Here is a 95,754-nt window from a genome sequence, read left to right as displayed (position 1 = left end):
GGCGGGCGCGGTGCGCCAGGAGGAGATAGCCGGCGGCGCAGGCCACCGTCGCGAGCGCGGGCGGCAGGACCTCCAGGGGGCCGCCGCCCGAGCCGTGGCCCATGGGGGGCATGTCGGGGTTCACCGGGCGTCTCCCGCCGCCTGCCCGGCGGGGGCCTCGGGGTCGAAGGGCCGTCCGCTGCGCTGCAGCAGCAGGCCGCCGGCCAGCAGCAGGACGCCGAGAGCGAGGAAGCCGAGGTCCCACCAGAGCTGGTGCGGACCTCCGCGCACATGGTGGATGCCCAGGATGTGGTGGTCCAGGACGCCTTCCACGAGGTTGAAGAGGCCCCAGCCCGCCAGGATCCAGCCCCACAGCACCCGGGACGTCCACACGCGGCGCCGGTCGCGCGTGACGCGGGAGTACAGGACGGCCAGGCCGATCAGGATCGCGAGCCAGCACACCACGTGGAAGATCCCGTCCCACACCGTGTTCATCTCCAGGCCCGACACCGTGTGGGGGTCGTAGTACCTCACCCCGATGTGGTCGTGGTCGGTGCTGGTCAGCATGTGGTGCCACTGCAGGAGCTGGTGGAGCAGAATGCCGTCGAGGAATCCGCCCAGGCCGACTCCCAGTACGACGCCCGGCAGCCGAAGGCCTGCCGGTGCCACGTCGGCCCCCGCCCCCTCCACCGTGGTTGCCATCGCCGTGTGTCTCCCTCCCGTCGTACTGTGGCGGCGTGCCCGCACGAAAGGTCTCGGCGATCGAACCCCCATGCGTGCCGCAGCCGTACCTCCTCCGGGGTACCAGCTCCCCGACCGCGCCGCTGCCGGGCCTTGCGCCGATTGGCCGACTTCGTGCGGCGATCCGGCGCACGGACGACGTGATCGGCCGTCAGGGGCATTGACTCTGCGGGCCCGTATTGGTTGAGTGGCTCATCCACTGATCCACTGGGGAGGAACGGCGTGGAGGCACTGTCCCGCGAAACCATCGTCGATGTCCTGGAGAACCGTCTGCGCGAGGACATCCTCGCAGGACGCCACCCGGCCGGCAGCTACCTGCCGCCGGAGCGTGCACTGGCCGACGGCTACGGCGTCACCCGCACCACCCTCAAGCACGCGTTCGGACGGCTGACGCAGGCCGGACTGCTGGAGACCCGGCACGGCGTCGGCACCCGCGTCCGCGACTGGCTGCGCCTGGGCGGCGCCGATCTGCTGCCCATGCTCGTACGCCACAGCCCCGACTGGATCGGCGAGGTCTTCGAAGTGCGGCGCCACATCGGCGCGTTGATCGCCGAACGCGCCGCCGTCCGGGCGACCGAACGGCAACGGGCCGAGCTGCGCGCCCTGGTGACGGCCGTCGGGGAGGCGGAGGACGCCGACGCCGTGCAGCTCGCGGACGTCGAGGTCCACCGCGCCCTGGCCCGCGCCACCGGCAACCGGGTCTACCTCCTGCTGACCAACACCCTCTTCAACGCGTACCTGCCGGTGCGCGCGGCCCTCAGGGGGCCGTTCGAGGATGCCGCGGTGGCCCGCCGGCGTCTGGAGCCGGTGGCCGAGGCGGTCGCGGAAGGCGACGGGGCCGGCGCCCGGCGTGCGGCCGAGCGGTACCTGACGGAGACCGAACGGATCATGCTGGAGGGTCTCTCATGAGGGTCGGCCCGACCTCCCGCACGGCCGCCGGCTCTCCCACCCGCGGCACCCGCTTTCGCGAGACGATGCTCGGCACGCTCACCCTCGACGACGAGGACCGCACGCGTCGCGTCCGCCTCGATCTGACCGTCGCGGCGGACCGGCTGCTGCGGCCCCTCGGCACCACCCGGGCCAGCGCCACCGGCCGCCTCCGCATCTTCGGCTGGGCCGACGACCCGCGTGCGGAGGGCGAGTTGGAGATCTCGCCGCTCGCGCGCCGCCGCATCCGCTACCGCGTCACCTTCACCGCGGACGGCCGCCGGCTCACGCTCGACGGCTGGAAGTCCATCACGCCGCGCAGGCCCGTGGCCTCGATGACCGTACTGCCGTACACCCTCTACGAGGACTCCGCACGCATCGGCACCGGCACCCTCCGCTTCCCGCTCGGCAGCCAACTCCTGCCGTTTTTGGCCAGTTTCCGCTTCCCGCGCCGGGAGGAGGCCGGGGCGTACCTCGCGCCGCGCTGGCACGGCGAGCCGGGCCGCACCGAGGTCTGGTACACCACCCTCACCGACCCGGACACCGGCAGCGGGCTGTGGCTGCACCACGAACTGACCGCGCCGGACGACGGCTCGGAGCCGTACGCGCACGGCTGGGCCGCGGTGTTCCCCAAGGACGGACCCGTGCGGCACGCCCGCTTCGGCCCGGCCCCGTGGGCCCCCGGGGAGCCCGGCTTCGGCGCCGACGGGGTCACGGTCCGGCCCGGACGCCTGACCGGGTCCGCCGAGGACGGCGCCCTGCGCTGGGACCTCGTCGAACGGCCCGCGGACGGCCCGCTGTTCACATTCCCCCGCTGGTCCTGGCGCCGGCCCCTGCTGCCGGCCGCGCAGATGCTCCCCGCGGCCCGGGCCCACTACGACGGCACCTTCGCCCATGACGGCACGACACTGACGCTCACCGGCGCCCCCGGCGCCTCCGCCCGGATCTACGGCCACGGCAACGCCCGCCGCTGGGCCTGGCTGCACGCCGACCTCGGCGGCGGAGACGTGCTGGAGGTCGTCGCGGCCGTGTCCATGCGCCCGGTCCTGCGCAGCCTTCCCCCGCTGGTCTTCCTCCGGCTGCGCCGGCACGGCCGCGGCTGGCCGCGCCGCCCCGAGCGGTCGGCCGTCGGCTGGGCCGGTGCCGGGCGCTTCCGCGCCGGCATCGCCCTGCCCACGTGGACCGTCACCGGCCGCGCGGGCCTGCGCCGTATCCGGGTCGAGGTCACCCAGCCGCCGGAGCGCACCCTCGCCCTGGACTACACCGATCCCGACGGCCGGCACGCGACCTGCCGCAACAGCGAACGCGCCGACGCACTCGTCCTGTTGGAGCGGTGGTGGTTCGGCGGCTGGCGCACCGAGGCGGAGTGGACGCTGGACGGCACGGCCCACGCGGAGGTGGGCACCCGATGACGCTCGCCGGCCTCGTGTCCGCCCTCATCGCCGACGACGCGACCGCCGACTGGCCCCGCCGCGTCCCCGCCCGGCTCGAGACGGTCCTCACCACGATGCCCTTCACCGCCCGCGCCGGCCTGCGCGCGGCCGCGCGCACAGTGGACGCCTACGCGCTGGCGCGCACCGGACGCACCCTGGACGCACTCACCCCGCCCGAGCGGGAATCCGTCCTGCGGGCGCTGGCCGCGCGCCCCGCCCTGCAGCCGCTCCTGGACGTGCTCAAGGTGCCCGTCCTCCTCGCGGCCGGGACGGAGCGGATGCTGCACGAGGGTCCCGCGCCGACCGGCCGCGCGCCACAGGACCCCCCACTGGACCTGACACCAGCGTCCGCCTGGCCCGCTCGCTCCACCGCCGACGCCGTGGTCGTCGGCTCCGGCGCGGGCGGAGCGATGGCGGCGCGGACGCTGGCCCGGGCGGGACTCGACGTCGTCGTCCTCGAAGAAGGCAGGCACCACTCCACCGAGTCGTTCGGCCGGCGCGCGCCCCTGGACCGGTTCACCGAGCTGTACCGGGACGGCGGAGCGACGGTCGCCGTGGGCAACCCGCCGCTGCTGCTGCCGGTGGGCCGGGCCGTCGGCGGCACCACGGTCGTCAACTCCGGTACCTGCTACCGCACTCCGGGCCGCGTCCTCGCCCGCTGGGCCCAGCAGTTCGGCTTCTCGCTCGCCGACGGCCTCGACCGGCACCTGGACGAGGCCGAGCGCACCCTGCGGGTGGCCACCCAACCCGTCGACGTGCTCGGCAACAACGGCCTGATCGCGCTGGCCGGCGCCCGTGAGCTCGGCTGGGAGGCCGCGCCCCTGCGCCGCAACGCGCCCGGGTGCCGGGGCTCCTGCCAGTGCGTGGTCGGCTGCCCCACCGGCGCCAAACAGAGCGTGCAGCTCTCCGTGCTGCCGGACGCCTGCGCGGCCGGGGCCCGCATCGTCACCGGGGCACGGGTCGAGCGCATCCTCGTCGACCCGGACCGGCCCGCAGGCCCACGGGCCGCGGGCGTGCGCGTGCACCGGGAGGAGGGCGCGCTGGAAATCCTCGCGCCGCTGATCGTCGTCGCGGCGGGCGCGCTGCAGTCCCCGCCACTGCTGCGCCGCTCCGGCCTCGGCCGGCACCCCCGCCTCGGCCGCAACCTCAGCGTCCACCCGGCCACCAGCGTCGCCGGACGCTTCGCCGAACCGGTCACCGCGTGGAAGGGCGTGCTGCAGAGCGTCGGCGTGGAAGCGCACCACGACGCGGGAATCCTCATCGAAGCAACCGCCACCCCGCCGGGCATGGGCTCCTTCATCCTGCCCGGACTGGGGGGCGAGCTGCGCCGCGAGCTGGAGGGCGCCGACCGGCTCGCCACGCTCGGCGCGATGATCGCCGACCGCCCCTCCGGCCGGGTCATCGGCCACGACCGCACACTGATCCGCTACGACCTGGACCGCCGCGACGCGGGCCGCCTGCTGCGGGCCGTCCGCGCCCTGGGCGAGCTGCTGTTCGCGGCCGGCGCCGAGGAAGTGCTCACCGGCATCCCCGGCACCCCGCGCGTGCGCACCCTCCCCGAGCTGGACACCGTCCTCGCGTCCACGAGTGCGCGACAGCTCCATCTGTCGGCCTACCACCCCACCGGCACCGTCGCGGCCGGCTCCAGCGATCAGCGCTGCCCCGCCGACCCGCTGGGCCGGCTGCGCGGAGTGCACGGCGTGCTGATCGCGGACGCCTCGGTGCTGCCCAGCTGCCCGCAGGTCAACCCGCAGCTGAGCATCATGGCCGCGGCCCTGGCCGTCGCGGAGGCACACCTCGGCGGCTGAGCCGTGCGCCACACCGTCGAGCGCTCTGTGCCCGTCCCCGGCCGCGCACCCGCTCGCTGCGCAGGACGCGCCACGCGAGTAGCGTGCAGGTGCGACGCTCGCACGCCGAGGCAGACCGACTCCACCCCCACGGGAGACGCCCGATGGCCGAGAACGAGCAGCTGCTGCGCCTGCCCATGGCCGGCGAGAACCCTCTGGAACCGCCCGCGGCATGGGAGCGGCTGCGCCGCGGGTGCCCGGCGGCCACCGTCGAACTCCCCAGCGGCGACCGGGCCAGGCTTCTCACCCGCTACGACGACGTCAGGACCGTCCTGGCCGACCCGCGCTTCTCCCGCCCCACCCCGCAGGACGGCGCCGCCCGGATCGCCCCGACAGGCGCGGGCGGACCCGCCGCCGACGGCGACGGCGCGCTGACACTCCCGGCCAAGGGCGAGCCGCACCAGCGGTGGCGGCGGCAGGTGGTCAAGTACTTCACCCTGAAACGCATGAACGCGCTCCGCCCCGGCATGACCGGCACGGCCGAGGCCCTGGTGGAGACCATGGCCGGACGCGGACAGCCCGGGGACATCAGGGCGGATCTCGGCTTCCCGCTGCCCGTCCTCGTCATCTGCGACATCCTCGGCGTCCCCGCTCACGACCGGGACCGCTTCTCCCGCTGGTCCGACGCGTTCCTCAACGTCACCCGCTACTGCGCCGCGGAGAGCGCGGCGGCGCAGGCGGAGTTCCTCGCGTACATGTCCGCGCACATCGAGGCCGTCCGCCCCGCACCCGGTGACGACCTGATCGGCATGCTGATCCGGGAGAGCGACGGGGAGGGCGGGGGACTGACCGGCACCGAACTGGTCGCCACGGCCATGGGCCTGCTGGTCGCCGGGCACGAGACCACCGCGAACATGATCGGCAAGATGGTGGCCATGCTCCTCGCCGACCGCACCCGGTGGCAGCTGCTGCTCGCCGACCGGTCGCTGGTGCGCACGGCGGTCGAGGAGGCCCTGCGCTGCGACGCCAACGCCGGCTTCGGCATCCGCCGGTATCTCACCGAGGACATCGAGGTCGGCGGGGAACTGCTGCCCGGCGGCACCACCGTCGTGTGCGCCGTGCAGGCCGCCAACCGGGACGACCGCGTCTTCGCCGACCCCGACGAGATGGTGCTCTCCCGCTCGCCGAACCCGCACCTGACCTTCGGTGCCGGTCCGCACGCCTGCCTGGGCCAGGCGCTCGCCCGCACCGAACTCCAGGTGGCCCTGGAGGTCCTGCTGCGCAGGCTCCCCACCCTCCGCCTGGCGGTACCGGTGGAGGAGCTGCCGCCCGTGGAGGGCCTGCTCGTGGGCGGCCTGCGCGCGGTGCCCGTGCGCTGGTGACCCTCCGGAATATCCGGGCCGCGGGCGGGGTTGGACAGGCTGTGATTGGCATGCCCGGAACACTGACGAGCGAGGGGGGCTCGGTGGCCGGGCGGAAAGGGAACTCATGGCACGCAGCACCGCGCGTCCCGTCGTCAGGCTGAGGTCGACGGCCGGGACCGGCGTCACGTACGTGACGCGCAAGAGCCGTCTCAACGACCCCGACCGGCTCGTCCTGCGCAAGTACGACCCGGTGGCCGGGGAGCACGTCCTCTTCCGCGAGGAGCGGTAACACCGGCACCGCCCGTGCGACGGGCGGCCGGCACGACCAGAAGGAGAGCACTGTGAAGGTGCGCAAATCCCTGCGCGCGCTGAAGTCCATGCCGGGCGCGCAGGTGGTCCGGCGGCGCGGCGTGACCTTCGTCGTCAACAAGAAGAACCCCCGCTTCAAGGCCCGTCAGGGCTGACGGGGGCCAGCACCCCTGCGGTCGGCCCGGCCCCGCGGTCAGCGGCGCCGGGCCGACCGCTGTCCACGCTCCCCGGCCCCGACGCGCGGCCGCGACCTGCTGTGACGTCCCCCACCCGGGCTTGCCGTGCAGGGGAAGGCATACCTACGTTCGGTCGTATGGCCCCGCATGACCCCGACCGTCCGACCGAGCCGGTCGACTTCTCCGTCGACCTCACCGGCCACGAAATGCTCCGGCGCGCCCACGTCATGGACGCCGTCGGCCCCGAATGGGACCCCGTCAAGGCGCTGCGCGACGAGGAGGAGGCCTACGACCGGCTCTACTCCGGCCTCGACGAGGACCAGCAGCGCATCTACGACGAGCTGGTCGCGGCCGGCGTACTCCCGCCGCGCGGGGACGACCGTGCTACCCCTTGATCCGCAGGCGGACATCGGCCGGCGCGCCTGGGTGACCTGCCCGAACTGCGCGGACCACCGCGGATGCCCCACCTGCGAAGCGGGGCGCAGGTGCCGGCGGCACTGGCGCTATCTGCTGTCGAACACCGGCAGCCTGCTGCACCTGCAGTGCCCGTCCTGCACCCACGTCTGGGACCACGAGACGCATTTCGGCGCCACCCGCACCCGCCGTCCCCCCGGCATTGGTGACTGACGACGGGTGCCCGGGCGACCGCACCGAGCGGACTCAGGCCGCGCCGCTGAACAGCGGGAGATAGCCGAGCGACTGCCCCGATGCCGTGGGGTGGTACGACGCCGAGAGGTCGAACCAGTCGACGCTGCGCAGCCAGGGGTCGGCGGAACAGATCTCGTGCCCGGTGAAGACGGTCCGGGCGTCGGCGAAGGCGAAGCCGTGGCCGGTGGCGCGGGCGGCGATCACGCTGTTGAGGCGGTCGATGGCCGCGTTCAGCGCGGCCCGCTCCGAGTCCTGGAGGCCGCCCGAGCAGCTGCCCACGAGCTGGTAGAAGTGGGGGTAGCCGAGCACCACGACACGGGCGGCCGGTGCCTTGCTCCGGATGGCCGAGTAGAGCCGGTCGAGGTTGCCCGGCAGGGTCCCGTCGATGTACGAGCGCGCGCTGGTGATGGCCGAGAGGCACGCGGTGGTGCCGGGCAGGACGCAGGTCGCCATGACCTTGGCGTAGCCGGCGTCGCTGCCGCCGACGGTGATGCTCACCAGGTTGGTGCGGGCGCTCAGCGGCCCGAGCTGGTTCTCCAGGACGTCCCCGGTCTTTGCGCCGTTGCAGGCGGCGAAGGTGAACGACGACGCGTGCGTCGCGGCCCACAGGGCGGGGTAGGACCGGCTGCTGCGCAGGCAGTCGGCACCGGAGGTGAGGTAGTTGCCGGCTCCGACACCGGCCGAGTAGGAGTCACCGAGAGCCACGTACTCCATGGCTGCCGCTCTCGGAGCCGCCGGAGCCGTCGCGGGACCGGCGAGGATGCAGGCGGCCGCGAGGAGGAGGGCGGACGCACAGGATCGGAACCGTCTCATACCTCTCGTGTATCGCGGGCCCGCCGCTCCCACCCGTCGTGCTTCTCAGCGCTGTTGACAAGCAGCCGCGCCGATGCAGCCACCGATGTGCCCTGTCCCGCGGGGCACATCGCCCGGCCTCGGGGACGCGGCGGCATGCCGTACGCGGTGGCGGAGTTCACCCGATGAGCCGTCACCCGTCCGGCCGTATCCCGCCGTGGCCCCGAGGACCCTCAGGCAGCGCTCTCCGACAGTTCCCGGAGGATCCGCAGCGCCCGCTGGGCATCCTCGTACGGAACGAAGAGGTGGTCGTGGTGGAACCCGGCCACGATGTTGCAGCTCAGGCCCGCGTCCGCGAGGGCCCGGGCGACCGCGGCGGTGAGCCCGACCGCCTCCAGCGCGGAGTGGACGCGCAGGGTGATCCAGCCGGCCACGTAGTCGTACGCCATCCCCGCCGCGTCCGCCTCGGCCTGCGGCGCCACGACGGTGAGGCCCTCCGGCTCGGTCACCGTGACCAGGGGGGTGACGCCGGAGGGCACGCCGCCTTCGGTGGTGGTGAAGACGTAGCGGCCCGGATTCAGCTCCGGTCGCATGCCGCCGAGCAGTCTGCGCAGATCGGTCTCGCCCGTCACACACCCCACGGTACGTGCCGTTCGGCCTGTGGGCCCACACCTTCCGGGTCACGGTCGCGGCGCCGGCACGGCCGTCAGCCGGTGGCGGTGCCGGTGGCGGAGGTGCGGAAGTAGTGGCCCTCGTCCAGGTCGGCGAGGAGGCCGGGGCCGGTCGGCTGCCAGCCGACCAGTGCGCGGGTGAGGTCGCTGGACGCGGGGACGTCGATGCCGATGAAGGCGCTCAGCCAGCCGAAGTGCTCCGGCGCGGCGTCGGCGGCGACGGAGACCACCGGCACCCCCAGGTGGCGGCCGATCACTGCGGCGATGTCCCGCAGGGCGACACCCTCCTCGGCGGCGCCGTGGAGCACGGATCCCGCGGGAGCCTTCTCCACCGCGAGGCGGAACAGCCGCGCCGCGTCGAGGCGGTGGACGGCCGGCCACCGGTTGGCGCCGTCGCCGGGATGGCCGGAGACACCGGCGGCCCTCGCGACGGAGACCAGGGCGGCGATGAAGCCGTTGTCGCCGTCGCCGTGGCAGGTGGGAGACAGCCGCACCACGGACGACCGCACACCGCGGGAGGCCGAGTCGAGCACCGCCTGCGCGGTGATGGAACGGATCAGCACCGGCGAGCCGCCGCTGATCGCGGGCATGTCCTTCTCCGTCGCCACCCGCCCCGGCGCCAGACCGGCGAGCCCGGAGGCGAGGACGAAGGGACGGTCGGTCCCGGCCAGTGTGTCGATGAGTGCGTCGACGGCCCTGCGGTCGGCCTCGGCCGCGTTTTGGAAGCCGCCGGAGAAGGCGACGTCGTGCTTGAAGGCCAGGTGGATCACCCCGTCCGCGGCCGCGGCAGCGGACCGCAGGGTGTCCAGGTCGTCGACGGTGCCGCGGACGACCTCCGCGCCGGCCGCGGTGAGCGCGGCGGCGGAGGCGTCGGAGCGGGCCAGGCCGGCCACCTGATGGCCCGCGTCGAGGAGTTCCGGGACGAGGGCGGAGCCGATCCAGCCGGACGCGCCGGTCACGAAGATGCGCATGGGAGAGCCCCCAGACTCTTGATGTCAGTGACTGTCATCGACCCTAGCATCCGATGTCAGTCACTGTCATCGCGTAGGATGCCCCGCATGGGCAGATGGGAGCCGAACGCGCGCGGGCGCCTGGCGGAAGCGGCGTTGGAGCTGTACGGAGAGCGCGGGTTCGAGCAGACCACCGTGGCCGAGATCGCCAAACGGGCCGGGCTCACGGAGCGGACCTTCTTCCGGCACTACGCCGACAAGCGGGAGGTGCTGTTCGCCGGCTCCGCCGAACTGGAGCAACTGTTCGTCGAAACGGTCGCCGGCGCCCCGCCGTCCGCCGCGCCCATGGACGCGCTGGCGGAGGGCCTCGACGCGGTCTGCGCGGTGTTCGCCGACCGGCGCGAGTTCGCCCGGAAGCGGCACGCGGTGATCGCGGCGACCGCGGAGCTGCGCGAGCGCGAGCTGATCAAGCTCGCCTCGATGGCGGCGGCCCTCGCCGGCACCCTGCGCGGGCGCGGCGTCGCGGAACCGGCCGCGAGCCTCACCGCCGAGGCAGGCGTCGCCGTCTTCAAGGTCGCCTTCGAACGCTGGATCGCCGCGGGCGAGGAGCGCCCGCTGCCGCAGCTGATGCGCGACTCGCTCCAGCAGCTCAAGGCCGTGGCCACGGGGGGCTAGTACGGTACGGGCTCGCCGTCCGCGTCGACCAGGGCAGACGGCGGTCGCCCCACTGCACACGCGCAGCAGCGTGCAGGCGGAGCTCCCGGAAACACCGTCGGGCCGGGACCCGCCACGGGAAAGCGGCGGTCCCGGCCCCGTGCGCGGCCTGCGGCGGACGCGTCAGTGCCCGCGGCGCAGCGGCGGGATCGTCGGCACCTCGCCGGCGTTCGCCATGTCCTGCTCCGAGAGCCGGAAGCTCTCGGGATAGTCCTCGCGCCGGGTACGGCGAGCGGGCTCGCTGGTGCGCCACATGTACAGGCACCGCCCGCACTGCAGCACGTCCCAGACACCGGGGACGGGGGAGGAGTGGACGTGTTCCAGCTCTGCGTACGCGCAGCGCGGGCAGACGGTGCTCGTGGGATCGGGCATCTCGGGTCTCCTGATCGCGAAGTCGGGGAGGCGGGCGGTCAGCGGCGGGCGGCGAGTGCCTGCAGCCGGGCGAGCCACCCGGCCGTCTCGGGCAGGTCGCGCACCTGGTTGCCGTAGGTGCCGCGGCGGTCGGGCGCGACGGGCGTCGTGGCGTCGATGACGAGCTTGTCGACGATGCCCGGGGTGCGCGCCTGCGGTGCGAGTTCGACGACCGGCAGATTGGGGATGGTGATCAGGTCCCCGGCCGGGTTCATCTTCGTCGACAGCGCCCACATCACCTGCGGCAGGTTGAACGGATCGACATCCTCGTCCACGACGATCACCGTGGTCGCGTACCCCATTCCGTGCGGCGTCGTCAGCACCCGCAGCCCCACCGCCTTCGCGAAGCCGCCGTAGCGCTTCTTCGTCGAGACGATGACGACCAGGCCGTGCGTGTAGGACGCGTTGACCGCCTGCACCTCCGGGAAGTCCGCCTTCAGCTGCTGGTAAAGCGGCGCACAGGTGTTCGCGGCCATGAGATAGTCGCACTCCGTCCACGGCATGCCCAGGTAGAGGTGCTCGAAGACCGGGTCGGTACGGTACGAGATCCGGTCGACACGGATGACCGGCATGCTGCGCCCGCCCGAGTAGTGGCCCGTGAACTCGCCGAACGGCCCCTCGACCTCCCGCGTGCGGCCCTCGATGACGCCCTCGACGACCACCTCGCTGCCCCACGGCACGGGCAGCCCGGTCAGGGGCGCCTTCGCGATGGGGGCGGGCGCTCCGCGCAGCGCGCCGGCCAGCCCGTACTCGTTCTCCTCGTACTTCATCGGAGTCGACGCGGCGATCGTGACCACCGGGTCGTTCCCGAGGGCGATGGCGACGGGCAGATCCTCGCCCCGCTCCTCGGCGGTGCGCAGGTGCAGGGCGATGTCGTGCACCGGCACCGGCTGGATCGCCAGCCGGCGGCGCCCCTTGACCTCGATCCGGTAGATGCCGACGTTCTGCTTGCCGCTGTGCTCCGGGTCGTCCGGATCCTTCGAGACCACCGCGGCCTTGTCGATGTAGAAACCGCCGTCGCCGTCGTTGAGCCGGATCAGCGGCAGCACGCGGAACACGTCGGCCTCGTCGCCCTCGAGCGTGTTCCGCGCCCACGGCGGGTCCTCCCGCCACTCGGGCTCGACCGGGAACGCCTCCCAGCGGCGGATGAACTCCGCCACCTGCTCCTTGGCCCCGGTCTCCTTCGGCAGGCCGAGCGCCAGCGCGTGGTTGGCCCAGGAACCGTGGACGTTCATGGCGATGCGCGCGTTCGTGAAGCCCTTGACGTTGTCGAAGAAGAGCGCGGGCGCCGCATCGCCCAGACGCGGAGCGGCGTTCGCCGCCGCGGCGATGTCCGGCTCCGGCAGCACCTCCTCCGTGACGCGGAGGAGCTGCCCCTCCTTGTCGAGCGCGTCCAGGAATCCGCGCAGGTCGTCGTACGGCATGGAAAGTCCTTTCGGAAGGGATCAAAGGCGCCGGGCCGACCGTCGAAAGGGGCCCGGCGAGCCGCAACGGGTGAGGAGGCCGCGAGCCGCCGCGACGGCTCAGCCGGCCGGGCGCAGGGCGCGCGCCGCGCGCATGCCCTCCCAGCGCCGGGCCGCGGGCGCGGGCAGGTCGAACTGGTCCAGCACGCGCGCCACCACGTGGTCGACGATGTCGTCCACCGACTGCGGATGGTTGTAGAACGCGGGCATGGGCGGCACCAACTGCACGCCCTTACGGGCGAGTTCGAGCATGTTCTCCAGGTGGATCTCGCTCAGCGGCGTCTCGCGCGGCACCAGCACCAGCCGGCGCCGCTCCTTGAGCACCACGTCCGCGGCCCGCCCCACCAGCCCGTCGGCATACCCCGCGCGAATACCGGCGAGGGTCTTCATCGAGCACGGCACGACGACCATCCCGTCCGTCCGGAACGAGCCCGACGAGATCGCCGCGCCCTGGTCCTCCGGCGCATGGGTGACATCGGCCAGGGCCGTGACCTCGGAGACGGCCAGCCCGGTCTCGAGCTCGATGGTGGTCCGCGCCCAGCGGCTGAGCACCAGGTGCGTCTCCACCTCCGGCAGCGCGGCCAGGTTCTCCAGCAGCCGGACGCCGAACACGGCACCCGTCGCTCCGGTCATGCCCACGATCAGTCGCACGGGATTCGGCTCCTTCGGTCCGTCCGGCACAGCGGCGGGAGACTCTTTCGGTCACCGCGCTCTCGACGCTACGCGCGATACGCGGGGCCACCGGCGTACCCTGAGGACAGACCATGGACAGAAACGGACACCCGCGCCCCGCCGAGCGAACCGAGGTCGCCGCCGTTCCCTACCGCGCCGCCGCCGGCGCGCCCCCCGGCGCGGAGGTGCTCGACCTCGCGGCCCTGCCCGCCCGCGCCCACGGCCACGGCCTCGATCCGTACACGGCCAAGCGCCCCGCCTTCCACGAACTCATCGCTGTCCGCGGCGGCACCCTGCGCTGCTCGCTCGACTTCAGCGCGCACGAACTCACCGCAGGGGACTGGCTCTGGGTGCGGCCGGGCCAGGTCCATCAGTACGACTCCGACCTCGCCGCCGCCGACGGCGTCCTGGTGCTGTTCACCCGCGGATTCCTCACCCCCGCCACGGTGGAGGCCGCACGGGTCGACCAGCCCGTCTGGCGCGCACCGCTCACCCCGACGGACGCGGACGCGACCGCGCTCGACGGCGTGCTCGACCTGCTGCGCAGCGAGTACCGCCGGGCGGCCGACCTGCCGCTCGAGGTCCAGATCGACGTCGTACGACATCTGCTGTCGGTCCTCGTGCTGCGGCTGGCCCACGGCCAGGGAGCCCGCGCGACCACCGTGAGCGGCAACGAGGCCTTCCGGCGCTTCCAGCGTGCCGTCGAGCGCGACTTCACCCGGACCCACCAGGTCGAGGACTACGCCCACACCCTCGGCTACAGCGTCCGGACCCTGACCCGGGCCACCCGCTCCGCCGTGGGCACCGGAGCCAAGGCCTTCATCGACGACCGGGTCCTGCTCGAGGCTCGGCGGCTGCTGTGGCACACCGACCTGCCGACCGCCGCCATCGGCGACCGCCTCGGCTTCCCCGACCCGACCGTCTTCACCCGCTTCTTCCGCCGCCGGACCCACGAGACACCGGCCGCATTCCGGGCCCGCGCTCGCGGCAGCACCGGGTGACGCCGCACCTGCCCCGGCGCTCTGCCGCTGTCGGCCGGCGCCCGGCCCCACGGCGCCTGGCGCACGCCGTAGGTCCGGACGCGGCGCCCGCCGGCGCATCGGCCGCGCTCGTCAGACAGGCGGCTGCTCCTCCCGGCCCACGCTCTCGCGACGCGCGCTCTCGTCGGCATGGAGCAATCCGACCGGAAGCAACTGGCGCTTGTGCGTGTCGTTGATGACGGCGGCCGCCGAGGCGTACCAGGCCGCGAGACCGGTGGCGATGCCGAACCAGCCGCCGACCTCCGTCATGACGTGGGGCGGCATTCCGGTCTGGAAGGCTCCGATGGCCAGGAAGAGGTAGGTCAGCGTGAGCAGGACGAGTACGGCCAGGACGGCGAGGCTCACCCGCAGTGCGGCGACGGCCATGTAGGCGGTGAAGATGCACCAGGCGAGCAGGAAGAGGCCCAGCGCGTTGTGCGAGCCGCCCGCGAGCTGCAGGCGCGGCACCAGCCACCAGTAGGACAGCCAGAACGCTCCGTACGAGACGAACGTCGTCGCGCCGAAGGTGTTCCCCCGGCGGAACTCGAACAGCCCGGCGGCGAACTGGGCCAGGCCGCCGTAGAACAGGGCCAGTGTCAGCACCGGGAGGATCGCGGCGGTCTCCTGGAGGAGGTTGGTGTTGACGATCGACAGCAGCAGGGTGGTCATGGCGAAGCCCGCGAGCCCCAGCGGAGCCGGATCGCCCCAGGTGGCCGGCCGCGGATCCGCCGCGCCTTCCCGCGCGGGCCGAGAACCGCTCGTTTCGTCAGTCATGGCCGGAATCCCTTCGGACGAAGGCGGAACCGGGATCAGCCGGTCCCCGGCCGGCGCCCGCGCCACCGCCCCAGGGGAACCTGCGGGCGGCACCGGAGTGGCCCGGTCATCAGCCGCACCTTTTACCCCATAAGTACCCTTTTTCCGCCACCGTCACTCCGTTGGCCGCACAGGACGGACGTCCTTCAGCCGACGTCGTGGTGGCCCACGTGGAGATCCGCCTGGCGGGCCTCTCCCTCCCTCAACGTCACGTCCGCGACGACCGGCGCATGGCCGGAGGCGACAACGGTGTAGGCGCCGGGGGCCACGTTCTGCAGCGTGTAGGTGCCGTCCTCGATCGTCACTGCCGAGCCCACCACCTCGCCCGATGCGCTCAGCAGGGTGACGCGCGCCTCGGGAACGGGCAGCCCGGTGTGCCGATGGCGTACGGTCCCCTGGACGTGGCCCAGGCCGGCGAGCGTGACGTCCGGGACGGCCGGTTCCGTGCCCGAGGTGACCTGCACGGCTCTGGGGTGGTGACCCTCGGCCGAGACGACCAGGGTGCACGAGGAGGGATCCGCCGTGAGCGTGTAACTGCCGTCCTCGCCGGTCCTGGCGCGAGCCCGTTGCCGGCCGGAGCGGTCGACGAGGGTGAGGACCGCGTGGGCGATGGGCCGCCCGGCGCTGTCGCGCACCCGGCCGCGCAGCTCCCCGGCGGCCGGTGCGGCCGCGGGGCCCTCGGCGGCTGCCGGAGCCGCCTTCGCCGGTGAGGGCGCCGACGACCCGGGCGCGGTGACCGCTTCGGCGCCGCGGCCGCGGATCAGCGAAGCGAGCGCGGCGGCCAGGGACATGGCGATGGCCAGGGAGAACACCACGACCAGACCGTCGTGGAACGGCTGCGAGATCAGGTGCGGGAAGAACTCGCGTCCCGTGAGATGAGCGGCGGCGGCCGGTGAGAGGTGCCCGAGGATGCTCGGGCCGAGCAGGTGCTGGATGGGGTTGTACCCGAGGAAGGCGGCGAACAGGACGCCCACCGGTGGCAGCTGCGCCACCGTGTGGGCGGGCCCCGCCGGGACACCCTGGGCCGTCAGACCCGACGTGAGGGTGTGGGGCAGGCTTCCGGCGAGTCCGGCGACCATGAGCGAGAAGAACACGCCCATGGAGAGCACCATGCCGGCGTTCTGGAAGGTGGCCCGCATGCCGGAGGCGGCGCCGCGGGCGTCGGCCGGCACGTTCGACATGATGATCGCCGTGTTCGGAGCCGCGAACAGACCGCCGCCCAGGCCGTTGAGGAAGATCAGGCCGGCGAACACCCAGTAGGAGAAGTCGCTGGGCAGGACGAGCAGTCCGGCGAACGAGACCGCCATCACCAGGAACCCGGAGGCGGCGAACAGCCGCGCGCCGAACTTGTCGGACAGCGCCCCGGACAGGGGCCCGGCGAACAGGAAGCCCACGGTCAGCGGAAGCATGTAGATGCCGGCCCACAGCGGGGTGTCGGCGTAGTCGTAGCCGTGCAGCGGCAGCCAGATGCCCTGGAGCCAGATGATGAGCATGAACTGCAGTCCGCCGCGCGCGATGGCGCCCAGCAGGGTGGCGGCGTTGCCCCCGGCGAAGGCCGCGTTGCGGAACAGCCTCAGCGGGAACATCGGTTCGGCGACCTTCATCTCCACGACGCAGAACGCCCCGAGCATCAAGGCTCCGCCGACCAGACCCGCCAGCACCCACGGGTTGGTCCAGCCCATGGTGTGACCGCCGTAGGGCTGGATGCCGTAGGTGATCCCCGCGAGCAGTGCGGTCAGGCCGACGGCGAAGGTGATGTTGCCCCACCAGTCCATGCGTCCCGGCTTGCGGACGCCGGTCTCGTGCAGGGACTTGTATCCCCACACCGTGCCGATCAGGCCGATGGGGACGTTGACCCAGAAGATGGAGCGCCAGTTCCAGGTGACGAGCACGCCGCCGAGCACCAGGCCGAGGAACGAGCCGGCGATGCCCGCCACCATGTTGACGCCCAGCGCCATGCCCCGCTGCCGGGCCGGGAAGGCGTCGGTGAGGATCGCCGCGGAGTTGGCCATCAGCATCGAACCGCCCACGGCCTGCACGATGCGCCAGCCGATCAGCCACAGCGCCCCGCTGCCGCCGCGGAAGGGGTCCAGCGACAGGATCACCGAGGTGAGCGTGAAGATCAGGAAGCCCGCGTTGTAGATGCGGACCCTGCCCATCATGTCGCCGAGCCGGCCGAGCGCGACGACCAGCACCGCGGTGACGAGCATGTAGCCCATCAGCATCCACAGCAGATAGCTCACGTTCGCCGGCTGCAGCGGGTCGAGGCGGATGCCGGTGAAGATGCCCGGCAGCGAGATCAGCACGATCGAGCTGTTGATGGTGGCCAGGAGCATGCCCACCGTCGTGTTGGTCAGCGCGATCCACTTGTAGCGGGGGTGGTCGGCGTCGACCCAGCCACGGCGGCGGTGCTGCGCGACAGCGGCGGCACCGGGTATGGGTTCGGTCTCCCTGGTCGTCATCACGTGCTCCCGGTGTCTCGCCGTTCGGGAAGGGGGGCCGGCTCCGTGCCGGCCATGAGCATGCGCTGCACCAGCGGAAGGACGGTTCTCATCGCCTCGCCCAGCGCCCGCTGGTCCTCGTGCGGCAAAGCGGCCACCAGATCGGTCAGGCGGGCGTCCCGGGCCCGCCGGCGCTCGGCGAGCACCTCCCGGCCGGCGTCGCTGATGGCGACGAGGGTCACTCGCGCGTCGATGTCGTCGCTGAGCCGCGTGACCAGGCCCTGTCGTTCCAGCCGTTGGGCCAGCTGGGTCATCGACGGCTGGGTCACGCCCTCCGCCGCCGCCAGGGCAGTGAGCCGCAGGGGGCCCTCGCGTTCGAGCCGGGCCAGGGTGGAGGCCGCGGTGAAGCTCATGCCCCGGCGGTCCGTCACGACCCTGATCACGGCAGCCGCCGTCTCCGCGAGCGATCGTGCGGTCTGCCGGGCGTCCGCATCTCGGTGAGAGTGATCCACACTCTTTAAGTATCACTCGCCTATATAGCAGGCCTATGAAAATCTTCGTAAGAAGTGTCCGGCCTGTCCGTGGCCTGCCTGTCGTGCCCGGGCCTGCGGCTCCCTTCCGTCAGGCGGACGGTTTCGCCAGCAGGAGTTCGGTGTTGTGATCGGCCGCGGAGCCGATGCGCGCGGCCGGGGTGGCATAGGGGTCGTTGTAGGCGAGTTCGCGGTACAGGGCGGCCAGGCCGGGGTCCGAGGTGTCGGCGAAGTCGGTCCGGTAGGGGGCGGCCGACTCGACGAGCGTGGTGAACAGCGACAGGGTGCCGTCCCGGTTGTCCGCGATCTCGATGATCCGTGCGTGGTGCGGGTAGTCCACGTGGGAGGCCGTGTTGATCTCCCAGAAGGCGCGTTCGGGGACGCTGTGGCCGTGCGGGATGATCTGGTTGGCGTGCGTGTGGCCGTTGACCCAGGCCACGACGTTGGGGAAGCGCTGGAGCAGCGTCACCAGTTCGGCGCCGCCGTGGCGCCCTTCGAACGGGCGGTACGGGTCGGGCAGCAGGTTGCCCATGGTGCCGCTGGTGTGATGGCTGAAGACGACCACGAGACGGCTGTCGGAACCGCCGCGCACCACGTGGCCGTCGGTGTCGTACCAGTGCCCGCTGTGCGCCCTGAGCACCGACTCCAGCCAGGTCAGCTGTGCCGTGCCGAGGGAACCGTCGGCGAAGCCCGCCCGGTTGGTGGTGTCGAGACTGACGCCGAGGACGCCGGGGGCGAGGTCGAAGGTGTAGTACAGGCGCCCGCTGCCGGCCGCGTCCGCGGTGAAGCCGTGGCCGGCCGGACCGGCGCCGGTGTACGCGGGATTCAGGTGCGCCTTCGCGAACTCGGCCGGGGTGAACGGGTGACGGCGCTCGTCGGGCGTGACCGTGCGGATCGCGCCGCCGCCGACGAGCAGTTCGCTCAGCAGGAGCACGGCCTGCCCGGGGTCGTGGAGCACCGCGTCGGCCAGCCGCGCCGCGGTGGCGTCGTCGCAGCCCTCCAGCTTGCGCGAGCCGGTGTAGAGGTCGTTCAGCAGACCCAGGTCGGGCAGGCTGCCTTCGATGCTGTCGTCGTGGTTGCCGACGGTGGTGTACCACGGCACGCTCAGGCCGGGCGCGTCGAACGGGCGGATGGCGCCGCCGAGGAATCCGGGGATCTGCGGCAGCCCCTTGGCCTTGTACGCGTCCTGGAACGCGGATTCGGGATTCCAGTACTGCGCGCTGCCGGAGTTCTGGACCCCCTCGTAGCGATCGAGGGCACCGCTGTTCGGACTGACCCGGCCGCCGCTCATGACGGTCAGATACCAGTCGAGTTCGATCCGCTCGTGGTTGTCCGTGTTGTCGCCGGTGGCCATCACGAAGCCGAACGGAAGCCCCGTGTACGGGCCTTGGCGTACCTGGTTGACGCGTTCGACGAGCGACGAGGCGCCCCGTACGGTCAGCGCCTCGTGCGGCCGGTGCGCGCTGTCGATGTACCGCGCCAGATACTCGAACCGCACGGGCGACTCGGTGTCCGTCAGGTGCAGATCCGTGAACTGCACGAAGGAGGTGAGCCCCGTCCGCCGGTCGTCCCGCCCGCTCGCGGCGCCGGCCAGCTCCGCGCGGACCACCAGCGGCCAGCCCGGTCCCGCCGTCAGCCGCTTGTACGCCCCGTCGCCGAGCGGGGTCGCCACCTGTTCCAGGGTGGTCCCGTCGATCCGCACCGCACGCGCGGCACTGGCCGCGAGCGCCCGGTCCAGTGCCCTCGCCCGCCCCGGTGTCAGCAACGGCCACACGGCCGCTGCCGCCACGGCGGCGGACACACCCGACAGGAACCGGCGACGACTCGTCCCGCTCATCAATCCCCCTGACACAGACGCCACTTGGGCGCCTGGCCCGGACCGGGCGCGCCCGCCCGCGGTTACCTTACTGACGGGTAGACAGGTGTCCAGGGCGCGGGGGGAAACTTGACGGAAACAGAGCGAACGCGTGGGTCACGCGGGAAGGAAGGCGAGGGCTGACGAGCCGGGCGCCGGACGCCCGGTGCGGCTCAGGGAAGGATCGAGTCGATGTAGCCGCCGTCGACCCGCAGGGCTCCGCCGGTCGTGGCCGACGCCTGGACGGAGCTGAGGTAGACGACCATGTGGGCGATCTCCTCCGGGTCGATCAGCCGCTGGAGCAGGGACTGCGGCCGGTACTCGCGCATGAACCTGCGCTGCGCCTCCTCCCAGGGCAGGTCCCGGTCGACGAGTTCGTACACGAAGTCCTCGACGCCACCGGTGTGCGTGGGCCCGGCGATCACGGAGTTCACCGTCACGCCGGTGCCCGCCGCCTTCTTGGCGAATCCGCGGCTCACCGCGAGCAGCGCGGTCTTCGACATCCCGTAGTGGATCATCTCCGCGGGGATGACGACCGCCGAGTCGCTGGCGACGTACTGGATCCGCCCCCAGCCGCGCTCGGTCATGCCCGGCAGGTACAGCCGGGTGAGCCGTACGGCGGCGAGGACGTTCACCTCGAAATAGCGCCGCCACTCCGCGTCGGTGATCTCCAACGGGTCGGCGGTACCGAAGACTCCGAGGTTGTTGACGAGGATGTCCACCTGGGGCAGCAGGTCCGTCACCCTGGCCGCGCCCTCCTCGCTGGAGACGTCGGCGGCCACGGGCACCAGGTCGGCGCCGGGTGCCTGACCGGCCAGCGACGTGACGCTGTCGGCCACCCGTCGCTCGTCGCGGCCGTTGACCCCCACGCGGGCCCCGGCCCGGGCCAGGGCGAGGGCGATGGCGGCCCCGATGCCCTGCGTGGAGCCGGTCACGAGTGCGGTGCGTCCTGTCAGGTCGATGTGCATGGGCGGGCCAGGTCCCTTCGTGGGAGGGTCAGAGACGGTCGGCTTGCAGCACCGCCTGGGCGAACTGCTGCGGAGCCTCCTGCGGCACGTTGTGCCCGACGCCCTTCAGCGTGCGGTGGGCGTACGGCCCCGTGAACCTGGCCCGGTACGCGGCCCCGCCGCCCGCCGGGACGAAGGGATCCAGGGCGCCGTCGAGCGTGACCGTGGGCACGGCGATGGCCGGCCCGGCGGCGAGCCTGTCCTCGGTGCCGTCGTAGCGGGGATCGCCCGCGGCGAGGCCGAGCCGCCAGCGGTAGTTGTGGATCACGATGCCGACGTAGTCGGGATTGTCGAAGGCCGCGGCGGTCCGGTCGAAGGTGGCGTCGTCGAAGTGCCAGGTCGGAGAGGCGTTGTGCCATATCAGTTTCGCGAAGTCGTGCCGGTGTTCGCGCAGGCCCGACTTGCCCCGCGCGGTGGCGAAGTAGTACTGGTACCACCACGCCCACTCGGCCGCCGGCGGCAGCGGCTGCTCGTTCTTCTCCCGGTTGGTGATGAGGTAGCCGCTGACGGAGACCAGGGCCCTGCAGCGCTCGGGCCGGAGCACCGCGACGATGTCGGCCGTCCGCGCTCCCCAGTCGAAGCCGCCGAGCAGTGCCTTCTCGATGTGCAGGGCGTCCATCATCGCGACGATGTCCAGGGCGAACACGGTCTGTTGGGCGTTGCGGAACGTCTTGTGCGACAGGAACCGCGTGGTGCCGTAACCCCGCAGGTAGGGGACGACGACCCGATATCCCCGAGCGGCCAGCAGCGGCGCGACGTCGACGTAGCTGTGGATGTCGTACGGCCACCCGTGCAGCAGGACGGCCACCGGGCCGGCGGCCGGGCCGGCCTCCGCGTAGCCGATGCTCAGCTCGCCCGCCCTGACCTGCTTCAGCGGGCCGAGAAAGGTGTGTTCGCCCCCTCGCCCGCCCGCGGGACCCGTTCGGTCACCGGGCGGCGCCGCCGGTTCCGAAACGGCCGCCGAGGGGAGCCGGCCGGACAGCGCAGCCGCCGTCCCGACGGCGCCCGCGCCGAGCGCCTTGCCGAAGGTCCGCCTGTCGATCACGAGAACCGTCCTGTGGGTGGACATGCCGACAGGCCGCCCCCGGCCCCGCCGTGCCACACGTGTCACGGCCGCGAGCCCCCGCGGTGTACATCGCTGCCCATCCTGCCTGCCCGGGCGGGAGCCCGCCAACGGCAGCACAGCGCCCGCCACGGCGCCCGGCTTCGTGACGGATGCCGGGCGCCGCTCCGTAGCCCGCGCAGCCGGCCACCGGGATTGCCCCGCAGGACCCGCCACCGCCGCGGATCCGGCTCGTACCCGGTGGCCTGACGGGCGCCCGTGTCCCCATCGCCGCCCGCTGCCGCTGTCACCCGGGCTCCTCTCACCGGGGCCGCACCCGGGCGGACCACCTTCCCGCGCGAGGCGGGGCACACCGCAGCGTGCGGGCACGACCGCGAACGAGCCGAGCCGGGGCGCCGTCCGCTGTCGCTGCCGTCGTCGTCGCCTCCACCGAGCGGGTGTCCTCCGGCGCGCCGGAATGGGTTCCGCCCGCCGCAGGCCGCGATCGCCCCCTAGCCTCGACGCCATGCTGGGGCTTCCTGCTCACATTCGTGCCTGCCTGTTCGACCTCGACGGAGTGCTCACCCAGACCGCGAAGGTGCACGCGGCCGCCTGGAAGGAGATGTTCGACGGCTATCTCCGCGAGCGCGCGACCCGCGAGGGGACCGAGTTCGTGCCCTTCGACGCGGTCGAGGACTACGACGAGTACGTGGACGGCCGTCCCCGCGAGGACGGGGTCCGCACGTTTCTCGCGTCACGCGGTGTGCAGCTGCCCGATGGATCGCCGGACGACCCGCCGGACGCCGAGACCGTGTACGGGCTGGGCACCCGGAAGAACAACCTCGTGCTGCGCAAGATCCGCGAGGAGGGGGTGGAGCCCTACGAGGGCTCGGTCCGCTTCGTGCACGCGGTCAGGGAGGCCGGCCTGCGCTGCGCGGTGGTGTCGTCCAGCGCGAACTGCCGGGACGTCCTGATCGCGGCCGGCATCGAGGACCAGTTCGACGTGCGGATCGACGGGCTCGTGACGCGCGAGCGCGGCCTGCGCGGCAAGCCCGCGCCGGACACCTATCTCGAAGCCGCCCGCGACCTCGGGATCGAGCCGGACCGGGCCGCCGTGTTCGAGGACGCCCTGGCCGGTGTCGAGGCGGGGCGGGGCGGACGGTTCGGTCTCGTCGTCGGCGTCGACCGGGTCGGCCAGGCGGAGCAGTTGCGGGCGCACGGGGCGGACGTGGTCGTCCGCGACCTGGCCGAACTTCTGGAGTCGCGGTGATCACTCATCCCAGCTTCACGGTCGAGCCGTGGTGCCTGCGCGAGACCGAGCTGAACCTGGAGGTGCTCGCCCAGAGCGAATCGGTCTTCGCCCTGTCCAACGGGCACATCGGGTGGCGCGGGAACCTCGACGAGGGGGAGCCCCACGGGCTGCCCGGCGCCTACCTCAACGGCGTCCACGAGCGGCATCCGCTGCCCTACGCGGAAGCGGGCTACGGGTACCCCGAGTCCGGCCAGACGATGATCAACGTCACCGACGGCAAGGTCATCCGGCTGCTCGTCGACGACCACCCGTGCGATCTGCGCTACGGCCGGCTGCTGGAGCACGAGCGGGCCCTGGACTTCCGCTCCGGGGTGCTCAGCCGCACGGCGCGGTGGACCACGCCCAGCGGCCGCACCGTGCGGATCACCTCGCGGCGGCTCGTGTCCTTCACCCAGCGCGCGGTGGCCGCGGTGGTGTACGAGGTCGAGCCGCTCGACGAACCCGTCTCGGTCGCCGTGCAGTCCGAACTCGTCGCCAACGAGCAGCTGCCCCACTTCGAGGGCGACCCGCGGGTCGCCGCGGCCACCGAGTCCCCACTGATCACGGAGGAGCACTTCGCGCAGGACACCCGCCTCAGGCTCGTCCACTGCACCGACCGCAGCAGACTGCGGGTGGGAGCGGCCGCCGACCATCTCGTCGAGGGGCCCGGGAGCACCCGCTGGGCCTCGCAGAGCGAGCCCGACGTCGCCCGGCTGACCGTCACCGCGGAGCTGGCCCCCGGGCAGCGGCTGCGCCTGGTGAAGTTCGTGGCCTACGGCTGGTCGGGGGAGCGGTCGCTGCCCGCCGTGCACGATCAGGTGGACGGGGCCGTGGCGGTCGCGGTGAGCACCGGCTGGGACGGGCTCGTCGCCGCGCAGCGCGCCTACCTGGACCGGTTCTGGGACTGCGCGGACGTCGAGGTGGAGGGCGACGCGCAGATCCAGCAGGCGGTGCGGTTCGCGCTCTTCCATGTGCTCCAGGCGGCGGCCCGCGGCGAGAACCGGGCGATTCCCGCGAAGGGACTGACCGGAACCGGCTACGACGGGCACTGCTTCTGGGACACCGAGTCCTACGTCCTGCCGGTCCTGACGTTCACCGCCCCGGAGACCGTCGCCTCGGCGCTCAGATGGCGGCACTGCACCCTCCCGGCCGCGCGTGAACGCGCGCATCAACTCGGGCTGGCAGGAGCGGTGTTCCCCTGGCGGACGATCGACGGCGCCGAGTGCTCGGCCTACTGGCCGGCGGGCACCGCCGCCTTCCACATCAACGCCGACATCGCCATGGCCGCCGTCCGCTACGTCGGCATGACCGGGGACGAGGACTTCGAGCGGGGCGAGGGCCTGGACCTCCTCGTGCACACCGCCCGGCTGTGGCGCTCCCTCGGCCACCACGACCCGGACGGCGTCTTCCACATCGACGGGGTCACGGGACCCGACGAATACAGCGCGATCGCCCGCGACAACCTCTACACCAACCTGATGGCCCGCCGGAACCTGGTCGCCGCGGCCGAGCTGGCCACGCGCTATCCCGACCGCGCCGCCGAACTGAACGTCGACGACGAGGAGGCGGCCGTCTGGCGCGACGCCGCCGCCCGCATGGCGATGCCGTACAACGAGACCCTCGGGGTCCACGAACAGTCCGCCGGTTTCACGGACTTCCAGCACTGGGACTTCGAGGCCACCCCACCGGAGCACTATCCGCTCCTGCTGCACTACCCCTACTTCGACCTGTACCGGAAGCAAGTGGTCAAGCAGGCCGACGTGGTGCTGGCGATGATGGAGTGCCCGTTCGCGTTCACCGACGAGCAGAAGGCGCGCAACTTCGCCTATTACGAGGCGCTGACGGTGCGGGACTCCTCCCTCTCGGCATGTGTCCAGGCGGTGCTCGCCGCCGAGACCGGACACCTGCGGCTGGCCTACGCCTATCTCACCGAGGCCGCCCTGATGGACCTGGACGACCTGGAGCACAACACCCGGGACGGGCTGCACATCGCCTCGCTCGCCGGGACGTGGATCGCCGTCGTCGTCGGTTTCGGAGGCCTGCGCCGGTACCTCGGTGACGAGGGCAGACAGGACCTTGTGGGCTTCCAGCCGCGCCTGCCCGAAGCGCTGTCCAGGCTGTCGTTCACGGTGCTCGTGCGTGGACGCCGGCTGAAGGTGGACATCGGCCAGAAACACGTGCGCTACCGGCTGGTGGAGGGCGAACCGCTGAAAATGCTGCACTACGGCGAACCCGTGACCGTGTCCGCGGACACGCCCGTCGAGCGCCGGGTGCCGCCCCCGCCCGTGCGCCCGGAACCGCAGCAGCCCCGGGGCCGCCGTCCGGCGGGCCTGCCCAGCGAGGAGGAGTCCTGAACGGACGGACACCCGCAGCGCCCTCCGGCCGGCGGCGACGCCGACCAGGGGCCCCGGCGCTGTCGGTCTGCGTCAGCCGTCGGAGTCGGACGACGGGATGTAGGCGCCCGGCTGGCAGGGCGCGCCGCCGTCTTCGGACCACCGTCCGGGCGTGAGGTCACATACGGGGTCGGGCGGGCTCACCGGGGGCAGGGCATCGCCGCGGCGCTCGCCGCACTCGGTGAACTGGAGCCCGCCCGGCCGCTGCTACACACGGGCTCGTGGGGCGGAGGTCGACCTGGTGCACCTGACACCGAGCCGACCGGGCGGGGCGGTTCAGCAGCCTCCGCAGTTGTAGTACAGGACGTCCCAGTGGTTTCCCTCGTCGGTGTAGACGTTGCCGGAAGCAGACGTCCACATCGGGTAACCGTCGCCGCGCAGGCCGGAGTAGCTGAAGTAGTTCTTGATGTAGTTCCCGATGCAGGTGTTCTTGCCGATGTCGAGCTTGTAGCCGTTCCAGTGCGAGTACGTGCCCGAGGCGTGCCCGACCTCGGTGCCGCCGGTGATGTTCAGCGCGCACCCGCTGGCGCGTTTGAGGGTCTGGGCGCCCTGGGCGGTGGCGAGGTTGAGCTGCTCGAAGGACGTACAGGTCGAGTTGTTGCGGTTGGAGCAGTTGCCGGAGGAGGACCAGGTGATGCCCACCTGGCGGAACATCTGCGTCGCGGTGGCGTGGCTGATCTTGGTGACCGCGAAGGCGTCGGTGGCGGTGCCGACGACCGCCACACCCGGGGCGACGACGAGGGCGAGAGCGGTCAGTGCGGAGCGGACCTTCATGGGGGAGCCTCCTGCGAATGGCCGTGCTTCCTATGGGGCGGCTGTGCAGGTGGTGCCACGCGATGATGACAGAGTTCTACGCGCGTTCGCCAGAGGGTCGACGAACCGCGGACGCGTATGCCGCATGCCGTGCGCGGCGGTTCATGTGGCGGAGAGGGCAGGGTTTGCACCTGCGTGGGCCCCCGAGGGGGCCCGACCTCGAGCCGTGCTCGCTGGTCCCCGATCAGCCGCTCCGGGCACCTCTCCTCGATCCCGGCTCCGGTCGCGTCCAGTGCCGTTCACAGGTAAGAGAGTGGCAGGAGTCCCTGACGGCGCACTGACGCGTCCCTGACGCGGGTTTGACGCGCCCGCCGCTTCCGGCTTCCTCTCCGGCATCGTCCGCGAACCACTCGCGGGCCTCCCGGCGACCTGCCCCGTACCCCCCAACCTCCGCGTGGCCGTGGCCTCGCCCCGACGCACCGTCGAGGCACTGCTCCGCGTGGCCGAGGCCGTGCGCGGCCGTGGACCGGGGCACCTGGAAGGGCCGTTGCCGGTCAACCTTCCCGCACTCACGGTATCGGTGGCCGAGATGATCGCCGCCCTGCGACAGGTGGCGGGCGATGCCGTCGCCGACCTGGTGACCGTCGCACCCGATCCCGCCGTGGAGGCCATCGTGTCCTCATGGCCCGCCGTCTTCGACAACAGGCGTGCCGCCGCACTGGGTCTGGAACCCGACCCGGGATTCCTGTCCCTCGTGCGGGACTACCTTGCCGAACACACCGGCGCGCACTGACCGGCGCATCCACGGCTTGGGACGCGGATCGCGATCAGCGCGAGGGAAAGGCAAGGGGTGGTTGAAGTGTGGCGCGGACAACTCGCGTGGGAATCGCTCGGGTGGAATCCGTAGGAGCGAAGCCGGGCCCGGCTAAGCGGTCATGCGACGCGGGGCGTTCTAACCGAATTCGCCCTCGCGCACACCATCTCGGAACGCGGCCCATTCCTCCGCGGTGAACCGCAGAGGCTCGAGGTCGGTGTTGTTCGAGTCACGGACGGCAACGGCTCCGCCACCGAGGTCTGCCACCTCGACGCAGTACGGCGTCGTCTTGTCCATGCTCTTGCTGCTCTTGACCCAGCGTGCTTCCGTCAGGTCGAGCGCGTAGAGTTCAGCCTTTCTCGGTTGCATCACAAGCTCCATTCGGCGCTCGATGTGTGTTCTCCTTCCACCCTCACGCGTTCGGCTCCACTCTGCAACTGGCCTGGGGAAGGCCGTGATCACGAGGACTCCGAGGCCGGCCCCTTCTGTTTTTGCCGCAGCCGTACGCCGTGGTCGGCGTCGGTTCATGCTCCACTGCCACCACCCCGAACACGAGGTGGCGACGACGGCCGGCTTCGTCACGGAGTGAACCGGGTCGTCGCCACCGGCGAATCCGCCACTTCGGACAGCGGGTCCATCGGGTGACCCTCCACCGATTTGGCGGGGCGCAGGTCCGCCGTGTCCTTCCGGCATGCGCCGGCAACCCTCGGCATCCGCTGCCGATCGACCGCATCATCGGCCCGTTCGGCCAACTTTCGTCGCGCATAAGCCTGGTGCGGCACCGGTCCGTCAGGGCCCGGTCAGCCGCATGGTGACGCTCGCGGATCACGCCTGGCGGTCGCCCCCGCTTTCGGGGGAAGGGGGCGAGGGCGACCACCGCCTCCGCTGCCAGGGCCAGCCAATGAACTCCTCGGCGGCGGAAGTCCTCTACTGGATGAACGGATCCAGGGTTCGGCAAGGTTCACGGACCGAGAGGGAATTCGTTCGGCTCTTCCGCGAGCCCGGCCGCGACGGGGGGTCACACACCGCGCAGGAGATCGGCGGCTCGCTCGGCGATCGCGTAGACGGTGGCGTTGGTGTTGTTGGACGGGATGGAAGGGATGACGGAGGCGTCCGCGACGCGGAGGCCGTCGAGTCCCCGGACGCGCAGGGCGGAGTCGACCACGGACACTTCGTCCTCTCCCATCATGCAGGTGCCGACGGGATGGCAGTACGACCCGAAGTGCCTGCGGGCGTGGTCGCCCAGCGACTGCGCGTCCACGGCGTCGAGTCCGGGACTGACCTCTTCGATGCCCCATGCGGATGGCGCGGACGACGAGGCGATCCGGCGCGCCTCCCTGATGCCGGACAGCACGACCTGGACGTCTCGTTCCTCGGCGAAGTAGTTGGGGTCGATCACGGGCGGCGCGTACGGGTCCGCAGAAGTGATGCGGAGCGTGCCGCGGCTGGCCGGGCGCATGGGGGAGACGCCGATGGTGAAGCCGTTGCGCACCGGAGCGACGGGGTTGGGCACCGGGATGTCGATGAAGATGATCTGCAGGTCCGGCCCGTCCAACTCCGGTGCGCTGCGCAGCAGGCCGATGATCTCGCCGTGGTTGTTGCGCGCCGCGGGCACCGGGCGCCGGGCGCGGTAGACGAGGTTGGCCCGCGGGTGGTCGTGCAGGTTCCGCCCCACACCGGGGAGCGCGTGGAGCATGTCGACCTGGGCCTGCCGGAGGTCGTCCTCGGGACCGATGCCGGAGCGGAGCAGCAGCTGCGCCGAGCCGATCGCACCGGCGGTCAGCACCACTTCACCGGCCGCCGCGGTGCGCACCCCGCCCTGAGCGCGGAACTCCACGCCGGTGCAGCGCGTGCCGTCGAAGAGCAGGCGGTGTACGACCGCGTCCGTGACGACGTCCAGGTTGGGACGGTGCAGCGCGCGATGGAGATAGGCGTCGGCCGCGCTCTGGCGCCGGCCGGAGACGATGTTGAGGTCCACCGGCGCGAAGCCCTCTTCCAGGCCGCCGCTGATGTCGAAGGCCCTGCGGTGGCCGGCTTCGACGGCGCCGCTGAGGCAGGCGAGCAGGAGCTCGTTGGGATCGGCGGCCGGGGCGACGAAGAGCGGGCCGTTCGTTCCGCGGCCGGGAGCGCCGCTGACAGCGGTCTCACTGCGCTGGAAGTACGGGAGCAGGTCGTCGAACGTCCAGCCCTTGGCGCCGTGGTCGCTCCAGCTTTCGTAGCTGGTGTGGTGGCCTCGTGCGAACACCATGGCGTTGATGGCGGAGGAGCCGCCCAGACCCTTGCCCCGGGGTAGTGCCACGGGGGCGCCCGAGGCGCCCTGCGGAACGGTCGCGTCGCCCCAACCTGCCGCCGAGGAGGCCAGCGAGGGCCAGGCCGGCGGCTCGGCGACGGCGTCGGGAAGAGCGGAAGAGCCCGCCTCCAGCAGCAGCACGCGGGCGTTCTCGTCCTGGGAGAGCCGGTCGGCCAGCACACACCCGGCGGTTCCGGCGCCCACGAGGATGTAGTCGTAGGCGGTGAGTGACGGCACGGCGGGCTCCATCCCTGTCTGAATCGTTGGTCGCATTTCGAGCGTAACACCGATAAGAACCGGTGAATCGCGAGTCTTGATACCGTTGGTTCATGACAGCTGACATGGCGGGCGGCCGGACGGCGGAAGCGCTGGATCGCAGAATCGTTCTCGCGGCCGCTGACGTCCTGGAGGAGGACGGCCTGGACGCCATGTCCACACGTGCGGTGGCGGCGCGAGCCGGAGTGTTTCCGCCGACGATCTTCCGGATCTTCGGGGACAAGGACGGTCTGCTGGAGGCAGTGGGCGAGTACGGCTTCGAGACCTACCTCGAGGCCAAGAGCCGGCTGCCGCAGAGCGACGACCCGGTGGCCGACCTGCGCCTCGCCTGGGACCTGCACGTCGAGTTCGGACTCCTGCAGCCGGCGTACTACGCGTTGGTCTTCGGGCGGTCACACACCGGTGGGCTCTCGCGCGCCGGCCGCAGAGCCGTCGCGGAGCTGCGGCGTATGATCACCCGCGTCGCCGCGACCGGCCGCCTGCGCATGAGCGTCGAACGGGCCACGGCCGTCATGCACGCGGCCGGCGTGGGTGTGGTCTCCACACTGATCAGCACCCCGCCGGAGTCCCGCGACCTCGAAACGGCCCAGGTGACGCGCGAGATGGTCTTCGACGCCATCATCGCGCCCGCCGCCGAGGCGGAGGGCACCGGAGCGGATGCCGGTTCGGCAGGCCCGGCCATGGCACTGCGCGCCGCGCTGGCCGAAGAGCGGGAACTGCCCCTGAGCCCGGGGGAGAAGCTGCTGCTCGTGGAACTGCTCAACCGGCTGGCCGACGCGCACACGAGTACCCGCTGAGCAAGACCGCCCGGAGTGAAGCGCCGCGGGTGACCGCGTACGAGCGAACTCGCAGGCTGCACACCGCGGAAGTTCACGCCGTTCCGTCCTCCGATCGGCGGGCGGTCATCAGGCAGGTGAGGGATTCGTCGACGCGCAGCAGGTGTCTCTCGCTGCCGGCCGGCACCTGCTCGAAAGTGCGGTCGAGGAAGGCCTGCACAGGCGCGGCGGGCGCCGACACGACCGTGCTTGCCTCGGGCGAGCTGATGCGGATGTGCACGGCGCCGTCCCCGGCTTCCAGCCGGTCCGGACGGAGGGGCACCGGCCACGTCTGCACGTCTCCCAGTCCGGCCGGGCGCATCAGGCCCTCCGAGAGCAGGTCGCGCGCGAAAATCCACGTCACCGGCGGTGTGAGGCCCGTGTCCAGCACCATGCGCACGCTGTACGGATCCCCGGTCGCGTAATGGAAGGCGAGCGCCACCGGCACGGTGACCGACCCGTCGAGCAGAACGGTGCCTTCGCACCGGCAGCTGACGCCGGATGCACGCGAGGAGGGCGTGCCGGGAGGGGGAGGTGGTTCGATGCTCATGTCCTGCTCATCTGCTTCGGTGGATCGCCGGGTGACGACCCGCGGGCACGTGGGCCAGGTCGGCTGCGCCGAGCCGAATGCTGTTGACATGGGGTGCCAACAGGTGACCGGTCGCCCGCATTCCGGTTCGCCCGGGCGAAGAGGGCACACCTACGGAGCTGGACCGGTCACATGACCGCATGGTGCGGTTCAGATCGGCAGATCGAGCGAGACCGTCTTGCCCTGGCCGTTGGGGGAGCTGTTCCAGGCGTCGGCCAGTGCCTCCACGATCATCAGGCCGCGGCCGTGCTCCGCCTCGGCGTTCTCCTCCTCGGCCAGTGACAGGGGCGAGGGGACCGGTGGGTTGGTGTCGGAGTCCCGCACCTCCAGCCGGACACGATCGGGGAAGGCCCGCAGACGGACGTCCACATCGCTGCCGGCGTGGATGAGCGCGTTCGTCACGATCTCCGAAACGACCAGCTCCAGGGCGTCCGACATGTCCTGCAAGCCCCAGGCGCCCATCTGGTCGTGCACGAACGTGCGCGCCGTCCTGACCCCGCGCAGATCGCGGCGCTGTATGTGCAGGCCGGACACCCGGGGTTCGTCCTGGCCCCGGGCCCCTTCGTACCGGGCCAGCAGCAGGGCCGCGTCGTCGCGGTGCCGCTGTGACGACGCGCAGACCTCCGCGTCGATGCGGTCCGCGAGCTGCTCCAGATCGGCCGCGCCGCCGTCGCCACCGGAGCCGAGCAGTGTCCGGGCGCAGATCTCGGGTTCGGCGTGCCAGCCGACGAGCCCGTTGGTGTAGAGCATCAGGAACGAACCGGCCTGGAGAGTGTGCTCGCGTCCCTGGCAGGCGCCTGCCGGGGAGACCCCCAAGGGCACGTTGGCCGGCGCCTGCAGGGCGCCGGTGGTCCCGTCGGGCCGTCGTACCAGCGGAGCGGGGTGCCCGGCGAGGGCCACCTCGGCGGTGCCGTCCAGCGTGTCGACCGCGACGACGCAACAGGTCACCGTGAGATCCGTGCCGAGCAGGTCCAGGAGCCCGCGGGTCCGGTCGATCACCGTGGTGGGACGGTGGCCTTCCGCGGCGTAGGAGGTCATCGCGGTGCGTACCTGGCCCATGACGGCGGCGCTCTCCATGCCGTGGCCCTCGACGTCGCCGACGATCAGCACGGCCCGGTCACCCTCCAGTGTGATCACGTCGTACCAGTCGCCTCCCACCTTCGAGGTGGCTCCGGCGAGTCGGTACCGCGCGGTGGTGGTCAGCCGTGGCAGGTCCGGGAGCCGTGGCGGCAGCAGATGGCGCTGCAGGCACTCGGCGATCGCCCGCTGCTGCGCGGTCAGGTCGACGCGCTCCACCGCCGCTCCCAGCAGCCCTGCCATCATGCCGAGGAGGGCCCTCTCCTCGGGAGGAAAGCCGCGCGTCCCGGAGAACGCCAGACAGCAGACCGCGACGACCTGCCTGCTGCCGGCGACAGGCAGGTCGACGAACTGCGCGTCGCCGGTCAGCGGTAGACAGACCTGCGCACGGGGCTCGTCCTCGGCGAGGGGACCGGCGCCGGGCGACGACGCTCCCGAGACGTACAGCGGACGTCCCTTGAACGCCTCCGCCGCCGGTATCCGCCGCTCCACCCCCACACCGTGCAGGCTGCGCGTCAGGCTCGTCGACTCACCGCTGTGTCCGAGGACCCACAGGCGGCCCTCGCTCTCCGAGACCAGCACCAGGGCCGTGGCGCCCAGCGGGGACATGACCCAGCGCTGCGCCGCTTTGACGATGTCCTCCATGGTCGCGGCCCGGTTGAGCAGTTCCGACAGACGCCGCAGCGGGTACATCATGCTCATGCCCGCGGACCCGGGGGCGTTGGGCACTCCCCACCCCGGTGTGACCACGTCCGCATCGACGTCGGCCTCCGGCGGGGCCAGCAGCGGCGTCGGGCCCGCCGCCACGGTGATCCCGTCCTCGACGAGTCCCGTCAGAGCCTCGGCCAGCCGCGTGCCGATGTCCGCGAGCGCCGCGCACTCGCTGGGCGAGAAGCGGCCGCTGGTCTCCAGCCGCAGCACGGTGAGGGCGCCGAACCGCCGATCGCCGGAGACGACAGGACCCGAGCAGGCGGCGTACGGATAGGGCAGCGCCTGTTTCTGGTCGGGGGCGGCGGGGTCCGGGTCCATCAGGACGGCCGTTCTCCGCGACGCCAGGGCTCGTGCCGTGGCGGACCGCGCGTCCGGTGCCATCCGTCCGGGGAACGTGTAGAGCGAGGGCGCGCTTCCGCCGGCCAGCGCGAGGCGGAGGTCACCTCCGCGTTCGTCCAGCAGGTACACCGCGGAAGCCACGGCGTTCAGCCGTCGCCTGGCCTCGCGGGCGGCGTGGTGGAGGACTTCGAGAAGATCCGTGCCGCGCACGGGTGCGGGCCCGCCCCGCAGTTGCCGGGCCTGTCCTGGTCGGCTGCTCGTCATGAGACGGCTCCCTCCAGCGCAGTGCTGGGCGACGAGAGAAGGTCTGTCTCATTCGCGTAATAAGTCATTATTTGGCGCACGGGCGCGCGGCGCGAGCCCGTGCGGTCGAGCCGGCGACGGCCCCGCCCCGGCCGGCCTCGGGACCGTGGGGCAAGGACGCACATTTGGTTGACGTGGCAAGTATCTCGGATAGGGTGAGTGTCCCGTCAGGTGAGGATGTGTCCATGCCGCCCTCGGTTGTGCAGCGCTCACCGTCCCTCCTGCGGGACACCGTGAAGACACTGAGAGGACGATGACATGCCCCAACCGCAGGGCGAAGAGCTGCAGGCCATACTGCGTCGCCAGGAAGAGCTGAAGGAGCGATATCTGCTTCCTGCCGGCAAGCGTCCCAGGACCAGCGCGCGCGGAATCCATCACGCCGCGTTCATCTGCCGGGACGTGGAGGAGACGATCCTCTTCTACCAGGATGTCATGGGTTTCCCGCTGGTCGATCTCGTCGAGAACCGCGACTACCCCGGCTCCACGCACTTCTTCCTGGACATCGGCAACGAGAACCTGCTCGCCTTCTTCGACTTCCCGGGGCATCCGCACCCCGAGTTCGAGGAGTCCATCGGTGGCGGGCATCACTTGTCCCTGTCGGTCACCGACGAGGCATTCGCCGCGATCAAGAGCCGTCTTGAGGAACGCGGCATCCCGTTCATGGAGGTGGAGGGCGGACACGCGCCGAACCTGTTCGTTGCCGACCCCAACGGACTCAGGGTGGAGCTGTACGGCGAACCGCTGGGCCACGCGCTGGGCACCTACCTGCTGTGACGGCATGCGGCCCCTGGACCGCGGTCGTCGCGGTCCAGGGGCCACACGGGCAAGAACGCCTGCTACGCCGCTTCGCCGGACGGCGCCGAGGAAGCCGCCCGGGCCGCGGCCACCGCCCGGCCGGGTGCGGAGGCGGGGAACCGGTCGAGCATGGCGCGCAGTTCGCCGGCGCCGACATTGGCTCCGAAGGGTTCGGTCCCCGGTTGCAGCCGCGCCCCCTCGGCGAGCGGGCCGGCGAGGACGGGGTCGAAGCCGAGGGCGCTCACGAGATGCGCGACCCTGGCCCGGGCATCGGGGTCGTCCCCGGCGACGGCGATCGCCCTGCGGCCGGGGGCGCCGGCCGGCCGGGCCTCGTCCTCCAGGTCGTGGTAGCCCATGTGATTGAACGCCTTGACGACCCGGGACCGCGGCAGGAACGCCTGGACGATCTCGCTGGTGGAGACGCGGGGGTCGGTGAAGTCGTCGCGTACGCCGTCGACCTCCCACCAGTAGTTCATCGCATCGACGACCAGCTTGCCCTCCAGCGCCTCGACCGGCAGGTTCCGGTGCTTGCCCAGAGGAAGAGCCAGAATCACGACGTCCCCGCGGGCGGCGGCCTCGGACGCGGTGACGGGGACCGCGCCAGGGGTCAGGACCTCGATGGTGAGGGCGATGTTCTCGGCCGCGCCCGAGCCGGCGATCAGCACGCGAAAGCCTGCTGCCAGCGCCAGGCGCGCCAGTACGGTCCCCACCTTCCCGGCGCCCAGGATGCCGATCGTCGGGGTGTTCTCAATGCTCATGGCGTCTTTCTCCACGGTCAGCCGGCCAGCATGTCGCGGACCAAGGGCATCACCTTCGTGCCGTACAGCTCGACCGCCCGGAGCCGGGCGCTGATCGGCTGCGTGCCCGCGGTGTAGATGAGGTCGAACCTGCCGACGCCGAGTGCGCGGACGGCACCGGCGATCTTGCGGGCGACCGTCTGCGGTGAGCCGACGTACAGGGAGCCGCGCTCGATCTCCGCGTCGTACTCCTCCCGGCGGACCGGCGGCCAGCCGCGCAGCGCCCCGATGCGGTCCCGGATGACCCGGTAGCTCGGCCAGTGCAGCGCCCGGGCCTCCTCGTCGGTGTCGGCCAGGAAGCCGGGCGAGTGCATGCCCACCGGGTGCGCGGTGGTGCCGAACTGCTCCGCGGCGCGCCGGTAGAGGTCGATGTAGGCCGCGAAACGCTCGGGCGAGCCGCCGATGACGGCGAGCATCAGGGGAAGCCCGTAGTGGGCGGTGCGGATCACCGACTGGGGCGAGCCGCCGACCCCGACCCACGTGGTCAGGTGTCCGGACTCGGTCGGGGGAAAGACCTCGGCGCTCTCCAGTGGTGCCCGCACGGTGCCCTTCCACGTGACGGGCTGCTCCTCCAGCAGCCGCGCGAACAGCTGGATCTTCTCCTCGAACAACGTGTCGTAGTCGGCGAGGTCGTATCCGAACAGCGGGAACGACTCGGTGAAGGAGCCGCGGCCGAGGATCACCTCGGCCCGTCCGCCGGAGAGCGCGTCGACCGTGGCGAAGCGCTGGAACACCCGGACGGGGTCGTCGGAGCTCAGAACGGTCACGCCGGAGGAGAGCCGGATGCGTTCCGTGCGCGTGGCGATGCCGGCCAGCACGGTCTCCGGGGTCGAGATCGAGTACTCGGGGCGGTGGTGCTCCCCGAGCGCGACGACGTCGACGCCGATGCCGTCGGCGAGGACGGCCTCTTCGACCACCTGCCGAATCGCCCTGGCATGGGAGACGGGTGCCCCCGAGTCGTCCACGGGCACGTCGCCGAACGTGTCGAGGCCGAAGACCAGATCAGGCATGGGTGGGCTCCTTCGTGAGCAGTTCCCTCACCCGCGGGGCCACTTCGCGGCCCAGCAGCTCGATCGTGCGGGCGCGGGCCTGGCGCGGCAGGTGCATGATGTCGTACTTGAGGTCGAAGCGGCTGAGGTGCAGTTCACGGGCCGTCCTGGCGATCTTGCGGGCGACGGTGTCCGGGCTGCCGACGAAGAGCGCGCCCTGGTCGATCTCCGCCTCGTAGCGCTCGCGGGTCGGCGCGTAGAAGCCGCGTTCCTCGGCGACCTGGGCCACGACCGGCTGCCAGTACTCCCACCAGGTCTCGGTCGCCTCCTCGTCGGTGTCGGCGACGAGTCCCAGGGAGTGCTGGCCCACCGGTTGCGGGTCCTGCCCGGCCTGCCGCAGTGCCCGGTGGAAGAGGTCGACGTGCCCGGCGAAGCGCTGGGGGCGTCCGCCGATGATGGCCAGCATCAGGGGAAGGCCGTGGCGTGCTGCGCGGAGCACGGACTGGGGGCTCCCGCCCACACCGATCCAGGTGGGTATGCCGCCCGGCCGCATCCGAGGGCGCAGGTCCTGCTCGGTGAGCGGTGCCCGGAACGCGCCGGACCACGTCACCGTCTCCTCCCGCTGCAGGCGCAGGAAGAGGTCGAGCTTTTCCTCGAACAGCTGCTCGTACTGGGCGAGGTCGTACCCGAACAGCGGGAAGGACTCGGTGGCGGACGCACGGCCCAGCACCAGTTGGGCCCGGCCGTTCGACACGGCGTCCAGCGTCGAGAACTCTTGGTACAGCCGCACGGGGTCGTTGGTGCTCAGCACCGTCACCGAGGTGCCGAGCCGGATCCGCTCCGTGGCGGTGGCGATGGCGGCGAGCAGCGTCGGGGTGGCGCTGTCGACGTGTCCCGGCCGGTAGTGCTCGCCGATGCTGAACACGTCCAGGCCCGCGGCCTCGGCGAGGACGGCCTCCTCGACGAGCAGCCGGACGGTCTCGGCATCGGTCAGGGCGCGGCCGTTGTCCGTCGCGACCTCCCCGAACGAGTTGAGGCCGAGTTCGAAGGCGCTGGGCGTCATGGTCTCCTCCTCCGGTGGCCTCCTGGCGGCCGACCACCCAGATCAATATGATTGACGCGTCAATCATTGCGGCATAAGCTTGACGTGTCAATCAGGAGGTGTGTGTGAAGGGTCAGCGGCGCAGGGTGTATCCCACCGCCGAGGAGCTGCGCATCTGGCGGGACTTCACCGAGACCGCGCAGGCGCTGCGCGGCGAGCTCGCGGCGCGCCTGCAGAAGGAGTTCTCGCTGTCGCCCGGCGACTACGCGGTCATGCTCGCGCTGAGCGAAGCGGACGGCACCCGGTTGCGCTCCTCCGAACTGGCCGCGCTCGTCGGATGGGAGCGCAGCCGCCTGTCCCACCATCTGGGGCGCATGGAACGCCGTGGACTGATCCTTCGCGTCGAGTGCGCCACCGACAGCCGGGGAGCGGAGGTGGTGCTCACCGATCAGGGAGCGCGCGCCTTCCGGAGCGCCTCGCTCCCTCATCTGCAGGCCATTCGTGAGCTGTTCGTCGACCCGCTGGCTCCGGAGCAGCTCGCCGCCGTCGGCGCCATCGTGGCGAAGCTGCGTGCGGGCCTGGACGGGGCCGCATCGCCGGGCCCGGTCATCGACTGACCCGATCTCTGGGCCGATGGGCCGACGGTGCCTGGACCGATGGACCCATGGAGTTCGTGCGTTCGTCGCCCGCTGGGGCGGAATCGTGTCGCGGACCTCGGCGGGGCCTCATGCCGGCGGTGCCGCGCGGGCGCCGCGCTCCGGGAGCGGCTCGCGGACACCGGACCCGAAAGGGACCCGCAGAGGTGACCGGCGACCAAGAGGACGCACGGTGGAGCAGGTTGGCCGCGGCCACCGAAAAATCTGGCCCGGCGCCGCACCCGCTCGTGACCCGCCGCAGGGGGTATCAAGATCCCTCTGCGGCGGGTCGCTGGATCTGCCGTCAGGGCGAGCACGTGGTCATCGCCGTCCGGCGTGCCACGGGTCGCACCTGATCAGCGGGCCTGCGGCGCGGCTCAGGCGGCGCGCAGCGGAGCGAGCGCCTTCGACCACGCCACGACCTGGTCCAGGGTCGTGACGAGCGTCTCGCGCTGGATGTCGGCCGGCTTGAAGGTGGTGAAGTTCTCGAAGTCGGTGAACAGGGAGAGGGCCACCTGCGAGCGGACGTCGGCCATCTGCATCTCGCCCGCGATGCCGCGCAGGTGCTCCACCGCCCGGGCGCCGCCGACCGAGCCGTAGCTGACGAAGCCCACGGCCTTGTTGTTCCACTCGGCGTAGATGAAGTCGATGGCGTTCTTCAGCGCACCCGGCACGGAGCGGTTGTACTCGCCGGTGACGATGATGAAGCCGTCGAGGGACGCGATCTTCTCGGCCCAGGCCTGGGTGTGGGGCTGGGTGTAGTTGCCGAAGCTCGCGGGGTAGACCTCGTCGAGAACGGGCAGCTTGTAGTCCAGCAGATCGACGATCTCGAACTCCGCGTCGGTGCGCTGCGAGGCGACCTCGTGCACCCAGCGGGCGACGGCCTCCGCGTTGCGGCCGGGCCTGGTGCTGCCGACGATGATTCCGATCCTGGTCATGGTTGACCCTCTCCGTAGACAAGAGCAGCGCGTGCATGCGCCTGCTTCGACAAGAAGCTTGACGGGTGAAGTAAACGTCATGATGGTTGACGCGTCAAGCAAAGCAATGATGTTGCAGAGGGTGCGGTGTGGTGAACCTTCGGGGGGAGCCGTTTCCGTGCAGGAGATGTGAGCACGCAGGCGAACGCCGGAGCGTGTGTCGATCCCTTGGCGGGGCGACGCGCCGCGACTGTTCCGTGCGTGCCACGTGAGGCGGTGATCGGCACAAGGTCCGGCGACCCGCGAGTCCTTCCTGGGCGGAGATCCCGCCGTGGACGGTGGTCGCCAGACACTCGACGCCACTGTCCTCAAGAACCTCGCCTGCTGGTCGTGGGGGCCGGCAGCCGAGAAGGGGCCCGGCACACCATGCCGCGCCCCTGGCGTTCTCAGCGACGGTCCTCAGCGGGGCTCGCAGGTGTGTCACCGCTCAGCCCGTGCAACGCTCACCGGTGCCACGAGTGACGGGACAGTCCGCGATCGACCGCGTCGGCCATGGCGCTCTCGACCGCGGCGTTGGGATGCCCGGGGGCGGCCGCTCCCTCAGGGGCGAACGTCTCGATCCACCGCTCGCCGGCGGGCCGGCAGAGATCGTGTCCGAGGGTGGGCGCATAGGTGTTCACGTACCGCGCCCCGCCGCGCCGAGCCCGGCGGGCGAGCATCACGTTCAGCTCCTTCTCCATGTCCCGCAGGTAGGAGAAGTCCCCGGCCGCCAGCGGCACCTTGGCGCTCGTTCGTTCGGCGCTTCCGGCGCGACAGTCGCGCCTGTGGCGCTCGTGCCGAGCGGCGTCGGGCGCCGGGGCCCGGGATGACGTACGGCCTCGCACGCGCACACCCACTCCGGCGTGTGCCGTGAGTGGGTGTGCGGTCGAGGCGTTCACCCCTCACACGTATGAGAGGCCCGAGGAAGTGGCGGGTTTTGCATGACGACTTGATCGCCGATCTTCGGTACTGTGACGAGAACGCCAGCGTCACCACCTTGACAGGTGACGGGGTGCGGTGGAGCCTTGTGGCCTACGGAGCCGGGCAAAGCGGCTCGCTACGACGTAAGGGAGGCCACCGTGGAGAACCAGTCTGCGACGGACGCGGCGGCGGCACGGCACGCGCGGTTCGGCAAGCTTCCGGATCGTATCCACTTCCATGACATGGTCGAGGAGAAGAGGGCCACGCCGAGCGGCGCGGAGATCATCTCCTACAACCCCGAGGGCTCCTGGAACCACTTCTCGTGCCTCGCGATGGACCTGGGGCTGTGACAGCTCCGGTATCGGCAGCCGGCCTGTGCTGACCACTGCGACCGGATCGATCCCGGCGGGCCAACCGTTCGGTCGGCGTGGGGCCATGCGATCGTACCGGTAAAGTTGACCCGTCAATCAGATACGGTCGGCAGGGGTGAGAATCGGCACAGCAATCCCTCTGGCGACCGCCGAACACTCGGATGGGGCACCACACCATGGGAATGACCGCTACGGACCTCGCCTCCGGGCTCTTCAGGGTGCTTGAGACGGGGGATCCCGCCCTGGCCGCTCAGGTGGTGCACGGGGAATTCCACAACCGGGAGGCGGCCGTGGCGCCTCCGGCATGCCGCATCGCCGGTCCCGGCGGCGTGCTGGCCTCCAGTGCCTGGATGCGGTCCGCGTTCGAGGACCTGCGGCTGCCCTTCCTGGAGACCATCCACCACGACGACCAGGTGTGGGTCCGGCTGCGCATGCAGGGTCGTCACACCGGCGCGTTCGTCCTGTTCAAGGACGGCGCCGCGGACCAGGTGGTGCCGCCCACGGGGCGGGAGATCGACTTCGAGCAGATACATGTGCTCGACCTGCTGGACGGCAAGGTGTTCCGGCACGAGGCGGTCCGCGACGACATCGCGATGCTCGGGCAGCTGGGGGTCTTTCCGCCCACGCCCGCAGCGGGAATGCGCATGCTCGCCTGGAAGGTCGGCGGGCGGGCGTCCCGGGCTGCCGCGGAGGTGACGGCGAAGGCGGCTCAGGCCGCCGCCACGGCGCCGCACGCACCGACTGCGTGAAACCGCGGCCAGCCCGCAGGTGACCGCCCGCCTCGTGTGCGCGGCGGTCACCTGGGCACGGAGGGGTGCACATATCCGATATATTTGACCAAACAACTAAAAGCAGGGTATGTTGACGCCGATGCTGCCTTTTCGGCATGACGGGCAGCAGGTCGTCACGTACCCCGCAGGTCGGCCACGGGCCGGACCAGAGGCATGCCGCGACGTCGAGTCAGGAAGCCCCCGCCGTGCGCACCATCTTCTTCAGCAATCCACTTCACCGACGTCTCCTGCCCCTGCTGCCGCTGGCGCGAGCGCTGCGCCTGCAGGGTCACGAGGTCGCCTTCGCGACCGCCGCCGAGGCGGCCCCCTGGCTGGAGCCGGGCGGCTTTGAAGCGATGCTCTTCGGCCCGGGCACACACGAGCTGACCGCTGAGGTCGCCTGCCGTGCGGGCGTCGACATCCTGTTCAGTTCGGACACGGACCTCACGGCGGAGCTGTTCGCCGGCACACGGGTCGACCTCATGGCCGACGAGGCCCTGGACCGGGCCGCTCGCTGGGCTCCCGATCTGATCATCTCGGAACACCGCGACCTCGTCGGCCCGTTGGTCGCCCGCGCTCTCGACGTGCCGTGCGCGGTGGCGGTCACCGGCCCCGCGCCGCAACCGGAAGAGCTCCACGCCCTTTCGGCGACGGTGCGCTCCCGCTACCTCGACCGCGGTCTTCAGCCACCCTCCCGGGTGCCCTCAGGGCGTTGGCTGCTGGATCTGTGCCCGCCGAGTCTGCAGCGCGAGGGATGGCAGCCTTCGCCCGACCGCATCGCGCTCAGAGGGGATGCCGCCCCGGATCCGGCCGAGGCCCCATCGACAGGCAGCCCCGCCGATCCCGGCCGGCCACGGGTGCTGGTCGCCTTCGGCGCGGAAGCCGGGACCTCGGTGGAACTCGGCCCGGTGATCGCAGCGTTGCGCTCTCGGGAGGTCGATCTGGTGGTCGCCCCGCAGGACAGGGACGTCGAGGACCTCGAAGGCGATCCGGGCCGCATACGGCTGCGCGCCGGCTCCCCGGCCGCCCAGGACTGGGAAGCCGTCCGCGCGGTCGTACACGACGGCGACCCGGAGATCACTCTCGCAGCTGCGGCTCGCGGCATCCCCGCCGTCGTCGTCCCGGAATCGCCGGAGCAGCAGGAGCAGGCCGAGCGTCTCGTCGCAGCCGGGGCGGGGATCGCGCTTCCGGCCGGGCACCTGCACCCCACTGCGGTCACCGCGGGGATCGACCTGCTGTTGTCCGACCGGGGTTTCACCGACGCGGCGTCCCGCATCCGCGAGGAAATCGCAGACATGCCGACGGCGGCACAGGTGGCCGAGTGGCTGGTGACATCGGTGGCCGCGGAGCGAAAGGGGTAGTCACCGCCGGAACGTGCCGGCAGCACAGGGGCGCGGGCGACGCGCACGCAACAGAGCCCCGCAGGTATGGACGCAACACCCGCGAGGCTCGCACGACGTGCCGGCTAGTAGTCGGGCGCTATGCGCTCCAGCACCTCGGCGGCCGCGGCGATGTCACAGCCCTCCAGGCGGGAGAAGACGTGGCGGCGCACACTGGCGAGGTTGGTGGGCCATGCCTGCTTCAGCTGCGTCCATCCGGCGCTGGTGAGCACGGCGAGCCAGGCCCTTCCGTCGTCCGGCGCCTTCTGCCGGATCACCAACGACTGTGACTCCAGCCGGTTCACCACTCGGGTCATGCCGCTCAGCGACAGACCGCACATTTTGGCCAGCTCGCTCATCCGCATCTGGTTGTGCGGCGCCTCGGAGAGGTGTACCAGGACCAGGTACTCGGTGCTGGTGATCGGATGCTCTTCGAGCATGTCCGCGTCGACGACTCGCGGCAGGAACGTCATCACCTTGCCGAGGGCCCGAAGGAAGGCCTCCTCATCGCGGTTGAGGGGTTTGATCGTCGTCGCGTCTGCCATGGGCACAGTGTAAACGTTCAGTATGGTCAATGAGGACGGCCGATCCTTTTTCACCTGTCGGGCCGGGGTGTGGAAAAGAGACGTGAGTCCACTCCGGCAAAGGAAAAGGGCGCGCCATAGGGTTCACGCTCTTGGTAAGCGACCAGTCGGCTTGTCCTTGCGCGGCAAAGTAAACACGGTATGTGCCTCGCCGGTGGACGGCGGGGCACATACCGCGTGCAGGTGCGGGTCGGACCCGTCCGGTCAGCCGGCGTCCGCCACCGCGCTGGAGGCGGCACGCTCCTCCGGCGTGCGGACGGTGTACAGCACCGAGCGCTTCTGCCGGTGCCTGCGGACGCGCCCCTTGGCGACCAGTGACTCGAGGGTGTTGCGCACGACCTGCGGGGTGGGCGACCGGTCCGGGTGCTTCTCCAGAAGTTCGTCCCTCAGCTCCTTGGCCAGTCGCGGCTCGTCGTGGGCGGCGAGCAGGTCCATCAGAACGTCTCCGAGCAGGGGCTGACGCGACTTCCCCTTCGCGTCGGACCTTGCCGCGCCCGCAACGGCGCGCCGGGCTGCGGCTCCGGACCGCCGCCGCGACGCGCCACGGGACGGTGCGGGCACGATGCCCGGCACACCCTTCTCCTCCTGACCGACCGACGGTTCGCCCTGTGCCTGCTCCGGCAGTCGTGACGCATCCGACAAGCCTTCGTACCGCTCGGCGAGAGTCAGGATGTCCACCAGCAGGGCTTCTTCCTGCTTCAACACCGTGAGCTTCTCGGCCAGTTCCCGCTGTCGTCGGCGATTTTCCTCAAGATCCGACGCGGCCTGCGCGACATACCGCGATCGGAGCGTGGCGGCTGATTGGCTGGTCACAACCGTTCACTCCCTCTCATCAATGACGCTGCGCATGCTACCCAGGCCCGTGCGGAACCGCGCGGCCCGTGTTGACACGAAGGTTTGGGGAGGGAGAGAGGTGAACATCGCGGAGTACGTGTGCGCCGAGGCGCACGCCGCGCCACGCGGGACGGGGTGCGGGGACCGGAACCTGGCGCGGTGACGGGCACAGGCCGTCGGCCGTCCCGAAGGCTACTTCGCCGTGCGTGCCCGGGCCAGCGCGACCGCATCCCTGGGCGATCCCCGGTGGACGGGACCGTGGCCGGGCGCGATGACGTCCGCATCCACGCATGCGAGCGCCTCCAGCGCGTCCAGGGCGCGGGTGCGGTCGATGTGGAACATGTCGTGCAGCAGCTGGGGACCCGGACGGCGGGACGTCGGGTGGGCCGTCACCAGGGCGTCGCCCGTGATCAGGATGCCCCGCTCCGGCAGGTGGTAGGCGCTGTGTCCCTCGGTGTGTCCGGGGGTGTGCAGGGGAACGGGCGCGCCCGGCAGGTCGAGCGGATCCGTCGCGGGAAAGGCCTGCGGGGCGGTCACGGGCACGTCGGCCGTGCCCCCGGCGCGCAGGGCGTGCACGGCCCACGGGAGCACTCCCGGCCGCCACGCCCGGGCGAGGACCTGCCCCACGGACACCTGGTTGAGATAGGCCCGGCGGGCGTGCGGGACCTCCTCGTGATGCATGAGCACCGGCACGTCGTGCGCAACGCGCAGACGCTCGGCCGACCCGATGTGGTCGTTGTGGGCGTGGGTGACGAGGAGGGCGGTCACCGAACGCGGAGTCAGTCCGACGGCGTGCAGGGACGCGAGCAATGCGTCGTGGTCACCGGGATAACCGGTGTCGACGAGAGTGCAGCTGTCACCGTCCTTGATGATCACCCAGTTGGTGTCGCTGCCAGAGACCTGGTACACGTCGTCGCCGATGTGGACGACGTCGTCCTCTCGAAGGACCTTCGGCATTCTCTTCCGACTCCCAGTACGTGGTGCCCGAGCGGGGGCCGGCCGCGCCCGATGACCGCGGAGGAACGGCGGTAACGTCGCTCACGGGCCGAGTGTGTTCCCCTCACAACAGACACACGAATCGGCGACCCTTCCGGGTTCACCCCGGTTGACCCGTGTGCTGTCGTCCTTTGCACGGACGGTCCTCCGCCGCCCACACCGAGCGGTATGCTCCTTGCCCTCCGACGGTCTTGATCCAGAGGCCGGCGGACCACTGCCGGTGTTGCCACGCGGATCACGACCCACACATGTTTCCGCACACCCGGCCGGCACGCATCCGTGCTCGACCGCCCGACGGCGCCCGTGCATGTCTTCCACCGAACTCGCCACCGCCCGCCCCAGCGGCGCGCGGATCGCGACCGCACAACGTATTGGGGAGAGATCTGGTGTTCAGCATCACCGTCCGCGACCACATGATGATCGCGCACAGCTTCCAGGGCGAGGTCTTCGGGCCCGCCCAACGGCTGCACGGAGCGACGTTCGTCGTGGACGCCACGTTTCGCCGGAAGGAACTGGACGACGACAACATCGTCGTGGACATCGGCCTGGCCTGCACGGAGCTCCGGTCCGTGATCGACGATCTCAACTACCGCAACCTCGACGACCAGGAGGAGTTCAAGGGAGTCAACACGTCCACGGAGTTTCTGGCCGCGCTGATCGCCGACCGTCTCGTCGAGCGCATTCACCGGGGTGCCCTGGGCAGGAACGCACTCGGCATCTCCCAGGTCGCGGTGACCCTGCACGAGTCGCACATCGCCTGGGCCAGCTTCGAGCGCTCCGTGTGACGGGTGCCGTCAGGCCGTCACCGGCGCCACGTCGACGTCACAAGCGCGGCAGTTTTCGGACACCCCTGTCTCTCTAGAGTGCGCGGGCCGAGGTTGCACCTGCCTCGGCTCGCCAGGACAGAGAACCAGGACGGCTCAGAGGACGATGGCTACGCCCCCTACGAACACCACCCGTTCGGAACTGCTCGGGGTCATCATGAGAGAGCACCGGGACGGGTTGGTCTCGTACGCCGAGAAGATGCTGGGCGATCGCGGCGTCGCCGAGGACATCGTGCAGGAGACGGTCATCCGGGCATGGCGGAACATGGACCGCCTGCTCGGGATGGAGGGGTCGGTGAAGGGCTGGCTCTTCACCGTCACCCGTCGTCTGGTGGTGGACTGGGTACGCAAGCCCCACACCCGCAAGGAGGTTGTGGGAGTCACCTACAACGACCCGTCGTCGGGAACCGGTCACATCGAGGCGGTGCATCACGCCATGGTGACCAGGCCACCGCTGCTCACGCTGTCCCCGGAACACCGAGCGGTCCTGGTGCACCTCTATCTGTGCGACCGCTCGATCAAGGAGACGGCCGACATCCTCGGGATACCGGCGGGGACGGTGAAGTCGCGGCAGTACAACGCCCTGCGCAAGCTGCGTACCGCGTTCCACGCGGAGGCGGCGGCGGAAGAGGCCGCCTGAGACGGGTCGTGCGGGCGTGCCGGGCAGCGGGTTCCGTGACACGGACGTCACGGAACCGCCTACCGCGGTTCGGTCGTACGACACAGCGGACGTCGCCGGCCGCAGCCCGCACCCGCCGCTCGGCCGCGGGAACCTCTCCGGCGTCGGGCCCGGTGGCCCGCGAAACGTATCGCCGCGCGGGCAGTGCCACACGTCCCGGCCCGGGGCCGGCAGGGAGTTGCACTCAGCGGTGATCCGTGCGGCGGCCTCGGTGCGTCCGCTGGACCCCCGCGGGCGCACCCCGGGGCCGCGGCGGCAGGATCACCTCTCTGCGGTGCGGTGCGAGCAACGCGGCAGCGGCCTCGGCGCTGTGCAGGTAGTGATCGAACATCCTGGCGCGCGCCTGAACCCGCACACCGGTCGCATCCAGTTCGGAGCTCAGCTCGGCCGCGTAGGAGCGCAGCAGGGCGTGACAGGTGAACCGCCCCGGGGCCCGTTCGACGAGCAGATGGTGATCGGCCAGCTCGGCCATGTGCTGCAGGGCTGTGCGCAGCCCCGTCCCGGCCAGGCCGGCGGCCCCCTCGCGCGTGATGTCGCCCGAGGGGTGAAGACTGAGCAGGCGGAACAGCCTCGCCGCGCCTGGGCTCAGCGCCTCATAGGTGCGCCGGAGCGCGCTGCGGACGTCCGTGCGGGCGTCCTGGGTCGACAGCGCGACGAGACCGTGCCGCAGCTCGGCCGCGAGCGAGGCGAGCGGGAATCGCGGATGCGACGAGGCTCGCGCTCCGGTCACGGCGAGTGCCAGCGGCAGCCCTCCGCACAGCTCGACAATCTCCTCGGCGGCGGCGCGTTCGGCCCGGACCCGCTCCGTGCCGAGCCGGTGTTCGAGGAGCTGAAGGCCCTCCTGACCGGTCATCGGGTGCAGCGTGAGGATCCGGGCGTCGTGGGTGACGGTCAGGCCGTCCAGCCGGCGCCGGCTCGTGACGACGGCGAGGCAGCCCGGCCCGGCGGGCAGCAGCGGGCGTACCTGTGCGCAGTCCTCGGCGTCGTCGAGGACGAGAAGCAGCCGCCGCCCGGCCAGCGCACCGCGGTAGGCGGCGTGGAGCGCAGTGGCATCCGCCGTCCCGGTGCGGGCGACGTCCAGTGCGTCGAGGACGGCTCTCATGGCCTCGGCCGGGTCGAGGGGCGGCCGCGAGGAATGGTGTCCACGAAGGTCCACGTAGATCTGTCCATCGGGGAAGCGGTCGGCGTTCTGGTGGGCCCAGTGCACGGCCAGGGTGGTCTTGCCGGCCCCCGCCATGCCGCACAGGGCCACGATCCTCGCGGGGGAGTGGGGTTCGGCCGTCGGCGGTCGCAGCTCGCCGTACTGGTTCAGCGCCTCCGTGCGGTCGACGAACGACGCCGAGTCGGCGGGCAGATGAGCAGGCTGAGCCGGTCTGCCGCCCGTGGCCCCGGGCAGTGCCGCTCTGCCCGCGGCCCGGGAGAGCGAGTGCCGCAGCAGGCGCCGGCGGGCCGCGCGCAGGCCCGGGCCGGGTTCGACGCCGAGTTCGTCGGCCAGGGCGCGGCGGACGGTCTCGTACTGCTGCAGGGCCTCCGCCTGCCGTCCGTCGGCGCCGAGAGCGGCGATGATCCGCGCGTGCAGGGCCTCGTCGAAGGGATGGTGGTCGACGGCCATGCGCAGGGCCGCCAGCACCGCTTCCGTCAGGGCCGGCGCGGAGGCGAGAACGACGTCGGTCGCCTCCTTGGCCGTCGCCACGAACTCGTGTCCCATCGAGGTGAACACCGGGTGCCCGGCCACCGGGGTGCCGTCGGCGACGACCGGACTGCGCCACAGGCGGAGGGCCTCGACGAAGTCCTGCGCGGCTCGCGCGGGATCTCCCTGTCTGACCGCGCGTTGCGCCTGGGCGCGGAGGTCGCGGAAACGCAGGAGGTCGGACGTCGAGGTGTCGACGAGGAGGCGGTATCCGTCCGCGGAGCGGGCCAGGTGTTCCGCGTCGGTCCGGCTGCGCAGCCCCGGTTCGAGCACGCGCCGCAGGGCGCCGATGTGCCGGTGTACGACGTTGACGGCGCTGGCCGGCGGTTCGTCGTCCCAGAGGACGTCAACGGCCTGGCTCACCGGGACGGGGCCCGGCGCGCGAAGGAGCAGCAGGGCGAGCAGGGCCAGCCGCTTCGGAGGGCCCGGGTCGAGCTCGGTGTCCCCTCGCAGCGCGCGCACGGCGCCGAGGATGGAGTACTGCACTGTCGCGTCCATGGTGTCGTTGCCGTACCTCACGTATCACTGCGCTGTCTTCGGAGCCGAGGTGAGGTGACAACGTTGTCAACAGACTCGGACGGTCTGACGGGTGCCCGCACACCGGAGCCCGAAGGTTTCCAGTCTGCGCGGCCCGCTGACAGCAATCCCGCTTGCCGTGTCAAGTAAATTGGCGAGTTGGTTTACGTGTCAAGCTGACAGGTCATGTGGCACACCGCCAGGAGCACGGACCCCGGGCGGGCCGCGTCACGGACGCCGGGACGCCCAGGAGCCATACGGCGCGACGCGCAGAGCGACATCAGCCCTGCTTCGCGAAAGACGCCCGTCAGTGTCCGGCGCTCTGGCCGCCGTCGACGTGGAGGATCTCACCCGTGACGAAGGGCGCGTTCTCCAGGTAGACGACCGCGTCGACGACGTCGCTCACCTCGCCCATACGGCCGACCGGGTGCAGGCGGGCGAGGGACTCCTGGTGCTCCTCGCCATGCATCGGCGTCCTGATGATGCCCAGCGCGACGGCGTTGCTGCGGATGCCGCGGGTGGCGTACTCGATGGCCAGGCTCTTGGTCGCGGACTGCAGCCCGCCCTTCGTCAGCGACGCCAGCACGGAGGGCACCGCGGAGCTGGCATGGTCCACCAGGCTGGTGGTGATCTGGACCACATGGCCGGCGCCCAGCGCGAGCATGCGCTCGACAGCGAGCTGGGTGATGCGGAAGAACCCGGTCAGGTTCACGCCCGTCACGGCGTCGTAGTCCGCCTGGGTGTACTCGTGGAAGGGCTTGGACACGAAGAGGCCGGCGTTGTTGACCAGGGTGTCGATGCGTCCGAAGCGCTCGACGGCGGCGCTCGCCACGCGCTCGGCGGTGGCGGGGTCGGCGATGTCGCCCCGGACGGCGAGGACATCGGGGTCCTGCGAGGGTGCGATGCCTCGGGAGGTGGCGACGACGGCATAGCCCAGCTTGCGGTAGGCGTCGACCAGGCCGGCGCCGATGCCCTGGGACGCGCCGGTGATGACGGCGACCTTCTTTTCGGGTGAGCTCATCGTGATTCTCCGGGACAGAGGCTCCCTGTGACGTTCTTGCCCTGCGAGCGGCCGAGTGCCTGGCCTCATGGGTATGAGCGACGGCGGTTTCCGTCAGTCTCAACCTAGAGCGAATCGCCCCGGGGAGCCTCTCGGCGGGTGGGGGTGCTCAGCCTGCGGCGGGGAGGCGGCGGTTGCGGTGCGGGGCGGTGGAGGGACATCCCCGGGCGGTGCCGCCCCCCTGGCTCACACGTATCGACTCGCCGTTGAGGCACATGTGCTGAGGCGTGCGACTTCTCACATGGTGCCGGGGATACGGGGCATGAGCGACGACGGCGGGCGGGCGTGGGCTCCTCAGGACGCCGTGTGCGGCGTCCGCGTTTGACACCGGCCGACCGTCCACCTAATTTAGGCGACCGGTCGTCTAGTCCGGCGGCCGGACACCCCCTTGGAACGGAGCACCCCGTGAGCACTCCCGTAAAGCTTGCGATCATTCACTACTCGTCCACCGGTACGATCACGGAGATCGCCAAGGAGCTCCATGACGCGGGCGTGAAGGCCGGTGCCGAGGTGCGCCTGCTGAAGGTCGCCGAGCTCGCCCCTCGGGCGGCGATCGAGTCCAACCCCGCCTGGGCCGCCCACCACGCGGCCATCGCCGACATTCCGGAGGCCACTGCGCAGGACGTCGAGTGGGCCGATGCGGTGCTGTTCGGCACGCCGACCCGGTTCGGCAACGTCTCCGCGCAGCTGAAGCAGTTCATCGACACCCTGGGCGGCCTGTGGGCCGCGGGCAAGCTGGCGGACAAGGTCTACAGCGGGTTCGTGTCGACCGCGACGGCGCACGCCGGGCAGGAGGCGACCCTGCTGTCCCTGTACACCTCCATCCACCACTTCGGTGGCATCTCGGTCACGCCCGGTTTCACCGACCCGCAGAAGTTCGTCGACGGCAACCCGTACGGCACCTCGCACGTCGACGGCCAGGGCAGCAACCCGGTGGACGAGACCACGCGTGCCGCCGCCCGCATCCAGGCCGAGCGAGTCGTCAGGATCGCGCAGCTGCTGAAGTCCGCTGCCTGACCGGAGGAGGACAAGGTCGTGAAGGAATTCCTGGTCGAGCTGACCACCACCGTGCCCGAGGGCACCGAGCAGGCGGAGGTGGACCGGATCCGGGCCGCCGAGGCGGTGCGGGCCGGCGAACTCGCCGCTCAAGGGCGTCTGGTACGCCTGTGGCGTCCGGTCGGCGAGCTGCGCAGCATCGGCGTGTGGTGTGCCGACGACGAGACGGAGCTGCGCGAGGAGGTCCTGGGCAGCCTGCCGCTGTGGCCCTGGATGACCGCGGTCGTCACGCCCCTGCAGCGGCACCCCAACGACCCGGGCCGCGCGAGCTGAGTCGCCGGCGCGATTCCGAGAGGAGAAACCGTTGATGGACAGTGCGGACGCACGGCGATCCGTCCTGCTCGAGGTCATGGACCGCTGGAAGGCCGCGGTCGATGCACATGAACCGCAGCAGGTGGCCGCGTGCTTCACCGAGGACGCGATCTTCCAGGGGCTGCGCCCCTACAGCGTCGGACGGACCGGGGTCGCGCAGTACTACGACTCCCAGCCGCTCGGGCTGGCGGCGGACTACGAGGTGCTCGAGATCCGGTCGTTCGCCGAGGACGTCCTGCTCGGACACCTGAGCGTGGACTTCTCCTTCACCGACCGGCCGACCATTCCGGTCACGCTCACGGTCGTGCTCCGGCGAGTCGACGGCGAGTGGTCCATCGCTCACTACCAAGTCGCCCGGCGCGACTGATGCGTACGGCTGTCAGGGCAACGGCCTGACGGCACCTGATCGACCGGTGGCCTGCTGCGAGGAAGCGCGGCAGGCCACCGGTGTGTGCGGCGCATGCGCCAAGGCGCGCACGGCCCGAACGTGCCTGCGGCGGCGGATGCGGTGGAGTCCTCCGGCTGCTCGGGTGCCCGAAGCCTCGGCGGTCCCCCTCTTCCGGGTGGTGCCGCCGATCAGTGAGTGGCTGCCGAGGGGGCGCTCTTCTTGCGGGCGCGATAGGCGGCCGCCTTGAACTTGTTGCCGCAGGCCTCCATGTCGCACCAGTGGCGACGCTTGCCTCGGGAGCGGTCGATGTAGATGCGTGTGCACTCCGGGTTGTCGCACTCCTTCAGCAGGGGCACGTCCGGACCGCTGAGCAGCTCGACGGCGTGCCGGGCGACGGTGGACAGGGCCTGTTCGGGGGTCGCCTCGGTCCTGCGTCCGGCCGGCGTGAGCTGCGGTGTCGCGGGCGGTTTGCGCGCCGCCTCGTTCAGCACGCTCAGCGCCTTCTTGCCGTACTCGTCGCCGAGGCGGCGGGCGGTGATCAGTTCGTAGATCGCCTCCCGCAGCGCCTTGGCCCGCTCGACGTCGGCCTCGCCGGCGGGTGTCGTGCTGTCGACCAGCCCGGACTCCAGGAACCACGCGTCGAGCCGGTCGGGGGTCGCGAACATCTCGAAGCGCACCGTCCGCCGGGCGCGCAGAGTCGCGGCGAAGTCGAGGGCCGGGTTGCCGCAGACGAAGGCATGCTCGTGATTCACGTCACCATTCTGACAGGTGACTCCGGTGTAGGGCAAGCGTTTCGCCGCCCCCGCGTCGTTGACAGCTTACGCGGGGCCGTGCCAGCATCGTCACCACTTAGACTGGTGACGAGGTCGACGCCCCGGCCACTGACTCTCGGCTCCTGTCCGCCGTTCCGCATGACTCGGCGCCGGTGCGTCACGTACCGGCGCGGAGGCCGGGATGCCGCAGTGGACGATGCGCCCTCCGGATGGCGACGGTCACCACCTTCGGCTGCCCGCGCGGCCCGTCACCGACGACGTGTGCCGCCGGCGCGGTCACCACCGTTGAAAAGGACGGAACATGGCAGAACAGCCGAGGCGGAACGCCGACGGCGCACCTGTGGCACGGCGCGCGCTGCTGGGCATGCTCGCCGCGGGCGGCGCGGGTCTCGCCGCCGCTCCCTACCTGCAGCGCGGCTGGGAAGGCGTCCTGGGTGCCGCCTCCCAGGTGGACTCGACGGGGCTGACCGGGCTGTTGCCCAACCCGGGCGGCTTCCGCTACTACAGCGTCGTCGGTTCGGTGCCGCGCAAGGACGACGCCACCTACGCGCTGGTCATCGACGGCCTGGTCGACCGGCCGAGGACCTACACGCTGCCCGAGCTGCGTGCACTGCCCCAGACGCGGATCGTCCACGACGTGCTGTGCACCGACGGGTGGCGCGTGGACAACACGCCCTTCCAAGGCGTGAAACTCGCGGACCTCCTCGATGCCGCCGGAGTGCGCTCCGAGGGGGCCGCCATCCGGTTCACCTGCTTCGACGGCGCCTACAGCGAGAGCCTGACCCTCGAGCAGGCGCGCCGCTCGGACGTCCTGGTGGCGCTCACCATGCAGGACAAGCCCATCACCCACGAGCACGGGGGACCGGTGCGCCTGTTCGTGGCCCCCATGTACTTCTACAAGTCGGCCAAGTGGCTGTCCGGCATCACGGTGACCGACAAGGTCATACCCGGTTACTGGGAGGAGCGCGGTTATGCGGTCGACGGCTGGCTCGACGACGCCGACCGGGGCGCCGGTCCTGCCTGAGCGGCCCGGCCAGGTCCGCCGGTTCGGCCCGGTGCAACGGATGGTCCACAGGGCGACCGGGTGGCTCATGCTGCTGTGCCTGGTCACGGCGGCATGCCTGTACCTCGGACCGCTGGCCGAGCTGGTCGGCCGCCGCCACCTCATGGCCACCGTCCACGAGTGGTCGGGCATCTGTCTGCCCGTCCCGTCCCTGCTGGGGCTGGCCTCCCCGGACTTCCGCGCGGACCTGCGGCGGCTGAACCGCTTCGCGGTCTACGACCGGCAGTGGCTGAGGGCCGTCCGCAGGCGGCGGACATGGCCGGAAGCGCGCCCCGCCGGCAAGTTCAACGCGGGGCAGAAGATCTATGCGGGGTGGATCGCGGGCGCGGTGCTGGTGATGATGTTCACCGGCCTGCTCATGTGGTTCATGGGGCTGCTGCCCTTCATCTCCCGTACCAGCGCCATCTTCGTGCACGACTGCCTCGCCTGGGCGATCGCCGTCGTTCTGATCGGTCACATGCGCAAGGCCTACCAGGACCCCGAGGCCAGGCTCGGGATGCGCACGGGCTACGTGAGCAGGTCCTGGGCCGAGCGGCACCATTCCCGGTGGCTGCCGGACGACCGGAGAGCGGCTGTGCCCGACGAGCCGGACGTCGTCTGACACGGCGACGTGCGATTGGCGAAATATTTGCACACGCGGGTAGAAGGCCTACGAAATTTATGCGGTTACACTTGGCTGTGGGTGCGGGGTCCCGGTGTGGAAGGCACCGGGATCACCTCGGACCCGTCGCGGTACACAGCCTCTCGCAAGGAGTCGTGAGTTGACTTCCCTCTTCACCCCCTACAAGCTCCGGTCGCTGACCATTCCCCACCGCATCTGGATGGCGGCGATGTGCCAGTACAGTGCGGCTCCGGACGGTGACGCGGTCGGCGCGGCGACGGACTGGCACTTCGCGCACCTCGCCGCGCGGGCCACGGGAGGCACCGGCCTGATCATCACCGAGGCCACGGCCGTCGGCCCCGAGGGCCGGATCAGCCCGTACGACCTGGGCATCTGGAACGACACGCAGGTCGCCGCCTTCCGGCGGATCACCGCCTTCCTCAAGGCGCAGGGCACGGTGCCCGGCATCCAGCTGGCGCACGCGGGACGCAAGGCGTCGACGGAGCGGACCTGGGTCGACCGCGGACGTCCGATCGCCCCGGACGAGCCCTACGGCTGGACGCCGCTCGCCCCCAGCCCGCTGCCCTTCGGCGAGTCGTCGACGACTCCGCGGGAGCTGACCCGGGAGGGGATCGAGGAGATCGTCCGTCAGTTCGCCGCCGCGGCCGAGCGCGCTCTCGCGGCGGGCTTCGAGGTCGCCGAGATCCATGGCGCGCACGGCTATCTGATCCACCAGTTCCTCTCCCCGTACACCAACCGCCGGGACGACGAGTACGGCGGCTCGTTCGAGGGCCGGACCCGGTTCGCCCTGGACGTCGTCGACGCCGTGCGCGCCGTGTGGCCCGAGGAACTGCCCGTGTTCTTCCGGATCTCCGCCACCGACTGGCTCGCGGAGAACCCGGCGGACGGCCGCGAGGGCTGGACCACCGACGACACCGTCCGCTTGGCCAAGGAGCTTCAGGCTCGGGGGGTGGACCTCATGGACATCTCCACCGGAGGCAACGTCCCCGACGCGAAGATCGAGGTCGGCCCCGGCTACCAGGTTCCCTTCGCCGAGCGGGTCCGCAGCGAGACGGGCATGCCGGTGGCGGCCGTCGGCATGATCACCGAACCGGCCCAGGCTCAGGAGATCATCGCGTCCGGCAGGGCCGACGCGGTCCTGCTGGGCCGTGAACTGCTGCGCAACCCGTACTGGGCGCGCCACGCCGCCGGCGAACTGGGCGGCGAGGTGGCCGTCCCGGTGCAGTACCACCGGTCCTGATGGCGACGCGTCGGATGTGACGATCGGCCGCCGGTCACGTTCCGGTGGTTCTCGCCCGCCTTTCCCGTGATGTCCACGGTGCTCTCCGGTCCGTGACCGGATCCAGGGCCAGGAAACAGGCGTCGAGAAGGACGTCGGCGACTCCGGAGCGGCACACCGGCGGCGACGCGGAGGTGCCGGGGACCGCCTGGACGATCACGCCCGGAGCGGTGTACGTCGACGTGGCGTCGGAGACGACACCGAGGAAGACGCTCTCGAACGCCGCGTACCCGAGATTCAGGGCCGGGGAGGGGTGCGCCGGAACGTCTGGTGATCGCCCGCGGCGCCGGTGGCTGCGGCACCGGCCGGCTGCCGCGCACCGACCTGGGCCGCGGCGTCCGGCCGGGCGAAGCCACGGTGGGAGAAGACCGGATGACTGCTCTTCACGTCGCTCCCTTGCGGGACGGGCCGGGTGTCCGGCCTCAGAAGTGGTCCACGTCGACGACCGCCTGGGCAAAGGCCGTCGGTGCCTCCTGCGGCAGGTTGTGACCGATCCCGGTCAGGGTGCGGTGGGCGTACTTGCCCGTGAAGCGGTCGCGATACGAGGCCCCGTTGCCGGGAGGGGTGAACGGGTCGCGCTCGGCGTCGAGCGTGATCGTCGGCACCTCGATGACGGGACGGGTCCAGAGCAGCTTCTCGTACCGGTCGTAGCGGCGCTCCCCCTCGGCGAGGCCCAGCCGCCAGCGGTAGTTGTGGATCACGATGGCCGCGTAGTCGGGGTTCTCGAACGCGGCGGCCGTACGCTCGAAGGTGGCGTCGTCGAAGTCCCAGGTGGGGGAGACGGTGTCCCAGACGAGCCGGCACAGGTCGTGCCGGTCGGTCTTGTCCTCCATCGCGAGCCGGCCCCGGTCGGTGGCGAAGTAGTACTGGTACCACCAGGCGTACTCGGCCTTGGGCGGCAGGGGCTTCTTCTGCGCCTCGATGTTGGTGATGATGTATCCGCTCACGGACACCAGAGCCTTGACGCGTTCGGGCCACAGGGCCGCGATGATGTCGGCGGTGCGCGAGCCCCAGTCGAAGCCCGCGAGCAGGGCCTTGTCGATCTTGAGGGCGTCCATCAGGGCGACGATGTCCAGAGCGACCGCCGACTGCTGGGCGTTGCGGAACGTCCGGGAGGAGAGGAAGCGCGTCGTGCCGTGACCGCGAAGGAAGGGCACGATGACCCGGTATCCCTGTGCGGCGAGCAGGGGAGCGACGTCGACGTAGCTGTGGATGTCGTAGGGCCAGCCGTGAAGGCAGATGACGACGGGTCCGTGCTTGGGGCCGTCCTCGGCGTAGCCGACGTCCAGCACACCGGCCCGGACCTGCTTCAGGCGGGCGAAGGAGGTGTGCGTGCCCGGGGTCACCGTCGGCACGGTCGGTGCCGGGCCGTGGCCTGCCGTGTGGTGGGCGGGTGAGGCCTTCGCGCTCGTCTGGAAGCCGGCCAGCGAGACCGCGGCCGCGCCGGTGCCAAGGCCCATGGCCTTGTTGAAGGTACGCCTGTTGATCATGAGAAGCCCTCCGGCATACGGGAGTGAACGGGGATGTGTCGATCGCAGGCGCTCCGGTCGGTCATTCCCCGGGGTCACTGCGGTGCGAATGCTCGACGACTGTTCCACAGCGATGCGTCACCAGTCAAACCGGTGACGCGTGAAATCGGTCCCGGCCGGGTCGGTTTGCTGTTCCACCATGTGGTCGCGGGGGGATACGGACAGGCGCTGCCCCCGTCCGGGCGCCATGACGGCGCCCCTTGGCGGCCCTGGTCCTGGGCGCATCGCCCATACTTCAGTGCATGCGGTTCGCTGCGCGGCTCACGGCGTCCCGCAGCACATCCCCACGCGGAAGGCTCAAACACGGTGACGACCGTCGCATACCAGGGTGAACCCGGGTCCAACTCCTCCACCGTCGCGCGAACGCTGTATCCCGCGTGCCGGGAGCTGCCGTTCACAAGTTTCGAGCAGGCTCTTGAGGCAGTCACCCTGGACGCCGCCGACGTCGCGGTGATCCCGGTGGACAACTCCGCCGCCGGACGCGTCGCGGACGTGCACCATCTGCTCCCGGAGTCGGGGCTGTTCATCGTCGCCGAGTACTTCCTGGCCATCCGCTTCGACCTGATGGCGGTACCCGGCACCTCGCTCGACCAGGTGGAGTTCGTGCGCAGCCACGTGCACGCGCTGGGGCAGTGCCGCAAGGTGCTGCGCGAGGGCGGCTGGCGCACCCTGGTCAGCGACGACACGGCAGGGGCGGCCCGCGAGGTGGCGGAGCTGGGCGATCCCCGGCACGCGGCCCTCGCGCCACCTGCCGCCGCGGAGCTGTTCGGCCTGGAGGTGTTGCGCCCGGAGGTCGAGGACGACCCCGACAACACCACGCGGTTCGTCGTGCTCTCCCGGGACGCCGCACCGGCGCCGGCCACGGCCGAGCCCACGATGACGAGCCTGTTCTTCAACGTCCGCAACATCCCCAGCGCGCTGTACAAGGCGCTCGGCGGATTCGCCAGCAGCGCCGTCAACCTCACCAAGATCGAGAGCTACCAGATGGGCGCCGGGCTGAACGCCAGCCGGTTCTACGCCGAGATCGAGGGCCATCCCGACGAGCCACGGGTCGAACTCGCCCTGCAGGAGCTGCGCTTCTTCTCGACCGAAGTGCGCATCCTCGGCGTGTACCCCGCGCACGCCCACAGGTTGAGCGGGCCGCAGGGCTGATCTGCCGGCGGGTGAGGTGACCCGCGCCCCGTCCGAGGTGTCGCGGAATACCTCGTGATCATTCCTGGTTGCCGATGCATACCCACGTCGCCCCGGGCCTGCTGCGCTGCACGGTGCCGCGCACCTCGGACGTGGACGCACCTACGGGAGAACCTGTGAAGCGATCGGAATCCGCCGATGCCCCTGCCCGTCTGCGCCGGATCCGCCTGCCCGGAACGGTCCGGAGCTGCCCTGCCAAGGCTCCACGGCCACCTCGGCAGACCGAACCGGACGACGCGCGGATGCCTGGGTCCCGGTAGGCGCGCGAGCGCGGCCAAAGGAACGGACTGCACGGCATCTGCGGCCTCGTCGAGCACGAGGCGAGCCGTACCGCGACCGCTCTCGGCGCACGGGCGCGCACCCGCGACGCGCCCGATGCCGTGGTCGACGGCCACCGAGACGGAGTTGAGCCGGCCGGTCAGGTCGTCGTCCCTCCCGTGCTCGGCCATCGCGCCGCGCTACGTGAGGACCGCGGGCAGCCACGGAGCCCCCGCGTGACCCACGCGGTGCTCGTGGTCACGCCCCGGCGGGGACGTGATGGTCCCGCACGCCCAGCAGGGCGAGGCAGCTCGGCCAGAGCGTACTGAGCCGGGCGGGATCGTTGTGCAGCTTGGCGAAGAGCACCTGGCCCTCGAGCTGCGCGACCATGGACCGGGCGACAGCGCGGGTGTCGGGCACGCTCACCTCGCCACGCCGCCGGGCCTCGGCGACGACCGCCTCGACCAGCTCCACCTGCGCCTCGAAGATCCCCTGCAGGCGCTGCCGTATGGCCTCGGCCTGAGTGCTCATCTCCAGGGAGAGGTTGCCGTACATGCACCCCTGAACCGATCCGCAGCCTTCCTGACCGGCCCGCTGGCGCACCTCGATGGCCCCGAACAGCTGCCGCAGCCGCCGCAGGGGCTCGGCGCCGCCGTTCAGGGCCTGCTCCCACTCGCGCCGCTCGGCGCTCCAGTGCTCCTCGATGACAGCGAGCACCAGCGCTTCCTTGGAGTCGAAGAAGTAGTAGAAACTGCCTTTGGGAACGCCCGCCGTCCTGCAGATCTCGGCGACGCCCAGAGCCGAGTAGCCCCGCTGCTCGATCAGTGACCGAGCAGCGGTGAGGATCTTGTTCTTGGCATCGCTCGTCCGTCCCATGGGCGGAGTATACGACCGTTCGGCTACGTTGCGGGGAGCCCTTCCGCACGCTGGTGGGTGGCTCCCGGCCCGCTGGGAGCCTGACGCTCGCAGCAGGAAGGGGACGCGTCGTGGACTTCCCCAGGCCGGCGTGCGCAGCCTGGTCTCATGGCACGTAGGCGAAACATCGACTCGACGGCTCCCGGCGCCGGCCGGGCACCGGTCGCAGGGCCCCCGCGACGCACGTCCCTTACCGTGAGAGGCAGTCAGCGGTCACCGTGGATCCACGTCCTCCAGGCCGCCGCCGCACTGGCGACCGGTATGGGCGTCGGCCGCTTCGTCTACACCCCCATCCTCCCGCTGATGCACGCACAGGCCGGCCTGTCGGCCGGAGCCGGAGCGAACCTGGCGACCGCGAACTACGTCGGCTATCTGATCGGGGCCCTGGCCGGCACCTTCCTTCCCCGACTGGTCCGTTCCCCGGCGGTCCTGCGCGGCAGTCTGCTGGCACTGGCCGCCACGCTGGCCGGCATGCCGCTCACCCACAGCATCACCGTCTGGCTCCTCCTCCGCCTCGGCGCGGGAGCGCTCAGCGCGATGATCTTCGTGATCGCCGCGAGTTCGCTCCTCAGCCACCTGCGTGAGCATCCGGCCCACCTGCCCGGCTGGGCCTTCGGCGGGGTCGGGGCGGGGATCGCGCTGTCCGGGGTGCTCGTCCTCGCACTGCGCACGGTCGGCAACTGGCAGGCCACCTGGTGGGCCTCGGCGGCGCTGGCCGCGGTACTCACCCTCTGCGCCTGGGGTCTGCGTCCGGAGCCGGCACCGCAGCCGGTGGCCCGGACGGTCCCCTCGGCGCCGGCACCCGAGGGCCACACCTCCGGGCCGCGCACCCACCGCTGGTTCAGTGCCCTGTTCGCGTCCTACACCCTGGAGGGAATCGGCTACATCATCGCCGGCACCTTCCTCGTCGCGGCGATCAACCAGACGTCGCCCGGCTGGATCGGCAGCGGCGCGTGGGTGCTGGTGGGTCTGGCGGCCATCCCGTCCTCCGCCCTGTGGGCCGGTCTGGGGCGCCGCTGGTCCCGGCCCGACCTGCTGCTCGCCGCACTCTGCGTGCAGGCCGTCGGCATCGCCCTGCCGGCGCTGGTCGGGGGCGTGTCTGCCGCGCTGATCTCCGCGCTGCTGTTCGGCGCCACGTTCATCGGCGTGAGCACCCTGGCCCTGGGAGCGGGCACGCACCTGCGGTTCCCGCGCGCCGTCGCCCTGCTGACCGCGGGCTACTCGGTCGGCCAGATCCTGGGCCCCCTGGTGGCGACCCCCCTCCTTCACCACGGCTACCACCAGGCTCTGCTGCTGGCCGCCGGCATCGTCCTGGCCTCGGCGCTGGCCGCCTTCGCGCTCCGCGCAGGCTTCCCGCACACCATGCCGGCGATGCACGCGGGCCCGCGCCCCGGATCCGCTCCTGGCGGTGAGCGGCCCGCCGCCCCGACGGAGGCGGCTGCCGAAGCCTGAGTGTGAACCTCGGAGGGTGCTGCACACGTTTCCTCTCCGACGGGGCTTCCCGCCGCCGTGGTCGGTGGAGCGGCGGGACCGGGGCGGGTTTTCGCGCCCGCTCGGCAGGGCCCCGCGGGCCCCGCTCCGGCGAGCACGCCGGAGCGGGGCAGGGGAGAAGGGACCCGGCACCGTGAGCGGCATTGTGCCGGGTCCCGCCCGACGTTGAGCGACCGGAACCCGGTCCTTGCGGCGCCACCTCTCCCCGACGGCAGACTCCCGCCGCACCACCCCGCCGGCGGGGCCGGGGCGGCCCCCCTGTCTGGTGCGCTTTCAGGGTGGCCGCCTCATTCGACAACTACGGGGAACACACTTTTCCATGCAAGTATTTTCACGGTCGGTCCGGTACTCCCGAGAGCCGGCCTCGGTGCCGCTGGGCATGTGGGGGGCCGCGGCTTCCGCACTCGCGATCCTGGTCGTCCTCGGGGCCATGGCGTTGGGCTCCCCGAAGGGCGATACACACAGTGATCGCGCCCTCGCGGTCATCGCGAAGGGCGCCGTGTGCACGTCGCTGTCCGACCGGCGCTACGAGGTGTCGTGCGGGACGACCGCCTTCGGTGACGTCCGTTTCCACTGCGGGGAAGGTCACTCGGGCAAGTGTCCGTTGACCACCGCAGTGACCTTGCGCAATGTCGGCCGGACCCCGGTGATGGTGACCCTGGTGAGCGGGCGGCGCGAGGGTGACCGCCGGCTGTCGCCGGCTCCCGAGCTCCTGCCCGGCCACAGCGTGAGACTGCGCCCGGGCCATGACGAGAAGTACCTCTTCGACATCCTCGTGCGCTCGATGAAGTCAGGGGTGGGCGCGGTGAAGGTGCTGGCTGTCGACTGAGTCCCGCATGGGGCGAGCCGACCGCGGTCTCGGTTCTGTGCAGGGGAGAGCGGGTTACCCCTGCGAGCCGGGCATGGCCGGCATGAACACCGACCTGCACTGTCTCCCGCCTATCTCCCGCGGTCCCGGTAGGTCTCCAGGAGTCGCAGCCAGACCTCGCTGATGGTGGGGAAGGCGGGCACCGCGTGCCAGAGGCGCTCCACCGGCACCTCGCTCGCGACCGCGATCGTGGCGGAGTGGAGCAGCTCCCCGACTCCCGGCCCGGCGAAGGTGACGCCGGCGACGGTGCCGCGGTCGGCGTCGATGAGCATGCGCGCCCGGCCGCGGTATCCGGGGGCGTACTGCTGTGCTCCCGCGAGACGGGCGAGGTCGTAGTCCACCACCTCCACCCGGCGCCCGGTCCGCCCCGCCTCGTGCGTGGTGAGACCGACGGAGGCGATCTCGGGCGTGGTGTACACGACTTGAGGCACGGCCGCGTGGTCGGCGGTCGCGGCGTGCGCGCCCCACCGGGCGTCATCGAGCGGCGCCTTCTTGGCGCGGGCGCCGATGGCCGCGCCCGCGATGCGGGCCTGGTACTTGCCCTGGTGGGTCATCAGAGCCCGTCGGTTGACGTCGCCGACCGCGTACAGCCAGCCTCCGGGCACGGCGGTCACCCGGCAGGTGTCGTCCACGGTGAGCCAGTCGCCGGGTGTCAGGCCGACGGTCTCCAGACCGACGTCCCCGGTGCGCGGTGCGCGTCCGGTGGCGAACAGGATCTCGTCCGCGGCCACCACCTCCCCGTCGGCCAGTGTGATCCGGACCGCGCCGCCCGTACTGCTCTCGCGCTCCACGGAGGCGACCTCGGCCCCCAGCCGGATGTCGGCCCCGGCCGCGAGGAGTTCCTCGGCGACCAGTTCCCCGGCGAACGGTTCCATCTTCGTCAGCAGTCCCGTGCCGCGGACCAGCAGGGTGACCCGGGAGCCGAGCGCCTGCCAGGCGGTGGCCAGTTCGACGGCGACCACACCGCCGCCCACCACGGCCAGCCTGCCGGGTACGCGCGCGGCGGCGGTGGCCTCACGGTTGGTCCACGGGCGTACGGCGTCGATCCCGGGGATGCCGGGCAGGGCCGTACCCGTGCCGGTGCACAGCGCCACGGCGTGCCGCGCGGTGAGCCGGACACTGCCACCGTCGGCGGTCCGTACCGACACCTGCCGGGGGCCGGTGAGCCGGCCGTGGCCGCGTATGAGGTCGACGGAGACCGAGCCGAGCCAGTCGACCTGGTCGTCGTCCTTCCAGTGGGCCGCCATCCTGTCGCGGTGCGCGAGCACCGCCTCCACGTCGAGCGGCCCCTGCACCGCGCGGGCCAGCCCCGGAACGCGGCCGGCGTCGGCGCGTGCCACGACCGGCCGCAGCAGCGCCTTGCTGGGTTCGCAGGCCCAGAACGAGCATTCGCCGCCGAGCAGTTCGCGTTCGACGATCACGGTACTGAGTCCGGCGGCGCGGGTCCGGTCGGCGACGTTCTCGCCGACCGGACCCGCGCCGATGACGACCACGTCGTAGGTGCGGGAGTCCTCTTCCACCACTGTTCCTGTCACTTGTGCGGCGCTCCGGCCCGCTCGGCGCGGGCCACCGGGAGCCCTTGGGCCCTCAGCCGCGTCCGTGGGCACGGCCGTTGTCTTCGGCCTCCAACCCGTGGTCTTCGGCCTTCCAGCCCGTCGTCATCGGCCGTCCCCGGCCGTAGTCACCGGCCGGGAAGCCGGGTCGTGACCTCCTGCAGCACCCAGCCGTTGCCGTCCGGGTCGCTGAATGCCGCGAACGAGCCGTAGCTGGCGCGCTGCGGGTCGGGGCCGCCGACCCGCCCCTCCTCCGTGCCGCGGTGGAACACCCCGCCCGCGTCGTGGAAGATCTCGCCCATCTCGATGCCGCGGCCGACCAGTTCGGCGTGGGCCGCCACGATGTCCGACACGATGAGGTGCAGGCCCTGCACCGAACCCGGTGCGGCCGTGGTGACCCCGGTGCCGAAGAGGATCGAGCACTGCGAGCCGGGGGGTGTCAGGTGGACCACGCGGTAGCTCTCGTCCGCGACATAGTCCACGTCCAGCCGGAATCCCGCCTTCTCGTAGAAGGCCTTGGCCCGGTCGACGTCGGAGACGGGAAGCACGACGACTTCGAGTTTCAGATCCATGTGCGGGCTCTCTCTTTCAGGACGGAGGCTTGCGGTCCCGGCGTCACCGGTTCAACCGGTGAGATGATGGCAGCTCGACTCGTCACCGGTCAAGCAGGTGATGCGTGATGAGTGTGAGTGCCGGATGCCATACTTGAACGTGCAACAATGCCTGTAGGGTGCAGCCATGCGCATTCTCATGTTCGGTAATCCCATGCCGGGACACGTGTTGCCGATGCTTCCGCTGGCGCGGGCACTGCGGCAGCAGGGGCAGGTCGTGGCCTTCGCCACGTCCGTTCACATGGCGGGGTTGATCGAGCCCGACGGTTTCCCCCTCATCGCTGCCGGTCCGACGACGGAAGCCGTGATCGCCGAGGTGACCCGGCGTTCCGGCGGCGGCACGCCGGCCCATCGGCCGACGGAGTTCGTCGGACAGTTCTTCGCCGGTGCGCGCGTCGACCTCGGCCTGGACGAGGCTCTGGCCGGGGCACGCGCGTGGGAGCCCGACCTGATCGTGTCGGAGCACTGCGACTTCGTGGGGCCGCTCGTCGCCTCCGTGCTGAAGGTGCCGTCGGTGGTGATGGCGATCGATCCGGCACTGGAACCGGATGTCCTCCACGCCCTGGCCGAGACCGTGCGCCCCCGTTATCTCGCGCGCGGCCTGCAGGCGCCGGCCCACGCACCGTCCGGCGACGTGCTGTTGGACCTCTGCCCGCCCAGCTTGCAGCGCGACGGTGCGCTGCCCGACCTGGCGCGCAAGGCGCTGCGGCCGGAACCCCACCGGGCCCCTGACGGCACCCCGCCTGCGCCGCGGGCCGCAGGGAGCGGCCGGCCCCGGGTGCTGGTCGGCTTCAGCACCGCCCCGGGCGCGGCACCTCGCCTGGGCCCGGTGCTGGAGTCCCTCGGCACCCTCGACGTCGACCTGGTCGCGACGTCGGGAGGCGTTCCCGCCGACCCTCTCGCGCTGGACCAGGAACGAGTCGAGCTGGTCACCTTCGTGCCGGCCGCGGAACTGCTCGACGGCGTGTCCGTCGTCGTGCATCACGGCGGTTCCGGTACGACGTTCGGCACGGCGGCCCGTGGTGTGCCCGCGGTCGTGGTGCCGGGCACGGCCGGCCAGCAGCGCCAGGCCAACCGTCTCCAGGCCTCGGGAGCCGGGCTGGCGCTGCCGATCGGCGAGCAGGAACCGGAGGCGGTCACCGCCGCCGTCCGACGACTGCTGGAGGAGCCCGCCTTCACCACCGCGGCGCACCGTCTGCGCGACGAGATCGCCGCGATGCCGTCGGCCACGGAAGTGGCGGCCCGGCTCGTCGCCTCGGCCGGCGCATAGCCGGCGTCGGCGGGGACCGAGGGTCCGACAGTATCCGCGTCCGGCGGGCCGTGGTCCGCCGGGCGCGAACCCTCAGGCGCGCGAGCCGCCGGAGCCCGGTTGGAGGAGTCCTCGCTCCGCCGCCAGCATCCCGATCTGGAAGCGCGTCTTCGCGCCGAGGGCGGTGCCCGCGTCACTGACATGTTTCTGCACCGTACGACGGCTCAGCCCCAGCACCCGCGCGATGGCGTCGTCCTTCATGCCGGTCGCCATCAGCCGGAGGACCTCCCGTGTCCGTTCATCGAACCGAGCCGCCGGAGGGCGGCTCAGGGGGAGGGGACGGTCGTGCCGCGACTCCAGCGAAGCCGGCACCGCCCGCTCCCACAGCGTCTCGAACAGTGCGGCCAGCACGGCGACCAGGGCGGGGGAGTGGACCACCAGTGAGCCTGCCGCCGGCAGGTCCGCGCGCACGGGCAGCAGCGCCGCCGCACGGTCGAAGACCACCAGTTTCGTCGGCAGCCGCGCCGCCAGCCGCAGCTCTCCGCCATGTGCCGTTCCGCTAAGGGCCGTTCGCAGCGACACCCCATCGGTGAAACCCTCCGTCTCATACACCGAGCGAAGACGCACACCGGAGGCGACGGCCGGTTCGCGCGAGGGTGTCTCGTCGGCCGTCACGTACGGCGGCTTCGCCAGGTGCAGGACCTCCACCGCGCTGTGCCGCAGCAGTTGGGTGTAGCGAGCCGCCACCTCGTGCCCGTCCTCCAGCACTTCCACCAGGTGTGCCGACCGCGGACCCGACACCGCCTCGTACGCCGTGTACAGCCGCTCGGCCAGCGTTTCGGCGCGGGCCAGTTCGGTCCGCCGGCGTGCGAGCAGGGCGCCGAGCGACGAGCGCGGCGGGCTCGCGGCCCAGCGGGTGCGCGGGCCGCCGGTACGTATCACCAGCGTGGCCTGCTCCAGCCGCCGCAGCGCCTGTTCGGCCTCCGACGCGGACACCCCGGCCGCTTCCGCCACCGCGTGCGCTTCGGCCGACAGCAGACCGGTCAGGTGCTCGAGGACCCGCCCTTCGACTCCGTTCAGTCCCAGACCCGCCCAGGGATTGTCCGACGTGACGTCCATGCGGCCTGACACTCCTGTGCGCCGGGACTCGGGGTGCGCCCGAGCCGAACTCCTTGCTTTGCCGGGCTCGATGGTATGTCCGCCGGGCACCGGAGGGCGGTGCGGCCCCAGCGAGGTGCCGCACCGCCCGGTCCGCCCGTCCGCGGCGGCCCACGGCCTCATGGATGCGTTGTCGTGGCGCGATGCGGGACGTCAGGCTGCTTCGAGGGTGCTCCCGGACGGGAGGCGCGGGCGGCGTTCGCCCTCGGACTTGTGATCGGGAAGCTCCGTGGGGCGCCGATGCCGGCCCCGCCCGGGGCGGCGGCTGTCCGGCAGGTGTGCCGGGGCCGCTTGCCCTCGATGCCTGCCCCGGAAGCCGGGCTCCGCGGACGTGCGGGAGGCGTCTGCGCGGGGCGAGGCGCCTTCCGTCCGGCGGTGCGGTGCCGGGCGGGGCGCCGGTCCGCCCGGTCGCACGGTGACTCAGGCGGCCATGTCGAGGACGACGCGGAAGCGGGCCTCGCCGGACAGCATGCGCTCGTAGGCCGCCAGGGCCTGGGTGAACGGCATGACCTCGACGCTCGGCCGGATGTCGTGGGCCAGGCTGAACGCGAGGTTGTCCTCGTTCTCGACGGACGATCCGGTCAGGCTGCCGACGATGGAGTGCGTGCCGAAGATCAGGTCGGGCGTGGAGACGGTCAGCGGGTCCGGTGCCGCACCCACCACGACCAGCTTCCCGTTCGGCGCCAGGCCGCGGACCAGCGGGTCCATGGAGGCGCCGCTGGACGCCGTGGCGACGATGACGGAGGCGCCGCCCAGGGCGCTGAGCGCGGCGCCCGGGTCCGTGCTGCTGCTGTCGATGTACTCGTGTGCGCCCAACTGCCGCGCGTACGCCTCCTTCTGCGTCCCCCGCGCCACGGCGGCCACCCGGTAGCCGAGGCGGCGCGCGTACTGCAGGGCCAGGTGCCCCAGGCCGCCGATGCCCTGGACGGCGACGAGGGCGCCGGCCCTGGTCGGCCCCTGCTGAAGGGCGACGAAGGTGGTCAGGCCCGCGCACAGCAGGGGGGCCGCGTCGATCGCGGAAAGGCCGTCGGGGATGCGCACCAGCCCGCTGGCCCGGGCGTACGCCACCTCCGCGTACCCCCCGTCGATGGTGGTCCCCGTCTGTTCCTGATTGCGGCAGTTCACGAAGTCACCGCGGCGGCACGGCTCGCACTCCCCGCACTGGCCGTTGAGGAAGCCGACGCCGACTCGGTCGCCGGGCTGCCAGGCGGTGACGCCGGCCCCGACGGCATCGATCACACCGACGATCTCGTGTCCCGGAACGAGGGGCCGCGACGGGTCGCCGCGCAGACCCTCCACGGCCAGGACGTCGGTGTGGCAGACGCCGCAGGCAGCCACCCGCAGCCGCACCTGGCCCGGGGCGGGGTCGGACAGCTCGCGTTCGACCAGCTGGAGGTTGTGGACGCCCGTCGCCTCGAAGGCGCGGTATGTGGGCATGAGTGCTCCTGGGTGTGGTGGCGCCCTTGCGGCAGGGCAGGGCTGGGTGGCGCCGGTCGAGAAAATGACCGGTCGACTTAGAAGAGTAACCGACCCTCGGGGATGTCCGACCGGGCTGGGCGGGATGTCCGCTCCGGAGCCGCGCCGCGTACAATATGGCCGGTCATCTTGAGGGGAAACGGCTCGATACCCGGCGTCCCGGCCCGGGCGCGCACGGAAGGTGGGGACGATGGGGCGACCGTCCAAGCGGGAGGAGATCGCCGAGGCGGCCTTCCGCCAGTTCCACGCCCACGGCTTCAACGCCACCGGCATCAGTGACATCACCCGGGCCGCGGGGGTCCCCAAGGGCTCGTTCTACAACCACTTCTCCAGCAAGGAGGAGAGCGCCCTGGAAGCGTTGGGCCGGTACGCCGCCACCCTTCGCTTCGACCTGTTGGACGAACCGGGCGCCTCCCCGCTGGAACGGCTCCGGGCGCACTTCGAGTTCCTGAGCAGGGACACGGTGGAGAACGGCTTCGTCCGTGGCTGCCTGGTGGGGAATTTCGGCGCGGAGATCGCCGACCACAACGACGAGATCCGGGCCGCTCTCCACTGCGCGTTCGACCGATGGGCCGCCCTGATCCAGCAGGTGCTCACCGAGGCGCAGGAAGCGGGCGAACTGAACGGTGATCTGGACGCCGAAGCCACCGCGCTGTTCCTGCTCAGCGCATGGGAAGGGGCGCTGATCACTGCCCGGGCCGGCAAGTCGGCGGCACCTGTGGACGCCTTCTTCCGGACGGTCTTCGACGTGCTTTTCGGCTGAATCCTGCCCCTTCGGCTTCAAGCCGTTGTGCCGCCGACGGCGACGTCCTGGCGCCGCATCGACGCCGGGGTGCGGCAGGCATCGCCGGCCGCCCGTCGCGGCGGCCCGCGCCGCGACGGGGTAGTGAGATCCCCCGGCCCGTCACGCCCCGTCCGGCACCCGGACCAGGTGCAGGGCTGTGCTCGCCCAGTCCCCGGTCGGCAGGCCCAGGTGCAGCCCGTACTCCGTGAGCACCGTGGCGTGGTGGACCGTGCCGGTCCCGGTGTCGCGGTAGCGGGCGCCCGTCGGCAGGTCGCGCAGGCGGACGGGCGGCTGGGGGGTGCCGTGGCGCGGGCTGCGGCGGTAGGCGAGAAGCAGCAGCTCGTCCGCGTCCTCGGAGAGATACTGCACGGCCTGGGTCCGGTCGCCGAGCGGCTCGCCCAGCCGGTACTGGCGGCCCTGCTGGACGAGGTGGCGCACCTTCTTGTACGCCGCCACCAGGTCGGCGCCCTCGGCGAGTTCCTCAGGGGACCAGCGGGTCAGGTCCCCTCCGACACCGAGGAGTCCGGCCATGGCGACATGGAAGCGGAAGCGCAGCGGAACCGACTGGCCGGTGAGCTGGTTGGGCACGTCGGTGACCCAGGCGGACATGACCCGCGCCGGGTAGATCTGGCCGAAGCCGTGCTGGATCATCAGGCGGTCGACCGCGTCGGTGTTGTCGGACACCCACGCCTGGTCGGTGCGCGCGAGGACGCCCAGGTCCACGCGTCCGCCACCGCCGGCGCAGGTCTCGATGCGCAGCCGGGGATGGTCGGCGCGGAGCCGGTCGAGGACGTCGTAGAGGTTGGTCACGTACCGCGTCCACAGCAGGTCGTCGCCGTGGTCCTGCCCGGGCCAGCCGGCCTCGCCGAAGGCCCGGTTCATGTCCCACTTGAGGAAGTCGATGCCGTGGTCGGCGACGAGCCGGGTCAGCCAGTCATGGGCCCAGTCGGCGACGTCCGGGCGGGCGAAGTTGAGCACGAGCTGGTGGCGCATCTCGGTGCGGTCGCGGCCGGGCACGTGCAGCACCCAGTCCGGATGCTCGCGGTAGAGGTCGCTGTCGGGACTGACCATCTCGGGCTCCACCCAGACGCCGAAGCGCATGCCGAGTCGGTGCACCGCGCGTGACAGCGGTCCCAGCCCGTCGGGGAAGCGGTCGGGCGCCGGGGTCCAGTCGCCCAGCCCCGCCCGGTCGCTGCGGCGGGCGCCGAACCAGCCGTCGTCCACGACGTACAGCTCGACGCCCAGTCGTGCCGCGCGCTCGGCCAGGGCCTTCTGCCCGGACTCGTCGACGTCGAAGCCGGTGGCCTCCCAGGAGTTGTACAGCACCGGGGCCGGTTCCGCCGCGTGGGGCAGGACATGGTCGCGGATGTACGCGTGCCAGACCCGGCTCGCCGTGCCGAAGCCGCCGTCGCTGAACAGACCGGCGAGGACGGGGGTGGTGAAGCGCTCTCCCGCGGCGAGCGGCACGCACGTGCCGTCATGGCCGACACCGCCCGTCCAGCCGGCGCGGCCGTCGGGGCTGCGCTGGACGGTCAGGCGCCAACTCCCGCTCCAGGCAAGGGCGGTGCTCCACACGCGGCCGTGCTCCTCGCCGGCCGTGCCGTCGTCGAGCATGACCCAGGGGTTGGCGTGGTGGCTGGTGACGCCCCGGCGGCTGGTCAGCACGGTCTCCCCGAACGGCAGCAGGTCGCGGCGCAGTTGACTCTCCGCCGACCACTGTCCCGTGACATGGCTGAGCCGGTAGCCGGCCAGGAGCGGCAGCGTCCACGCGGCGGAGTCGCAGCGCGGCAGCTCCAGTGGCCCGGGGCCGGCGTTGTGCAGCACCGTCCAGCGCTCGATCACGTCGGTGTCCTCGCGGACCCGGTAGTGCAGCGCCACGTGCAGCGGGTGGAGCCGGTCGCGGAACTCCAGCACCAGCTCCGCGCGGCCGGGCACCTCCGTCAGGACGCGGTGGCCGGTGGGCTGCCAGGCGAAGCCGCGGGCTCCGTCGGCGTGGCGCACCTGCAGCGACGGCGGTCCGTACCGGGTGCCGTCGTCCACCGGCAGTTCCTCGCCCACGCCCGGACGCCCCTCGAAGCTGCTGTGCGGCTCCCCGTCCGGCACGACGAGCGCGTCCGCCTCCGCCGCGGTCAGCCGCGGCCCCCAGGCGATGTGGCGGGGCGCTCCGCTGTCGTCGATCCGCAGCGCGTACGAGGAGTGCGGGGTGGCCAGCAGCCAGACGCCGGTGTCCGGAGAACGGGAGATGAGCGGCATGGGGCCTCGCGATCAGGGGAGCGGCGGTCGTATCCAAAGCCAAGACCGACCTTGGATCATGTGTCAATCCCCCGTCTGGAACGGGTATTTGAAGGCTTTCGGGCTGGGCAGGACGACTTGCAAAAGTCTCTGCTTCTTTCATTGACAGCGGAAATGATGGGTCATAGGTTCCCGGCCATGCAGTCGACCTCCCGCGTCGAGACGTTCCCCGCCCACACCCCGGCCGCCTCCCAGATCTTCACCACGGTCCTGTGCCACGGGCCCCTGACGAGGCTCGAGGTGGCGCGGCGAGCCGGGCTGTCCCCGGCCGCCGTGACCAAGGCCGTCCGGCCCCTGATCGAGGCCGGGTACCTGGTGGAGGACGCGAACGAGGAGGCGCGCCCCGTGCTCGGGCGGCCGGCCCACCTGGTCCGTGTGGACGGCGGTCGGGCCCTGTTCATCGGTCTCAAGGTGACCGGCGACGTGATCATCGGGGTGCTCGCCGACCTGTGCTGCCGCATTCGCGTGGCCCGGCGCGTCGCGCTGCACGGGCGGGAACCGGGGGCGGTCCTGGCCGTGGCCGCCGAGCTGGTGCGGGAGCTGCTCACCGAGGCCGACGGTTTCGGCGTGCCGGTCCACGGCCTCGGCATCGCCGTCTCCGGTGACGTGGACCGCTCCGAGGGCACCGTCCGCTACTCGCCCTTTCTGGAGTGGCGGGACGTCCCGCTGGCCGAACTCGCCACGGTCACCTGCGGGTTGCCGACGACGGTGGACAACGACGTGCGCGCCCTGACCGTCGCCGAGCAGTGGTTCGGCGACGGCGTGGGACTGACCGACTTCGCCGTGGTCACGGTCGGCGCCGGCATCGGCTGCGGCCTCGTGGTGCACGGCCGGGTCGTCGCGGGCGCACACGGCGTCGCCGGTGAGATCGGGCATGTCACCGTGGACCCGGCCGGACCTCCCTGCCACTGCGGCAACCGAGGCTGTGTGGAGGCGATCGCGGGGGAGGCGGCGATCCTCGCCCAGGTCCGCGAGGCGACCGGACGCGCGGTGGCCGACACCGCCGAGGCCGTCGCCCTGGCCCACCGGGGCGACGCGGGGGCCCGCGCGGTCTATGCCAGGGCGGGAGAGGCGATCGGCCGGGGCATCGCCACGGTGGCGAACCTGCTCGGCCCGGAGCGCGTGATCATCTCCGGCGAGGGCCTGGCCGCGTACGACCTGTTCGCCGAGCAGATCCGCGACGCCTTCGGTGCCGCGGCCTTCGGCTCCGCGGCCCGGTGCGAGGTCCACACCCGTCCGCTGCCCTTCGAGGAATGGGCCCGCGGAGCCGCAGCCACCGCCATCCAGTCCTTCATCACCACGGACCCGAACCGACCTGGCAAGGAGCAACGATGACATAGTCGAGCCGCCCTCTCGGACCGTGCGTGGTCCCGTAATCCGAAGGTCCCGGCAGCGACATGCCACGAGCGAGCGGCCGTCCGTACCCCGACGAGACGGGCGGCGCGCCTCGCCCCACCCACCTTCACACCGGCCGCCCCCCAACAGCCGCCACTCACCGACTCCGACCGACAAGGGCCGTCGCCCTCAAGCCGCGATCCGAACCCCGCCTGCGTACCTCGCGCCCCGCCGCCCGCGCACGTGCACCCCCACCACCGGGTCGGGCCAGGGCCGAGCCCCCGCCGCTCCTTTCCGAAACCACTCCCGGGAGGTCCGACCCATGCGGTCACCCTCGTTCTCCGCCCTGCCCGCACGCGCCCTGAGAGCCCTGGTGGTCCTCGCCCTCGCCGCGGGCGGAGCCACCACGACCTCCGCGGCCCACGCCCGGCCCCGCACCGCCGTCCCGGCCGGGGCCCAGGCTTCGGCGCAGCACACCGCCGCGGTGGCCGCCAAGCCGTACATGGGCTGGTCCAGTTGGAGCATGCAGTCCTCGCACTACCCCGGCCTCAACCCCGACGGCGACTACAGCTACCTCACCGAGGCCCACGTCCTGCAGCAGACCGACGCCCTCGCCGCCAAGCTGAAGAAGTACGGCTACGACTACGTCAACATCGACGCCGGCTGGTGGCGCGACAACGCCTGGAAGCCCGAGTACGACCAGTACGCACGGCAGAAGGCCGACCCGACGCGCTTTCCGCGGGGCATGAAGGCGGTCGCCGACGACATCCACGCCAAGGGCCTGAAGGCCGGCATCTATCTGCCCGTCGGCCTGGAGAAGGAGGCGTACAACGACGGCAAGTCGCCGATCTGGCACGCCGACGGCTGCACCACCGCCGACATCGTCTACGACGACCTGCGCACCACCAACGGCTGGGACAGCTCCTACAAGCTCGACTTCTCCAAGCCGTGCACCCAGAAGTACGTCGACTCCCAGGCGCAGATGCTCGCCGACTGGGGCTACGACTTCCTCAAGCTCGACGGCGTCGGCCCCGGCTCCGGCAAGAGCGGCGACCAGTACGACAACGTTGCCGACGTCGCCGCCTGGCAGAAGGCGATCGCGGCCACCGGCCGCTCGATCCACCTGGAACTGTCCTGGTCCCTGGACATCGGCCATGCCGCCGACTGGAAGAAGTACGCGAACGGCTGGCGCATCGACACCGACGTCGAGTGCTACTGCAACACCCTCGTCAGCTGGGAGAACTCCGTCGACGACCGCTTCGACGACGCGCCGGCCTGGACCAGCCACGCCGGTCCCGGCGGCTGGAACGACCTCGACTCCCTCGACGTCGGCAACGGCGCCATGGACGGCCTGACCAAGGCAGAGCGCCAGACCTACGCCACCCTGTGGGCCATCGCCAAGTCCCCGCTGTTCACCGGCGACGACTTGACCAAGCTGGACTCCTACGGGACGTCCCTGCTGACCAACAAGGAGGTCATCGCCGTCGACCAGGCGGACGCGCCGCCCGCCGCCCCGGTCACCCCCTCCGACCCGCAGCAGGTGTGGGCCGCGAAGAACCCCGACGGCACCTCCACCGTCGCCCTGTTCAACCTCGCCGACAAGCCCGCCTCGGTCACCGCCGACTGGACCGCCCTCGGCTTCACCGGCAAGGCGAGAGTCCGCGACCTGTGGAACCACGAGAACCTCGGCACCCGCACCAACAAGATCACCGAGGCTCTGCCCGCCCATGGCTCGCGCCTGTTCACCGTCACCCCGCAGGGCCGGCCCGTCACCTGGTCCGGTATCGAGGCCGAGGCGGGCGGCAACACGCTCGCCGGCAACGCCTCCCTCGCCGACTGCTCGGCCTGCTCCGGCGGCAAGAAGGTCGGCAACCTCTACCTGGGCGGCAAGCTGACCGTCAACGACGTCCGCGTCGACAGGGCCGGCACCTACCAGATCAAGGTCGCCTACATCAGCGGCGACTCCCGCCCGGCCCTGATATCGGCCAACGGCGGCGGCGCCGTCAGCCACAAGTTCCCCTCCACGGGGGACTGGGGCACCGTCAACACCGTCTACGTACCGGTGACCCTGAAGGCCGGGTCCAACACCATCACCTTCGACAGCGGTTCCGGCTACGCGCCGGACATCGACCGGATCGACGTACCGAAGTCCTCCTGACATCCCGGGGGCCCGGCCCGCGGGCCGGGCCCCCGGCTCAGTCTTCTGGAGCCGCCATGAACCCCCGTCCGACCGATCCCAGCAGACGCACGGTGCTCTCCCTCGCCGCGACGGCCGGTCTCACCGCGGCGCTGGGCGCCCTGCCCGCGTTCACCGCCTCCGCCGCACCCGAGCGGCCCACGGCCGCACCCCCGCCCACCAATGCGCGTGACCAGCTCTGGTGGCAGGCTCCCGGCGACGAACACTCCATGATCGAACAGGGCCTGCCCGTCGGCAACGGCCGCCTCGGGGCCCTCGCGAGCAACGACCCCGGCCGCGAGCTGCTGCTCGTCACCGACGCCACCCTGTGGACCGGCGGCCTCAACGACACCCTCGACAGCGACGGCCAATTCCCCTACGGCCGTACCGACTTCGGGTCCCTCACCCTGCTCGCGCGGCTGACGGTCGACATCCCCGACCACGACCTGTCCGCCGTCAACGACTACCGCCGCACCCTCGACCTCGCCCAGGGCCTGGTCACCACCACCTACGTCCGCTCCGGCGTCACCTACCGGCGCCAGCTCTTCGCCAGCCGCCCCGACGACGCGATCGTCCTGCACTTCACGCAGAGCGGCGGCGGCCGCTACACCGGCACCATCACCCTGGAGGGCACGCACGGCGAGAAGCCCTCCAGCGCCGAGTCCTTCGCCGGGTCCTTCGCCAACGGCCTGCGCTACGCGGCGGCGGTCAAGGCCCACGGCACCGGCGGCAGGGTCCGCGTCGACGGCCCGCACATCGAGTTCGCCGGCTGCAGCGAGCTCACCGTCGTCCTCAGCGGCGGCACCAACTACACACCCGACGCCCGCACCCACTACCGCGACCCCTCACTCGACCCCGAGCGGCTGGCCCTGCACAAGGCCGCCGCCGCCGGACAGCACCCGGTGGGCGCCCTCCTGCGCACCCATGTCGCCGACTACCAACCGCTGTTCGAGCAGCTGCGTCTGACGCTCGGCACCTCGACCGGCGCCCAGCGTTCCCTGGACACCTGGGAGCGCCTCCAGGCGCGGGCCCGCGACGGCGCGCCCGACCCCGAACTCGAGGCCGCCTACGTCCAGTACGGCCGCTACCTGATGATCTCCGGCTCGCGCGGCAGCCTCCCCCTCGGGCTGCAGGGCCTGTGGCTGGACGGCAACGACCCGGACTGGATGGGCGACTACCACACCGACATCAACGTCCAGATGAACTACTGGATGGCCGACCGGGCGGCCCTGTCCCAGTGCTTCGACGCCTTCGCCGACTACTGCCTGGCCCAGCTGCCCGCCTGGACCGACCTGACCCACCGGCTGTTCGACGACCCGCGCAACCGCTACCGCAACTCCACCGGGAAGATCGCCGGCTGGACCGTCGCGATCTCCACCAACCCGTGGGGCGGAGGCGGCTGGTGGTGGCATCCCGCGGGCAACGCCTGGGTGGGCAACAGCCTGTACGAGCACTACGAGTACACCCAGTCGCGGGAGTACCTGGCGAAGATCTACCCGCTGCTGAAGGGCGCCTGCGAGTTCTGGGAGGCCCGGCTGCTCACCACCACTTTGCCGGACAGCGGCCGGGAGGTGCTGATCGCCGACAGCGACTGGTCGCCCGAACAGGGTCCGCTGGACGCCAAGGGCATCACCTACGCCCAGGAACTGGTGTGGGCACTCTTCGGGAACTACGCCGAGGCGGCCGCCGTACTGGACAGGGACGCCGGCCATGCGAAGACGATCGCGGCGCTGCGCGAGAAGCTCTATCTGCCGCGGGTGAGCCCGAAGACGGGCTGGCTGGAGGAGTGGATGTCGCCCGACAACCTCGGCGAGACCACCCACCGCCATCTCTCCCCGCTCGTCGGGCTGTTCCCCGGCGACCGGATCCGCCCCGACGGCTCCACCCCGAAGGACATCGTCGAGGGCGCCACCGCCCTGCTCACCGCGCGCGGCATGGAGAGCTTCGGCTGGGCGAACGCATGGCGCGCGCTGTGCTGGGCGCGCCTGAAGAACCCGGACAAGGCCTACCGGCTCATCGAGAACAACCTCCGCCCCTCCAGCGACGGCAGCAACGGCACCGCCTTCAACCTGTTCGACATCTACGAGGTCGAGCAGGGCCGCGGCATCTTCCAGATCGACGCCAACTTCGGCACCCCCGCGGCGATCAGCGAGATGCTGCTGTACTCCCGCCCCGGGCACATCGAGCTGCTGCCGGCACTGCCCGACGCGTGGGCCGCGTCCGGGTCCGTCGAGGGCGTACCGGTGCGCGGCGGTTTCGTCGTGGACCTCCACTGGCGGCACGGCAGGCCGACGCACATCCGTCTGCGCAGTGTCGGCGGCCGCACCACCACGGTCGTGTTCGGCGACGTGTCGCGCACGGTGACGCTCGAGCCGGGCACGTCCGTCACGCTGAAGGACGTCACCCGATGAGGGCCCGCCGCGCTCATGCGCCCCTTCTGGTCGCCGCGGCGGCCGCCGCGCTGGCCGTGCAGGCCCTCCCCGCCAGAGCCGTGTCCACCCCGGCCCGGCATGACGTGATCACCTGGGGCGCCAGTGCCGACCGGGTGGGCGACGGCGTCGCGGACCGGGGATACCGGCTCGTCGTCCACACCAGCGTGGGCGGCGACGACCTGCGGATCCGGCTCTCCAACGCCTTCGGGGACCGGCCCGTGACGTTCGACGGCGTCTATGCGGGCGTCCAGGCCGACGGGGCCGCGCTGGTGCACGGCAGCAACCGGCGGCTGACCTTCGACGGCGCGCGGTCCGTCACCGTCCCCGCCGGCGCCACCGTCCTGAGCGATCCGCTGCCGGGCAAGGTGGCCGCACAGACCAACCTGGTGATCAGCGTGCACAGCCCGGACGCGGCGGGCCCCGCCACCGGTCACGGCATGGCGATGCAGACGTCGTACATAGCCGAGGGCGACCACACCGCCGAGGAGTCGGCGGCGAACTGGGGCGGCACCACCGGTTCCTGGTTCTACCTGGACGCGGTCTCGGTGCGGGCCCCGGCGGCCACGGGAGCGGTGGTGGCCCTCGGGGACTCCATCACCGACGGCTGGCAGTCCACATCGGACCTCAACCGCCGGTGGCCGGACTACCTCTCGCGTCGCCTGCGGCAGTCCACCGCCACCACCGTGAAGGGCGTGGCCGACGAGGGGATATCCGGCAACAAGGTGCTGGCCGACGGCGCCGGACAGAGCGCGCTCAACCGGCTCGACCGGGACGTGCTGTCCCACCCGGGGGTGCGCACGGTGTTCCTCTTCGAAGGCGTCAACGACATCAAGGCGCACACCGGTGTGACCGCCCAGGACATGATCGCCGGATACCGCCGGATCATCGAACGCGCCCACGCGGCCGGCAAGTGCGTCGTGGGCGCCACGGTCGGGCCGTTCAAGGGCTGGTCGGAGTGGGACCCGCAGGCGGAGGCCGTACGGCAGGACGTCAACGCGTTCGTCCGCAGCAGCGGGGAGTTCGACGCCGTCACCGACTTCGACCGCATCCTGCGCAGTCCGTACGACCAGGAACGCATACTGCCGTTCTTCGACGGAGGCGACCACCTCCATCCCAACGACAAGGGCATGCAGGCCATGGCCGACGCGGTGGACCTGAAGAGCCTCGACTGCGGCCGGGGACCGGGGTGAGTCCCCAAGTGTCCCGGCGGCCCCGCACCCGCGTCTGCCGTGTGCGGGGCAGGGCCGCCCTCCGGGCGCGCGTGCCACGTCCTCAAGTCCCCCGGCCCACTGCGGCTTACGGGGACGGTCAGGCGGAGCCCATGATGAAGGCATGAGGATTCCCGGCCGACGGATCGAACTGTTCAGCTCCGCCGGCAGCGAGGACCGGTTCGGCGGCCCCGCGACCGGTGACGAGCGGAGCATGCTGGTGGCCGTGCTGGACGCCCAGCGGGCCACCCTGAAGCTGAAGTGCTCCGGACTGGGACCGGAGCTGGCCCGGCGATCCGTGCCTCCCTCCTCGCTGTCGCTGCTCGGCCTTGTCCGGCACCTGGCCGACGTGGAGCGCCGCTGGTTCCGGGCCGTGCTCGCCGGGCACGACGTCGAGCTGCGCTTCTCCTCCATGGACGTCCCCGAGGGCGACTTCGACGGCGCCGCCCCGGACCCCGAGGTGGTCCAGGAGTCCTGGGCGGCGTGGCGCGCCGAAGTCGCCTTCGCGCAGGCGTTCGTGGCCGGTGCCCCGCATCTCGACCTCGAGGGCCACGACGCCTGGCGGGGCACGGTGTCCCTGCGCTGGGTGCTCATCCACATGATCGAGGAGTACGCGCGTCACAACGGGCACGCCGACCTGATCCGCGAGCGCATCGACGGCGCGGTCGGGGTGTGACGCGAGGCGGCCGCGCCGCCGCACGTGTGTCAGCTGAAGTCGGGGCCTGCGGTACGTGTGCGCTTGATCTCGTAGAAGTTCGGCGTGGAGGCCACGGTGATCACGCCGTCCCAGAGCCGGGCGGCGTCCTCGCCCTTCGGGGCGGGGTTCACGACGGGGCCGAAGAAGGCGACGGGATCGCTGCCCGGGCCGGTGCCCGGGACGGCGATGACCGGACTGCCGACGTCCTCGCCGACCAGGGTGATTCCCCGGGTGTGGGAGGCGCGCAGTTCCTCGTCGTAGCGATCGGTGTCGCCGGCCGCCGCGAGGTCCACGGGCAGTCCGGCATCCTGCAGGGCACCTTCCAGCGTGGCCCGGTCCTTCGGCTGCTGCTGGAGGTGGTAGCGGGTGCCGAGGGCGGTGTACAGGGGCTCGAGCACCTCGGGGCCGTGGGTGAGGCGGGCGGCGGTCAGGACGCGTACCGGCGCCCACGCGTCCGCCATCAACAGGCGGATGCGCTCGGGCAGTTCGTCCAGCCGGTTCTCGTTCAGGATGGACAGGCTCATGACGTGCCAGGACACCTTCACGGGGCGCCGGTCGGCGACGTCGAGCATCCAGCGGGACGTCAGCCACGTCCACGGGCAGACGGGGTCGAACCAGAAGTCCACGGGGGTGGGGGTCTCGGGGGAGGCGGATGCGGGCACGGGAGGCTCCTCTTGCCGTTGCTGCGTCTGTCGTCGGGGGCGGGGGAGGGTCAGTCGTCGGCGCGGAAGTCGGTGGAGGCCGACAGGTCGGACCAGGCGGCCAGATCGTCGGCCAGTTGCCGCTGTCCCTGCTCCACCAGGCGCACGGCGTCGCTGCCGAGCACGAGATGGACGGGCGGCTTGTCGCTGTCGAGTACCTGGAGCACGGCCCGGGCGGCGCGCGCCGGGTCGCCCGCCTGGTTGCCGTCCTTCGCCTGCCGGGCGGCACGGATCGGACCGAACACGTCGTCGTAGTCGGGTACGGTGCGCGCGACGCGGACCATGGAGCGGCCCGCCCAGTCCGTGCGGAACGAGCCGAGTGCCAGCGAGGTCACGCGGATGCCGAATCCGGCGACTTCCTGTGCCAGCGAACCGGCGATGCCCTCCATGGCGAACTTGCTCGCGCCGTAGAAGGCCACGCCGGGCAGCGCCGTCAGCCCCGCCATGGAGGACACGGTGAAGATGTGGCCGGCGCGTCGCCGCCGCATGTGGGGCAGAACCGCCTTGATGACGGCCACGCTGCCGAAGACGTTGACGTCGAACTGCCGGCGCGCGTCCTCCATGCCGGTCTCCTCGACGGTGCCCTCCAGGCCGTATCCGGCGTTGCTGATCAGCACGTCGATCGCGCCGACGGTCCGCTCGACGTCGTCGACCACCGCCGTGACGCCGTGGTCGTCGGTCACGTCCAGCAGTCTGGCCACGGCACGCCCGGGGGCCAGCGCCTCGAAGGCGCCGGTCTGCGAGGGGTCACGGACCGTGCCCACGACGCGGTGCCCGGCGGCCAGTGCCTCCTGGGCGAAGGCCCGGCCCAGGCCGCCGCTGACGCCGGTGATGAGGAACGTCCTGCTCATGAGAGTCTCCTGCGGAGCGTGCGCTGGTGGTGACGCGTCGCGCGTCGCCCCCGCACGTCCGGCGCACCGCTGCCGCGGGCGACGGTCACGTGCGGCGGGACGCCCCGACTGCGGCCTTCGTTCCCGGTCCGCCCGGCTCCACCGTGCGCCCGACCTGGTCGGGAGGCAACCGTGGAACCATCCGGCGTTAGCCGACCGGTCGTCTAGTACGGTAGTCGCTCGGTCCACCCGTGTCAAAGACGCGCGGAGCCGCAGGTGCCCGGTCCGTGAGAACGGTGAGGGCGCACGTCGGTGCCGCAGGAGAGAGAATCCGGGCATGAACCTCGCACACAACGAGGAGAGTCACGATGAGCGGTACCGCGGACGACGAAGCGATCCTGCGTGACGTCCTCGACCGGTGGAAGGCGGGCGTCGACGCACACCAACCCGAGCGGGTCGCCGCCGGTTTCACCGAGGACGCCGTGTTCCAGGGCCTCCGTCCCTACAGCGTGGGGCGCCGGGGCGTCGCCGAGTACTACGAATCCCAGCCGCTGGGCATGACCGCTCAGTACGAGATCCTCGAGACACGGCGGTTCGCCGACGACCTTGTGTTCGGGTACCACGACGTCGTGTTCTCCTTCACCGACCGGCCGTCGCTGGCCGTCAAGCTCGGCCTGCTGGTGAAACGCCTCGCGGACGGCTGGTACGTCGCCCACTACCAGGTCTCGCTGCTGCCCTGACCCCACCGGGGCCGCCGGTACGCGCACGAACCGGCACGCCGGGTCACCTCACCGCCGGCCGCCTCGCACGGCCGGCCGCAACCACCGTGAAACACAGCGGCGTTGAGCCACCGGGCCGTGTCGCGTGTCGGCCGTGTGTTTGCCGACTTGCCTGGCTGTGGTGCCGGACGTGCAATGGGGGAGAAGCTCGCGCATGTGTCCGAGCCGATCCCATCCATCCCTCCGGTGTGTTCGGGCACTTCAGGGGGCTAGGAGGTCAGGTGCCATGGCGAAAGTCCTCTTCATAGTGAGCGGGGCGGCGTACTGGGTGCTCAAGGACGGCACCAGGTACGCGACGGGCTACTGGGCCGAAGAGTTCGCGATGCCGTACAAGAAGATCACGGAGGCGGGCCACGACGTCGTTGTCGCGACACCCGGTGGTGCGATCCCGAGCGTCGACATGATGAGCCTTCGCCCCTCGATGGCGGGTGGCGAGGAAGGAGCCCTCGAACTGGAGGAGATCATTCGCTCCGCCGAGGTGATGCGCCGGCCTCTCAAGCTGTCGGACGTCCGGCTCGAGGACTACAACGCGGTGTACCTGCCCGGTGGTCATGGTCCGATGTCCGACCTGGCGTTCGACGCCGACGTCGGCCGGCTGCTGACCGCACAGTTGGCCTCGGGCAAGCCGCTCGCCATCGTGTGCCACGCCCCGGCCTCGATCCTGGCCACCAGGATCCACGGCGAGTCCCCGTTCAAGGGCTACCGCGTCACGTGCTTCACGGACGAGGAGGAAGAGGCCGTCGGACTGGCCCCCAGGGCACCCTGGCTGCTGGAGACGGAGCTGAAGGAGAAGGTCGGCGTCGACTTCAGCCGCGGCCCGATCTGGCAGCCGTACATGGTGGAGGACCGCAACCTCATCACCGGGCAGAACCCCCACTCGGCGGCGATCCTCGCCGACCGGCTGCTCGAAATACTCAAGTGAGCGCACAGGGGCCGTCGGTGTGCCGCGCTCCGTGCGGCCGCACGCCGCTCTCCACGGGAGCGCGCCGGCGTCCTTGGCGGGTCACCGCCCAGTCTCGAAAGGCGGATGGCACCTGACCACTCGGGACGAGGACGGCCCGCCGCGCCGTCGGCCGGGTGCGGGAACCGGGCCCGCCGCCCTCAGGACGGCACGGCCTCGCCGGCCGCGGCGGAGTCGGCGAGGGGTGCCGCATCGAGCAGGGCCGCCGCCGCGGCGCGGGCGGTGAGGGCGGCCGAGAAGTCGTGGTCCATGCGCGCCGAGTGGGCGGCGCCGTCGTAGAGGTAGTGCAGTTGCCGGGCCAGAATCCCCGGGTCGGCGTATCCGCACTCGGTGGCGAGGTCGGTGAGCAGGCCCCGCAGCCAGGTCCGGTGCTCCTCCGCGACGCGGCTGATCGAACTGTCGTCCGGAGCCTCTGCGGTGGCCCGCACGAACGGGCAACCGCGGTAGCCGGGGGCGGACAGCGCCTCGTGCTGCGCGTCGAAGACGCCCAGCAGCCGCTCGCGCGGTGTCCGGCAGCGGGCCAGCGTCCGGGTGATCCGCTCCCGGGCCCGTGTGTTGCGGTACTCCAGATAGGCGCAGACCAGGCCCTCTTTGCTCCCGAAGACGTTGTAGAGCGAGGCCTTGGCGACTCCGGCGTGCTCGATGACACGGTCGATGCCGACGGTCTGCACACCTTCCTCGTAGAAGAGCTCGTTCGCGGCATCGAGCAGGCGCTCGCGCGCAGACGACTTCGGCACGGTCCTGACAGCCATGACACTCACCCGTTTCGAACGGTCCTCAGTCCACCTGCGCGGCGACGTCCGCCATGCACGAGCGCTGCGCGGCGGCGGTGACCTCGGAGCGAGGCGCCGGAACCGGCCGCACCACCGCGACCCGCTGCGCACTACGGCCGCTGAGCACGAGGCCGGCCAGCGCCAGGAGGGCCAGGACGACGACCGCGAGGCCGTACTCCCTGGCGGTCTGTACGAGCCCGCCGCCGTGCACGACCAGTATGCCGCCGATGACCGCGGGTACGCCCAGACCCAGGTAGCACACCACGTACAGCAGGGACAGCACACCGGACCGCTCGTGCGGGGCCACCTGTGGAACCACCATGCGGATGCCGCCCTGGAAGCCACTGCCGAAGCCGAAGCCGGAGACCGCGGCGCCCACGAAGAATCCGGCGACCGAGAGCGCGCCGCCCGCACCGGAACCGATGGACACCAGGCTGATCGCCACCCCGGCGATCAAGGTCGCGATGCCGGTCACCATGACGAGGTGGGTCGCGGTGCGGCGCAGCACCAGGACGGACAGGCCCGCGGAGCCGGCGAGCACGAACAGCGGCAGCCCTCCCCACACCACGGCGTCGGAGTGCTCCAGAGTCCGGGAGAGGGCCGGCCCCAGAGCGCCGTAGAGGCCGGTCAGCGCCCACACCGCGAACATCACGGGTGCGGCGATGGCGACCGAGGAACGCGCGGCCGCGGGCAGCTTGATCTCGGGTGCCATGCTGGCCACGGCGCCCGGCTTCCGGCTCACCGTCTCCCGCAGGACGAGCACGGCCAGCGCCTGCAGCACGAAGACGCCGAGCAGCAGGAAGTAGATCAGGTGGGTGGGCGCCGGCAGGTACTGCACGACCAGGCCGGACACCAGGGCGCCGCCGGCGGTTCCCAGCGTGGGTGCGAAGGAGTTCAGGAAGCCTCCCCGCCGCGGGTCGATGTCCAGCATCGCGGCACCGAGCGCGCCGACGGCGGCACCGGTGCTCAAGCCCTGGATGACGCGGGCGGCCAGCAGCGTGCTCACCCCGCCGGCGTCGATGAACGCGACCATCGCGAGCGCCTGTCCCAACAGTGCCGTCACGAGTACCGGACGGCGGCCCACATGGTCGGAGATCTTTCCGAAGATGAGGAGTGAGACCAGCACGGCCACGGCGTAGACGCCGAAGACGACGGTGACGGTGATCGGTGAGAAACCCCACTCCCGCTGGTAGAGGGCGTACAGCGGAGTCGGCGCGCTGGACGCGGCCAGCAGCGACACGAGGATCGAGGCCAGCAGTCCGATGGAGGCAAGCCGCCCCAGGAGCGGGCCCTTCGGGCGGGCGTGGGCGGGAGACTGCCGCCTGGCCCTGCCGCTCACGGAGATGCTTGCCGTCGCAATGGATTCAGAACTCATGGGTCACTTTCGGGCTGGTGCAAAGGCCTCGGCCATTGCTAGACAGGTCTGTCTGGTACCCGCTCCAACCCCAGGTGCCGAGCGGCTATTCCGCTGCCCGGAGAAAAAGGCGCTCGAATGTGGGGCGGCCGGGCCGCCGTCGATGAGGTGAATCACGAACGAGAACGTGGCGGTCGGCAGCCGGGCGCCGGGCAGGAGCGCCCCGGCCGCCTTACGCCACGGCCGGCGACGGCTCATGCCTGTTCGACGCCAAGCCGGACCGCGGTGGCGGCACCGAGACGCACCACACAGCCCGGCTGACGAACATCGGCAGCATCCGGCTGCACCGGCCGGACGACACCACGCCCGGCCGGCCCGCGCTGGGTGCCTCGCTGACGCGCGCGATCCGCTGGGAGCTGATCCAGCGGCAGCGCCTGAAGCCCGGTTCCCGGGGATCCGGGGCTGGGCTCCAGGCCGTCCACTCCCGGTGACGGAGTGTCAGTGTTGCCGGCTGTGAGGGGTCTTCTCGCCGGCCTCGACGGCGAACGGCAGCCGGTTCTCGGCGGGAGCGACGGGGCAGACGGGCATGCCGCTGAACGCGCAGAGCAGGTTGAGTGCCCGGTTGAAGTCCAGCACGACGGTCCCGTTGCCCTACGGCATGGTTGTGGTCTTCACCGACGCGACCTGCGTGGCGGTCGAGTCGGCCCTGGAGGACCCAGCGCGGGTCCGGCTCGAAGGTCGGCACGCCGCGGAACCCGGTGCGCTCCGGAGCTCGCGGGTCGTAGTTCACCAGCAGGTACTGGTCCCGGTAGGTGACTCCGATCTGCAGGTCGCCGGCGATGATCCGGGTGTCGTCCGGGGCGCCGCTGAGATCGAAGCCCCGGAATTCGGCGAACGTCTCGCCGTCGTAGGACATCGTCTGCCCCTGTGGATCGACGTACAGCGTGGTGCCCTCCTGCCACCACAGTCCCGGCCGGCCGCGGAAGTGCTGCGGGTCCGCTCGTCGAGCCGGGCGATGGAGGCGACGCCGCCCTGGACGATGTGGCCGCCGTAGCCGCGGACCTCCTCACGTCCCAGTCGGAGCATCTCCAGGGGGTTCTCGCCGTCGCGGGTCAGGTAGCCGTGCATGTGCGCGGCGGGCGCGTTGCGCGGGTGGCCGGCGTCGATCACGAGGACCGAGCGGCGGGCGCGGCCGAGGGTGAGCGCGGCGGCGAGACCGGCGAGACCGCCGCCCGCCACGGCCACGTCGACAGAGGCGGTGTCCTCGTCGGTCGAGGACTGGGGCTTGGTGAGTACTGGCTTGGTCATGCCGTCACCGTGCGACCGAGCACCCCCAAAGTGGAAATGAAGCAGATCCTGCCGGTACCCGCGACGGTCCCCGAACGGCTCGACCAGCGAACGCACAGGGCCACGAATGGATCTACGTGCTGACCGGCACGCTGCGCCTCACCCTGGGTGACCAGGACTTTCAGCTGCACGCCGGCGAGGCCGCCGAGTTCGACAGCAGAACGCCGCACGGCCTGGCGAACGTCGGCGGCCGGCCCCTGGAACTACTGATCATCTTCAGCCTGCAGGGCGAACCAGTCCACATGCGCGCCCCCACCACATGACCTCGACCGGGGTTGTCGGCCAGGTCCTGCGTATCCGTCGAAGGCTGCTCAGGAGGGCAGGGTCCAGCTCTGGTTGGCCGCTTGGGTGCATGACCAGATCTGCAGCCGGGTGCCGTTGGCCGAGCTGGGCCCGGTGGCGTCGAGGCACTTGCCCGACTGGGGGTTGATCAGAGAGCCGGCCGGCCCCGGCTGCCACACCTGCGAGCCGGTGCCGTTGCAGTCGTAGAGCTGCACCTTCGTGCCGTTCGCGGTGCCGGCCCCGGTCACGTCCATGCACTTGCCCAGTGCGGTGAGCGTGCCGCCGCCGACCGTCCAGTTCTGCGCGCCGCTGCCGTTGCAGTCGTAGAGCTGCACCGCCGTGCCGTTGGCCGGGTTCGCGCCGGCCACGTCCACGCACTTGCCGCCGTAACCGTGGATCGGGCCCGTGACGGTGGAGGGCGGGGTGACCGGGCCGGACTGCCCCGCCGCCCACGTGATCTCCTGGAGGAGGAGCTGGTTCTGCCGGGCGCTCGCGAACGTGGACGACAGCGCGGTGTTGGTGGAGTAGTCCATCGCGTTGTGGCCGAAGTTGTTGTAGACCATCCGGTAGTGGCGGTTGGACCACACGATCGGGTAGTAGCCGCTGTACCAGGTCTGGTCGGGGTCCGTGCCGATCGGGAAGGTGGACTGGTCCATCGACGCCAGGATGTCGATGTCGGGGTTCTGCCGCAGGTCCTTCTGCCAGCTGTACCACTCGCTGACCGACGACGTGATGCTGGCCGGCAGGCCGGCCGTGGCCGGATGGCCGGCGTCTTCGATCTTCAGCGTCTCCGAGGTGGGTCCCCAGGAGTTGCTCTTGAAGGTGCCGGTACCCAGGAAGGTGTTGTGGTACCAGGGCCAGTCGCTCGCGTCGTCGTTGTACGCGGAGACGTGGAATCCGATGAAGCCCCCGCCGTCGGACACGTAGGTCTGGAAGGCGGACTGCTGTGCCGCGGTGTGCGGGTAGTCGTCGAGGAACATCACCACCTGGTAGTCGGCCAGGGTCGCGGCGTTGAGCCGGCTCCAGTCCGTGGTCGACGTGTAGGTGAACCCGTTCTGCGCACCGGCTTGCGGGAACCACGTGTTGGCCTCGTGGTCGAAGCTGATGTGCGCGGCGTCGTAGGTGCCGTCGTAGAAGGCGAGCACCTTGAAGGGGGTGGTGGCCTGGGCCGCGTGTGCGGGGGCCGCCTGGAGGCCGAACATCAGCGCGACCAGGGCGAGCAGTCTCAACAGGGCGTGGTGCCGGGCGACTTCCGTACGGGATTCGACCATGCCAAGGCCTTCCTCGTCTGTGGGGGCGAGCCGGGTACGGCGCGTTCAGAAGTCTAGACCGTGTTCATGTCAATGATGAGTAGTCTGGACCAATTGATCTGTGAGACGGATGCTCGGCGGCGTTATAGACGTTCGGTCGTCTATTATCGGTGGAACGGTCGACTGTCCGATGCGTCGGGTGGCCGAGCAGTCACGAACGGTCGTCAACCGACGACGGGAGAGGTCGAACATGCGCGTCGAGATATGGACCGACATTGCCTGCCCCTGGTGCTACGTCGCGAGGGCTCGCTTCGACGAGGGTCTCGCTGCCTTCGCCCACCGCGACCAGGTGGAGGTGGTGCACCGCTCGTTCGAGCTGAACCCGGAGGCGGAAAACGGCACCGTGCCGATCATCGACGCGGTCGCCGCGCAGTACGGACGCACCCGCGAGCAGCAGGTCGCCCGGGAGGAGCAGGCCGCGGCCATGGCACGGTCCGCAGGGCTGGACTTCCGCATCGGCGGACGTGTCTTCGGGAACACCTTCGACATACACCGTCTCATCCACTTCGCCGGGACACGCGGCCGGCAGAACGAGTTGATGGACCTCGCCTTCCGCGCGAACTTCGCGGAGGAGCGTTCGGTCTACGACCGGCGGACGCAGCTCGGTCTGGCCGTCGAGGCCGGGCTGGACGAGGCGGAGGCGCACGCGGTGCTCGACGACCCCAACGCCTTCGCCGCCGAGGTCCGGGCCGACGAGCGCATGGCGGCCGAACTGGGCGCCTCCGGCGTGCCCTTCTTCGTGCTCGACCGCCGCTACGGCGTGAGCGGTGTGCAGCCGGCGGAGATGTTCACCCGGGCGCTGGAGCAGGCCTGGGCGGACCGGCCGGCGGCGTGACGGCGGCGCCTTCGGCGCGTCAGCTGTCCGACGCCGGCCGCGCTGTCGGGCGGTCGTCCTCCCAACCCGCCTCTGCGCGCCGGGGGGAGAAGCCGTAGCCGGTGAAGTGGCAGACCGGCACGTATCCGATGCGCCGGTACACGGCGTTGCTGATCGCGTTCTCCGGGTCCGTGAACAGGACGACCTCCCTCGCGCCGGCGGTCAGTGCGGCTCGGCTCACCTCGGCCGTCACGGCGCCCGCGTAGCCGCGACCCCTGCGGTGGGCCGGGGTGTAGACGGGGTCCACCCGGACCTGCCCGCCGACCAGCGGGTTCGCGCCGGCCATCGAGACGGGCGTGCCGTCCGGGGTCTCCCAGAAGGTGTAGTGCTTGTCCGCGAAGCGTGTGCCGGCCCAGGAAGCGGCATCGACGGTGACGGCCTCCCCGACGTCCGCGGCGAACTCGCGGCACCAGCGGATGACGTGCTCCTGGTCCCGCTTGCCGGCGGGTCGGCCGCGGCCCGCCGGGACCGGCTGCGGCGGGGTGAGCGCGGCGAGTCGGTGGAGCAGGCCCCGCCAGTCCCGTACCGGTGCTGCGCCCGTGTGCCTCTGCCATGCCCCGGCGAAGGCGGTGGCGGTGTCGTGGTCCGCGGTGACGCCGCAGAAGGCGTGGCCGAGGTCGGCCAGGTGGGCGGCGAGAGAGTTCGCCTGCTCGGGGGAGAGGGGGGTGAGGGTCAGGCGCCCGCGCCGAGTGCGGTAGAAGACGGCGCGGACCTCACCCTCCTCTTCCAGCCGGCCGAAGAAGACGGTGGCTCCGGCGCCGTCCGCGTCCGTCCCGCATGTGCGCAGTTTTTCGAGCGTGGTCAGGGGGGTGTTGTGCATGACGGGCCGAGAGCACAGGAAGTCTCCTGCTCGGGCGAGAAGGTCGTTGATGTCTTCGGTGAGGTGCCAGCCGGCCGAGCGCATGCTTCAGCATCCCCGAAATCCCCGTTCAGGGGGAGGAGTTGCCCGAGGATGAGCCCTCGCGACGGCTGTTCCAGCGTGCCGCGAGCCGCTGAGGCGATCGGCCGCGGCCACGGAGAACGGCAGGGACGCTCAGCGGCGCGCCGAACCGGGTCCCTGGTCATGGGCCGGTGCACCGGCCTGATCGTAGGTGTCGGGGGAGTGGGGGGTGCCGAGCATGTCGAGGAGCACCATGGCGTCGTGGTCGGGGCTGGCGGTGTCGGCGTAGTAGACGACGAGGCGGTGGCCGGGGGTGCCTTCGAGCTGCATGGTCTGGTAGCCGAGGGTGAGGTCGCCGACCTCGGGGTGGTTGAAGTGCTTGGTGCCTGGGCGGTGGGCGCGGACGTCGTAACGCTCCCACAGCCGGGCGAAGTCCTCGCTCTTGAGCAGGAGTTCACCGACGAGCTGGGCGAGGTCGGGGGCGTCGGGGTCAGTGCCGGCCAGGGCCCGCAGGCGCGCGACGCAGCCGCGGATGCGCGTCTCCCACTCGGGGAACAGGTCGCGGGCCGAGGGGTGCAGGAAGTAGTAGCGGGCGAGGTTGCGCTGCCTGGCCGGCCAGCTGTCGAGGCCCGCGTACAGATGCAGGCCGCCGGGGTTGGCCGCGAGCACGTCCAGGGTGCGGCTGAGGACATAGGCGGGGCTCGGCCGCAAATTCTCCAGCAGCAGCTTGATGCCGGGCCGCACCGCGCGGCTCGGCGCGGCGGGGAGTTCGGGGGCGTTCCGGGCGGCGCGGGCCGCCAGTTGACGCAGGTGTTCGTGCTCGTCCCCGTCCAGGCGCAGCGCGCGGGCGAGGGAGTCGACGACGGCCGGGCTGGGCCGGGTCTCCTTGCCGCGTTCCAGGCGGGTGTAGTAGTCGATGCTGACCCCGGCCAGGGTGGCCAGCTCCTCGCGGCGCAGTCCCGGGGTGCGGCGCAGCCCGGGACCGGCGGGGAGGCCGACCTGCTCGGGGGTGAGCTGGGTGCGGCGGGCGCGCAGAAACCCCGCCAAGTCGTTGCTGTGCTGGTCAGGGCTCATGCAGTCAGTGTGCCAGGGGTGCTGAGTGATGCGGGGCGGCCGTGGGGGGCCGTGTCACTCCCTGGAACGCCGCTCCCCGGCATCGTCCGGCCTGCCATGGCAGGCACGGGGTCGCGACAGTGGCAGAGCCGCAAGGGATCCGTCGATCCGGCGGCTCCCCGTTTCCACGGGCTGCGATGAACCAGCTTCCACGAGCTGCGAAGAGGCAGCCCTCCCGTCCTGAACGAAGGCAGAACACAGCATGCGCACCACTACCCTGGGCATCCACGGACCGCAGGCCGGCGTCATCGGCCTGGGCGCCATGGGGATGAGCTTCGCCTACGACATGGCCACCCCGCGCGACGAAGCCACCTCCGTCTCCGTCCTCCATCAGGCCCTGGACCTGGGCATGACCTTGATCGACACCGCCGACGTCTACGGCCCCTACACCAACGAGGAACTCGTCGGCCGGGCCCTGGCCGACCGCCGCGACCGCGCGGTGATCGCCACCAAGGTCGGCATGGAGTGCATCGACCCCACCGGCGGTCCCGGCGGTGCTCCGCTGGTCAAGCCCAACGGCCGGCCCGAGCACGTCCGCGCCGCCGTCGACGCCAGCCTGCGCCGCCTGGGCACCGACCACATCGACCTCTACCAGCTCCACCGCGTCGACCCCGCGGTCCCACTGGAGGAGACGTGGGGTGCCCTCGCCGAGGCCGTGACCGCCGGCAAGGCCCGGTACATCGGTCTGTCGGAGGTGAGCGTGGAGCAGATCAAGCGCGCCGAGGCCGTCCACCCGGTCACCACCGTGCAGTCCGAGTTCTCGTTGTGGAGCCGCGACGTCCAGGCCGAGGTGCTGCCCCACTGCAAGGAGCGGGGCATCGGCTTCCTGCCGTACTCGCCGCTGGGCCGCGGCTTCCTCCTCGGCCGCTTCAGCTCCTTCGAGGAGCTGCCGGAGAACGACCAGCGCCGGCGCCTGCCCCGTTTCCAGCAGGACACCCTCAAGGCCAACCTCGGCATCGCGACCAAGGTCCGCGAGGTCGCCGACCGGATCGGCGCCACGCCGGCGCAGGTCGCCCTTGCCTGGCTCGTCGCCCAGGGCGAGCACGTCGTTCCCATCCCCGGCACCAAGACGCCCAAGTACCTCGCCGACAACGCGGGCGGTGCGGACATCCGGCTGTCCCCGGCCGACCTCACCGACCTCGACGCCATCCCGGCCCCCGTCGGCGCCCGCTACTGAGGGCGGACACCGACCGGCACATCCCCACCACGAGGGCGCGGCATCCTGCCGCGCCCTCGTGGTGTGCCCCGCGTGAGGGACGCCCCGCGTGGCCGGATGTCCCGACCCGAAGCCGACCTGCCTCCGGCGTGGCGCCGCGGCACCGGATCGGCGTCGGTCGTCCGAGCAGACCCACGGCGGGTTGCGCTGGCTCCCGGCGGCCCGCGGGCAGAGTCTGGACCGTGGGCGCCGCCCCCACGCCGAGGCCCTTTGCGGACGGCCGTTGCCGGCCAGGCGTCCAGCGCGACACGGTTCACCCCGGGTTCATCTAACCACTAATAAAAGCTTGACAGGTTAGGTAGAGCGTGCTCGACTGGCATGTGTTAACCGCTCAAGTGGAAGAGAAAGGTTAGGCAGATGGCTCCTGGAACGATCCCCGCAGTTCACCACCGCACCGCCACCGTCAACGGCCTCGAGGTCTTCTACCGGGAGGCCGGCGCCCCCCAGGCACCCGTGGTCGTACTTCTGCACGGCTTTCCGACCAGCTCGCACATGTTCCGCCACCTGATCCCGGCCCTCGCCGACCGGTACCACGTGATCGCCCCCGACCACATCGGGTTCGGCCAGTCCGCGATGCCCGCACCGAAGGACTTCCCGTACACCTTCGACGCCCTCACCGAGGTGACCTCCGGGCTGCTCCAGCAACTGGGCGTCGGCCGGTTCTCGATGTACGTCCAGGACTACGGCGCTCCCATCGGCTGGCGGCTCGCCCTCGCCGACCCGGACCGCGTCACCGCGATCATCACGCAGAACGGCAACGCGTACGAGGAAGGGTTCGTCAAGCCGTTCTGGGACGGTGTCTTCGCCTATGCCCGCACGCCCGGGCCGGAGACCGAAGCGCCCCTGCGCGGTGCTCTCACCCTGGAGATCACGCGCTGGCAGTACGTGAACGGTGTCGCCGACCCGAGCCTCGTCAGCCCCGACAACTGGGTCCACGACCAGGCGTTGCTCGACCGGCCCGGCAACGACGAGATCCAGCTCAAGCTCTTCCGCGACTACCCCACCAACGTGGATCTCTACCCGCAGGTCCACCAGTACTTCCGCGACTCCCGGGTGCCTGTGCTCGCGGTCTGGGGCGCCAACGACGAGATCTTCGGCCCCGCGGGCGCCGAAGCCTTCCGCCAGGACCTGCCCGACGCCGAGATCCACCTGCTGGAGTCGGGACACTTCGCCCTGGAGAGCCACCTGCCGACCATCACCGAGCGCATCCGCGACTTCCTCGGCCGCGTCCTGTGAGGACCGAGGCCGCGGCGGCGCAAGCCCACCGGGCCCGTGCCCTGCCGCGGCCGGCATAAGGATTCGTCATGCAAGACGTCGTCCAAGGGGCCTTCAGGCCCGAACCCCGGGCCGTGCGCGCGGCCCGCGCCCTCGCGATGCGGGCCCTGGACGCCTGGGGCGGCTGCGGGCGCCGCGACGACGTCGAGCTCTGCGTGTCGGAACTCGCCGGCAACGCCGTCCGGCACGGCAGCCCCGAGAGCCGCGACTACCTGATACGCCTCGTCCGCCACCCCGACTGCCTCCACCTGGAAGTCCGTGACAGCGCCGCCCGGGCCGCAGTCCACACCCCGGCACCCTCCATGAGCGCCGAGCAGGGCCGAGGCATGCACATCGTCCGGCAACTCTGCGACAGCTGGGGCGTGCGGGCCGACGACACCGGACACGAAGGCAAGGTCGTCCGGACCTGCTTCCGCCGGCCCGAGGCAGCCGTCTCCCGCTGCTCGTGCACGCCCTGACGGGCACCGACCTCATCATCCCGACACCCGGAAGGGAACACGCATCATGGGACTGTCCTGGCAGCAAGGCCCCCTCTCCCCTGGCGCGATCGGGCACTTCCTCACCCCCGAGCCCCTGCCCGAGCGGCTGCTGTTCGTCGAGCCGTTGCGCCGCCGCATGCGCGTGAAGTTCGACGACGCCTGGATCGCCGACAGCGAGAACGTCGTCCTGCTGTACGAGCCCGGCCGTTACCCCGTCGCCTACTTCCCCCGCGCCGACGTCGACGAGCAGGCCCTGGTCGCGAGCGGAAAGACCACACACCACAAGGACCTCGGCGAGACCGCCTGGTACACCGTCAAGGGCGGCGACCGCACCGTGGAACGCGCCGCCTGGGAGTTCACCGCGCTGCCCGGCCACGCCGCCGAACTCCGGGACCGCATCGCCTTCGCCTGGCGCGCGATGGACTCCTTCTACGAGGAGGACGAGCGCATTCTCGGACACGCCGCGGACCCGTACCACCGCATCGACATCCGCGACACCTCCCGCACCCTGGAAGTCCGCCACGGCGGCACCGTGATCGCTCGCTCCGCACATCCCGTCGCCCTGTACGAGTCCGGCTTCGCCCCGCGCTGGTACGTCCCGCGCGCCGACATCGACGAGAGCCGCCTGCAGGCCGTCGAAGGACAGACCTTCTGCCCCTACAAGGGTCTGTGCGACTACTACGACATCGGCGACGCCCGCCGCGCAGCGTGGTCGTACCGCAACGCCTACACCGAAGTGGGACGCGTCAACGACATGGTGTCGTTCGAGCCCGACCAGGTCGAGGTCCACCTCGACGGCAAACGCCTGGAACCCGAGCCCGGTCAGAAGGTCATCTCCCACGGGATCGACCGCGGCCTGGACGCCGACGAGGTCAAGGCACGCTGACCGGGCACCGCCCCAGGGCGAGCCATGGACGCCGCCCGCCGGCTGGCGCAGCCGCGCATCGGACCGGGCTCGCGGGGATCGTCACCCCGCGTCGGGCCGAGGTGGTCTGCTGGACATCCTGATCTTGATGTTGTTCTCGCCGTGCCGGCCGACTTCGTGCAGGCCCAGGCGCCGGTAGAGGGCAAGGGCCCGCCGGTTGACGGCGAGAACGTCCAGGGTGAGGTCCCGCCCCTGTCGACGGGCCTGTCGCAGAAGCTCCTGGATGAGTCCGCCGCCGATGCCCCGCGCCTGGAAGTCGGGGTGGAGCTCGATCCGGCCGAGGTAGATCTCCGCGGGCCCGTGCTCGACGTGGAGCATGCCGGCATCGGCGCCGTCGACGGTGATGATCTGCCAGCGGCCGGGGGCGAACACGCGGGTGTGGAGCACCCGTTGGTCGTCCTCGTCCCATCCCCAGATCTGCGTGACGTAGGCGCCCATGGCCGCCTTGTGCAGCTGGAAGCAGTACTCCTCGTCCGCGGCGGTGGTCGCCCGCAGGCCGATGACGCTCACTCGGCCTGCTCCCGGGGCCGCTCGACGTTCTGATCGGGCTCCGGGACGGGCAGGGAGCCGCCGGACCGCAAGCCGTGCAGGTGGACCATGGGGGAGCACCTCGCTGATCTTCGTGAAGCGACCGTTCCTCTCAGCGAAGGATGTCCGAGAAGACGGCGGCGGTAACCAGGGGCCGTCGCCGACCGGCCGGGAGCCTCGGCATCGAACCTGGTCACGCCGTGACCGTCGGCAAGGCCCTCCATGAACGCACAGGCCCACGCGCGGCGGTCCTCCGTGGCTCGATCGGCAGAGCGTGCCCTCCACGCACGCACGCCCCCTCGACGACCGGCCGGCTGCCGGTGTTCAGGAGTCCGGAGCCGCCTCGATGCCCTCCCTGTCCGAGGAGGGCCACACGTACGGCAGGTCGTCCGGAACCCCGGGGAAGGCGTGCGCGTAGATGTCGCGGTCCTTGCGGACGAGCGCGGACCGATGACTGAGGTGGAAGGCCTCGTCGCCGAGCCAGGGCGGCAGCTCCCCGGCGGCCGCGAGAGCGCGCTGGTCGCGGACGGCCGCGCCCGGCCGGCACGCGGCGTACCCGGCGACCAGCGATGCGGCGCAGCTGTCCTGGTGCCCGCGCTCCCGCCAGACCCGGCAGACCTCGAGGCCGTAGCGGACCAGAGCCTCCTCGTATCCGCGCCACATGCGCACGGCCGGGTGCCGCCGCCAGCCGTAGCCGGGGACGGTCAGGCCCCGCAGCACCTGCAGCGCCTCGACCCGCTGCTTGCCCAGCCGGCGCCGGTCCAGCAGAAGGGCGGAGCCGCGGAAATCGGCCTCGGGCAGGAATGTCTGCATCAGCGTCGTCCTCGTCGCCACGGATCCCGGAGTCGCCACGGACCTCCGGTGTTGCCATGGCCTCCCGGAGTTGCCACGGGCCCTCGGAGTCGCCACGGATCCCCGGAGTCGCCACGGACCTCCGGTGTTGCCATGGCCTCCCGGAGTCGCACGGCCCCCCGGAGTCGCCACGCACCCCCGAAGGCAACGGGTGCCCTGCCGCACAGCGGGCGAACCGCCCCGGGCCGCTTCATGTGCGCGCATCCGCGATGCGGGCACCTTCGCGCGCGACACTCGCTTAGTAATGGGTTGAAAGGGAAGTCGGAGGTGCACAGCCCGCCGCCGACCGACCCGCGGGGTGGGTCGGTTCCGGGTGAGGCAGTAAGTGGCCCGCCCGTCACCCGAGGAGTGCCGTGACCGTTCGCATCGGAGTGGAAGAGGAGTTCCACGTCGTCGAGGTGGAGACGGGCCGGCTCGTGCCCCGGGCCGGCACCGTGCTGGAAGGGCTGCCCGGAAGGACTTTCACGACCGAGTTGCAGCAGACGACGGTGGAGTCGAACAGCGGCGTGCACACGTCTCTCGACGGCCTGTACGGCGATGTCATCGGCACCAGACGCCGGCTCGACGCCGCGGCGACCGCTCACGGGCTGGCCGTGGTCGCCACCGGAACGGTGCCGCTGGCCCGCACGGGGGACACACGGCCCACGGCCGGGCAGCGCTATCGCCGCATGGTCGAGGAGTACCGCATGATCGCCGACGAGCAGCTGATCTGCGGAACCCATGTCCACGTCGACATCCCCGACCGCGACCTGGCGGTGCGCGTCATGTGCGAGGTGTCGCCGTGGCTGCACGTCCTGCTGGCCCTGTCCGCCAGCTCTCCCTTCTGGCTGGGCGCCGACACCGGATACGCCAGCTGGCGGACCATGGTGTGGCAGCGCTGGCCCACCGCGGGACCCCCGGGATGCTTCGCCGACGCCGCCGAGTACGACGCCGCTGTGCAGTGCCTCGTGGACTCCGGCGTCATCAGCGACGCCGGGATGATCTACTACGACATCCGGCCCTCCGCCCACCAGCGGACCCTCGAACTGCGCATCTGCGACGCCTGCCCGCGCGCGGAGACGGTCGTGCTGATCGCCGGACTCTTCCGCGCCCTCGCGACCGAAGCCCGCGAGCGGCTGGAGACGACAGACGTCCCCGCCTGCGCGGGCCGCCACGAGTGGCTGCGCGCCGCCGCCTGGCGGGCCGCGCGCTCGGGCCTGGAAGGAACCCTCATCGATCCCGCGAGCCGCCGTCAGGCACCCGCGGCGCAGGTCGTCCGCAGCCTGCTGCTCCGGGTGCGCCCGGCGCTCGAGGCCGCCGGCGACTGGCCCACGGTCCGCGACCTCA

At 71.5% G+C, this 95,754-nt stretch carries 92 protein-coding genes and 3 pseudogenes; 46 read left to right on the top strand and 49 right to left on the bottom strand.

The annotated features are described in order from the left end of the window. Positions 1-120 precede the first annotated feature (120 nt). Positions 121-681, bottom strand: coding sequence for a DUF2243 domain-containing protein (locus tag ACLU3S_RS06175; RefSeq protein ID WP_413950711.1), 561 nt, complete (start codon positions 679-681; stop codon positions 121-123). 261 nt (positions 682-942) lie between these two features. Between ACLU3S_RS06175 and ACLU3S_RS06170 the strand changes: the two genes are divergently transcribed. The 8 genes from ACLU3S_RS06170 (at position 943) to ACLU3S_RS06135 (ending at position 7,343) form a co-directional block, all read left to right on the top strand. Next, on the top strand, positions 943-1,629 hold the full coding sequence (locus ACLU3S_RS06170; protein ID WP_413950710.1) for a FadR/GntR family transcriptional regulator: 687 nt from the start codon (positions 943-945) through the stop codon (positions 1,627-1,629). Then, positions 1,626-3,059, top strand: coding sequence for a hypothetical protein (locus ACLU3S_RS06165; RefSeq protein ID WP_413950709.1), 1,434 nt, complete (start codon positions 1,626-1,628; stop codon positions 3,057-3,059). Before ACLU3S_RS06170 ends, ACLU3S_RS06165 begins: the two co-directional genes overlap by 4 nt. After that, positions 3,056-4,888, top strand: coding sequence for a GMC family oxidoreductase N-terminal domain-containing protein (locus ACLU3S_RS06160; protein ID WP_413950708.1), 1,833 nt, complete (start codon positions 3,056-3,058; stop codon positions 4,886-4,888). Before ACLU3S_RS06165 ends, ACLU3S_RS06160 begins: the two co-directional genes overlap by 4 nt. Positions 4,889-5,031: 143 nt before the next feature. Continuing rightward, positions 5,032-6,249: a cytochrome P450 gene (locus ACLU3S_RS06155; protein ID WP_413950707.1), complete on the top strand. Its 1,218-nt coding sequence runs from the start codon at positions 5,032-5,034 to the stop codon at positions 6,247-6,249. A 106-nt stretch (positions 6,250-6,355) separates the two neighbouring features. Beyond that, on the top strand, positions 6,356-6,520 hold the full coding sequence (rpmG, locus tag ACLU3S_RS06150) for a 50S ribosomal protein L33 (RefSeq protein ID WP_413950706.1): 165 nt from the start codon (positions 6,356-6,358) through the stop codon (positions 6,518-6,520). 52 nt (positions 6,521-6,572) lie between these two features. Continuing rightward, positions 6,573-6,695: a ribosomal protein bL36 gene (locus tag ACLU3S_RS06145; RefSeq protein ID WP_413950705.1), complete on the top strand. Its 123-nt coding sequence runs from the start codon at positions 6,573-6,575 to the stop codon at positions 6,693-6,695. 158 nt (positions 6,696-6,853) lie between these two features. Continuing rightward, a complete protein-coding gene (locus ACLU3S_RS06140; protein ID WP_413950704.1) occupies positions 6,854-7,111 on the top strand; it encodes a DUF6400 family protein in 258 nt (85 codons plus the stop codon). Then, positions 7,098-7,343, top strand: coding sequence for a hypothetical protein (locus ACLU3S_RS06135; RefSeq protein WP_413950703.1), 246 nt, complete (start codon positions 7,098-7,100; stop codon positions 7,341-7,343). The genes ACLU3S_RS06140 and ACLU3S_RS06135 overlap by 14 nt, the downstream gene beginning before the upstream one ends. 33 nt (positions 7,344-7,376) lie before the next feature. Here the strand turns inward: ACLU3S_RS06135 and ACLU3S_RS06130 are convergent, their stop codons facing one another. The 3 genes from ACLU3S_RS06130 to ACLU3S_RS06120 all read right to left on the bottom strand — a co-directional run bounded on the left by ACLU3S_RS06130 (position 7,377) and on the right by ACLU3S_RS06120 (position 9,798). Further along, a complete protein-coding gene (locus ACLU3S_RS06130; RefSeq protein ID WP_413950702.1) occupies positions 7,377-8,177 on the bottom strand; it encodes an SGNH/GDSL hydrolase family protein in 801 nt (266 codons plus the stop codon). A gap of 212 nt (positions 8,178-8,389) precedes the next feature. After that, positions 8,390-8,788: an ACT domain-containing protein gene (locus tag ACLU3S_RS06125; RefSeq protein ID WP_413950701.1), complete on the bottom strand. Its 399-nt coding sequence runs from the start codon at positions 8,786-8,788 to the stop codon at positions 8,390-8,392. 74 nt (positions 8,789-8,862) lie between these two features. Beyond that, the gene (locus ACLU3S_RS06120) at positions 8,863-9,798 is read right to left on the bottom strand and encodes an SDR family oxidoreductase (protein WP_413950700.1); all 936 of its coding nucleotides are present in this window, start codon (positions 9,796-9,798) and stop codon (positions 8,863-8,865) included. Between the two features lie 87 nt (positions 9,799-9,885). Here ACLU3S_RS06120 and ACLU3S_RS06115 point away from each other — a divergent pair, with 87 nt between their 5' ends. Then, positions 9,886-10,452 (top strand): TetR family transcriptional regulator, encoded by a 567-nt coding sequence (locus tag ACLU3S_RS06115; protein WP_413950699.1) that lies wholly within the window; start codon positions 9,886-9,888, stop codon positions 10,450-10,452. 162 nt (positions 10,453-10,614) lie between these two features. On the opposite strand, the gene ACLU3S_RS06110 is transcribed toward ACLU3S_RS06115, so the two are convergent. From ACLU3S_RS06110 to ACLU3S_RS06100, 3 genes are all read right to left on the bottom strand, one after another. Then, complete coding sequence (locus tag ACLU3S_RS06110; RefSeq protein ID WP_413950698.1) at positions 10,615-10,863, bottom strand: non-oxidative hydroxyarylic acid decarboxylases subunit D; 249 nt, start codon at positions 10,861-10,863, stop codon at positions 10,615-10,617. Positions 10,864-10,901: 38 nt separating this feature from the next. After that, entirely contained in the window at positions 10,902-12,326 is a 1,425-nt protein-coding gene (locus ACLU3S_RS06105) for a non-oxidative hydroxyarylic acid decarboxylases subunit C (RefSeq protein WP_413950697.1), read from the bottom strand. A 99-nt stretch (positions 12,327-12,425) separates the two neighbouring features. Continuing rightward, on the bottom strand, positions 12,426-13,016 hold the full coding sequence (locus tag ACLU3S_RS06100) for a non-oxidative hydroxyarylic acid decarboxylases subunit B (protein ID WP_413950696.1): 591 nt from the start codon (positions 13,014-13,016) through the stop codon (positions 12,426-12,428). A 113-nt stretch (positions 13,017-13,129) separates the two neighbouring features. Between ACLU3S_RS06100 and ACLU3S_RS06095 the strand changes: the two genes are divergently transcribed. Continuing rightward, on the top strand, positions 13,130-14,038 hold the full coding sequence (locus tag ACLU3S_RS06095) for a helix-turn-helix domain-containing protein (RefSeq protein ID WP_413950695.1): 909 nt from the start codon (positions 13,130-13,132) through the stop codon (positions 14,036-14,038). A 111-nt stretch (positions 14,039-14,149) separates the two neighbouring features. On the opposite strand, the gene ACLU3S_RS06090 is transcribed toward ACLU3S_RS06095, so the two are convergent. From ACLU3S_RS06090 to ACLU3S_RS06065, 6 genes are all read right to left on the bottom strand, one after another. Next, positions 14,150-14,830 carry an acetate uptake transporter gene (locus ACLU3S_RS06090; RefSeq protein ID WP_413950694.1) on the bottom strand — a complete coding sequence of 227 codons (681 nt, stop codon included), beginning with the start codon at positions 14,828-14,830 and terminating at the stop codon, positions 14,150-14,152. Between the two features lie 185 nt (positions 14,831-15,015). Beyond that, positions 15,016-17,205 (bottom strand): MFS transporter, encoded by a 2,190-nt coding sequence (locus tag ACLU3S_RS06085; protein WP_413950713.1) that lies wholly within the window; start codon positions 17,203-17,205, stop codon positions 15,016-15,018. Positions 17,206-17,330: 125 nt separating this feature from the next. Further along, positions 17,331-17,723, bottom strand: coding sequence for a MarR family winged helix-turn-helix transcriptional regulator (locus ACLU3S_RS06080; RefSeq protein WP_413950693.1), 393 nt, complete (start codon positions 17,721-17,723; stop codon positions 17,331-17,333). A 208-nt stretch (positions 17,724-17,931) separates the two neighbouring features. Further along, positions 17,932-19,677: a TIGR03767 family metallophosphoesterase gene (locus ACLU3S_RS06075; RefSeq protein ID WP_413950692.1), complete on the bottom strand. Its 1,746-nt coding sequence runs from the start codon at positions 19,675-19,677 to the stop codon at positions 17,932-17,934. A 191-nt stretch (positions 19,678-19,868) separates the two neighbouring features. Further along, a complete protein-coding gene (locus ACLU3S_RS06070) occupies positions 19,869-20,663 on the bottom strand; it encodes an SDR family NAD(P)-dependent oxidoreductase (protein ID WP_413950691.1) in 795 nt (264 codons plus the stop codon). Positions 20,664-20,691: 28 nt separating this feature from the next. Beyond that, positions 20,692-21,747 carry an alpha/beta fold hydrolase gene (locus tag ACLU3S_RS06065; protein WP_413950690.1) on the bottom strand — a complete coding sequence of 352 codons (1,056 nt, stop codon included), beginning with the start codon at positions 21,745-21,747 and terminating at the stop codon, positions 20,692-20,694. Positions 21,748-22,270: 523 nt separating this feature from the next. On the opposite strand from ACLU3S_RS06065, the gene ACLU3S_RS06060 reads away from it, so the two are divergent. After that, positions 22,271-23,014 carry an HAD family hydrolase gene (locus ACLU3S_RS06060; protein WP_413950689.1) on the top strand — a complete coding sequence of 248 codons (744 nt, stop codon included), beginning with the start codon at positions 22,271-22,273 and terminating at the stop codon, positions 23,012-23,014. Continuing rightward, the gene (locus ACLU3S_RS06055; RefSeq protein WP_413950688.1) at positions 23,011-25,389 is read left to right on the top strand and encodes a glycoside hydrolase family 65 protein; all 2,379 of its coding nucleotides are present in this window, start codon (positions 23,011-23,013) and stop codon (positions 25,387-25,389) included. The genes ACLU3S_RS06060 and ACLU3S_RS06055 overlap by 4 nt, the downstream gene beginning before the upstream one ends. A 315-nt stretch (positions 25,390-25,704) precedes the next feature. Here the strand turns inward: ACLU3S_RS06055 and ACLU3S_RS06050 are convergent, their stop codons facing one another. Both ACLU3S_RS06050 and ACLU3S_RS06045 read right to left on the bottom strand, forming a co-directional pair. Further along, positions 25,705-26,202 (bottom strand): hypothetical protein, encoded by a 498-nt coding sequence (locus ACLU3S_RS06050; RefSeq protein ID WP_413950687.1) that lies wholly within the window; start codon positions 26,200-26,202, stop codon positions 25,705-25,707. A gap of 146 nt (positions 26,203-26,348) precedes the next feature. Further along, positions 26,349-26,448 (bottom strand): annotated as a pseudogene (locus ACLU3S_RS06045). A 103-nt stretch (positions 26,449-26,551) separates the two neighbouring features. On the opposite strand from ACLU3S_RS06045, the pseudogene ACLU3S_RS06040 reads away from it, so the two are divergent. Next, positions 26,552-26,974, top strand: a pseudogene (locus ACLU3S_RS06040) (NAD-dependent epimerase); the annotation flags it as partial. Between the two features lie 159 nt (positions 26,975-27,133). Here ACLU3S_RS06040 and ACLU3S_RS06035 read toward each other — a convergent pair. Together ACLU3S_RS06035 and ACLU3S_RS06030 are read right to left on the bottom strand one after the other, a co-directional pair. Then, positions 27,134-27,457 (bottom strand): DUF397 domain-containing protein, encoded by a 324-nt coding sequence (locus ACLU3S_RS06035; RefSeq protein WP_413950686.1) that lies wholly within the window; start codon positions 27,455-27,457, stop codon positions 27,134-27,136. A gap of 556 nt (positions 27,458-28,013) precedes the next feature. Then, a complete protein-coding gene (locus ACLU3S_RS06030; protein ID WP_413950685.1) occupies positions 28,014-29,522 on the bottom strand; it encodes a GMC family oxidoreductase in 1,509 nt (502 codons plus the stop codon). A gap of 92 nt (positions 29,523-29,614) precedes the next feature. Between ACLU3S_RS06030 and ACLU3S_RS06025 the strand changes: the two genes are divergently transcribed. Then, complete coding sequence (locus ACLU3S_RS06025; RefSeq protein WP_413950684.1) at positions 29,615-30,358, top strand: TetR/AcrR family transcriptional regulator; 744 nt, start codon at positions 29,615-29,617, stop codon at positions 30,356-30,358. Between the two features lie 73 nt (positions 30,359-30,431). Here ACLU3S_RS06025 and ACLU3S_RS06020 read toward each other — a convergent pair whose 3' ends face one another. Then, positions 30,432-30,818, bottom strand: a complete 387-nt coding sequence (locus tag ACLU3S_RS06020; RefSeq protein ID WP_413950683.1) for an SsgA family sporulation/cell division regulator — start codon at positions 30,816-30,818, stop codon at positions 30,432-30,434. 297 nt (positions 30,819-31,115) lie between these two features. Continuing rightward, the gene (locus tag ACLU3S_RS06015; RefSeq protein WP_413950682.1) at positions 31,116-33,356 is read right to left on the bottom strand and encodes a SpoIIE family protein phosphatase; all 2,241 of its coding nucleotides are present in this window, start codon (positions 33,354-33,356) and stop codon (positions 31,116-31,118) included. A 297-nt stretch (positions 33,357-33,653) separates the two neighbouring features. Here ACLU3S_RS06015 and ACLU3S_RS06010 point away from each other — a divergent pair, with 297 nt between their 5' ends. Continuing rightward, positions 33,654-34,169: a VOC family protein gene (locus ACLU3S_RS06010; RefSeq protein ID WP_413950681.1), complete on the top strand. Its 516-nt coding sequence runs from the start codon at positions 33,654-33,656 to the stop codon at positions 34,167-34,169. Positions 34,170-34,231: 62 nt separating this feature from the next. Here the strand turns inward: ACLU3S_RS06010 and ACLU3S_RS06005 are convergent, their stop codons facing one another. Genes ACLU3S_RS06005 through ACLU3S_RS05995 form a run of 3 tightly spaced genes read right to left on the bottom strand, consistent with a single transcriptional unit; the run spans position 34,232 to position 37,039 of the window. After that, entirely contained in the window at positions 34,232-34,948 is a 717-nt protein-coding gene (locus ACLU3S_RS06005; protein ID WP_413950680.1) for an NADPH-dependent F420 reductase, read from the bottom strand. A gap of 17 nt (positions 34,949-34,965) precedes the next feature. Continuing rightward, positions 34,966-35,997, bottom strand: a complete 1,032-nt coding sequence (locus ACLU3S_RS06000; protein WP_413950679.1) for an LLM class flavin-dependent oxidoreductase — start codon at positions 35,995-35,997, stop codon at positions 34,966-34,968. Beyond that, positions 35,990-37,039 carry an LLM class flavin-dependent oxidoreductase gene (locus tag ACLU3S_RS05995; RefSeq protein WP_413950678.1) on the bottom strand — a complete coding sequence of 350 codons (1,050 nt, stop codon included), beginning with the start codon at positions 37,037-37,039 and terminating at the stop codon, positions 35,990-35,992. Before ACLU3S_RS05995 ends, ACLU3S_RS06000 begins: the two co-directional genes overlap by 8 nt. A gap of 104 nt (positions 37,040-37,143) precedes the next feature. Between ACLU3S_RS05995 and ACLU3S_RS05990 the strand changes: the two genes are divergently transcribed. Further along, positions 37,144-37,635, top strand: coding sequence for a MarR family winged helix-turn-helix transcriptional regulator (locus ACLU3S_RS05990; RefSeq protein ID WP_413950677.1), 492 nt, complete (start codon positions 37,144-37,146; stop codon positions 37,633-37,635). Between the two features lie 395 nt (positions 37,636-38,030). Here the strand turns inward: ACLU3S_RS05990 and ACLU3S_RS05985 are convergent, their stop codons facing one another. Both ACLU3S_RS05985 and ACLU3S_RS05980 read right to left on the bottom strand, forming a co-directional pair. Next, positions 38,031-38,591 carry an NADPH-dependent FMN reductase gene (locus ACLU3S_RS05985; RefSeq protein ID WP_413950676.1) on the bottom strand — a complete coding sequence of 187 codons (561 nt, stop codon included), beginning with the start codon at positions 38,589-38,591 and terminating at the stop codon, positions 38,031-38,033. Between the two features lie 482 nt (positions 38,592-39,073). Continuing rightward, positions 39,074-39,349, bottom strand: coding sequence for a hypothetical protein (locus ACLU3S_RS05980; RefSeq protein WP_413950675.1), 276 nt, complete (start codon positions 39,347-39,349; stop codon positions 39,074-39,076). 339 nt (positions 39,350-39,688) lie between these two features. Between ACLU3S_RS05980 and ACLU3S_RS05975 the strand changes: the two genes are divergently transcribed. The 3 genes from ACLU3S_RS05975 (at position 39,689) to ACLU3S_RS05965 (ending at position 42,032) form a co-directional block, all read left to right on the top strand. Further along, complete coding sequence (locus ACLU3S_RS05975; RefSeq protein ID WP_413950674.1) at positions 39,689-39,880, top strand: hypothetical protein; 192 nt, start codon at positions 39,689-39,691, stop codon at positions 39,878-39,880. Between the two features lie 203 nt (positions 39,881-40,083). Next, the gene (locus tag ACLU3S_RS05970; protein ID WP_413950673.1) at positions 40,084-40,650 is read left to right on the top strand and encodes an ester cyclase; all 567 of its coding nucleotides are present in this window, start codon (positions 40,084-40,086) and stop codon (positions 40,648-40,650) included. 227 nt (positions 40,651-40,877) lie between these two features. After that, positions 40,878-42,032, top strand: coding sequence for a glycosyltransferase (locus ACLU3S_RS05965; RefSeq protein ID WP_413950672.1), 1,155 nt, complete (start codon positions 40,878-40,880; stop codon positions 42,030-42,032). A gap of 104 nt (positions 42,033-42,136) precedes the next feature. Here ACLU3S_RS05965 and ACLU3S_RS05960 read toward each other — a convergent pair whose 3' ends face one another. The 3 genes from ACLU3S_RS05960 to ACLU3S_RS05950 form a co-directional block, all read right to left on the bottom strand. Next, entirely contained in the window at positions 42,137-42,595 is a 459-nt protein-coding gene (locus ACLU3S_RS05960) for a MarR family winged helix-turn-helix transcriptional regulator (RefSeq protein WP_413950671.1), read from the bottom strand. A 243-nt stretch (positions 42,596-42,838) separates the two neighbouring features. Beyond that, positions 42,839-43,447, bottom strand: a complete 609-nt coding sequence (locus ACLU3S_RS05955; protein ID WP_413950670.1) for a BlaI/MecI/CopY family transcriptional regulator — start codon at positions 43,445-43,447, stop codon at positions 42,839-42,841. Positions 43,448-43,660: 213 nt separating this feature from the next. Beyond that, positions 43,661-44,425 (bottom strand): MBL fold metallo-hydrolase, encoded by a 765-nt coding sequence (locus ACLU3S_RS05950; RefSeq protein ID WP_413950669.1) that lies wholly within the window; start codon positions 44,423-44,425, stop codon positions 43,661-43,663. A gap of 425 nt (positions 44,426-44,850) precedes the next feature. On the opposite strand from ACLU3S_RS05950, the gene ACLU3S_RS05945 reads away from it, so the two are divergent. Next, positions 44,851-45,249 (top strand): 6-pyruvoyl trahydropterin synthase family protein, encoded by a 399-nt coding sequence (locus ACLU3S_RS05945; RefSeq protein ID WP_413950668.1) that lies wholly within the window; start codon positions 44,851-44,853, stop codon positions 45,247-45,249. Positions 45,250-45,394: 145 nt separating this feature from the next. Continuing rightward, entirely contained in the window at positions 45,395-45,928 is a 534-nt protein-coding gene (locus tag ACLU3S_RS05940; protein WP_413950667.1) for a sigma-70 family RNA polymerase sigma factor, read from the top strand. A 223-nt stretch (positions 45,929-46,151) separates the two neighbouring features. On the opposite strand, the gene ACLU3S_RS05935 is transcribed toward ACLU3S_RS05940, so the two are convergent. Further along, on the bottom strand, positions 46,152-48,155 hold the full coding sequence (locus tag ACLU3S_RS05935; RefSeq protein WP_413950666.1) for an AfsR/SARP family transcriptional regulator: 2,004 nt from the start codon (positions 48,153-48,155) through the stop codon (positions 46,152-46,154). 325 nt (positions 48,156-48,480) lie between these two features. Next, on the bottom strand, positions 48,481-49,194 hold the full coding sequence (locus ACLU3S_RS05930; protein ID WP_413950665.1) for an SDR family NAD(P)-dependent oxidoreductase: 714 nt from the start codon (positions 49,192-49,194) through the stop codon (positions 48,481-48,483). A gap of 444 nt (positions 49,195-49,638) precedes the next feature. On the opposite strand from ACLU3S_RS05930, the gene wrbA reads away from it, so the two are divergent. Genes wrbA through ACLU3S_RS05915 form a run of 3 tightly spaced genes read left to right on the top strand, consistent with a single transcriptional unit; the run spans position 49,639 to position 50,968 of the window. After that, complete coding sequence (wrbA, locus tag ACLU3S_RS05925; RefSeq protein WP_413950664.1) at positions 49,639-50,250, top strand: NAD(P)H:quinone oxidoreductase; 612 nt, start codon at positions 49,639-49,641, stop codon at positions 50,248-50,250. Between the two features lie 18 nt (positions 50,251-50,268). Then, a complete protein-coding gene (locus tag ACLU3S_RS05920) occupies positions 50,269-50,562 on the top strand; it encodes a muconolactone Delta-isomerase family protein (protein ID WP_413950663.1) in 294 nt (97 codons plus the stop codon). 34 nt (positions 50,563-50,596) lie between these two features. Beyond that, positions 50,597-50,968 carry an SgcJ/EcaC family oxidoreductase gene (locus tag ACLU3S_RS05915; protein WP_413950662.1) on the top strand — a complete coding sequence of 124 codons (372 nt, stop codon included), beginning with the start codon at positions 50,597-50,599 and terminating at the stop codon, positions 50,966-50,968. Positions 50,969-51,177: 209 nt separating this feature from the next. Here the strand turns inward: ACLU3S_RS05915 and ACLU3S_RS05910 are convergent, their stop codons facing one another. Continuing rightward, a complete protein-coding gene (locus ACLU3S_RS05910) occupies positions 51,178-51,741 on the bottom strand; it encodes a CGNR zinc finger domain-containing protein (protein WP_413950661.1) in 564 nt (187 codons plus the stop codon). A 322-nt stretch (positions 51,742-52,063) separates the two neighbouring features. On the opposite strand from ACLU3S_RS05910, the gene ACLU3S_RS05905 reads away from it, so the two are divergent. The 3 genes from ACLU3S_RS05905 (at position 52,064) to ACLU3S_RS05895 (ending at position 54,687) form a co-directional block, all read left to right on the top strand. Next, entirely contained in the window at positions 52,064-52,786 is a 723-nt protein-coding gene (locus tag ACLU3S_RS05905) for a molybdopterin-dependent oxidoreductase (RefSeq protein WP_413950660.1), read from the top strand. Next, a complete protein-coding gene (locus ACLU3S_RS05900) occupies positions 52,734-53,426 on the top strand; it encodes a cytochrome b/b6 domain-containing protein (RefSeq protein ID WP_413950659.1) in 693 nt (230 codons plus the stop codon). Before ACLU3S_RS05905 ends, ACLU3S_RS05900 begins: the two co-directional genes overlap by 53 nt. Before the next feature lie 160 nt (positions 53,427-53,586). Next, positions 53,587-54,687: an NADH:flavin oxidoreductase/NADH oxidase gene (locus tag ACLU3S_RS05895; protein WP_413950658.1), complete on the top strand. Its 1,101-nt coding sequence runs from the start codon at positions 53,587-53,589 to the stop codon at positions 54,685-54,687. Between the two features lie 166 nt (positions 54,688-54,853). On the opposite strand, the pseudogene ACLU3S_RS05890 reads toward ACLU3S_RS05895, so the two are convergent. Both ACLU3S_RS05890 and ACLU3S_RS05885 read right to left on the bottom strand, forming a co-directional pair. After that, positions 54,854-54,979: pseudogene (locus tag ACLU3S_RS05890) on the bottom strand (Bax inhibitor-1/YccA family membrane protein); the annotation flags it as partial. A 169-nt stretch (positions 54,980-55,148) separates the two neighbouring features. After that, the gene (locus ACLU3S_RS05885) at positions 55,149-56,216 is read right to left on the bottom strand and encodes an alpha/beta fold hydrolase (protein ID WP_413950657.1); all 1,068 of its coding nucleotides are present in this window, start codon (positions 56,214-56,216) and stop codon (positions 55,149-55,151) included. A 345-nt stretch (positions 56,217-56,561) separates the two neighbouring features. Here ACLU3S_RS05885 and ACLU3S_RS05880 point away from each other — a divergent pair, with 345 nt between their 5' ends. Then, positions 56,562-57,407 carry a prephenate dehydratase gene (locus ACLU3S_RS05880; protein ID WP_413950656.1) on the top strand — a complete coding sequence of 282 codons (846 nt, stop codon included), beginning with the start codon at positions 56,562-56,564 and terminating at the stop codon, positions 57,405-57,407. 555 nt (positions 57,408-57,962) lie between these two features. Here ACLU3S_RS05880 and ACLU3S_RS05875 read toward each other — a convergent pair. Next, the gene (locus ACLU3S_RS05875; RefSeq protein WP_413950655.1) at positions 57,963-58,580 is read right to left on the bottom strand and encodes a TetR/AcrR family transcriptional regulator; all 618 of its coding nucleotides are present in this window, start codon (positions 58,578-58,580) and stop codon (positions 57,963-57,965) included. A 300-nt stretch (positions 58,581-58,880) separates the two neighbouring features. Here ACLU3S_RS05875 and ACLU3S_RS05870 point away from each other — a divergent pair, with 300 nt between their 5' ends. Beyond that, on the top strand, positions 58,881-60,071 hold the full coding sequence (locus ACLU3S_RS05870) for a YbfB/YjiJ family MFS transporter (protein WP_413950712.1): 1,191 nt from the start codon (positions 58,881-58,883) through the stop codon (positions 60,069-60,071). Positions 60,072-60,429: 358 nt separating this feature from the next. Next, the gene (locus tag ACLU3S_RS05865; RefSeq protein ID WP_413950654.1) at positions 60,430-60,939 is read left to right on the top strand and encodes a hypothetical protein; all 510 of its coding nucleotides are present in this window, start codon (positions 60,430-60,432) and stop codon (positions 60,937-60,939) included. Positions 60,940-61,049: 110 nt separating this feature from the next. On the opposite strand, the gene ACLU3S_RS05860 is transcribed toward ACLU3S_RS05865, so the two are convergent. Both ACLU3S_RS05860 and ACLU3S_RS05855 read right to left on the bottom strand, forming a co-directional pair. Continuing rightward, positions 61,050-62,498, bottom strand: a complete 1,449-nt coding sequence (locus tag ACLU3S_RS05860) for a dihydrolipoyl dehydrogenase family protein (RefSeq protein ID WP_413950653.1) — start codon at positions 62,496-62,498, stop codon at positions 61,050-61,052. A gap of 161 nt (positions 62,499-62,659) precedes the next feature. Then, positions 62,660-63,103 carry a VOC family protein gene (locus ACLU3S_RS05855; protein WP_413950652.1) on the bottom strand — a complete coding sequence of 148 codons (444 nt, stop codon included), beginning with the start codon at positions 63,101-63,103 and terminating at the stop codon, positions 62,660-62,662. Positions 63,104-63,269: 166 nt separating this feature from the next. Here ACLU3S_RS05855 and ACLU3S_RS05850 point away from each other — a divergent pair, with 166 nt between their 5' ends. Then, the gene (locus ACLU3S_RS05850; protein ID WP_413950651.1) at positions 63,270-64,412 is read left to right on the top strand and encodes a glycosyltransferase; all 1,143 of its coding nucleotides are present in this window, start codon (positions 63,270-63,272) and stop codon (positions 64,410-64,412) included. A gap of 72 nt (positions 64,413-64,484) precedes the next feature. Here the strand turns inward: ACLU3S_RS05850 and ACLU3S_RS05845 are convergent, their stop codons facing one another. Together ACLU3S_RS05845 and ACLU3S_RS05840 are read right to left on the bottom strand one after the other, a co-directional pair. Then, positions 64,485-65,510: a helix-turn-helix transcriptional regulator gene (locus tag ACLU3S_RS05845; RefSeq protein ID WP_413950650.1), complete on the bottom strand. Its 1,026-nt coding sequence runs from the start codon at positions 65,508-65,510 to the stop codon at positions 64,485-64,487. Positions 65,511-65,969: 459 nt separating this feature from the next. Continuing rightward, the gene (locus ACLU3S_RS05840; protein ID WP_413950649.1) at positions 65,970-66,986 is read right to left on the bottom strand and encodes an alcohol dehydrogenase catalytic domain-containing protein; all 1,017 of its coding nucleotides are present in this window, start codon (positions 66,984-66,986) and stop codon (positions 65,970-65,972) included. Between the two features lie 229 nt (positions 66,987-67,215). On the opposite strand from ACLU3S_RS05840, the gene ACLU3S_RS05835 reads away from it, so the two are divergent. Beyond that, positions 67,216-67,788: a TetR family transcriptional regulator C-terminal domain-containing protein gene (locus ACLU3S_RS05835; protein WP_413950648.1), complete on the top strand. Its 573-nt coding sequence runs from the start codon at positions 67,216-67,218 to the stop codon at positions 67,786-67,788. Positions 67,789-67,929: 141 nt separating this feature from the next. On the opposite strand, the gene ACLU3S_RS05830 is transcribed toward ACLU3S_RS05835, so the two are convergent. Continuing rightward, entirely contained in the window at positions 67,930-70,062 is a 2,133-nt protein-coding gene (locus tag ACLU3S_RS05830; protein ID WP_413950647.1) for an alpha-galactosidase, read from the bottom strand. Between the two features lie 177 nt (positions 70,063-70,239). On the opposite strand from ACLU3S_RS05830, the gene ACLU3S_RS05825 reads away from it, so the two are divergent. The 5 genes from ACLU3S_RS05825 (at position 70,240) to ACLU3S_RS05805 (ending at position 77,928) form a co-directional block, all read left to right on the top strand. Further along, a complete protein-coding gene (locus ACLU3S_RS05825; protein ID WP_413950646.1) occupies positions 70,240-71,436 on the top strand; it encodes an ROK family transcriptional regulator in 1,197 nt (398 codons plus the stop codon). A gap of 322 nt (positions 71,437-71,758) precedes the next feature. Beyond that, positions 71,759-73,594, top strand: a complete 1,836-nt coding sequence (locus tag ACLU3S_RS05820; protein WP_413950645.1) for an alpha-galactosidase D — start codon at positions 71,759-71,761, stop codon at positions 73,592-73,594. Between the two features lie 56 nt (positions 73,595-73,650). Beyond that, positions 73,651-76,023, top strand: coding sequence for a glycosyl hydrolase family 95 catalytic domain-containing protein (locus tag ACLU3S_RS05815; RefSeq protein WP_413950644.1), 2,373 nt, complete (start codon positions 73,651-73,653; stop codon positions 76,021-76,023). Continuing rightward, positions 76,020-77,234 (top strand): SGNH/GDSL hydrolase family protein, encoded by a 1,215-nt coding sequence (locus ACLU3S_RS05810; protein WP_413950643.1) that lies wholly within the window; start codon positions 76,020-76,022, stop codon positions 77,232-77,234. The genes ACLU3S_RS05815 and ACLU3S_RS05810 overlap by 4 nt, the downstream gene beginning before the upstream one ends. 142 nt (positions 77,235-77,376) lie before the next feature. Beyond that, on the top strand, positions 77,377-77,928 hold the full coding sequence (locus ACLU3S_RS05805; protein WP_413950642.1) for a DinB family protein: 552 nt from the start codon (positions 77,377-77,379) through the stop codon (positions 77,926-77,928). A 29-nt stretch (positions 77,929-77,957) separates the two neighbouring features. Here the strand turns inward: ACLU3S_RS05805 and ACLU3S_RS05800 are convergent, their stop codons facing one another. Both ACLU3S_RS05800 and ACLU3S_RS05795 read right to left on the bottom strand, forming a co-directional pair. Further along, positions 77,958-78,611: a DsbA family protein gene (locus tag ACLU3S_RS05800; protein ID WP_413950641.1), complete on the bottom strand. Its 654-nt coding sequence runs from the start codon at positions 78,609-78,611 to the stop codon at positions 77,958-77,960. Positions 78,612-78,661: 50 nt separating this feature from the next. Continuing rightward, positions 78,662-79,501 carry an oxidoreductase gene (locus ACLU3S_RS05795; protein WP_413950640.1) on the bottom strand — a complete coding sequence of 280 codons (840 nt, stop codon included), beginning with the start codon at positions 79,499-79,501 and terminating at the stop codon, positions 78,662-78,664. Between the two features lie 347 nt (positions 79,502-79,848). Between ACLU3S_RS05795 and ACLU3S_RS05790 the strand changes: the two genes are divergently transcribed. Then, on the top strand, positions 79,849-80,220 hold the full coding sequence (locus ACLU3S_RS05790) for a YybH family protein (RefSeq protein WP_413950639.1): 372 nt from the start codon (positions 79,849-79,851) through the stop codon (positions 80,218-80,220). A gap of 265 nt (positions 80,221-80,485) precedes the next feature. Then, positions 80,486-81,181, top strand: coding sequence for a type 1 glutamine amidotransferase domain-containing protein (locus ACLU3S_RS05785; RefSeq protein ID WP_413950638.1), 696 nt, complete (start codon positions 80,486-80,488; stop codon positions 81,179-81,181). 179 nt (positions 81,182-81,360) lie between these two features. Here ACLU3S_RS05785 and ACLU3S_RS05780 read toward each other — a convergent pair whose 3' ends face one another. From ACLU3S_RS05780 to ACLU3S_RS05765, 4 genes are all read right to left on the bottom strand, one after another. Beyond that, positions 81,361-81,972, bottom strand: coding sequence for a TetR/AcrR family transcriptional regulator (locus tag ACLU3S_RS05780; RefSeq protein WP_413950637.1), 612 nt, complete (start codon positions 81,970-81,972; stop codon positions 81,361-81,363). A gap of 25 nt (positions 81,973-81,997) precedes the next feature. After that, the gene (locus ACLU3S_RS05775) at positions 81,998-83,368 is read right to left on the bottom strand and encodes an MFS transporter (protein WP_413950636.1); all 1,371 of its coding nucleotides are present in this window, start codon (positions 83,366-83,368) and stop codon (positions 81,998-82,000) included. A 477-nt stretch (positions 83,369-83,845) separates the two neighbouring features. Further along, the gene (locus ACLU3S_RS05770) at positions 83,846-83,983 is read right to left on the bottom strand and encodes a DUF1684 domain-containing protein (RefSeq protein WP_413950635.1); all 138 of its coding nucleotides are present in this window, start codon (positions 83,981-83,983) and stop codon (positions 83,846-83,848) included. 150 nt (positions 83,984-84,133) lie between these two features. Beyond that, positions 84,134-84,655, bottom strand: coding sequence for an FAD-dependent oxidoreductase (locus tag ACLU3S_RS05765; RefSeq protein WP_413950634.1), 522 nt, complete (start codon positions 84,653-84,655; stop codon positions 84,134-84,136). 116 nt (positions 84,656-84,771) lie between these two features. On the opposite strand from ACLU3S_RS05765, the gene ACLU3S_RS05760 reads away from it, so the two are divergent. After that, positions 84,772-84,957: a cupin domain-containing protein gene (locus tag ACLU3S_RS05760; protein ID WP_413950633.1), complete on the top strand. Its 186-nt coding sequence runs from the start codon at positions 84,772-84,774 to the stop codon at positions 84,955-84,957. A 48-nt stretch (positions 84,958-85,005) separates the two neighbouring features. On the opposite strand, the gene ACLU3S_RS05755 is transcribed toward ACLU3S_RS05760, so the two are convergent. After that, positions 85,006-86,247 carry a ThuA domain-containing protein gene (locus tag ACLU3S_RS05755; RefSeq protein WP_413950632.1) on the bottom strand — a complete coding sequence of 414 codons (1,242 nt, stop codon included), beginning with the start codon at positions 86,245-86,247 and terminating at the stop codon, positions 85,006-85,008. 229 nt (positions 86,248-86,476) lie between these two features. Between ACLU3S_RS05755 and ACLU3S_RS05750 the strand changes: the two genes are divergently transcribed. Continuing rightward, entirely contained in the window at positions 86,477-87,121 is a 645-nt protein-coding gene (locus ACLU3S_RS05750) for a DsbA family oxidoreductase (protein ID WP_413950631.1), read from the top strand. Between the two features lie 19 nt (positions 87,122-87,140). On the opposite strand, the gene ACLU3S_RS05745 is transcribed toward ACLU3S_RS05750, so the two are convergent. Further along, positions 87,141-88,064: a GNAT family N-acetyltransferase gene (locus ACLU3S_RS05745; protein ID WP_413950630.1), complete on the bottom strand. Its 924-nt coding sequence runs from the start codon at positions 88,062-88,064 to the stop codon at positions 87,141-87,143. Between the two features lie 129 nt (positions 88,065-88,193). Next, the gene (locus ACLU3S_RS05740; RefSeq protein WP_413950629.1) at positions 88,194-89,114 is read right to left on the bottom strand and encodes a helix-turn-helix transcriptional regulator; all 921 of its coding nucleotides are present in this window, start codon (positions 89,112-89,114) and stop codon (positions 88,194-88,196) included. A 241-nt stretch (positions 89,115-89,355) separates the two neighbouring features. Between ACLU3S_RS05740 and ACLU3S_RS05735 the strand changes: the two genes are divergently transcribed. The 4 genes from ACLU3S_RS05735 to ACLU3S_RS05720 all read left to right on the top strand — a co-directional run bounded on the left by ACLU3S_RS05735 (position 89,356) and on the right by ACLU3S_RS05720 (position 93,009). Next, entirely contained in the window at positions 89,356-90,330 is a 975-nt protein-coding gene (locus ACLU3S_RS05735; protein WP_413950628.1) for an aldo/keto reductase, read from the top strand. Positions 90,331-90,726: 396 nt separating this feature from the next. Then, positions 90,727-91,605, top strand: a complete 879-nt coding sequence (locus ACLU3S_RS05730) for an alpha/beta fold hydrolase (protein WP_413950627.1) — start codon at positions 90,727-90,729, stop codon at positions 91,603-91,605. A 68-nt stretch (positions 91,606-91,673) separates the two neighbouring features. Next, positions 91,674-92,102: an ATP-binding protein gene (locus ACLU3S_RS05725; protein ID WP_413950626.1), complete on the top strand. Its 429-nt coding sequence runs from the start codon at positions 91,674-91,676 to the stop codon at positions 92,100-92,102. Positions 92,103-92,148: 46 nt separating this feature from the next. Then, positions 92,149-93,009 (top strand): DUF427 domain-containing protein, encoded by an 861-nt coding sequence (locus ACLU3S_RS05720; RefSeq protein WP_413950625.1) that lies wholly within the window; start codon positions 92,149-92,151, stop codon positions 93,007-93,009. An 81-nt stretch (positions 93,010-93,090) separates the two neighbouring features. Here ACLU3S_RS05720 and ACLU3S_RS05715 read toward each other — a convergent pair whose 3' ends face one another. Both ACLU3S_RS05715 and ACLU3S_RS05710 read right to left on the bottom strand, forming a co-directional pair. Then, positions 93,091-93,558: a GNAT family N-acetyltransferase gene (locus ACLU3S_RS05715; RefSeq protein WP_413950624.1), complete on the bottom strand. Its 468-nt coding sequence runs from the start codon at positions 93,556-93,558 to the stop codon at positions 93,091-93,093. Positions 93,559-93,900: 342 nt separating this feature from the next. Beyond that, a complete protein-coding gene (locus tag ACLU3S_RS05710) occupies positions 93,901-94,389 on the bottom strand; it encodes an MSMEG_6728 family protein (protein WP_413950623.1) in 489 nt (162 codons plus the stop codon). Positions 94,390-94,781: 392 nt separating this feature from the next. Between ACLU3S_RS05710 and ACLU3S_RS05705 the strand changes: the two genes are divergently transcribed. Continuing rightward, positions 94,782-95,754 (top strand): glutamate--cysteine ligase (locus ACLU3S_RS05705; RefSeq protein ID WP_413950622.1); only part of this gene is annotated, 973 nt, incomplete at its 3' end.

Source organism: Streptomyces sp. AF1A (assembly GCF_047340315.1).
Classification (GTDB): domain Bacteria; phylum Actinomycetota; class Actinomycetes; order Streptomycetales; family Streptomycetaceae; genus Streptomyces.
The sequence above is the reverse complement of the archived record's forward strand: the minus strand, read 5'-3'. Positions and strand labels throughout refer to the sequence as shown.

What these genes read in the sequence shown, in the direction of transcription:
- ACLU3S_RS05960 (WP_413950671.1), bottom strand. Translation starts at nt 42,595, where the DNA reads ATGGCAGACGCGACGACGATCAAACCCCTCAACCGCGATGAGGAGGCC.
- ACLU3S_RS06005 (WP_413950680.1), bottom strand. Translation starts at nt 34,948, where the DNA reads ATGAGCATTGAGAACACCCCGACGATCGGCATCCTGGGCGCCGGGAAG.
- ACLU3S_RS05815 (WP_413950644.1), top strand. Translation starts at nt 73,651, where the DNA reads ATGAACCCCCGTCCGACCGATCCCAGCAGACGCACGGTGCTCTCCCTC.
- ACLU3S_RS05835 (WP_413950648.1), top strand. Translation starts at nt 67,216, where the DNA reads ATGGGGCGACCGTCCAAGCGGGAGGAGATCGCCGAGGCGGCCTTCCGC.
- ACLU3S_RS05710 (WP_413950623.1), bottom strand. Translation starts at nt 94,389, where the DNA reads ATGCAGACATTCCTGCCCGAGGCCGATTTCCGCGGCTCCGCCCTTCTG.
- ACLU3S_RS05755 (WP_413950632.1), bottom strand. Translation starts at nt 86,247, where the DNA reads ATGGTCGAATCCCGTACGGAAGTCGCCCGGCACCACGCCCTGTTGAGA.
- ACLU3S_RS05725 (WP_413950626.1), top strand. Translation starts at nt 91,674, where the DNA reads ATGCAAGACGTCGTCCAAGGGGCCTTCAGGCCCGAACCCCGGGCCGTG.
- ACLU3S_RS06140 (WP_413950704.1), top strand. Translation starts at nt 6,854, where the DNA reads ATGGCCCCGCATGACCCCGACCGTCCGACCGAGCCGGTCGACTTCTCC.
- ACLU3S_RS05825 (WP_413950646.1), top strand. Translation starts at nt 70,240, where the DNA reads ATGCAGTCGACCTCCCGCGTCGAGACGTTCCCCGCCCACACCCCGGCC.
- rpmG (WP_413950706.1), top strand. Translation starts at nt 6,356, where the DNA reads ATGGCACGCAGCACCGCGCGTCCCGTCGTCAGGCTGAGGTCGACGGCC.
- ACLU3S_RS05870 (WP_413950712.1), top strand. Translation starts at nt 58,881, where the DNA reads ATGGGCGTCGGCCGCTTCGTCTACACCCCCATCCTCCCGCTGATGCAC.
- ACLU3S_RS05730 (WP_413950627.1), top strand. Translation starts at nt 90,727, where the DNA reads ATGGCTCCTGGAACGATCCCCGCAGTTCACCACCGCACCGCCACCGTC.
- ACLU3S_RS06015 (WP_413950682.1), bottom strand. Translation starts at nt 33,356, where the DNA reads ATGACGAGCAGCCGACCAGGACAGGCCCGGCAACTGCGGGGCGGGCCC.
- ACLU3S_RS06080 (WP_413950693.1), bottom strand. Translation starts at nt 17,723, where the DNA reads ATGAGCTTCACCGCGGCCTCCACCCTGGCCCGGCTCGAACGCGAGGGC.
- ACLU3S_RS06070 (WP_413950691.1), bottom strand. Translation starts at nt 20,663, where the DNA reads ATGCACATCGACCTGACAGGACGCACCGCACTCGTGACCGGCTCCACG.
- ACLU3S_RS05780 (WP_413950637.1), bottom strand. Translation starts at nt 81,972, where the DNA reads ATGGCTGTCAGGACCGTGCCGAAGTCGTCTGCGCGCGAGCGCCTGCTC.
- ACLU3S_RS05855 (WP_413950652.1), bottom strand. Translation starts at nt 63,103, where the DNA reads ATGGATCTGAAACTCGAAGTCGTCGTGCTTCCCGTCTCCGACGTCGAC.
- ACLU3S_RS06010 (WP_413950681.1), top strand. Translation starts at nt 33,654, where the DNA reads ATGCCCCAACCGCAGGGCGAAGAGCTGCAGGCCATACTGCGTCGCCAG.
- ACLU3S_RS05765 (WP_413950634.1), bottom strand. Translation starts at nt 84,655, where the DNA reads ATGACCAAGCCAGTACTCACCAAGCCCCAGTCCTCGACCGACGAGGAC.
- ACLU3S_RS05985 (WP_413950676.1), bottom strand. Translation starts at nt 38,591, where the DNA reads ATGACCAGGATCGGAATCATCGTCGGCAGCACCAGGCCCGGCCGCAAC.
- ACLU3S_RS06060 (WP_413950689.1), top strand. Translation starts at nt 22,271, where the DNA reads ATGCTGGGGCTTCCTGCTCACATTCGTGCCTGCCTGTTCGACCTCGAC.
- ACLU3S_RS05745 (WP_413950630.1), bottom strand. Translation starts at nt 88,064, where the DNA reads ATGCGCTCGGCCGGCTGGCACCTCACCGAAGACATCAACGACCTTCTC.
- ACLU3S_RS05740 (WP_413950629.1), bottom strand. Translation starts at nt 89,114, where the DNA reads ATGAGCCCTGACCAGCACAGCAACGACTTGGCGGGGTTTCTGCGCGCC.
- ACLU3S_RS05750 (WP_413950631.1), top strand. Translation starts at nt 86,477, where the DNA reads ATGCGCGTCGAGATATGGACCGACATTGCCTGCCCCTGGTGCTACGTC.
- ACLU3S_RS05795 (WP_413950640.1), bottom strand. Translation starts at nt 79,501, where the DNA reads ATGAGCAGGACGTTCCTCATCACCGGCGTCAGCGGCGGCCTGGGCCGG.
- ACLU3S_RS06115 (WP_413950699.1), top strand. Translation starts at nt 9,886, where the DNA reads ATGGGCAGATGGGAGCCGAACGCGCGCGGGCGCCTGGCGGAAGCGGCG.
- ACLU3S_RS06130 (WP_413950702.1), bottom strand. Translation starts at nt 8,177, where the DNA reads ATGAGACGGTTCCGATCCTGTGCGTCCGCCCTCCTCCTCGCGGCCGCC.
- ACLU3S_RS05900 (WP_413950659.1), top strand. Translation starts at nt 52,734, where the DNA reads ATGCGGTCGACGGCTGGCTCGACGACGCCGACCGGGGCGCCGGTCCTG.
- ACLU3S_RS06000 (WP_413950679.1), bottom strand. Translation starts at nt 35,997, where the DNA reads ATGCCTGATCTGGTCTTCGGCCTCGACACGTTCGGCGACGTGCCCGTG.
- ACLU3S_RS05905 (WP_413950660.1), top strand. Translation starts at nt 52,064, where the DNA reads ATGGCAGAACAGCCGAGGCGGAACGCCGACGGCGCACCTGTGGCACGG.
- ACLU3S_RS05845 (WP_413950650.1), bottom strand. Translation starts at nt 65,510, where the DNA reads ATGGACGTCACGTCGGACAATCCCTGGGCGGGTCTGGGACTGAACGGA.
- ACLU3S_RS06155 (WP_413950707.1), top strand. Translation starts at nt 5,032, where the DNA reads ATGGCCGAGAACGAGCAGCTGCTGCGCCTGCCCATGGCCGGCGAGAAC.
- ACLU3S_RS05805 (WP_413950642.1), top strand. Translation starts at nt 77,377, where the DNA reads ATGAGGATTCCCGGCCGACGGATCGAACTGTTCAGCTCCGCCGGCAGC.
- ACLU3S_RS06025 (WP_413950684.1), top strand. Translation starts at nt 29,615, where the DNA reads ATGACAGCTGACATGGCGGGCGGCCGGACGGCGGAAGCGCTGGATCGC.
- ACLU3S_RS05830 (WP_413950647.1), bottom strand. Translation starts at nt 70,062, where the DNA reads ATGCCGCTCATCTCCCGTTCTCCGGACACCGGCGTCTGGCTGCTGGCC.
- ACLU3S_RS06085 (WP_413950713.1), bottom strand. Translation starts at nt 17,205, where the DNA reads ATGCTCCTGGCCACCATCAACAGCTCGATCGTGCTGATCTCGCTGCCG.
- ACLU3S_RS05875 (WP_413950655.1), bottom strand. Translation starts at nt 58,580, where the DNA reads ATGGGACGGACGAGCGATGCCAAGAACAAGATCCTCACCGCTGCTCGG.
- ACLU3S_RS06075 (WP_413950692.1), bottom strand. Translation starts at nt 19,677, where the DNA reads ATGAGCGGGACGAGTCGTCGCCGGTTCCTGTCGGGTGTGTCCGCCGCC.
- ACLU3S_RS06105 (WP_413950697.1), bottom strand. Translation starts at nt 12,326, where the DNA reads ATGCCGTACGACGACCTGCGCGGATTCCTGGACGCGCTCGACAAGGAG.
- ACLU3S_RS05810 (WP_413950643.1), top strand. Translation starts at nt 76,020, where the DNA reads ATGAGGGCCCGCCGCGCTCATGCGCCCCTTCTGGTCGCCGCGGCGGCC.
- ACLU3S_RS06095 (WP_413950695.1), top strand. Translation starts at nt 13,130, where the DNA reads ATGGACAGAAACGGACACCCGCGCCCCGCCGAGCGAACCGAGGTCGCC.
- ACLU3S_RS05940 (WP_413950667.1), top strand. Translation starts at nt 45,395, where the DNA reads ATGGCTACGCCCCCTACGAACACCACCCGTTCGGAACTGCTCGGGGTC.
- ACLU3S_RS05850 (WP_413950651.1), top strand. Translation starts at nt 63,270, where the DNA reads ATGCGCATTCTCATGTTCGGTAATCCCATGCCGGGACACGTGTTGCCG.
- ACLU3S_RS06110 (WP_413950698.1), bottom strand. Translation starts at nt 10,863, where the DNA reads ATGCCCGATCCCACGAGCACCGTCTGCCCGCGCTGCGCGTACGCAGAG.
- ACLU3S_RS06090 (WP_413950694.1), bottom strand. Translation starts at nt 14,830, where the DNA reads ATGACTGACGAAACGAGCGGTTCTCGGCCCGCGCGGGAAGGCGCGGCG.
- ACLU3S_RS05785 (WP_413950638.1), top strand. Translation starts at nt 80,486, where the DNA reads ATGGCGAAAGTCCTCTTCATAGTGAGCGGGGCGGCGTACTGGGTGCTC.
- ACLU3S_RS06165 (WP_413950709.1), top strand. Translation starts at nt 1,626, where the DNA reads ATGAGGGTCGGCCCGACCTCCCGCACGGCCGCCGGCTCTCCCACCCGC.
- ACLU3S_RS05885 (WP_413950657.1), bottom strand. Translation starts at nt 56,216, where the DNA reads ATGATCAACAGGCGTACCTTCAACAAGGCCATGGGCCTTGGCACCGGC.
- ACLU3S_RS05915 (WP_413950662.1), top strand. Translation starts at nt 50,597, where the DNA reads ATGGACAGTGCGGACGCACGGCGATCCGTCCTGCTCGAGGTCATGGAC.
- ACLU3S_RS05840 (WP_413950649.1), bottom strand. Translation starts at nt 66,986, where the DNA reads ATGCCCACATACCGCGCCTTCGAGGCGACGGGCGTCCACAACCTCCAG.
- ACLU3S_RS05995 (WP_413950678.1), bottom strand. Translation starts at nt 37,039, where the DNA reads ATGACGCCCAGCGCCTTCGAACTCGGCCTCAACTCGTTCGGGGAGGTC.
- ACLU3S_RS05950 (WP_413950669.1), bottom strand. Translation starts at nt 44,425, where the DNA reads ATGCCGAAGGTCCTTCGAGAGGACGACGTCGTCCACATCGGCGACGAC.
- ACLU3S_RS05865 (WP_413950654.1), top strand. Translation starts at nt 60,430, where the DNA reads ATGCAAGTATTTTCACGGTCGGTCCGGTACTCCCGAGAGCCGGCCTCG.
- ACLU3S_RS06175 (WP_413950711.1), bottom strand. Translation starts at nt 681, where the DNA reads ATGGCAACCACGGTGGAGGGGGCGGGGGCCGACGTGGCACCGGCAGGC.
- ACLU3S_RS05970 (WP_413950673.1), top strand. Translation starts at nt 40,084, where the DNA reads ATGACCGCTACGGACCTCGCCTCCGGGCTCTTCAGGGTGCTTGAGACG.
- ACLU3S_RS05820 (WP_413950645.1), top strand. Translation starts at nt 71,759, where the DNA reads ATGCGGTCACCCTCGTTCTCCGCCCTGCCCGCACGCGCCCTGAGAGCC.
- ACLU3S_RS06050 (WP_413950687.1), bottom strand. Translation starts at nt 26,202, where the DNA reads ATGAAGGTCCGCTCCGCACTGACCGCTCTCGCCCTCGTCGTCGCCCCG.
- ACLU3S_RS05935 (WP_413950666.1), bottom strand. Translation starts at nt 48,155, where the DNA reads ATGGACGCGACAGTGCAGTACTCCATCCTCGGCGCCGTGCGCGCGCTG.
- ACLU3S_RS06120 (WP_413950700.1), bottom strand. Translation starts at nt 9,798, where the DNA reads ATGCGCATCTTCGTGACCGGCGCGTCCGGCTGGATCGGCTCCGCCCTC.
- ACLU3S_RS05930 (WP_413950665.1), bottom strand. Translation starts at nt 49,194, where the DNA reads ATGAGCTCACCCGAAAAGAAGGTCGCCGTCATCACCGGCGCGTCCCAG.
- ACLU3S_RS05790 (WP_413950639.1), top strand. Translation starts at nt 79,849, where the DNA reads ATGAGCGGTACCGCGGACGACGAAGCGATCCTGCGTGACGTCCTCGAC.
- ACLU3S_RS05775 (WP_413950636.1), bottom strand. Translation starts at nt 83,368, where the DNA reads ATGAGTTCTGAATCCATTGCGACGGCAAGCATCTCCGTGAGCGGCAGG.
- ACLU3S_RS05720 (WP_413950625.1), top strand. Translation starts at nt 92,149, where the DNA reads ATGGGACTGTCCTGGCAGCAAGGCCCCCTCTCCCCTGGCGCGATCGGG.
- ACLU3S_RS06160 (WP_413950708.1), top strand. Translation starts at nt 3,056, where the DNA reads ATGACGCTCGCCGGCCTCGTGTCCGCCCTCATCGCCGACGACGCGACC.
- ACLU3S_RS05735 (WP_413950628.1), top strand. Translation starts at nt 89,356, where the DNA reads ATGCGCACCACTACCCTGGGCATCCACGGACCGCAGGCCGGCGTCATC.